Annotated in this window: 79 protein-coding genes and 1 pseudogene (1 of these 80 running past the window's edge); 53 read left to right on the plus strand and 27 right to left on the minus strand. The window is 70.8% G+C overall.

The window, feature by feature from the left end:
* A protein-coding gene (locus AB0B96_RS28965; protein ID WP_362903634.1) for a helix-turn-helix domain-containing protein crosses the window boundary here: on the minus strand, positions 1–295 show its beginning. Its footprint begins 683 nt before the window's first position; 295 of the gene's 978 nt are visible here — the first part of the coding sequence; the start codon lies at positions 293–295; the stop codon falls past the left edge of the window.
* Positions 296–466: 171 nt separating this feature from the next.
* Between AB0B96_RS28965 and AB0B96_RS28970 the strand changes: the two genes are divergently transcribed.
* Positions 467–1,237: a dienelactone hydrolase family protein gene (locus tag AB0B96_RS28970; RefSeq protein WP_362903636.1), complete on the plus strand. Its 771-nt coding sequence runs from the start codon at positions 467–469 to the stop codon at positions 1,235–1,237.
* A 61-nt stretch (positions 1,238–1,298) separates the two neighbouring features.
* Here AB0B96_RS28970 and AB0B96_RS28975 read toward each other — a convergent pair whose 3' ends face one another.
* From AB0B96_RS28975 to AB0B96_RS28985, 3 genes are all read right to left on the minus strand, one after another.
* Positions 1,299–2,252 (minus strand): zinc-binding dehydrogenase, encoded by a 954-nt coding sequence (locus tag AB0B96_RS28975; protein WP_362903638.1) that lies wholly within the window; start codon positions 2,250–2,252, stop codon positions 1,299–1,301.
* 144 nt (positions 2,253–2,396) lie between these two features.
* Positions 2,397–3,077, minus strand: a complete 681-nt coding sequence (locus tag AB0B96_RS28980) for a GAF domain-containing protein (RefSeq protein WP_362903640.1) — start codon at positions 3,075–3,077, stop codon at positions 2,397–2,399.
* Positions 3,078–3,564: 487 nt separating this feature from the next.
* A complete protein-coding gene (locus tag AB0B96_RS28985; RefSeq protein ID WP_362903642.1) occupies positions 3,565–4,146 on the minus strand; it encodes a dihydrofolate reductase family protein in 582 nt (193 codons plus the stop codon).
* 72 nt (positions 4,147–4,218) lie between these two features.
* Here AB0B96_RS28985 and AB0B96_RS28990 point away from each other — a divergent pair, with 72 nt between their 5' ends.
* The gene (locus tag AB0B96_RS28990) at positions 4,219–4,791 is read left to right on the plus strand and encodes a TetR family transcriptional regulator (RefSeq protein WP_362903644.1); all 573 of its coding nucleotides are present in this window, start codon (positions 4,219–4,221) and stop codon (positions 4,789–4,791) included.
* A 230-nt stretch (positions 4,792–5,021) separates the two neighbouring features.
* Here the strand turns inward: AB0B96_RS28990 and AB0B96_RS28995 are convergent, their stop codons facing one another.
* Positions 5,022–5,930 (minus strand): CU044_5270 family protein, encoded by a 909-nt coding sequence (locus AB0B96_RS28995; protein WP_362903646.1) that lies wholly within the window; start codon positions 5,928–5,930, stop codon positions 5,022–5,024.
* Between the two features lie 14 nt (positions 5,931–5,944).
* A complete protein-coding gene (locus AB0B96_RS29000) occupies positions 5,945–6,532 on the minus strand; it encodes an RNA polymerase sigma factor (protein ID WP_362903648.1) in 588 nt (195 codons plus the stop codon).
* 291 nt (positions 6,533–6,823) lie between these two features.
* Here AB0B96_RS29000 and AB0B96_RS29005 point away from each other — a divergent pair, with 291 nt between their 5' ends.
* The 3 genes from AB0B96_RS29005 to AB0B96_RS29015 all read left to right on the plus strand — a co-directional run bounded on the left by AB0B96_RS29005 (position 6,824) and on the right by AB0B96_RS29015 (position 10,664).
* Complete coding sequence (locus AB0B96_RS29005; RefSeq protein ID WP_362903651.1) at positions 6,824–8,155, plus strand: AAA family ATPase; 1,332 nt, start codon at positions 6,824–6,826, stop codon at positions 8,153–8,155.
* Positions 8,152–9,360: a tetratricopeptide repeat protein gene (locus tag AB0B96_RS29010; protein WP_362903653.1), complete on the plus strand. Its 1,209-nt coding sequence runs from the start codon at positions 8,152–8,154 to the stop codon at positions 9,358–9,360. The genes AB0B96_RS29005 and AB0B96_RS29010 overlap by 4 nt, the downstream gene beginning before the upstream one ends.
* 164 nt (positions 9,361–9,524) lie before the next feature.
* Positions 9,525–10,664 (plus strand): NAD(P)/FAD-dependent oxidoreductase, encoded by a 1,140-nt coding sequence (locus AB0B96_RS29015; protein ID WP_362903655.1) that lies wholly within the window; start codon positions 9,525–9,527, stop codon positions 10,662–10,664.
* Between the two features lie 177 nt (positions 10,665–10,841).
* On the opposite strand, the gene AB0B96_RS29020 is transcribed toward AB0B96_RS29015, so the two are convergent.
* On the minus strand, positions 10,842–11,708 hold the full coding sequence (locus tag AB0B96_RS29020) for a class I SAM-dependent methyltransferase (RefSeq protein WP_362903657.1): 867 nt from the start codon (positions 11,706–11,708) through the stop codon (positions 10,842–10,844).
* Between the two features lie 169 nt (positions 11,709–11,877).
* Here AB0B96_RS29020 and AB0B96_RS29025 point away from each other — a divergent pair, with 169 nt between their 5' ends.
* A complete protein-coding gene (locus AB0B96_RS29025; RefSeq protein ID WP_362903659.1) occupies positions 11,878–12,831 on the plus strand; it encodes a LysR family transcriptional regulator in 954 nt (317 codons plus the stop codon).
* A gap of 141 nt (positions 12,832–12,972) precedes the next feature.
* Here the strand turns inward: AB0B96_RS29025 and AB0B96_RS29030 are convergent, their stop codons facing one another.
* Positions 12,973–13,926, minus strand: a complete 954-nt coding sequence (locus tag AB0B96_RS29030; protein WP_362903661.1) for an NAD(P)-dependent alcohol dehydrogenase — start codon at positions 13,924–13,926, stop codon at positions 12,973–12,975.
* Between the two features lie 246 nt (positions 13,927–14,172).
* Between AB0B96_RS29030 and AB0B96_RS29035 the strand changes: the two genes are divergently transcribed.
* A complete protein-coding gene (locus tag AB0B96_RS29035; protein WP_362903663.1) occupies positions 14,173–14,547 on the plus strand; it encodes a VOC family protein in 375 nt (124 codons plus the stop codon).
* A gap of 48 nt (positions 14,548–14,595) precedes the next feature.
* Here AB0B96_RS29035 and AB0B96_RS29040 read toward each other — a convergent pair whose 3' ends face one another.
* Entirely contained in the window at positions 14,596–15,390 is a 795-nt protein-coding gene (locus AB0B96_RS29040) for a neutral zinc metallopeptidase (protein WP_362903665.1), read from the minus strand.
* 170 nt (positions 15,391–15,560) lie between these two features.
* On the opposite strand from AB0B96_RS29040, the gene AB0B96_RS29045 reads away from it, so the two are divergent.
* The 3 genes from AB0B96_RS29045 to AB0B96_RS29055 all read left to right on the plus strand — a co-directional run bounded on the left by AB0B96_RS29045 (position 15,561) and on the right by AB0B96_RS29055 (position 19,925).
* Positions 15,561–15,692 (plus strand): hypothetical protein, encoded by a 132-nt coding sequence (locus tag AB0B96_RS29045; RefSeq protein WP_362903667.1) that lies wholly within the window; start codon positions 15,561–15,563, stop codon positions 15,690–15,692.
* Positions 15,693–15,754: 62 nt separating this feature from the next.
* Positions 15,755–18,088, plus strand: a complete 2,334-nt coding sequence (locus AB0B96_RS29050; RefSeq protein WP_362903669.1) for a hypothetical protein — start codon at positions 15,755–15,757, stop codon at positions 18,086–18,088.
* A gap of 283 nt (positions 18,089–18,371) precedes the next feature.
* Positions 18,372–19,925 carry an amidohydrolase family protein gene (locus tag AB0B96_RS29055; RefSeq protein WP_362903671.1) on the plus strand — a complete coding sequence of 518 codons (1,554 nt, stop codon included), beginning with the start codon at positions 18,372–18,374 and terminating at the stop codon, positions 19,923–19,925.
* A 61-nt stretch (positions 19,926–19,986) separates the two neighbouring features.
* Here AB0B96_RS29055 and AB0B96_RS29060 read toward each other — a convergent pair whose 3' ends face one another.
* Complete coding sequence (locus tag AB0B96_RS29060) at positions 19,987–20,919, minus strand: TetR/AcrR family transcriptional regulator C-terminal domain-containing protein (RefSeq protein WP_362903673.1); 933 nt, start codon at positions 20,917–20,919, stop codon at positions 19,987–19,989.
* 207 nt (positions 20,920–21,126) lie between these two features.
* On the opposite strand from AB0B96_RS29060, the gene AB0B96_RS29065 reads away from it, so the two are divergent.
* Complete coding sequence (locus AB0B96_RS29065) at positions 21,127–21,957, plus strand: alpha/beta hydrolase (protein ID WP_362903675.1); 831 nt, start codon at positions 21,127–21,129, stop codon at positions 21,955–21,957.
* Between the two features lie 110 nt (positions 21,958–22,067).
* Here AB0B96_RS29065 and AB0B96_RS29070 read toward each other — a convergent pair whose 3' ends face one another.
* From AB0B96_RS29070 to AB0B96_RS29090, 5 genes are all read right to left on the minus strand, one after another.
* A complete protein-coding gene (locus AB0B96_RS29070) occupies positions 22,068–22,613 on the minus strand; it encodes a MarR family transcriptional regulator (RefSeq protein ID WP_362903677.1) in 546 nt (181 codons plus the stop codon).
* A gap of 506 nt (positions 22,614–23,119) precedes the next feature.
* Positions 23,120–23,449, minus strand: a complete 330-nt coding sequence (locus AB0B96_RS29075) for a hypothetical protein (protein WP_350945447.1) — start codon at positions 23,447–23,449, stop codon at positions 23,120–23,122.
* Positions 23,442–24,785, minus strand: coding sequence for an MFS transporter (locus AB0B96_RS29080; protein WP_350945446.1), 1,344 nt, complete (start codon positions 24,783–24,785; stop codon positions 23,442–23,444). Before AB0B96_RS29080 ends, AB0B96_RS29075 begins: the two co-directional genes overlap by 8 nt.
* Before the next feature lie 368 nt (positions 24,786–25,153).
* Complete coding sequence (locus tag AB0B96_RS29085; RefSeq protein WP_362903680.1) at positions 25,154–26,002, minus strand: SDR family oxidoreductase; 849 nt, start codon at positions 26,000–26,002, stop codon at positions 25,154–25,156.
* 282 nt (positions 26,003–26,284) lie between these two features.
* On the minus strand, positions 26,285–27,019 hold the full coding sequence (locus tag AB0B96_RS29090) for a FadR/GntR family transcriptional regulator (protein WP_350945444.1): 735 nt from the start codon (positions 27,017–27,019) through the stop codon (positions 26,285–26,287).
* 231 nt (positions 27,020–27,250) lie between these two features.
* Here AB0B96_RS29090 and AB0B96_RS29095 point away from each other — a divergent pair, with 231 nt between their 5' ends.
* The 16 genes from AB0B96_RS29095 (at position 27,251) to AB0B96_RS29170 (ending at position 42,921) form a co-directional block, all read left to right on the plus strand.
* A complete protein-coding gene (locus AB0B96_RS29095) occupies positions 27,251–28,012 on the plus strand; it encodes an SDR family oxidoreductase (RefSeq protein ID WP_362903682.1) in 762 nt (253 codons plus the stop codon).
* Positions 28,013–28,047: 35 nt separating this feature from the next.
* Positions 28,048–29,730 carry an AMP-binding protein gene (locus tag AB0B96_RS29100; protein ID WP_362903684.1) on the plus strand — a complete coding sequence of 561 codons (1,683 nt, stop codon included), beginning with the start codon at positions 28,048–28,050 and terminating at the stop codon, positions 29,728–29,730.
* Positions 29,727–30,356 (plus strand): MaoC family dehydratase N-terminal domain-containing protein, encoded by a 630-nt coding sequence (locus tag AB0B96_RS29105; protein WP_362903686.1) that lies wholly within the window; start codon positions 29,727–29,729, stop codon positions 30,354–30,356. The genes AB0B96_RS29100 and AB0B96_RS29105 overlap by 4 nt, the downstream gene beginning before the upstream one ends.
* Positions 30,349–30,774 (plus strand): MaoC family dehydratase, encoded by a 426-nt coding sequence (locus AB0B96_RS29110; RefSeq protein ID WP_362903688.1) that lies wholly within the window; start codon positions 30,349–30,351, stop codon positions 30,772–30,774. The genes AB0B96_RS29105 and AB0B96_RS29110 overlap by 8 nt, the downstream gene beginning before the upstream one ends.
* A gap of 70 nt (positions 30,775–30,844) precedes the next feature.
* Complete coding sequence (locus AB0B96_RS29115; RefSeq protein WP_362903690.1) at positions 30,845–32,086, plus strand: CoA transferase; 1,242 nt, start codon at positions 30,845–30,847, stop codon at positions 32,084–32,086.
* On the plus strand, positions 32,083–32,895 hold the full coding sequence (locus AB0B96_RS29120; protein WP_362903692.1) for an enoyl-CoA hydratase/isomerase family protein: 813 nt from the start codon (positions 32,083–32,085) through the stop codon (positions 32,893–32,895). The genes AB0B96_RS29115 and AB0B96_RS29120 overlap by 4 nt, the downstream gene beginning before the upstream one ends.
* Entirely contained in the window at positions 32,892–34,124 is a 1,233-nt protein-coding gene (locus AB0B96_RS29125) for an acyl-CoA dehydrogenase family protein (RefSeq protein WP_362903694.1), read from the plus strand. The genes AB0B96_RS29120 and AB0B96_RS29125 overlap by 4 nt, the downstream gene beginning before the upstream one ends.
* Entirely contained in the window at positions 34,121–34,873 is a 753-nt protein-coding gene (locus AB0B96_RS29130; RefSeq protein WP_362903696.1) for a glucose 1-dehydrogenase, read from the plus strand. The genes AB0B96_RS29125 and AB0B96_RS29130 overlap by 4 nt, the downstream gene beginning before the upstream one ends.
* Before the next feature lie 97 nt (positions 34,874–34,970).
* Positions 34,971–35,849, plus strand: coding sequence for a 3-hydroxyacyl-CoA dehydrogenase family protein (locus AB0B96_RS29135; RefSeq protein ID WP_350945435.1), 879 nt, complete (start codon positions 34,971–34,973; stop codon positions 35,847–35,849).
* A gap of 12 nt (positions 35,850–35,861) precedes the next feature.
* A complete protein-coding gene (locus AB0B96_RS29140; protein ID WP_362903698.1) occupies positions 35,862–36,731 on the plus strand; it encodes a 3-hydroxyacyl-CoA dehydrogenase family protein in 870 nt (289 codons plus the stop codon).
* The gene (locus AB0B96_RS29145; protein ID WP_350945433.1) at positions 36,728–37,513 is read left to right on the plus strand and encodes an enoyl-CoA hydratase-related protein; all 786 of its coding nucleotides are present in this window, start codon (positions 36,728–36,730) and stop codon (positions 37,511–37,513) included. Before AB0B96_RS29140 ends, AB0B96_RS29145 begins: the two co-directional genes overlap by 4 nt.
* 49 nt (positions 37,514–37,562) lie before the next feature.
* Positions 37,563–38,699: an acyl-CoA dehydrogenase family protein gene (locus AB0B96_RS29150; RefSeq protein WP_362903700.1), complete on the plus strand. Its 1,137-nt coding sequence runs from the start codon at positions 37,563–37,565 to the stop codon at positions 38,697–38,699.
* Positions 38,696–39,841, plus strand: coding sequence for a CaiB/BaiF CoA-transferase family protein (locus AB0B96_RS29155; protein WP_362903702.1), 1,146 nt, complete (start codon positions 38,696–38,698; stop codon positions 39,839–39,841). Before AB0B96_RS29150 ends, AB0B96_RS29155 begins: the two co-directional genes overlap by 4 nt.
* A 26-nt stretch (positions 39,842–39,867) precedes the next feature.
* Positions 39,868–40,851, plus strand: coding sequence for an NADPH:quinone oxidoreductase family protein (locus AB0B96_RS29160; protein WP_362903704.1), 984 nt, complete (start codon positions 39,868–39,870; stop codon positions 40,849–40,851).
* A 19-nt stretch (positions 40,852–40,870) separates the two neighbouring features.
* A complete protein-coding gene (locus tag AB0B96_RS29165; RefSeq protein ID WP_362903706.1) occupies positions 40,871–42,070 on the plus strand; it encodes a thiolase family protein in 1,200 nt (399 codons plus the stop codon).
* The gene (locus AB0B96_RS29170; RefSeq protein ID WP_362903776.1) at positions 42,070–42,921 is read left to right on the plus strand and encodes a 3-hydroxyacyl-CoA dehydrogenase family protein; all 852 of its coding nucleotides are present in this window, start codon (positions 42,070–42,072) and stop codon (positions 42,919–42,921) included. Before AB0B96_RS29165 ends, AB0B96_RS29170 begins: the two co-directional genes overlap by 1 nt.
* A 123-nt stretch (positions 42,922–43,044) precedes the next feature.
* Here AB0B96_RS29170 and AB0B96_RS29175 read toward each other — a convergent pair whose 3' ends face one another.
* Positions 43,045–43,707 (minus strand): SDR family NAD(P)-dependent oxidoreductase, encoded by a 663-nt coding sequence (locus AB0B96_RS29175; RefSeq protein ID WP_362903708.1) that lies wholly within the window; start codon positions 43,705–43,707, stop codon positions 43,045–43,047.
* A gap of 64 nt (positions 43,708–43,771) precedes the next feature.
* Between AB0B96_RS29175 and AB0B96_RS29180 the strand changes: the two genes are divergently transcribed.
* The 21 genes from AB0B96_RS29180 (at position 43,772) to AB0B96_RS29280 (ending at position 67,804) form a co-directional block, all read left to right on the plus strand.
* Positions 43,772–44,581, plus strand: coding sequence for an IclR family transcriptional regulator (locus AB0B96_RS29180; protein WP_350945426.1), 810 nt, complete (start codon positions 43,772–43,774; stop codon positions 44,579–44,581).
* Between the two features lie 516 nt (positions 44,582–45,097).
* Positions 45,098–45,937 (plus strand): ABC transporter permease, encoded by an 840-nt coding sequence (locus AB0B96_RS29185; RefSeq protein ID WP_350945425.1) that lies wholly within the window; start codon positions 45,098–45,100, stop codon positions 45,935–45,937.
* A 15-nt stretch (positions 45,938–45,952) separates the two neighbouring features.
* A complete protein-coding gene (locus tag AB0B96_RS29190) occupies positions 45,953–47,005 on the plus strand; it encodes an ABC transporter substrate-binding protein (protein WP_362903711.1) in 1,053 nt (350 codons plus the stop codon).
* A 13-nt stretch (positions 47,006–47,018) separates the two neighbouring features.
* On the plus strand, positions 47,019–48,488 hold the full coding sequence (locus tag AB0B96_RS29195; protein ID WP_362903713.1) for an FAD-dependent oxidoreductase: 1,470 nt from the start codon (positions 47,019–47,021) through the stop codon (positions 48,486–48,488).
* A complete protein-coding gene (locus AB0B96_RS29200; RefSeq protein ID WP_350945422.1) occupies positions 48,488–49,258 on the plus strand; it encodes a hypothetical protein in 771 nt (256 codons plus the stop codon). The genes AB0B96_RS29195 and AB0B96_RS29200 overlap by 1 nt, the downstream gene beginning before the upstream one ends.
* Positions 49,248–50,057 carry an ABC transporter ATP-binding protein gene (locus AB0B96_RS29205; RefSeq protein ID WP_350945421.1) on the plus strand — a complete coding sequence of 270 codons (810 nt, stop codon included), beginning with the start codon at positions 49,248–49,250 and terminating at the stop codon, positions 50,055–50,057. Before AB0B96_RS29200 ends, AB0B96_RS29205 begins: the two co-directional genes overlap by 11 nt.
* Complete coding sequence (locus AB0B96_RS29210) at positions 50,057–51,487, plus strand: MmgE/PrpD family protein (protein ID WP_362903716.1); 1,431 nt, start codon at positions 50,057–50,059, stop codon at positions 51,485–51,487. The genes AB0B96_RS29205 and AB0B96_RS29210 overlap by 1 nt, the downstream gene beginning before the upstream one ends.
* A complete protein-coding gene (locus AB0B96_RS29215; protein ID WP_362903718.1) occupies positions 51,481–52,056 on the plus strand; it encodes an ureidoglycolate lyase in 576 nt (191 codons plus the stop codon). The genes AB0B96_RS29210 and AB0B96_RS29215 overlap by 7 nt, the downstream gene beginning before the upstream one ends.
* Positions 52,053–54,416 (plus strand): xanthine dehydrogenase family protein molybdopterin-binding subunit, encoded by a 2,364-nt coding sequence (locus AB0B96_RS29220; protein WP_362903720.1) that lies wholly within the window; start codon positions 52,053–52,055, stop codon positions 54,414–54,416. Before AB0B96_RS29215 ends, AB0B96_RS29220 begins: the two co-directional genes overlap by 4 nt.
* Entirely contained in the window at positions 54,413–55,303 is an 891-nt protein-coding gene (locus AB0B96_RS29225) for an FAD binding domain-containing protein (protein WP_362903722.1), read from the plus strand. The genes AB0B96_RS29220 and AB0B96_RS29225 overlap by 4 nt, the downstream gene beginning before the upstream one ends.
* On the plus strand, positions 55,300–55,773 hold the full coding sequence (locus AB0B96_RS29230) for a (2Fe-2S)-binding protein (RefSeq protein WP_350945416.1): 474 nt from the start codon (positions 55,300–55,302) through the stop codon (positions 55,771–55,773). Before AB0B96_RS29225 ends, AB0B96_RS29230 begins: the two co-directional genes overlap by 4 nt.
* On the plus strand, positions 55,770–56,681 hold the full coding sequence (locus AB0B96_RS29235) for an OsmC family peroxiredoxin (protein ID WP_362903724.1): 912 nt from the start codon (positions 55,770–55,772) through the stop codon (positions 56,679–56,681). Before AB0B96_RS29230 ends, AB0B96_RS29235 begins: the two co-directional genes overlap by 4 nt.
* Entirely contained in the window at positions 56,674–58,587 is a 1,914-nt protein-coding gene (locus tag AB0B96_RS29240; protein ID WP_362903726.1) for an FAD-dependent oxidoreductase, read from the plus strand. Before AB0B96_RS29235 ends, AB0B96_RS29240 begins: the two co-directional genes overlap by 8 nt.
* Before the next feature lie 129 nt (positions 58,588–58,716).
* The gene (locus AB0B96_RS29245) at positions 58,717–59,064 is read left to right on the plus strand and encodes a hypothetical protein (protein ID WP_350945413.1); all 348 of its coding nucleotides are present in this window, start codon (positions 58,717–58,719) and stop codon (positions 59,062–59,064) included.
* 2 nt (positions 59,065–59,066) lie between these two features.
* Entirely contained in the window at positions 59,067–60,206 is a 1,140-nt protein-coding gene (locus tag AB0B96_RS29250) for an MFS transporter (protein ID WP_362903729.1), read from the plus strand.
* Positions 60,206–61,774 (plus strand): FAD-dependent oxidoreductase, encoded by a 1,569-nt coding sequence (locus tag AB0B96_RS29255; protein WP_362903731.1) that lies wholly within the window; start codon positions 60,206–60,208, stop codon positions 61,772–61,774. Before AB0B96_RS29250 ends, AB0B96_RS29255 begins: the two co-directional genes overlap by 1 nt.
* A 68-nt stretch (positions 61,775–61,842) precedes the next feature.
* Positions 61,843–63,036, plus strand: a complete 1,194-nt coding sequence (locus AB0B96_RS29260; protein ID WP_362903733.1) for a CoA transferase — start codon at positions 61,843–61,845, stop codon at positions 63,034–63,036.
* 218 nt (positions 63,037–63,254) lie between these two features.
* Positions 63,255–64,094, plus strand: a complete 840-nt coding sequence (locus tag AB0B96_RS29265) for a cyclase family protein (RefSeq protein WP_362903735.1) — start codon at positions 63,255–63,257, stop codon at positions 64,092–64,094.
* Positions 64,087–65,514 (plus strand): MmgE/PrpD family protein, encoded by a 1,428-nt coding sequence (locus AB0B96_RS29270; protein ID WP_362903737.1) that lies wholly within the window; start codon positions 64,087–64,089, stop codon positions 65,512–65,514. The genes AB0B96_RS29265 and AB0B96_RS29270 overlap by 8 nt, the downstream gene beginning before the upstream one ends.
* Entirely contained in the window at positions 65,511–66,977 is a 1,467-nt protein-coding gene (locus AB0B96_RS29275) for a dihydroorotase family protein (RefSeq protein WP_362903739.1), read from the plus strand. Before AB0B96_RS29270 ends, AB0B96_RS29275 begins: the two co-directional genes overlap by 4 nt.
* Positions 66,974–67,804, plus strand: a complete 831-nt coding sequence (locus AB0B96_RS29280) for an aldolase/citrate lyase family protein (RefSeq protein WP_362903741.1) — start codon at positions 66,974–66,976, stop codon at positions 67,802–67,804. The genes AB0B96_RS29275 and AB0B96_RS29280 overlap by 4 nt, the downstream gene beginning before the upstream one ends.
* A gap of 12 nt (positions 67,805–67,816) precedes the next feature.
* Here the strand turns inward: AB0B96_RS29280 and AB0B96_RS29285 are convergent, their stop codons facing one another.
* From AB0B96_RS29285 to AB0B96_RS29295, 3 genes are read right to left on the minus strand one after another with little or no spacing between them, the layout of a single operon-like run.
* The gene (locus AB0B96_RS29285) at positions 67,817–68,476 is read right to left on the minus strand and encodes a response regulator transcription factor (protein ID WP_362903743.1); all 660 of its coding nucleotides are present in this window, start codon (positions 68,474–68,476) and stop codon (positions 67,817–67,819) included.
* A complete protein-coding gene (locus AB0B96_RS29290; RefSeq protein WP_362903745.1) occupies positions 68,464–69,723 on the minus strand; it encodes a sensor domain-containing protein in 1,260 nt (419 codons plus the stop codon). Before AB0B96_RS29290 ends, AB0B96_RS29285 begins: the two co-directional genes overlap by 13 nt.
* Positions 69,724–69,861 carry a hypothetical protein gene (locus tag AB0B96_RS29295; RefSeq protein WP_362903747.1) on the minus strand — a complete coding sequence of 46 codons (138 nt, stop codon included), beginning with the start codon at positions 69,859–69,861 and terminating at the stop codon, positions 69,724–69,726.
* On the opposite strand from AB0B96_RS29295, the gene AB0B96_RS29300 reads away from it, so the two are divergent.
* Positions 69,860–70,129, plus strand: coding sequence for a hypothetical protein (locus AB0B96_RS29300; protein WP_362903749.1), 270 nt, complete (start codon positions 69,860–69,862; stop codon positions 70,127–70,129). The two genes, AB0B96_RS29295 and AB0B96_RS29300, sit on opposite strands and share 2 nt — an antisense overlap.
* Positions 70,130–70,225: 96 nt before the next feature.
* On the opposite strand, the gene AB0B96_RS29305 is transcribed toward AB0B96_RS29300, so the two are convergent.
* Positions 70,226–71,146, minus strand: a complete 921-nt coding sequence (locus AB0B96_RS29305) for an AraC family transcriptional regulator (protein WP_362903751.1) — start codon at positions 71,144–71,146, stop codon at positions 70,226–70,228.
* A 220-nt stretch (positions 71,147–71,366) separates the two neighbouring features.
* On the opposite strand from AB0B96_RS29305, the gene AB0B96_RS29310 reads away from it, so the two are divergent.
* Positions 71,367–72,182, plus strand: coding sequence for an NAD(P)H-binding protein (locus tag AB0B96_RS29310; RefSeq protein WP_362903753.1), 816 nt, complete (start codon positions 71,367–71,369; stop codon positions 72,180–72,182).
* Between the two features lie 231 nt (positions 72,183–72,413).
* Here AB0B96_RS29310 and AB0B96_RS29315 read toward each other — a convergent pair whose 3' ends face one another.
* The 3 genes from AB0B96_RS29315 to AB0B96_RS29325 form a co-directional block, all read right to left on the minus strand.
* Complete coding sequence (locus AB0B96_RS29315) at positions 72,414–73,925, minus strand: ricin-type beta-trefoil lectin domain protein (RefSeq protein ID WP_362903755.1); 1,512 nt, start codon at positions 73,923–73,925, stop codon at positions 72,414–72,416.
* Positions 73,926–74,104: 179 nt separating this feature from the next.
* Positions 74,105–74,947: a hypothetical protein gene (locus tag AB0B96_RS29320; RefSeq protein WP_362903757.1), complete on the minus strand. Its 843-nt coding sequence runs from the start codon at positions 74,945–74,947 to the stop codon at positions 74,105–74,107.
* A complete protein-coding gene (locus tag AB0B96_RS29325; RefSeq protein ID WP_362903759.1) occupies positions 74,947–75,924 on the minus strand; it encodes a MerR family transcriptional regulator in 978 nt (325 codons plus the stop codon). The genes AB0B96_RS29320 and AB0B96_RS29325 overlap by 1 nt, the downstream gene beginning before the upstream one ends.
* Before the next feature lie 100 nt (positions 75,925–76,024).
* On the opposite strand from AB0B96_RS29325, the gene AB0B96_RS29330 reads away from it, so the two are divergent.
* The 3 genes from AB0B96_RS29330 (at position 76,025) to AB0B96_RS29340 (ending at position 77,053) form a co-directional block, all read left to right on the plus strand.
* A complete protein-coding gene (locus tag AB0B96_RS29330) occupies positions 76,025–76,345 on the plus strand; it encodes a metalloregulator ArsR/SmtB family transcription factor (protein ID WP_350945397.1) in 321 nt (106 codons plus the stop codon).
* A 62-nt stretch (positions 76,346–76,407) separates the two neighbouring features.
* Positions 76,408–76,863: an SRPBCC family protein gene (locus AB0B96_RS29335; RefSeq protein WP_362903762.1), complete on the plus strand. Its 456-nt coding sequence runs from the start codon at positions 76,408–76,410 to the stop codon at positions 76,861–76,863.
* Between the two features lie 31 nt (positions 76,864–76,894).
* Positions 76,895–77,053: a hypothetical protein gene (locus tag AB0B96_RS29340; protein WP_362903764.1), complete on the plus strand. Its 159-nt coding sequence runs from the start codon at positions 76,895–76,897 to the stop codon at positions 77,051–77,053.
* A gap of 41 nt (positions 77,054–77,094) precedes the next feature.
* Here AB0B96_RS29340 and AB0B96_RS29345 read toward each other — a convergent pair whose 3' ends face one another.
* From AB0B96_RS29345 to AB0B96_RS29360, 4 genes and pseudogenes are all read right to left on the minus strand, one after another.
* Complete coding sequence (locus AB0B96_RS29345; RefSeq protein WP_362903766.1) at positions 77,095–77,739, minus strand: SRPBCC family protein; 645 nt, start codon at positions 77,737–77,739, stop codon at positions 77,095–77,097.
* 222 nt (positions 77,740–77,961) lie between these two features.
* Complete coding sequence (locus AB0B96_RS29350) at positions 77,962–79,335, minus strand: AI-2E family transporter (protein ID WP_362903768.1); 1,374 nt, start codon at positions 79,333–79,335, stop codon at positions 77,962–77,964.
* A gap of 161 nt (positions 79,336–79,496) precedes the next feature.
* Positions 79,497–80,711 (minus strand): hypothetical protein, encoded by a 1,215-nt coding sequence (locus tag AB0B96_RS29355; RefSeq protein ID WP_362903770.1) that lies wholly within the window; start codon positions 80,709–80,711, stop codon positions 79,497–79,499.
* Positions 80,712–80,821: 110 nt separating this feature from the next.
* Positions 80,822–81,429: pseudogene (locus tag AB0B96_RS29360) on the minus strand (phospholipid carrier-dependent glycosyltransferase); the annotation flags it as partial.

The raw sequence follows: 81,429 nt of genomic DNA on the forward strand, positions 1-81,429 counted from the left end.
AGCGGATCGCCGCGATCTCGGGAGCGAGGGGTGCGAGCTTCGCGTCCACGTCGAGGCCTGGCATGAGCTCGAACCCCGGCACGACAAGGACGTCCACCTCGCGCAGCGGTGAGACGTCCAACGCCGCGCCACCCGAGGCGGCGACACGACGACGAGGTGAGACGATCGACACCTCGTATCCGGAGCCGTCCGGTCCGGCGACGTGCGTGGCCATCGTCAAGAGATCGGGTACGCCGAACACCTCGGACGCGAAGCAGCCCGGATAGGCCAGGACACCAACCCGCAGCGCGCTCACGTTCGCCTCCTCACCATCGGCCTCTGGCGAGATTACCCGCATACATGGCGGCCTGGCCTCTCACCCTGTGCCGGGGCGTCGGTCCACGCTGTCCCCATGAGCACCGCCAGCGGAGGACTTGACGACATGATCACGGACTTCTCCCGACGACTCGTGGATGTGGAGGGGGTGGTGAAGACGGTGTACGCCGCGGGCTCCGGGCCGGCCGTCGTGTTGATGCCGGAGATGCCCGGCATCAGTCCTGACGTTCTTCGGCTGGCGCGGTGGGTGCGGGATGCGGGCTTCACCGTCTATGTCCCCTCGCTTTTCGGGATCGACGGTGCCTATCCCACGGCCGAGGGAGGTATGGAGGTCGTCCGCCGCGCATGTGTCAGTGCCGAGTTCCGCGCGTTCGCCGGGGGCGGTACCAGCCCGGTCACGGCATGGCTACGTGGGCTCGCGCGCCAAGCCCACGGCGAATGCGGCGGTCTGGGAGTCGGCGCGGTCGGACTGTGCTTCACCGGCAACTTCGCTCTCACGATGGCGCTTGAGCCGGCTGTCGTCGCGCCGGTGGTGAACCACCCGTCGCTGCCGCTGGACGACCCCGCCGGACTGGAGATCAGCGACGAGGACGCACGCGCGGTCCGAGACCGCATCGCGCGCGACGGACTGAAGATTCTCGCTTACCGCTTCGATGACGACCGCTGGTGCACCGGCCGGCGCTTCGCCGCCTACCGGGCGCTCCTCGGCGATGCCTTCGACGGCCGTGTCCTTCCGGGCGGTTCCGCGAACACCAGCCCGCCACCGTTCTTCGGCGACGTGATCGAGACCCCCCACAGCGTTGTCACCGCCCACCTCGTCGACGAGGAAGGACATCCCACGCTGAAGGCCAGGGACGAGATCATTGCCTTCCTGACCGACCGCTTGAGCCCGTCCGAACCTGCCGGGACGACATCCGACTGAGCGGCACAACGGTTCCGGCCGATCGCGGTGCGTGGTTCGGCGGGGAGGTCCTGGGGTGCTGTCAGATCAGGAGCAGGGTCTTCCCCAGGGCGGTGCGTGACTCGATCGCGGCGTGTGCGTCCGCGGCGCGTTCCAGGGGGAAGGTCTGCCCGATGACCGGCCGGATCCGGCCCGCCACCGCTTCCGACATCACCTGCCTCGTCCACTTCTCCATCCGGGGTCCGAAGCCGAAGAGCTGCTCGATCCCGATCACCTCGACCCCGCGCCGTCGCGCCCGCGCGGGGTCGATCGCCGTGACCTGGCCGCTGGAGGCGCCGTGGACGGAGAAGCGGCCGCCGTCCGCCGTCACCTCGAACGCGGCCCGGCCGATCTCCCCGCCGACCCCGTCGAACACCACATCGGGACCCGCGCCGCCGGTCGCCTCGCGTACCCGGTCCGTCCAGCCGGGATCGGAGTAGTCGATCGCGACCTCCGCGCCCAGATCGCGAGCCAGCTCCAGCTTCCGCGCGCCGCGCGCGACCGCGACGACCCCGGCGCCGGCCGTGCGGGCGAGTTGCACCAGCAGGCTGCCGACACCGCCACCCGCGGCCTCCACCAGCACCCACTCACCGGGGCGGATCCGGGCTCCCTCGACCAGGCCCAGCGCGGTGCCGCCGTCGGTGTACAGGGCGACGGCCTCGGACAGGCCCAGCTCTTCCGGCACCGGGATCAGGTCGCCCACCGCGGCCACCGCACGCTCGGCGAAGCCGCCGCTCTCCCCGGTGCCGGCGAGGACGCGCCGTCCCGACCAGGCCGGGTCCACGTCCTTTCCGAGCGAGGCCACCCGGCCGGCGACCGTACCGCCCGGCACGTACGGCAGCTCGGGCCTGGCGTGCCACCTGTCGACGCCGCGCCGGATCTGCGTCTCGACGAAGGTGATGCCCGCGACGGACACCTCGACCACCACCTGGCCGGGCCCGGCGACCGGCTCCGGCGCCTCGCCCGCGACCAGCACCTCGGGGTCTCCGAAACTCATGGCCCTCACCACTCGCATGTGGTCGCTCTCCCGTACTCCGCTGTCCGACACCGGCGCGGAGCAGTCTCCAACCTCAACTTCGATCGAGGTCAAGCGGCCGTGAGCGACGTCCTCCGGACACGCCGAGATGTCCGGGGGAGTCCTCTAGCAGGAGAGCGACGCTTGTACGGCGATGCCGGTCAGATCGGTGGAATCGGTGACCAGTTGCGCGACGACTGTGGCGGTGCGGCCGTCGGAGAGGGCCATCTCCACCACCGCCTCCCGGCCCTGCGCCACCAGGCTCACGGCGGCGTCCTCAAGGGCGAGCCGATCGCGTCGACAGAGGTCCGGGGGCATGGAGTCCGAAACGACCGTCGCGGCTCCGTCTTTCTTCGCCGAGTCGAGGAATCTTCTGAGCAGGGCCTGCTCGCGGCCGGCGCTCACATCGAGCAGGCTCTGCTCGACCTCATGGGCCGACCGCCGGACCAAGTCCGTCATCTGCGCGTTCGCCCGCTCGCTCAGAGAAGCGATGCACACGACCCCTTCCACGCGCCCGCTGAGGGGGTTGAGCACCGGGCTCCCCACGGCTGCGAATCTCTGGAACTCCTCCCAAAAGTGCTCGTTTCCCGAGACCTGGTAGGTTCGCCGTTCCAGCAGCGCGGAGCCGGTGGCGTTGGTGCCTATATCCGACTCGGCGTAGCTGAAGCCGGGAATGATGCCGAGGACGTCGACGGCTGTCCGTATCGATGTGTCGCCGAAGACGCGCTGGGTCAACACTCCGGACGCATCACTGAGGAACGCGCCTGACGGGGTGTCGGCGATGGCCGTCTGAAGCCGGTCGAGCACGGGCCGAGCCGCGCGTACCAGGATGCTGTCGAAATCCAGGTCGTCGAGCAGACGTGTTTCGAAGGCGCCAGGGGTCAGTCCGGCGGCGTGACAACGCCGCCACGAATTCAGGATCGGTTCGCGCACCGCCTTCTCCGCGGACTGTCTGCGCAAAGTCAACTCCATGATCTCGCCGTGCCGAGGAGTGCATCGTCGTCTTGGAGAATAATGTTGAGAACCTGTACTGACATCTGATGCTAAACACGACCTATGAGAACAAATACACCTATTGAGTAAATATTCATACTATATAAGTAAAGAATCGTCATTTACTGATCAGGTCCGCGAAGCGGTAATTCACCACGTGGCGGCTGGGAGTAGAGGGACGAAGCGTGCCCCGTGCGGGGCGGCGTCCTCCACATGGAGGGCGTCGTGATGGGCCCGGGCGATGCCGCGGGCGATGGTCGGACCGAGCCCGGTGCCGTCCTTGTCGCGGCTGCGTATTCTGTTAGGAGTTCTCGGCCCTGGTGAGCCAGGTGACCTGGGTGCCGTTGTCGAAGGACTCGCGCCGGGTGGGGGTGAACAGGGTGGGGCGGAACCGTCCGGAGAACATGGAGATGCCCGCGCCCGCCACCACGGGGTAGCCCTTGAGGATGATCTCGTCGATCTCCGGGAGCAGGGAGGCGGCGAGCCTGCCGCCGCCGCAGAGGTAGATGTCCATGCCGGTGTCCTCGGCCTTCAGCCGCCGGACGAGCTCGACCGGGTCGCCGGTCTCCACCCGCACCGTGGGGTCGTCGATCGTCAGGGTGCTGGAGACGACGTACTGGCGCAGGTGGGCGTACGGGCTGGTGGTGGGGACGTCCAGGGCCGGCTCGTAGGTGCCGCGGCCCATCACCACCGTGTCGAAGACCTTGTTGGGCGCGTCCTCAAGGCCGACAAGCCCGCGGACATGGGTGGGGAGCGTCTCGGGGTAGCGGTCGTTGATCCAGGCGGCCATCTGGTCCGACACGGGGTAGAAGTCGAACTCGGCGTCGGGGCCCGCGATGTAGCCGTCGAGCGAGACGGCGACGTAGTAGACGAGCTTTCGCATATTAATTAACTCCCAATGTAGTACTCTGCTTGTAGTGGTTGGAACGTAGTACTACAGATGGAGTGGTGTCAAGTGCGGAGGAATCCCGAGCGACGGCAGGCGTTGATCGACGCGGCCATCGAGGTGCTGGCCAAGGAGGGGGCGCGGGGGCTGACCTTCCGGGCCGTCGACGCGGAGGCGGCCGTGCCCCCGGGCACGGCCTCCAACTACTTCGCCAACCGCGACGACCTGTTCACCCAGGTCGGCGGGCGCATCTACGAGCGGTTGCTGCCCGACGAGGCCACGATGGCCCGCAGCCGGGAAGGTGTGCAGGACGCGACCCGCTACGCCGAGCTCATGCACGAACTGGTGGATCGGGTCTCCGCCTTCAACTCCGGCTACCTGGCCCTGCTCGAACTGCGGCTGGAGTCCACCCGGCGCCCTGAGCTGCGCGCGGTGCTGACCAAACGCATCCGCGAGGACATCGACGCCAACGTCGGCCACCACGCCGCCTCGGGCCTGCCCGGCGACTCGACCTCGGCGGTGCTCCTCTACCTCGCGCTGAACTGGCTCATCGTGGAACGGCTGACACTGCCCGACATCTTCACCGAGCAGGAGATCCACGAGCTGGTGGACGCCGCCGTGCAAAGATCGCTGAACGCCTGACCTGTGAGGCCTCCCGAGGGTTCCGGGAAACGAATCGCCCCTTACGGAGGAAGCGATCTTCGGACGCTCCTGATCCGACAGGTCATCCGCCCTCATGAACATCCGACAAGAGCATCGCCCGTGTGACACCTGACGGCAGCACCTCCTCTGGCCGGAGGTCGTCGCGACCGTCGGAGAGCACGAGCGTCGGCCGCCCGGGGGAGACGTACCCTCGGGCGACCGATCTTGGATCAGGGCGTCTCGCCCGGTTTGTCGACGATGCCGGAGTCCAGGACGGACATGGCCATGCTGTGATCGCCACGCACGCTCTTGACACCCAGGTAGCGGTAGGTCTGGGGATCGAGGATCGTGTACCCCTTGCCTGCTTCGCCGAGATCCAGGACGACCGCTAGCCCCGGGCGGCCTTCGGCGGTGGCGACGTTCTCCTCGATCTTGACGCTGGAGATCTTCGCCATCGCCCTGAACATCGTCGCGGTGGTGTCCGGCGGAATGATCGGTCCGAACTTCAGGTACCACTGGATCGCACCGTAGGCGCGGCGGTCCTGTTCGCTGCCCGGCGGGCATGCGGGCTCGCAGATCGACAGGGTCGTGAGTTCTCGGTTGAGTTCGCGGAAGTGCCGCAGCATCGCGTCCGGGTCGTCAGGCAGGGCCTCTATCTCGCTCAGGGTCTTCGCGGGGTTCGTCGGGCCCTTCTCCGCCTTGGTCACCTTCAGCTTGCCGTTGCTCCCCCGTAGAGCCGCCATGACGCCGTCCATCCGGCTCCAGTGCTCGTACACGGGGAGGGCGTCGACCGGCTGCGACTCCTTCATGTAGAACCACTGGTCCGGCCGGACCGTGGTCGCCTCCGTCTTCTCGGCCACCAACGCGGCGTTCTCCAGCGCCACGGCGGCGCTGATCGGCTGCGTGACGGGCGGCTTACCCGCTTCGGTGGTGCCCGCCAACTGGGCAGCCACCACCGCCAGGGCCGCCAGGCCGGAGACGCCGGCCAGCGCGCCCCACCAGCGCCGGCGAGCGACCCGCCTGGGCCGGGCATCGGGGGTATGGCGGATCTCGGCGAGGAGCCGGTTCCGTGCCGCGCTCAGGTCGGTCGGCAGCGGGACCTCGTCCCGTCGTCGGCTCAGCAAGGTCATCTCGTCCATGGCGGAACTCCTTGTCACAGTGTCGGATCGATGTCGCCGAGCTTGCGGCGTAGTTTCCGGCGAGCCCGGTTGACACGCGAGCGCACCGTCCCCAACGGCACGCCGAGCGATTGGGCGGCATGCTCGTAGCTGAGCTCGCCCCAGGTCACCAGAAGCAGTGCGTCCCGGTGTCCGGCTGGCAGGCCGGCGAGGGCCCGCAGGAGCCTGTCCCGCAGCCGGTAGGCCGCCACCCGTTCATCGACCTGGTCGGTGAACGGCTCGTCCGCCGGGTCAGCGCCCCTGTGGCTCAGCGCCTTGTACAGGGTGATCTCGCGACGGCGGTGTCGTCCGATGACGTTGGTCGCGATGCCGTACAGCCACGGCAGCGCGCTCTCGCGGGTGAGGTCGTAGGTGGCGCGCCGCTGAAACGCCGCGATGAAGGTCTCCGCCACGATGTCGTCGGCCACGTCCTCTCCCAGTCGCAGGAGGGCGTAACGCTTGACGACCGGCGCATGCCGTTCGAAGAGGATGGCGAAGTGCTCAGGGTCGTGCAGGGACTGAGAGATCACCGTGGCGTCGTCGATCACCGGTGTGGTTACCGCGTGCCCGCTCTGATGTCGCATGTACATGCCTTTCGGATCTCAGCTGACATCGGTAATTACCGCGGGCGCGGGCCTGGGTTCCCTGAATTTCTCCGCGACCACGCACCGCCGCCTCGGCGTCGACCGCGCGTCCCCGCTCGCTGCGGCTCTCCCGATCCTCAGGCGCCGGTCGACATTCGTTGACCGGAAGCGATGCGCCCGGTAGGGGGTTCGCGTCGAAGAGGCAGGGAGCGGATACGCGGCGCCGTCGTGCGTGAGCGCGTGGAATCATCGACGGGTGTTTCCAGCTTTGGGGTGAAAGGCGGGCCTCTTGTGACCGATCGGGGAACGTTGGACGCGCTTCGGCAGGCGGTGCGGGTGTCGCCGGACAATCTTCCGTTGCGGCGCCACCTGGCCGAACAGCTGCTGAGCGCGGGGTTGCTCATGGATGCCGAGGCCGAGTTCCGTGCCGCGCTCGCCCTGGTTCCCGGTGACGCCGAGTCGGCGACCGGGCTCGCCGAGGTGTTCCTCAGGCAGGGCAAGAGCGGCGCGGCCCTGGCGGCGGTCGAACGCGTCGCGGCCGGGCAGGGGCCGCCCCGGGCCGGGGTCGTCGTGGCCAGGGCGCTGGCCGCGGAGGGGGATGTGGCGGCCGCACGACTGCGCTACCGGGAGGCCGTGGCACGGGACGGCTCGCTCGCCGATCCCGTGTTCGAGGCCGAGCTCACGAACTCCCTGCCGAGGCCCATCCTCGACGAGGCGATGCCGAACGTGGCGTCGCCCCTGAACCCGGGCGCCGACAGGCTGCGTACGAGTTTCGCGGACGTGGCCGGGATGGAGCAGGTCAAGCAGTCCCTGCGGATGAAACTGCTGCTGCCGGTCCAGCAGCCGGAGATGTTCGCCGCCTACGGCAGGCGCGCCGGCGGCGGGGTGCTGCTGTACGGGCCGCCCGGCTGCGGTAAGACCCACCTGGCGCGGGCCGCCGCCGGAGAACTGGGCGCCGACTTCATCAGCGTCGGACTGTCGGACATCCTCGACATGTACGTCGGGTCCAGCGAACGCAACCTGCACGCGACGTTCGAAAGGGCCCGTCGCAACAGCCCGTGCGTGCTGTTCTTCGACGAGGTCGACGCGCTGGCGGCGCGCCGCTCGGACATGGGGCAGGCGCACAACCGGCAGATCGTCAACCAGTTCCTCGCGGAGATGGACGGTGTGGAGGGTGGTGCCAACGAGGGGGTTCTGATCCTCGCGGCGACGAACGCCCCCTGGTACGTGGACGCGGCGTTCCGCCGTCCCGGCCGGTTCGACCAGCTGGTGTTCGTGCCGCCGCCGGACGCGGCGGCGCGGGCGGCCGTTCTGTCACTGCTGTGCAGGAAGACGCCACTGGCCGAGGTGGACTTCCGGATGATCGCCGAGGCCACCGAGGGGTTCACCGGTGCCGACCTCAAGGGGGTGGTGGACCGGGCCGTGGAGGCCAAGCTCCAGGACGCGATACGCGTTGGCCGCCTCCTGCCGCTGTCAACCGCCGACCTGCTGGGCGCGGCCCGTTCGGTCCGCCCGACGGCGGTCGCCGAATGGATGGCCACGGCCCGAAACTACGTCACGTACTCCAACGAGAGCGGGGCCTGGGACGACCTGCTGCCCTGGATCGGCGGCAGGCGGCGATGACCTCCTCGGTCGACGCCCGGGTCCAGGCTCTGGCGGAGCGGGCGCGGATGCTGGTGATGCTGCGCCGCGGCCCCGACGCCGAGCGGGAGGCCCGTGCCGCGCTGGCCGAGGATCCGCAGAATCCGGCCGCGCACCTCATGCTCGCCCTCGCGCTTTTTCTCCAGAAAGACATGGACGAGGCGCTCGTGGAGGCGAACCGCGGGACCGGGCTGATCCCCGATCACTGGTTCGGGCACTGGGTGGCCGGGTTGATCCTGGGCAGAACCGGCCGGGAGCGCGAGGCGTTGGGTGCCTTCCAGAACGCGCTGGCGCGCGGCCCGGACGAGCCGTTGATCTACGAACTGCTGGCCCGCACCCACTTCAACCTTCGCGAGTTCCCGGCCGCCGCCGGAGCCGCGGGCCGTGGACTGCGGCTGGCACCGGAGGACGGCGGGCTCGCCCAGATCATGGGGCTCGCCCTGGCCGAGCTCGGCGACGCGGACGGCGCCCGCGAGCACGCCTCGCGGGCGATCCGGCTGGCCCCCGAGAACGCGGACGCGCACCGTGCGTACGGGCTGGTCATGATGACGACCGGCGACCACAGGGCCGCCGCCGACGCGTTCCGCGAGACACTCCGGCTCGCGCCCGAGTACGAGGAGGGCCGGAGCCTGCTCCTGGAGGCCCTCAAACAGCGCAATCCGCTGCGTCGTCTCGACGGCTGGCTCGCGTCTCTGCGTCTCCTCACCCGCCGGCGGATCCTGCTGTGGCTCGCGCTGTGCCTGTTCGTCCCCTGGTTCGTCTACATGGTGCTGCTCACGGTGGCGACCTGGGTGAACTGGGTGAGCCAGGCCGTGACCACGCTGGTTCTGCACCGGAACCTTCGCGACCGGCAGCTGTTCGACACCGCCGAGGTGTGGGCCGCCCGGATCTCCGCGGGCCTCTTCTGCTGCGGGATCGTGCTGCTGGTCTCGGCCGCCGTGGCGCGGTCGCCCGGCACCGTGATGGCGGGTGTCGCCGTGCTCGGACTGATCACGCCCGTCCAGGAGACGGCACGGCTCAGCGGGGTGCGCCGCCACGTTTTCGGAGGTGTCACCGGCGCGCTGGCCGCGACGCAGGCGGCCCTGATCCCGATGTCGTACGTCGGCCAGTCGTTGGTCCCGGTGCTGCTCGTCTTCTACACCTGCCTGGCGTCCACCTGGGCCGCCAACCTCCTGCATCCGCGCTGACCCGGCTGGACCGGGGCACTTCGGCGGGTGTGCGCGGTGCCGACCGGGGCGGGGGGCACGGCTCTCTCGGTAGGGGAGCCGAGTGTGGCGACGGTGTGGAGGTATAGGGCAGGTAGCGTGCAAACCGTCGTACGGGCGAGGCGTCGCCCTTACCGTCACGAGATATGCAGACAGTGGACGTACTGGTCGTGGGTGCGGGCCTGGCCGGTCTGAGCACCGCCCGCCTGCTCGCGCGCCGGGACCTGAACGTGATGGTGGTCGACCGTCGAGGATCGTTGTCGGCCGGCATCCGCACGACGGGGATCTTCGTGCGCCGTACCCTCGACGACTTCGACATCCCGGATCACCTGCTCGGGCCGGGGATCCGGGACGTGCTGCTGTATCCGCCGTCGCGACGGGCACCGATCAGGTTCATCAGTGACCGGGACGAGTATCGCGTGGCCGACATGGCGGCCGTCTACGAGCACGCGCGCGGCGCGGCGGAGTCGGCCGGGGCACGGGTCCTCCTGGGCGTACGGTACGTCCACGCGTCGAGGGGGTTCGTGCGGTTGGAGGGCGCGGAACCGGTGAGGGCGCGGTTCGTCGTCGGTGCGGACGGTGCCCGCTCCCGGGTGGCCCGTGACCTCGGCCTTGACGTCAACCGGCGCCTTCTCGTCGGCGCCGAGATCGTCCACCCGATCGCGTCGGGCACGACCACCCCGACGTTCCACTGCGTGCTGGACCCCCGGGTCGCTCCGGGGTATCTGGGGTGGGTGATCGACGACGGCCGGCACGCGCATGTCGGTGTCGCGGGCTATCCGGACGCGATGCGCGCCGGTATCCGCCACCTGCTGGACGCCTTCGTCGCGGACGCGCCCGGCCACGCGGCGCCGGTCGGGCCGATCGAGCGTCGAGGTGGTCCGATCCCGGTCGGCGGTGTACTGCGGCGGCTGGCATGTCCCGCCGGGCTGCTCGTCGGGGACGCGGCGGGTGCGGTGTCACCGCTCACGGCCGGTGGGCTGGACCCCTGCCTGCGCATGTCCGAGTTGGCCGCGGCGGTCACCGCCGGATACCTGCGTACCGGCGACCAACGCGTGCTGAGCCGGTACGACGGGGGCGCGTTGCGAAACCGGTTTCGGGGCCGGTTGTCGCTGCGCCGCGTCTTCGCCGGTATCCGGTCCCCCGCCGCAGCGGAGGCGGCGGTGACCGTGCTACGCGGTCGCGCCGGTCGCGCCCTGGCGGCGCGGATCCTGTTCGGCGACGGCTCGTTTCCCGACATCGACCAACGCCTCGCGGACCCGGTGGCCGACCACCCCCGCCGGTGACGGAGCGGACCCGGCCCCGCCCCGCCCCGTGACGAGAAGATCGGCCGGCGGCCGGGTCGGGCGTCAGGAGTGTCGAGGATCCAGCGGAGTCCGGTCAGCGCGCCGAAGGCGGGGAATTCCCGTGGCTGCTCTGCGGCTGACCGTGGCGAGTGGATCGACGAATGCGAGGTCGGCTGGTCACCGTTCGGCGGTGACCAGCCAGAGTTCTCCGCCCAGGTGGACGCCTTCGGGACCCGCGTGCGGTCGCAGCGCGTCCTCCAGAGCGGTTCTGGCGGCGTCGGGCGTCATGACCGCGTCGTCGGGGTCGTCGAGGATCGCACGGACCGGGCCGGTGCCGAGGAAGAAGTCGGCGGCGCTCGCGGCGTCCCGGCCGAAGAACAGCGGGACGTCGGCGGAGGTCGCGGTGACCGCCCGGAATCCGGCCGCGCCGAGTACGCTCTCGATCCTCTCCCGGTCGGCGAGCGAGAACATTCCGGGTTCGTACGCGTTCGGGGACGGCGTGGAAGGCCCGGCCGGAGGGGACGACGCGGGAGGCCCGGCCAGAGCGGAGATCGGAATGGTGTACCACTCGCATCGGGCCATGTGCCGCGGGCACACGAAGACGAGACGGCCGGTGGGTTTCAGGGCGCGGCCGATGTTGGCGAAGGCGGCCACCGGGTCGGCGAAGAACATGATTCCGAACCGGCTGACGGCCACGTCGAACTCACCGTCGCCCAGGGGGTGTACCTGGGCGTCCCCTTCCTCGAACCTGAGGTTGACGAGCTCGGCTCGGGCCTGGTCGGCCCGGGCCCGTTCCAGCATCGGCCGGGAGAGGTCGAGACCCACGGCGTACCCGCGGGACGCTTGACGGGCCGCCAGGATGGTCGTCTCGCCCGCCCCGCACCCGACGTCCAGGACCCGGTCCGTTTCCCCTATCGCCGCGGCCTCGAACAACAGCCGGTGCAGGGCGGTGTTGCGGCCCGTGATGCGGTCCGTGCTCGCGGCCCAGTGGGCTCCTTCGGGCCCGTTCCATGAATTCGCCTGCGCGGCGTTCGAGAGGGACATGAATCTCCTTTTCCGGTGGGTCGTTCGTTCGGGATGCTGTGGTCGACGGTCATCAGGCGCCCCCACGATTCCCAGGATCATCCAGGAGTGATATGCGCACCACTGCGGATCTCCTATGGGAGACATGCACGACCTGTATGGCAGGCCGATCGGAGAGGAGGATTCGCCCATGCTTGACCCCTGGACGTTGCAGGTGATGGTCGAGGTGGAGGAACGCGGTTCCTTCTCGGCGGCGGCCGAAGCCCTGTCGATGACGCAGCCGGCCGTGTCACGGCAGATCGGCGGTCTGGAGCGCAGGCTCGGTGTGCCGCTCTTCCGGCGCACCGCGCGCGGCGTCAAGGCGACGGCGGCCGGTGAGATAGTCGTCGATCAGGCGCGGGACGTGCTGGCGCGTCTACGGGCCCTGGAGATGCGGGTGGGCGCCTTCACCAGCGCCGAGACCGGGCATCTGCGCCTGTCGGCGTTCTCCAGCGCGAACACCTGGTTGATGCCGGAGGTCATCAGGCGTTTCAGCCGATCCCACCCCGGAGTGCGGCTGAGTCTGGTGCGGGAGGACGCCGCGGGGCCGATGGCCGCGATCAAAGAGGCTCGCGTCGACCTCGCCCTGGTCACCGCCTGGAGCCTGTACGCGGATCCGTCGGCGGCCAAGCACGACCCGTCGGCCGAACTCCTTGAGCCCGCCGACTTCACCGGGGTCGATCTGCTCCCGTTGCTGGACGAGGAGTTCCAGGTCGCCCTGCCCGCCGACCATCGGCTGGCAGGGCTTCGCCGGGTGTCGCTGTCCGACCTGTGCGACGAGGTGTGGATCGAAGGCGGTTACCCCGACTGCCTCGGCCCGATTCCCCAGCTCGCCGAAGCCCTGGGCAGATCCCCTCGGATCGGGTTCTTCTGCGAGGACTGGAACGGCAGGCAGGCCCTGGTCGCGGGCGGATCCGGCATCATGCTCGTGCCCACGCTGGTGCGGGGCGCCGTACACCCGGGGGTGGTGAGGAGGCCGACCGCGCCTTCGCTCCCTTCCCGCCGGTTGTACGCGGCCTCCCTGGCGCCGCCTTTCCGCCTCCCCGCCGTGACCGCACTGCTGGACGTGATCGCCCACGTGAGCCGTGAGCAGATCCCGGCCTGATCGACCGGGCTCTCTCGACGTCGCGGTCGGTCGCGGTACGCGGCGACCTCGCTCCGGGGGGTGCGGGCGAGCCGTCGACGGCGGCACGGTCCTCGACGGCCTCAGGTCTCGCTGTGGAGGATCGATCCGGGCGTCGCGGGGTCAGTCGATCGTGATGACGAGCTTTCCCGGCGCGTTGCCCGTCGCCAGGTCGCTCACCGCGGTGGAGGTCTCCGCCAGGGGGTACGTACGCCCGACGGCCGGTCGCACGGTCCCGGCCTCGATGAGGTCGCGCAGCGTGTCCAGGTCGGCGGTGCGGGTCAGCGCGATCAGCGCGTCCAGGCGTTGGCGCGTGAACGGTGTGATCAGCCGGACGGTCAGCATCCGGCCGAGCCCGCCGAACCACCGGCCGCCGCCCTCGCCGCCGACGACGACGAGCCGGCCGCGCTCGGTGAGCAGCCCGCGCAGCAGGGGCAGCGGCCGGATGCCCGCGATGTCGACGACCAGGTCGTACGTTCCGGTGAGCGGCTCGCGCGTGTAGTCGATGACGGCCCGGGCGCCCAGCGACCGGACGAGATCGGCCTTGGCCGTGCTGCACACGGCGGTGACGTGGGCGCCGACGGCGGTCGCGAGTTGCGTCGCGAAGCTGCCCACTCCGCCGCCCGCGCCGATTACCAGCACCTTCTCGCCGACGGTGACCTGGCCGAGGGCCCGTAACGCGGTCACCCCCGAGGTGGGTACGGCCGCCGCCTCGGTGAAGCTCAGGTTAGCGGGTTTGCGGGCGAGCTTGGCCGGGCGGGCGAGCGCGAACTGCGCGTACGCGCCGGTCGCCTCGCCGTACACCTCGTCGCCGGGGCGAAACGCGGTCACGTTCGCGCCGACGGACTCCACGACGCCGGCCACGTCCATGCCCGGCACCCGGTTGCGGGGCCGGCGCAGGCCGAAGCCGGGGCGGGCGACGAGCGGCAACCCGGTCATGATGTGCCACACGCCGTAGTCGACGCCGGCCGCGTGCACCCGGATCAGCACGTCGTCGGCGCCGGGCGTCGGGGTCGGGACCTCGCCGAGACTCAGCGTGTGCGGCGGGCCGTACTCGTCCTGGACGATCGCCCTCATAGGGGGTCTCCTTCGGTGGTGGGGAACCGGAAGACGTCATCGAGTCCGACCCGGATCGGCCGGGCGATGGGGATGTAAAACAAAGCTGACATCAGCCAATGTAAAACGCCGCAGACATCATGTCAAAGTTTATTTACATGCGCGGCCATCGACGCCGTGACGTGCGCTGTTCGGCGCGTGGGTTCGACACCCGCTCATGCCGATGAGAGCGAGCGGTCGTCGCCGGCACACTGGCATGCTGTCGGTATGATCGGACGCCTCGAAAAGACCGTGATCGACTGCCCCGATCCGCGCGCTCTCGCGGAGTTCTACTGCCGGGTGCTGGGGATGAGGATCAACGAGGACATCGGCGGCTGGGTGGTCATCGGCGCGGAACCGGGCCTTCGGCAGGTGGCCTTCCAGCGGGCCGTCCCGTGGATTCCACCACGCTGGCCCGACCCCGCGCATCCCCAGCAGATGCACCTCGACATCCGGGTGACCGACCCCGATCAGGCCGAGCGGGAATTGCTCGCCCTGGGCGCCACCCGTGTCCCGAGTGAACACGAGTCGGGCTTTCGAGCCTTTACCGATCCCGTCGGTCACCCGTTCTGCATCGTCTTCGGTCGCCACAGCTCAAGCTGAGCCGCTCACCGCTGGGGCGCGCGCCGCGAGGGCGCATTCTCCTCCGTGTCAGGCGACGCGGGACGCCGGTGCGGTCCAGGTGTTGCACGCGGCCGGGGAGGCGCCTGCGAAGCCCCGCTGCAGCCAGGCGGCCCGGTTCTTGCCCGTGCCGTGACTGCGTTCCTTGTTGACCTCCTCGTCGCCGCTGATCCGGTAGTGGTCCACGACCTCCTTCCAGTCCTCGTCCCGGTAGTTCTGCGATGACCAGACACCGGCCATGAACGCCGCTCCCAGGCAGTCGGCCTGCAGCTCCAGGCGGCGGCTCTGCGTCAGCGCCTGCGCCTTGGTGCGGGCCGGCAGGTGGGCGTGGGCGTTCAATATGCCGGTGAGGTTCTGTACGTGGTGGGCGTACTCGTGTGCCATCAGATGCAGCATCACCGGGTCGGCAGGTGCTTTGACGGCATAGTCGCTGATCATGATGACCAGCCGCTGTCGGCTGGTGCAGTAGCGGCCGGTGTGGTACCTGCCCCATGCCGATCCGCATGCGCGGCCGGGCTTGGTCATGAACTGAATCGTCGGTTTCTTGAACGGCATGCCTGTCTTCTTCAACTGCTTGGACCATGAGGCGTTCAAGCAGCCCAGTATCGCCGTCAGGTGTTTTTTCGCGGCGGCGACACTGCCGGAGTCTTCGGGGTGCCGCGCACAGGGCAGCGTCAGTTTGCCGCTGCGATACAGCGGATTATGGGTCAATGCCTTGGTGCCGGTGGGAACCGGTGCGCCGATACCGGCGTCGGCGTGGGCGGTGCCGGTAAGCAACAGGCCGACCAGAACCCCGGCCGACAGGGCGATATGGGGGGTACGCATGAAGCGGAACTGTACAGCGCGAAGATCACGCCGACGCATCTGGACTTCCGCTGCCTGGCCGAGGGGGGCGAGACGACATTCTCGACCTGACGGTCGCGTCGGCCGAAGAATACGGCCTGGCCGTACGGGGCTGGCCGCGACCCGCGCGACAGAGAATGCGCGGACAAGGCGTGCCCGTCATCGACAACCCTTTCCTGGACGGCTTCTCTCTTTCCACCGACGACAAAACGGCCCACTACTCCCGCCTGTTGCGCAATATCCGGAAGGCGATCGGAAAAGCATCGAAATTCGCGATGCCTTGATCAACTTCCTGGTGACTCGCTATGGTTGGGCGCTTTGACCGCTCCGTCCCCAAGAGATGGCCATGCGTCGCTACCGTTTCGGCAGAATCGCCGCCCTGATCGCGCTGGGTTACCTCGTCTCGGTCGCCGTACTGGGCGCCTTCGCGCTCACCACCGACCGCGGTGATCTCCTTTGGGGAGTCGTCACCCGAGAGTCCGACATGGGCTGGTTCTTCGGCCCCGACAGAGACACGTTCACCGTCTCGTGGGGGCTGGCGCTCGTCCTGATCCTCATCGGGGCGCTCCAGGCGTGGGCTCTGTGGCAGGTGCTGCGCGGGCGCGCCCGCGGCGAGCTGACACACCGGGGCAGGAAGGTCGGCCTGCTGCGACTCGCCCTGTACCTCGGCGTCGGCTGTGGCCTGCTCGGCATCGTCAGTACCCCGCTGGTCTTCGCACTGGAGATTTACTGGCTCTGGTCGGTGACGGGGATCGTCTCCGGTTTCGTGCAGTTGGCCGTCGTCTGGCTGTTCTTCCTGGTGCTCCGTGACATCGTCTCCCGCAGGCTTCGGCTGTTCTCACTCGTCGTCGGGAGCATCGCCTGCGTGAGCGGCATCGGCCAGGAGATCGCGGGCGTCTTCGATATGAGCTTCGTCGCGCAGATCCTCGCCCTTGCCAGAGGGTACGGATACGTCTGGCTGGCATGGTTCGTGTCGATTCTGATCGCCCAGGCCAGGGATCCTCGGTGGAGCGCGGCGACCGTCCGGATAGGCGTCATCGCGCAGATGGCGTTCATCCTCCAGCCCAACGGGGTCGTCTCCTTCGGCGACAACGGGTCCCTCGACATCCTCACGGTCTATACGCTCCTCGGCGCCGCCGGCGTCTTCGGGCTGGTGTGGAACGCCAGGACCGCTCATGAGTTGGCGAACCCTCTTCCGGGGTCGGTTCCCCGGCAGGCGCCTGCGCGGTCGGCGGCCAGGTGGTGGCCGCTGGCCGCCGCGGCGGTCGCGCTCCCGCTGATCCCCGCCGCCGTCAACCTCGCGTACGGCATGTACCACTGGATCGGCCCCAGGGGCGCGATCGAGGAGTTCGTCCGCAGGTACGGAGGCAACGGGCATGCTCTGACATGGCTCGCCCTGGACGTCTTCGTCGGTGTCGGCGGTCCCGCACTGCTGATCCTGGTCGCCGTCCTGCGCAGGACCCGCCCTCTCGTGCGATTCACGACGCGGGCGTTGACCGTCGCCGCGGCCGTGGGCCTCGTCAGCGCGCTCACGGCGACGCCGAGGTCAGGGGAGTCCGGCGACTTCTTCTACGAAGGCGCACAGATCTACCCGGAGGAGATGTTCACCCCGGGGAAGGACGGTGAGATCTTCTTCGGCATCTCACCGCTGTGGTACAGCGTGGCCTTGCTCGGCTCCGCCCTGCTCCTGGTGCTTCTGTACCCGGCCGCGCCCGCCCCGCGCGTACGCCGTCGCGTGCTGCCGGCCGTGCTCGCCACACTGGTCGTGCTCGGTTTCGTGCCCGCCGCGGACCAGGCCCGTGGCCTGGTCACCGCGGCCGAGGACTGCGGGCCACGCGAGACGTGGACGGGCGAGCCCGAGGAACCCGACCTCACCCGGGATCAGCGATTCGTGTGCTCCTTCCGGCAGGGAAATTTGGTGAAGTTCGCCGCCACCGCGCCCGACGCCGTGATCCTCGGCTACGCCCACTGGCTGTGCGGTATCTACACCCGCAACGATCCCCAGGAGGTCGCCCGCCTTCAGACGACGGAGGGGTTGGAGCGCGATGACCTGACCTACCCGCTCGCGGAGATCTGCCCCAGCGCGGGCACCGTGGCCAAGGCCGCGGCCGCCGAACAGAGGCGGGAGGAGCAGGAGTGGGAGGACGACGCGCAGCGCATGTGCGACGCGACTCCTCGCCACCGCCCGCTCATCGAACCGGCCAAGGTGGTTCGCATGAAGGAACCCCAGTGGACGGACTACGGGGTCGTGGAGACGTACGAGCCGACCGAGGACGGCGGGGACCCGCACGACGACGGCCTGCTGGAAGGGGCTCAGGGCACCGGCCTGGTGGCCTCGACCCCCGGTCACCTGATGATCTTCACGCACCCCGACTTCGACCTCTGCGTCACGCTGGAGACCTACACCCACCGCCCACCGGTGGAGACGAAGGGCTGGGACCACGTCGTCGAGGTCGGTTACGAAAGCCCCACCGGAGAGATCGTGCTCAGGGACGATATGAGCGGCACCGAGTTTCCCGACCTGTCGCTCAACGGCCGTGCGGGGCACTACCGGATCCGCGTGCACTACGACTGGTTCGATTGGAAGGGTGTGCACGAGAACGGCCAGCGTCTGCTGATCATGGCGTTCTCCGGCGAGGGGGACAAGCGGGTCACGTACCGGAAGCGTCCCATCCGGTGAGCACGCTTCCAGTCGCGCGGCATCCAAGGCTGTGGCGTTCTTGTCACCGTCGGCGTCCAGGGCCTTCGCCCGCCGGTCGGGTGGGGTACGGCGCGGTGGAGGTGGATGGTCGCCCGTCGGACGGGGAACCGGCCGGGGGTACACCGGGATTCCGGTCGCTACGGCAGGCCGCGGAGCGGGCACGGTAGGGCCCGCCTTACCTGTGATGACCTGTCTCCTTCATCGTGAACACGGCGCGACTCCAGAAAGCTGGTGAAAACCAACGGGGGCAAGGAGTCGCACGATGAAGAAGGATGTTTCCCGGCGAAGTGTGATCGCTGGGGCGGCTGCGACCGCGGTCGGGGCGCTGGTAGGGGGCGGCCGGACCGCGCAGGCGAGCACCAGGGCGGTCGGGGGTGCGGAGGGTAAGGTCACCGCCGTCGTGCGGGTGACGGTCATCGACGCGACGGGACGACCGGCGGCTCGTGACATGACGGTGCTGGTGCGGGGCGAGCGCATCGTCGCGGTGGGCCCGGTCCGGTCGGTGCCCGTTCCCGCGGGGGCGACCGTGGTGGACGGTACAGGCAAATTCCTCATCCCCGGGCTCGTGGACATGCACGTGCACTCCACGGAACTGGAGCGCACTTATCCGCCGCTCTACCTCGCCAACGGGGTCACCACCGTGCGGGAGATGAGCGCGAACCCGGCGATCAGTGCCTGGCGGCGTGAGGCGGAGGCCGGTACCCGTCTGGGTCCCCGGTACGTGATCGGCAGCCGCATGATCGACGGTGCGCCGTCGCTGTGGGAGGGGATCGGGCCGCCCTTCGTCAGCGTGGCCGGTCCGGAACAGGCCCGTGCCGCGGTACGGCGGGAGAAGGCGGCGGGCGCCGACTTCATCAAGACCTACACGCGGCTCAGCCGGGCGTCCTTTCTCGCCCTGGCCGACGAGGCGCGCAGACAGCGGATTCCCATCCTCGGCCATGTGCCGGATTTCGTCCGCTTCACCGAGGCGAGCGATGCCGGGCTGCGGACGATCGAACATCTGTCGGCGGTCTGGTACAACACCTCTGACCAGGAGCGAAAGCTACGTCGGGCGATCACCGCGGTGCCGATCGGCCCGGGAGAATATGCCGGCTGGTACAACCGAATGCACCCCGTGGAGTACGCCGCCGCGCGCAGCTACGATCGGCGCAAGGCCGCCCGCGTCTTCGACCGCCTGGCGCGCAACCAGACCCGGTTGACGCCGACGCTGACCAACCACCGGGTCGTCGACACACCGTCGAGTGTGCGCACCGATGACCCGCGTCACCGCTGTTTCCCCGCTCAGATACGGCAGTTGTGGGAGATGACCATGCGGGAGGTGTATCTGAAAGACCGTCCAGCGGAGCAGGCCGCGTCACGCAGGGAGCTTTTCGAACGCCGGCTGCGGCTGGTCGCCGAACTCGATCGCGCCGGGGTGCCGCTGCTGGCGGGCACCGATACCGGCACCTCGTATGTGATGCCCGGCTTCGGCTTGCACGACGAGCTGGAGCTGCTGTCCCAGGCAGGGCTCAGCGGCATGAGCATCCTGCGGGCGGCGACCCTGGAACCGGCGAGGCAGCTCGGGCTGCGTGACCACGGGACCGTCGAGCGCGGAAAGGTGGCGGACCTGGTGTTGCTGGACGCCGACCCGCTGCGCGACATCCGCAACACGACGCGCATCGGCGCGGTGTTCGTTCGAGGCCGGTTGATCGATCGCGCACAGCGGCAGCGCATGCTGGACGATGTGATCACGGCCGCTCGGGAGGCCGTCCCGGCCGCGGCACGGGTGGCCGGCTGCGCCTGTCATCCCAGCGCTTCACCCGCGCTGCATCACTGAACATCCCGGCGCTTCACCCGCGTTTCATCACCGAACGTTCTCCACCGTCCCGGACCGCGCGTCAGGTCGCCCGCCCGAGCTCGCGGCGGCGGGCGTCGATGCCGTCGAGCAGGCGTTGCAGCCCGTACTCGAAGACCGCGTCCAGGTTGAAGTCGAACGGTTCCCGCGCGGCGTAGCCGAGTCCGGGATTGCCGGTGGAGGCCCACCGGCGCGGGCCGTCCTGGAAGTTCATCCAGTCGTCCGCCGACATCCCGGTGTCCTCTTCCGCCTGCGCCTCCGCGAGACGGACGAGCGCCATGCCGCGTACGTGCCCGAACAGGTTGATGTGCGTGCACAGCATGTCGTGCGCGCCGAACCCCATCGCGCGCAGTGTGCTGAGCGACCACTCGGCGATCGGCAGCACGTTGGGCATGAGTTGCGGGCGGCTCAGCGAGAACACCTCGGCGGCCCACGGGTGACGGCCGAAGACGGTCCAGAACAGGTGCGCGGCCGCTTCGAGGCGTCGTCGCCAGGCCGTCATCGGGATCTCGGGCAACCTGACGCCGGCGAACACGCTGTCGGCCATTCGCAGCGTCAGGTCGTTCCTGTTCGGGACGTGGCGGTAGAGCGCCATCGTGGAGACGTCCAGGGCGACGGCCACCCGTCGCATCGTGACGAGCGGCAGCCCGTCGGTGTCGGCGATCCGTACGGCGGCCTCGACGATCTCGCGCTGGGTCAGCCCGGGGCGCCGTGTCCGCTCGCCGGTGGACGGGCCGGTCCTCCCGGTCGCAGGCTCGTCTCGCCGCCGGACGACGGTCCCGCGGCCCGGGACCGCCTCGACCAGGCCCGCCTCGCGCAGGGCACCGAGGACCTTGGTGGCGGTGGCCATCGCGACCCCGCGGTCCCGGACGATCTGCCGGGTGGACGGCACCGGCCGGCCTTCCGCCAGTCGCCCGCTCCGGATGTCGCCGGCGATCTCGTCGGCGATGCGCAGATAGAGCGGTCGGTCTGTCATGACTCTCCAGTGCACTAGTGCGGTCGTGAGCCGACGGACCCCCGCACTACCCCGCTGTTCTGCGATGACATGCGAAGTGCACTAGCTCGCAGCGGTGCGAGGTGGTGGGGCTCCTTCGTCGCTGCGTACATTGTAAGCACCGCTCGGGGGTGGGTCCGGGCGACGAGAGAAACGGAGAACACCATGTCTGGTCTGGACACTCGGTCGGTGACATCGGCGGACGGCACGCCCGTCGAATACCTCAGCGTGGGGTGCGGGCCCGATGTCATCGTGGTCCCCGGAGCGCTCGCGGTGGCGTCCGACCTCGCCGCCTTCGCCGGACTCCTGGCGGCCCGGCACATCGTGCACATCGTGCAGCGGCGTGGCCGTGGCGGCAGCGGCCCGCAGGGCGATCGGTACGGCATCGCGCGGGAGTGCGAGGACGTCGAGGCGGTACGCGCACGAACCGGTGCGCGGCTGATCTTCGGGCACAGCTTCGGCGGACTGGTGGCCCTGCGAGCCGCGTGTGAGACCTCGGCGTTCGACGCGGTCGCCGTCTACGAGCCCGGGGTGTCGGTCGACGGGTCGGTCCCGGTCGACTGGATCGAGCGAGCACGCGATGAGATCTCCAAAGGCGCGAACTTCGAGGCGTTCGTCACCTTCGCTCACGGGGCCAACCCCGATCAGACCGGACACCTTCCACGCCGGCTTTTCCGGATCATCCTGCGGTACGCGATCCCCCGCGCGGAGAAGCGGCAGAAACTCGCGCTCATGCCCCAGGCGATCAACGAGCACACCGAGGTGGGGCGGCTCGACGGCCGGTTGGCCGACTATCGTGAGATCTCCGCGACCGCTCTGATCATGCGAGGCAAGGGGCGTGACACCGCTCGGCAGAGCGTCGCCCTCGCCCGGTTGGCCGAGACGATTCCGCGCTCCGAGACCGCGACGTTCGGTACGCTCGACCACTTCGCGCCGGAGAAGAAGCCCGGCGAGATCGCGGATGCCGTCCTGCGGTTCTTCGCCGCGTACGTCCGGCCGGGTGTCCAGGCCGAGGGGTGACCCGTGGCTTCGGGGGAGCCGGGCCCGTCGCTCGCGTCGCCGTCTGCGGAGAGAACGTCGCCTGTGGAGAGAACGCACGCCTGCGACGGGAACGCCGCCTGGCCGGGGGGTTATGGCGCGGCGGTGGCCGAGGGAGGCGTGCGGCGCCTGCGTGAGGCGGCGGAGCGGGGCGGCTGGGTGCGCAGGTGGTCTCGGACGCGGTTCATGATGTCGCCGAGGTGGTGCAGGTCGTCGTTCGCCAGCGGGTCGAAGAGCCGGCGGACGATCTGGATGTGGCCGGGCAGGACGCGTTCGACGAGAGCCCGGCCGTCACCGGTGATGGTGACCAGGGTGGCGCGCTCGTCGTCGGGGCTGGGGCCGCGGGTGATGAGGCCGGCCTTCTCCAGCAGCCCGGCCTGGTAGGTCAGGCCACTGCGGCTGTAGACGACGCCGTCGGCGAGCTCGGTCATGGTCAGCGGGCCGTCGTGATGGGCGAGGCGGGCCAGCACCTGGAACTGAACGTAGCTGATGCCGCCTTCGGCGCGTAGCTGCTGCTCGACCTGGTGCTGAAGCAGGCTGACAGCCTCCGTGAGCACGAAGTAGGCGCCCAGCTGGGCGGGATCGAGCGGCTGGACGTCCTCGGTTCCCGTACCGGCTTCCGGCTGGCTGTCGTTCATGCCCTCACGCTACATGTCGCGAATTCGAAGCAGTGTGACGATCGTCACACTCATGAGGGTGTCGCTTTGAATTCGAAGCAAGTTACCGTTCTTCCTGTGTTTCGACCTCGGTTCACAGCCTGTCCTCGCGGGACGGCCGGGGGGTAGGACCATCGGCATCCCCTGACTCGCGCGAAGTGGCTGTCGGTGCCGCTGACGGAACCGTACCGGGCCAACCGGTCCCGCGGCGATCACCGGGCCGCTCCGGCGGATGACGAACCGCCGCTCGAAGACGTCGGGACACCGCGTCGCGGATCGATGCGGGTGACGGCAACACTGAAAAGCCCTGCGAGATCCCGTCCGATCAAGTGATCGGACGGGATCTCGCCGTTTCCGGATTCTCCGTGCGCCGGATCCGGCCGGGCGCGGGAAAGCGGAGGCCCGGGGCGGTCTTCGCCGCCCCGGGCCTCCGATTCGGTCCGCCTTCCTCGGCTGACGGGCAGCCGGAGGCGTTCATCCGGGGTGATTCACCGCTTCGCGCCCGCCGGTTCGAGGATCTCCCGCGTGCGCACGACCCCTTCCGGCCATCGGGCGTCGAAGTCGTCGAGCAGCGGCTGGAGCGTCGGGGACCCGACCATCCGTACCAGGTCGTCGAGGTCGTCGAACTCGTACTCGGCGAAGTGGACCCCGGGACTGGTCACGCTCCAGCAGCGTCGCCCCGACCTGGCCCCGAGCGTTCTGATCACCAGTGGGAGGTGGTCGGTCTCGTACCAGTGGTCGAAGTCGTCACGCAGGTCGTCACGAACCTCGGCGCGTACCAGGAACACTCCCGGCTTCGCGGTGCCGATCTCAGACATTGCTCAGGTCCTCCTCCTCGTGGGACAGCCCACGACGCGTGAACAGGATCGTGAGGAACGCGATGATCGAGATGCCCGCGGCGAACAACGAGATCGGGATCGTGCTGTCGTAGCTGTCCATCAGCGCGACGGCGAGCGCCGGCGTGATGCCTCCACCGATGACGGCCGCGATGGTGTAGCCGAACGAGATGCCGGTGTAGCGGACCTGCGTTCCGAACAGTTCGGCGAGCCAGGTGCTCATCGGGCCGTAGAGCAACCCGAGGAAGATCAGGCCGACCGAGAAGCCGATGCCCGCGAACAGGGGGTTGCCGGTGGCGATGAGGGGGAACAGCGCGAACACCCAGACGGCGAAGCCGATGACGCCGATGAGCATCGGAGGCTTGCGGCCGACCTTGTCCGAGATGTGGCCGGAAATCATGATCGCGCTGAAGTAGAAGACGGACGCGATCAGGACCATCACCAGGCCGGCCGTCGCACTGAAGCCCACCTCGTTACGGGCGTACGACAGGGCGAAGATGATGGACAGGTAGTAGCCGGCGTGGATGCCGAGCGAGGCGCCGATGGAGGAGAGGACGCTGCGCGGGTAACGCTTGAACATCTCCATGAGGGGGATCTTGACGACCTCCGTGGTCTTCGACTGCTCGACGACCTCCTTGAACGCCTGCGACTCCTCCAGGGACAGGCGGATGTACAGGCCGACGATGACCATGATGGCGCTCAGCAGGAACGGGATACGCCAGCCCCACGAGTTGAAGGCGTCCTCCGGCATGAACGCCGAGGTCAGGGCGATCAGTCCCGCGGCGAGGATGTATCCGATCGGTGAGGCGCTGCCCATCCAGGCTCCGAAGAAGCCGCGACGCTTGGCCGCCCCTTCGTGCTCGACCACCATCAGCACCGCACCGCCGTACTCGCCGCCCAGCGCCAGACCCTGGATCAGGCGGAGCGTGACAAGGAGGATCGGGGCCGCGATCCCGATCGAGGCGTAGGTGGGGAGCAGGCCGATGGCGAACGTGCCGATACCCATCATGAGCAGCGCGAGGACCAGCATCTTCTTGCGGCCGTACTTGTCGCCGAAGTGGCCGAACACGATGCCGCCGAAGGGCCGCGCGACGAACGCGACGCCGAACGTCGCCAGGGAGAGCAGCGTGCTGGTGAGCGGGTTGTCCGAGGGGAAGAAGAGCGGCCCGAGAACCAGCGCGGCCATGGCGCCGAAAAGATTGAAGTCGAACCACTCGATCACGGTGCCGACCATGGAGGCGGTGGTGACTTTGCGGATGGAGTTCTTGCTGGCTTGGGGGGCGCCCTTGTTGGTGGCGGCGACAGCGTCTTGTGTCATACCGGATTCCTAATGTTCGACATTCGACCTGATGGACGGACGATACCGGTGGGCCGTGATGAAGGCAACAGTCTTATTTGTCGTGCTCACCGGCTCGCTTCGGCTGTGGTGAGGGGGCCGGCCGGGTTTTCCGGCGGTGAATCGCGGTCTCCTGCCCCCTGTGTGAGGGGGTGGCCGCACTGTGCGGGGGTGTGCGGTGGCGCCTCGCCCTGCCCGGTCGTCGATCCGGGGGTGCTCTGGGTGTCCGGTCGGAGGCTCTGCGTGAAAGCCCCAGGTCATGGGACTTTATCGCACGGTTTCCGGTTGATGTTCGTTACGAGATGTGATGGATTCGTAACGTTCGATCATGAAGTGATGGTGCTGTCGCGTTATCGCCGAGTCTCCGTGGAGCGCAGGCGATCCGCGAAGAGCGCGGGCTGGGGGGCCGAATGGCCGCCGTACTGATCCGCGTGACGCTGCACATGCATCAGCGGGGCGGACAGGAACCCCCCGTCGACCACCAGTTCCTGGCCGTTGACGAACGCGGCGGCGTCGCTCGCCAGGTAGGCGACCACGCTCGCGATGTCGGACGCGCCGCCGATGCGGCGCACCGGGGTGAGCTGGGTGCGCAACGCGAGCAGATCGGGGTCGGCGTAGTGGGCCGCCGACATCTCCGTGCGCACGAACCCGGGGCTCACCGCGTTCGCCCGCACTCCCAGCGGGCCCCACTCCACGGCGGTGTGTCGCGTCAGTGCGACCAGGCCCGCCTTGGAGACGCCGTAGGTGGGGGAGGTGTTCGGCGAGTGCGCGCCCACCGAGGCGATGTTCACGACGGCGCCGCGGCCATTGTCGATCATGAGGCGGCCCAGCTCGCGAGTACAGAGCATCGCGGCCGTCAGATTCACCGCGATCGTCTCGTTCCACGCCGCCGTGGAGAGCGACGCCAACGGCCCGGGAGCGCCCAGGATGCCGGCGTTGTTCACCAGCACGTGACAGGTCCCGAACCTGTGGGCCGTCGCCTCCGCGAGACCGACGACGTCCTGCTCGTCGGTCAGATCCCCGGCGTGGGCCATGACGCGGTCGGGCAGGCCGAGCCGCAGGGCGACCTCTTCCAGGCGGTCGGCGTCCCGATCCGTGAGCACCACACTCGCGCCGGCTTCGAGGAACTCGCCCGCGATCGAGCGCCCCAGACCTCCCGCCGCACCGGTCACGACCACTACCTGCCCCTCGAAACCCATCGCGTACTCCCTGTATCGGCTATTTAAGGACTAGCCGATTATTGTCGGACAGTTCGGAATGCGGCAAGGGGGGAGAAATCGACGCGTTTTCGGCCGCGCGGGCTGGAGTCGGGGTGTGCCGAATCGCCGCACGGGACCAGGGATCGGAGGCGGCGGGTCGGAGATGCTCCGGGCGGGCCGGAGTCAGGGGTGCCCGGTCAAGGAGACGCCCCGTGCGGGCCCGGAGTCAGGGTCGCACGGGGGTGAGAGGCGCTCGTACGGGCCGGAGCCGGAGGCGCCGGGTCAGCCGTGCTCCGCCGCGGCCACGCGGTGAGCCTGCAGGTAGCGAAGGTGCGTCACCATGGCGTTCTGGGCCGCGTCCTCGTCGCCCGCCTCGATCGCCTTCACGATCTGCAGGTGCTGGAGCACGGTCTCGGCGCCGACCTGCTCGGAGAGGTCGAGGAACCGTACGGGCATCGTCTGCTCGTGCAGGGCCTGGACGAAGGAGCCCAGCACCCGGTTGCCGGACGCGCGGGCGACCGCGGAATGGAAGTCGACGTCGAGCTGGGGTACGGACGGGTCCGTCACGCGGACCGACTTCTGGCGCTCGATGATCCTGTGCATCTGGGCGAGGTCTTCCGCGCTGCGGTGGCCGGCGGCGAGCCGGACCGCGGGGACCTCAAGGTATTCGCGCACCGACTGCACCTCGTCGGCCCCGATGCTGCCGAGGCTGAGCAGGTTCTTCATGGACTCCGAGAGCATCTCGCTGAGTGCCTCGTGGTCCACGGCCCGGACGAAGCTGCCGCCTCCCGCCCCGGGGACCTTCTCGATGAAGTTCTGCGTCGACAGCGAGCGCAGCGCCTCGCGCACCGTCGTCCTGCTCACCTCGAACTGACGTGCGAGCTCGGTCTCGGAGGGGAGACGCTCGCCGCGCTTGAGCTCGCCGTCGAGGATCGCCCGACGGATGCGGTCCTCCACCTGCTGGCGCGGGCGCACGACCGCCTGCCCGAGAGCACGGGGCTCACCAAAGGTCTCCAATGTGGGCCTCTCGTTTCCGGGGGGTTGACAAGTGTCCTACATCAGTCAACCGCCGAAGCAGAAGTCTACTGGCTTCCCAGGGCGGCAGTATGTCGTAGCTCCTAACGGATACTACTTGCCTATGTGGTGAATGTTCGACATTATGCTTACTCGGCACCGCTTCGCGGACGTGGTCGACTCGTTCCTGAGAGAGGGCGGTAAAGACGCCCCCGCGCGATGAGGAGCAACAGCATGTCGGGTTTCCCGGATCTGGCCGGACGAAGAGCCGTCGTCACGGGCGCCAGCAGGGGGATAGGCCGGGCGATCGCGCGAGCGCTGGCCGCGGCCGGCGCGACGGTCGCGATCGGCGGCCGGGACTCCGCGGCACTGAGCGTGGTGGCCGACGAGATCGCCGCCGAGGGGGGCAACGCCCACCCACACGTCGTCGACGTCTCCGATCACGACTCCATTGAGCGCTTCGTCACGGAGGCGGTGGACGGCCTCGGCGGACTGGATCTCCTGGTCAACTGCGCGGGGGTGCTCGCCTCGGGTTCTCTCCTGGACGCCGGTGACGAGCCGTGGGACGCGGTGTGGAAAACGAACGTCCTCGGCACGGTGCGGGTGACACGCGCCGCGGGGGTCCTCCTCACCGCCCAGGGCTCCGGCAGGGTCGTGAACGTCGCCTCGAACTACGCTTTCAAAGGGGTGAGCGGGCACGCCGCCTACTGCGCGTCGAAGGCGGCCGTCGTCTCGTTCACCCGTAGCATGGCGGTCGAGTGGGCGCGCCACGGAGTCCAGGTCAACGCCATCGCCCCCGGGTTCATCGCGACAGACCTCAACGCGAGCATCCGCGCCGACCCCGAACAGAGCGCCCGTGTGACGAGGGCCGTGCCCGCGCGCCGGTTCGGGACGGTCGACGACGTCGTCGCCGCGATGGGACCACTGTGCGACCCCCACAGCACGTTTCTCACCGGAGCCGTGCTGACCGTCGATGGAGGAGAGACCGCGCGCTGAGCGGTCGAGCAACACCAACCAATGAGGAGCGCATCGTGAGTTCGCAGAACACACCCGCCGCGGGCGAGCACCCGGGCATCCGCCCGGACAGCAGGCTGACCCGGGATCTCGCGACCACCTACGAGACCGGCGGCCAGTGGACCTCACAGACGCTGACCTCCCTGCTCGCCGACGCGGCCGTCGCACACCCCGAGCTGACCGCGGCGGTCGACTCCGCCGGGCCGGGGGGAAGCCGCCGCGCGATGACCTACGCCGAGCTCGACGCGTACGTCACCGATCTCGCCGTGGGCCTGCGGGCCCGGGGAGTCACCGAGGGTGACTCCGTCGTGGTCATGCTGCCGAACTGCATCGAGTTCGCCGCGCTCATCTTCGCCATCAACCGCGCCGGCGCCGTCTACACCGGTATCCCGGTCGCCTACGGCACCAAGGAGGTCCGCCACATCCTCGCCTCGACCGGCGCGAAGGTGGTGGTGACGCAGGAACGGGTCGCGAGCGCCACCCCGCTGGAGGTCGTGCGAGCCTCGTACGGAGAGGCGGCGCCGCTGGTCGTCGTGCGCGGAGACTCGGGCAGGGGCGAGGGCGAGATCGCGCTCGGGGATCTGGCCGTCCCGGCCGCCGACGGCGCGCGACTCCCGGACGTGGACCCCCGCGGCCTGTGCCACATCGGTTTCACCTCCGGTACGACGGGCGCCCCCAAGGGGGTGATGAACACCAACCAGACTTTGATCGCGGTGCTTCGGAACTGGCTGGCCTACTTCGGTGCGGAGAACCTCGGCGCCCCGATGGTGAACGCCGTGGTCTCACCCGTCGGCCACCACAGCGGCTTCCTGTGGGGAGTCCTGATGACCGCCTACCTCAGGGGGACGGCCGTCTACCTGGAGAAGTGGAGCCCGGCGACGGCCGCGACCTTCCTGCGCGAGGAAGGGGCCACGGTGTTCTTCGGTGCCCCGACGTTCCTCCAGGACCTGCTCACCACCGACCTCGTCGGTGACCCGCGCTGCGCGCTGCGCGCCGTCATCACGACGGGATCGCCGGTCCCGCGTGCGCTTCCCGGTGCCGGGCGCAGTGCCTTCGGCTGCTGGGTGGGCTCCGCGTGGGGAATGACCGAGATCGGGATCGGGATCTCCTGTCGGCCGGGTATGTCCGACCCTGAGCTCGCGAGCGACGGCCGGGCGGTGCCCGGCGTCGAAGTCCGCATCGTCGGGACGGACGGCGAGCCCGTGGCCGCCGACACGCCGGGACGGATGCAGGTTCGCAGCGCGGGACTCTTCCTGGGTTACCAGGGCCTGCCCGACAGGACCCGCGAGGAGATCGACGCGGAGGGCTGGTTCGACACCGGCGACACCGCCCGCATCGACGAGAACCAGCTGGTCTACCTCGAAGGGCGCAGCAAGGACATCGTCATCCGCGGTGGGGAGAACATCCCGGTGGTCGCGGTGGAAAGCGTGCTCTACACCCACCCCGACGTCGTCGACGTGGCCGTCGTCGGTGTCCCCGACGAGCGTCTCGGCGAGCGGGCCTGCGCCGTGGTGCACTCCCGCACCGATGATCTGACCCTGGACGAGCTCAACCGGCACCTGCTCGACAGCGGCGTGTCCAGGCACTTCCTGCCGGAGCGCCTGGTGCTGGTGCCGAGTCTGCCCAAGACGCCCAGCGGGAAGATCCGCAAGGTCGAGCTCCGTCAGCGGCTGGCACTGGTGGAGACGGCGCCCCAATGACGGTGACCTGGGACCCCGCTCCGGTGCTCGCCCGACTCGCCGCGCTGCGTGAGCGCCAGGAGTCGTGGCGGACCCGCGAGATCATCGAGCCCGCCGACGCGCTCGGCCACGCCCGCCTCTGCGACGTTCCGGCCGGCCGATCGGTTTTCGGTGACCGCGAGAAGGAAGGGGTGACCGGCGGCACCCCGCCGGACGGCCCCGACGTCGGCGACCACGGCGGGGAGGACCGCGCCGGTGCCGGTGACCACGGCGGGGAGGATCCCGCCGATGTCGGTGACCATGGCAGGGGGGACCGCGCCGACGCCGGTGGCCACGGCGGGGAAGACCTCACCGGCACTCGGGAGGTGCCGCCCGGCCTGGCCGTCGCTCTCACGATGCGCGCCGTACTCGGCGTACTGCACGATCACCGCCTCGACCTGCCGTTCGACCACAACGTCCACGCGGCGCAGTCCCTGACGTGGCACGCGCCCATCGCGGTGGGCGCCTCGATCGAGACCCGAGCCTGGATCGGCCGTATCAAGGAAGGCGCGCGCGCCGTCTTCTTCGATGTGGAGACCGAGTCCTTCACCGAAGACGGCCGGATGTGCCTGCGCGGCACCAGCACCCAGGCTCTGCGTCATGGGTGAGCTTCCCGTGCCCGTGGTTGAGGTCCCCGTGCCCGCTCCTCTCGTGTGGGAGCCGGCCGCCGACGTGCCTCGCGACTACGCGCGGGTCTCTCGGGACCACAGTGCCGTGCACCTCGACGAGGCGGTGGCGAGCCGCGTCGGCCTGCCCGGTGTGATCCTGCACGGCATGTACGTCTACGGATACGTGGCCACCTACCTCGGGCGTCACGCGGACGGCCACGGAGGCCGTCTCGCCTCGTTCGAGTGCCGGTTCCAGGCGCCGATGCTGCCGGGAGTGCCCATCCGGGTGCGGTTCGAGCGTGGTGACACCCGGGAGTCCGTACGCGTCGAGGCCCGCCAGTCGGACCGTCCGGTCCTGTCCGGGGTCGCCGTCCTGACGCCGGCCCTGCCGTCGGCCGGATCTTCCGACGCCTCCTGAGCTCTATGAGGACAAACCAGACGGTGTTGACCAATCGATAAATGTCCAACATTATTAGTAGGTGATTTCATTGGACACCAGCAGTGGGCCTGTGGACGAGCCGTCGGGGCCTCTCGACGGCGTGCGCGTGGTCGACATGACCACCTCCTATGCCGGCCCCACCGCCGCGATGTACCTCGCCGACCTCGGCGCGACAGTGATCAAGGTTGAGCGCCCCGGCAGCGGGGACGACGCCCGGTCCTGGGGCCCGCCGTTCGTCGACGGGGTCTCGGCGTGGTTCGCCTCCGCCAATCGCAACAAGCGGTCGGTCGTCCTCAACCTCAGCGCACCCGAGGGGCGCGAGGTGCTCCTGCGGCTGCTCGACACCGCGGACGTCTTCCTGCAGAACATGAACCCCGCGAAGCTCAGCCGCATCGGGATCGACGGTGAGACCCTCCGGCGCCGCAACCCCCGGTTGGTGTACTGCGCCATGTCCGGGTTCGGCCTCACCGGCCCCGACAGCGACCTGCCCGGATACGATCTCGTCGCCCAGGCGCGGTCCGGGCTGATGTCGGTCACCGGGGAGAAGGGCGGGGCACCCCAGCGCGTCTCGACCGCGCTCTCCGACGTGGCGACGGGGATGGCCGCGGCGATCGCCGTCAACGCGGCACTGGTCCGTCAGTGCCGTACCGGACAGGGCGACGCCATCGACGTGTCCCTGCTCGACACCGACCTCGCCCTGATGGCGCCGCGGGTCGCCGCGTTCCTCGCCGGCGAGCCGGAACCGGCGCCCAGCGGCGGCACCGATTCGGTCCTCGCCATGTACCAGCCCTTCGAGGCCGCCGATCGGACCATCGTGATCGCGATCGGCAACGACTCCATGTGGCAGCGGTTCTGCGGCGCCATCGAGCTTCCCGAGCTGGGTGCCGATCCAGGGCTGTCGGACAACGCGAGCCGCCGTGCCGACCGCTCACGGATCACCGAACTGGTCGCGCGGCGACTCGCCACGCGGCCCGCGGCGGAGTGGCTCCGGCTGCTCGCCGACGTCGAGGTGCCGGCCGCGCTGGTGCAGACCCTCTCCGAGGTCACGAAGGACCCCCAGGTCGTGGCGCGCGGCGCGATCCTTCCCGTCCCGGGGGGCCACGACGACCTCGTCAGCGTTCGCAGCCCGTTCCGCCTCGCCTCGCAGGAGAAACCACGCAACGAGCGGTTCCCCGCGCTGGGGGCGGACACCCGGACGACCCTGCTGGATCTGGGATACACACAGGAGCAGATCGACGAACTCGCGGCGGCCCGCGTCGTCGGTCTGGAGGCAGCGGAGATCGCGTCATGACCCCGTCCGAGAGCGTCCTCGTCGAGCGGACCGGCCCGGTCACGATCGTGACCGTCAACCGGCCGGAGGCGTACAACGCGCTCAACGCCGAGGTCCTGTCCCGGCTGCGCGCCGCGGTCCTCGACGCCGACGCCGACCCCGCGGTCCGCGCCGTCGTCGTCACGGGAAGCGGTGAGAAGGCGTTCTGCGCCGGCGCCGACCTCAAGGAACTCGCCGGGATGGGCGCGGACCGCGCCCACGAGACGCTCCGCACCGGACAGCGGATCCTGCGGGACATCGAGCGGGCGACCGTACCCGTGATCGCGGCGGTCAACGGCGTCGCGCTCGGCGGCGGCTTCGAGCTCGTGCTCGCCTCGACGTTCCCGGTCCTGTCGACCGGGGCCTCCCTCGGGCTGCCCGAGTCCGGGCTCGGGCTGATGCCCGGGTACGGCGGCACGCAGCGGCTGCCCCGCGCGATCGGCGCCCCCGCGGCCGCGCATCTCATGCTCACCGGAGCGCGGCTGGACGCGCAACGCGCCTACCAGCTGGGACTCACCCCGATCCCTCCCGTCGCCCCCGCCGACCTCATGTCCACCGCGTCGGCACTCGCGGAGAAGATCGCCGCCCAGGGGCCGATCGCGGTCCGCTCCATCCTCACCGCCCTCGAATGCGGCCGGGACGCCGGGCTCGACGCCGGACTCCAGATGGAGACCGGCCTGGCGGCACTCGCCGTCGCCGGCGCCGAGTCCGACGAGGGGATCACCGCCTTCCTGGAGCGGCGGCCGCCCCGGTTCACCGACCCCGCGTCCAGCCCCGGGGAGTCCGCGTGAACACGGAACGACTGGCACGACTCGACCTCGACACCGACCCGAAGGCGTACCTGGCCCTTCACGAGCGGCTCGACGAACCCGTCGCCGACGCGGCACTGAGCGACAGGGAACTGGAGGTGCGCGCCCTCACCCGGGATGTCGTCTCCCGCGAGGTGGCGCCGCGAGCCCACGACCTCGACCGCACCCACGCCTTCGCGCACGACAGCGTCCAGGCGCTCGCCCGGGCGGGCCTGATGGGTCTGATCTTCCCGGAGAGCCTGGGCGGAACCGGAGACACCAACGTCGCCTACGCCGTCGCGATGGAGGAGATCACCGCGGGCTGCGCCGCCACGTCCCTGGTGTTCATGACGCAGACCCACGCGGCGTACCCCATCATGATCGCCGGAAGCGACGACCTGGCACGGCGCCACGTTCCCGGCCTGCTCGACGGATCGGTGTACGGGGCGCTCGGCATCACCGAGCCGAACGCCGGCAGCGACGTGTCCGGCCTGCGCACCACCGCCCGGCCCGTCTCCGGCGGCTACCTGCTCAACGGTTCCAAGACCTTCATCACCACCGGTGACAGGGCCGGTGTGATCGTCTGCTTCGCGACCACCGACAAGACCCTCGGCCGCGACGGCGTCAGCGCCTTCGTCGTCGACGGCGGCTGGGACGGCGTCCGCCCCGGCCGGCCGTTCGACAAGATGGGGATGCACGGCTCAAGCACCGCCGAACTCTTCTTCGACGACGTGCGCGTCCCGGCCGACCACCGCCTGGGCGCGGAAGGCGAAGGCTGGCGCGTGGTCATGAACTCGGTCGTGAAGTCACGGATCAGCGCGGCGGCGCAGGGCGTCGGGCTGGCCAGAGCCGCCTACGCGCGCACACTCGCCGTCCTGACCAGGACACACGGGACGCGCCTGCCGGACGAGCACGTCTTCGCACTCGCCGACCTGCGCGGACGCATCCTGCAGGGCAGGCTGCTCCTGCACGCGGTGGCCCGCCGGGCGGACGCCGCCGACGACATCTCGACCGGGCAGATCGGGATGATGAAGCAGGCGTGCACCGACCTGGGCTTCGCCGCGGCGGTCGAGGCCACCCGGATCCTGGGGCCCTACGGCGACCTCGCGGTCCTGGGCGTCGAACGCTGCCTGCGCGACGCCAAGGTGACCCAGATCTACGACGGCACGAACGAGATCCAGCGAATTCTGATCGGCCGCGAGATCACCCGTTCGATGAAGGGAGCGACATGAGCGACCTGCAGGGCAAGGTCGCGATCGTCACGGGAGCCGGTCGCGGGCTCGGCCGCTCGATGGCGGCGGCGCTCGTCGACGCCGGAGCCTCGGTGACGGTCGCGGCACGCACCGCCGCCGAGCTCGACACGTTCGTCGAGGAGGCCGGGAACGCCGGAGGCCGGGCGCTCGCCTGCCCGACCGACATCACCGACGAGGCGGCGGTGGAACGCATGGTCGCGGCGACCGTGGAGACCTTCGGGCGCGTCGACGTGCTCGTCAACAACTCCGGGATCGTCGCCTCCACGCCGTTGCTCGACCAGCCGGCCGCCGAGTGGGACCGCGTCGTCGCGACCAACCTGCGCGGCACCTTCCTCGCCACCCGGGCGGCCGGCCGGCACATGGTGGCCCAGGGAGCGGGCAAGGTCATCAACATCGCCTCCAACTTCGCGCTCCAGGGCGTCGCCGACCACGCCGCCTACTCGGCCTCCAAGGCGGCCGTGATCGGGTTCACCCGCTCGATGGCGATCGAGTGGGCGCGCTCGGGAGTGCAGGTCAACGCGATCGCGCCGGGATACTTCGCCACCCCGCTCAACGCCGGGATGCGCGAGGACGCCGACGTCCTGGCGAAGGTCGTACGAACCATCCCGGCACGTCGCATCGGCGAGCCCGACGAGCTCAGGCCGTGGCTGCTGCTGCTCGCCGGTAGCGCCTCGGACTTCATGACCGGAGAGGTCATCGTCGTCGACGGCGGCCAGAGCGTCCGATGACCGGCCCCAGCCCGGGCCCCGGTTCCAGCCCCGGCCTGGGCCACGGCCCCAGCCCGGGCCGCAGCCACAACCCCGGCCACAGCGAGGAGGAGACCCCGTGAGGAACGAGAGCAAGACCGTCGCCGTGCTCGGCGCCGGCACCATGGGCTCCGGCATAGCCATCGTGATGGCGCGAGCCGGGCACCGGACCATCCTCTTCGACGTCGACGAGAACAACCTCAAACGCGGCATCGAGACCGTGCACGGCTTCTTCGACAAGGGCGTCCGGCTCGGCAAGATGGACGAGGGAGCGGCGCGGAGGGCGAAGGACGCCCTCGTGGGCAGCACCGACCTCACCGACCTGGCGCCCTGCGACGTGGTGGTCGAGGCGGTCTTCGAAGACCTGCGGGTGAAGAAGGAGATGTTCGGCCGCCTCGACGAGATCGTGTCGGACTCGACGCTGTTCCACACCAACACCTCGACGCTCTCGGTCACCGGCATCGCGTCCGGGTCGCGCCGGCCGGAACGGGTCGTCGGCACCCACTACTGCAACCCCGCGCCGCTGATGAAACTCGTCGAGGTGGCCGACGGACGGCACACCGCCGGCTGGGCGCACAGGGCGACCGAGGAGTTCCTCGGCTCCCTCGGCAAGGTGAGCGTCGTCACCAAGGACAGCCCCGGGTTCATCGTGAACAGGTTCCTCATCCCGTGGGAGAACTCGTGCATCCGGGCGCTCGAGGCGGGCGTGGCCACCAAGGAGGACATCGACGCCGCGGTGCTCGGCGCCGTCGGCCACCCGATGGGGCCCTTCCGGCTGCTCGACATCGTCGGCCTCGACATCCACCAGCAGGTCGCGACGCGGCTGTACGAGCAACTGCGCGACCCGCGTTTCTTCCCGCCGCCGATGGTCGAACGGATGGTCGCGGCCGGCGACCTCGGTCGCAAGACCGGTCGCGGCTTCTACGAGTACGACGACACCCGGCTCTTCGGATCCTGAAGGAGGCAGACGATGAACCAGTTCCACAGAATCGGAGTGGTCGGCCTGGGAACCATGGGCGGCGGCATCGCCCAGGTGTTCGCCATGTCCGGCCGCGACGTCGTCGCCGTGGAGGCCGACCGGACACGGGCCGAGGCGGGCGTCGCCGCGATCGACGCCTTCCTCGACGGTGGCGTGGCCCGCGGCAAGGTGAGCGGCGAGGAGAAACGGGCCGCACTCGCCCGCATCACCACCGTCACGTCGCCGGGCGACCTGGCCGGCGTGGACCTCGTCGTCGAGTCGGTGACCGAGAACCTCGAGGTCAAGCGCGAGGTCCTCGCCGCCGCCGCTCTCGCCGTCGGTGACGAGACCCCGATCGTGACCAACACCTCGGCGCTGTCGGTGACCGAGCTCGCGGCCCTGCTGCCCAACCCCGCGCGGGTCGCCGGGCTGCACTTCTTCAACCCGGCGCCGGTGATGCGCACCGTCGAGGTGGTCCGCGCCCTGCAGACGGACCAGGGCCTCGTCGACCGGCTCGTCGCGCTCGTGAACAGCCTGGACGGCAAGCAGCCCGTCGTCGTGAAGGACCGCCCAGGCTTTCTGGTCAACGCGCTGCTCCTTCCTTACCTCAACGACGTCATCCAGGAGTACGACGAGGGGCTCGCCACCGCCGAGGACATCGACCTGGCGCTCAAGTTGGGGCTGGGCTACAGGTCGGGCCCACTGGAGATGCTCGACATGATCGGCCTCGACGTGCACCTGCACGCCACGGAGAACGCGTACGCCGCCACCTCCGACGACCGCTACGCGCCGCCCCCGCTGCTGCGGCAGATGGTCGCCGCCGGCCGGCTCGGCACCAAGAACGGCAAGGGTTTCCGCGCCGGAGAGAAGAGGACCCGATGAAACCGTCGCACTACGAGGACATCCTCATCGACCTCGAAGGCCCGGTCGTCACGATCACGATCAACCGGCCGGAGGCGGGGAACAAGTTCCGCCACCGGACCTGCCTGGAGCTGTTCGACGCGCTCCAGCGCTTCCGCCTCGACCCCGCCCTGCGCGCCGCGGTCCTCACCGGGGCGGGAGAGAAGTTCTTCTGCATCGGAGGCGAACACGACCCGGTCACCTCCCTGGACCAGTCGCAGGTCCTGCCGATCGTCGACGTCTACCAGGCGCTCGACACCATCCCCAAGCCCGTGGTCGCCGCCGTGAACGGGTTCGCCGTCGGCGGAGGCAACGTGCTCCACACGGTGTGCGACCTCACGATCGCCTCGGAGAACGCGGTCTTCCGGCAGGTCGGGCCCATGGTGGGCAGCTTCGACGCCGGTTACGGATCCTGGTATCTGGAGGACACCATCGGCCGCAAGCGGGCCAAGGAGATGTGGTACCTCAACCAGAAGTACTCCGCCGAGGAAGCGCTGGCGATGGGGCTGGTCAACGAGGTGGTGCCCGCCGACCGGCTGCGCGAGCGGGTCGCCGAGGTGACCCGCGCACTCACCTCCCGCGGTCCGATGGCGATCGCCGGTATGAAGGCCGCGTTCTCGGCTCGCCACAACGGCGTTTCCGGCCAGGCGCGGATGGCCCACGACCAGCAGCTCTCCTTCTACCTGCAGACCCGTGAGGCCCACGAGCTGAGCGACTCGTTCGGCGAGCGTCGCGCGCCCGACCCGGAAAGCTTCTGGTCGTGACGTCGTCTTCGCACCTCACGGCGGGGATCTCCATGCGGAAAGGACCACGATGAGCCGGTTCGGCCCCGCCCTCGACGAGGAGCAGCGCGACCTGGTGGCGATGCTGGACGCCTTCGTCGCCGATCACGACGTGGTGTTGTCCGACGACGCTGACGTCGTCGGCGGGCTCGCGACCGAGCTCGCCGAACTGGGCGTCTGGACCATCGGTACCGACGAGCGGTACGGCGGCGGCGGAGCCGGCCGCCTCACCACCGCCGTGGCGATGGAGCGGCTGGGACGTGCCTGGCCGGCCCTCGGCTGGGCGGCCACCCAGGCGCACGCGGCGGTCGACGTCCTCGGCGGCGACGACCGGTTCGCCGACGTGGTCGCCGCCGTGCACACGGCCGCCGTGGCGATCGCCGTCGTGGACGCGACGTCGCCGCAGGTGCGGCTGGACTGGTCGGCGGATGCGCTCAGCGGTTCCGTGGACCGGATCGATCCGGCCGCCGAGGCCCCCTACCTGCTGCTGCTCGGCGACGACGACACCGCGGTGCTGGTCGGACCGGAGGCGATGACCACCCGGCCGCTGGAGCGGACCGGGCTGGGCGGCGCCCTGACACGATCGGTGCGGCTCAAGGACACCGTTCCCGCGGGCGCGGTTCACCGGATGGGAAACGTCGACGTCGGCGCGGCGCGGACCCGACTGCGCCAGGGGGCCGCGGCGGTCGCCGCGGGAATCGCCGGGGCCGCCGCCGACGCCGCGGCCGCCTACGCTGCGGAGCGCCACCAGTTCGGCGGACCCCTCACCGAGCTGCCGACCGTGCGGCAGTCGCTGCTCGACCAGGCGATGCGGACCTCGGTGGCGCTGGCGGTGGCGTTCGCCGCGGACGAGCGCGACGGGGACGGCGAGGGCGACCGGGGAGACAGCGGCGTCGGGGGCGTCAGGGGCGTCGGGGACGGCGGGGGCGTCGAGGGTTCGGTGCGGGCGCTCGCCGCCGTACGCCACGCCTGCGACGCCGCGATCGAGGTGGCCGCCGCGGCCCTGCAGTCCCACGGCGGCTACGGCTACCTGGCCGAGTACCCCGTCGAACGCCACCTGCGCGACGCGGTCTCGCTGCGCGCGGCGACGGACACCCAGACCGCCACCGCTCTCACCGCCCGTACCCTCGTCGGTCTGGGCCCGCTCCGTGAGGCCGAGGCGTCATGACACCCCCCGTACCGACCTCGCGTCCTCGGCTCCCCCTGCACGGAGTGAAGGTCCTGGACCTCTCCACCCTGCTGCCGGGCCCTCTCGCGACCCTGATGCTGGCCGACGCGGGCGCCGACGTCGTCAAACTCGAACGGCCGGGCCGCGGGGACGAGATGCGCACCTATGAGCCGCGCTTCGGCGAGGCGAGTGCGAACTACGCGGTACTCAACCGGGGGAAACGGGCGTACGCCGCGGACTTCAAGGACCCCGTCCAGCGGGACCGCGTGCTCGAACTCGCCGCCGAGGCCGATGTCGTGGTCGAGCAGTTCCGGCCGGGTGTCGCCGACCGGCTCGGCCTGGGGTACGAGCACGTGCGCGCGGTGAACCCCGACGTTGTCTACTGCTCCATCAGCGGGTACGGCCCGACGGGCCCACGGGCCACCCGCGCGGGCCACGACCTGAACTATCTCGCCGAGTCCGCCCTGCTCGGGGCGGCCGTCGACGGCACCGGATCCCCCGGTTTGCCGGTGACCGTGCTCGCCGACATCGCCGGCGGCACCTACCCCGCGGTCGTCAACATCCTGCTCGCCCTGCGACAGCGGGACGTCACCGGTGACCCGGTCCACCTGCAGATCTCGATCACCCACAACCTGCAGGTCCTCGCGTACGGCTACTTCGCCACCCACCAGGCGGGCGGGGGCTGGCCTCGCCCCGGCGCCGAACTCCTCACCGGCGGCAGCCCGCGCTACCAGGTGTACGAGACCGCGGACGGCCGTCACGTCGCCTGCGCGGCGTTGGAGCAGAAGTTCTGGGACCGGCTGGTCGAGCTGGTGGGGCTCGACCCGAGCTTCCACGACGACCGCGGCCAGGAGCGGGCCGTGATCGGCGCGCTGGCCGGACGGTTCGCCTCCGAGACCGCCGACCACTGGCGGTCCGTACTCGACGGTGAGGACGTGTGCACCGTCGTCGTCGCGACGTGGGACGAGGCGGTCGAGGCGAACCTCGTCGACGTCGACGCGCCCCAGCGGGTGTCCGCACCCGGAACGCGGGACTCGTTCGCGACCCTCCCCAGCCCCATCTCGCCGACGCTACGTCAGGGACCCGGCACCGTGCCCTACCCCGCACTCGCCGATCTGGGCGAAGAGTCGCCCTGGTCCTGACGCCCGACCAACCGAAGGAGACATCCATGCGCGCTGCACTCGTCAAGGAGTTCGGCCCCCCGACCAGCCTCGTCGTCGAAGACGTACCCGACCCGGTGCCGGGTCCGGGCGAGGTCGTGATCGAGGTCGGTGCCGTCAGCGTCAACTTCCCCGACATTCTCGTCGTCGAGGGCAAATACCAGAACCTGCCGGAACGGCCCTTCAGCCCCGGCAAGGAGGCGGCGGGACGCGTCAAGGCGGTCGGTGCGGGCGTCGAACGACTCCGGGTCGGCCAGCGTGTCCTCGCGCTGGTCGAGTTCGGTGGCTACGCCGAGCAGCTGCGCGTCCCCGAGGAACTGGTCATGGAGTTGCCCGACGCGATGTCCTACGAGTCGGCGGCCGCCTCCGGCCTCGTCTACTCCACGGCCTACTTCGGGCTGCTGCGCCGAGGCCGGATGAAGCCGGGGGAGACCGTTCTGGTCACCGGCGCGGGCGGAGGCGTCGGTTCCGCCGGCGTCCAGCTCGCCAAGGCGTACGGCGCGCGGGTGATCGCGCTGGCCCAGGACGACGCGAAGGCGGAGCTGGCCCGCCGGCAGGGCGCGGACGTCGTGCTCACCTCCACCCCGGAGACGTTGCGCGACGACCTGCTGGCGGCCACCGACGGCAGGGGCGTCGACGTGGTCCTCGAGATGCTCGGCGGTGACTTCCTCACCCAGATCATCCGGGCGACCGCCTGGGAGGGCCGCATCGTGATCGTCGGATTCGCCTCGGGTGGTCAGAACCCCATCAAGCCCGGACACGTCCTGGTGAAGAGCATCAGCATCGTGGGACTCCAGAGCAGCGACTACCGCGACCGGATGCCGGAGCTGATGCGCTCGACCATGGCCGAGGTGTTCCGGTTGTTCGTCGACGGGAAGGTCGACGCGGCGGTCGACACGACGTTCCCGCTCCAGAAGGCCGGCGACGCCCTGCAGTACGTCAAGGAGGGCCGGGTCAAGGGCAAGGTCGTGTTGACGACGGGCCTGGGCTGAGCAGGAAAGGACTCCACGGGTGACCACCTCGTTTCTCTACGCCGCCGTCCGTACGCCGTTCGGCCGTTTTGGCGGCGCCCTCGCCGAGGTGCGTCCCGACGACCTGGCCGCGGCCGCGCTCACGGGGGTGCTCGACACGGTGCCGGCGCTGGATCCCGCGCTGATCGACGATGTGATCTACGGCAACGCCAACGGCGCCGGTGAGGACAACCGCAACGTCGCGCGCATGGCGGTGTTGCTCGCCGGGCTGCCCACCTCGGTGCCCGGCTCGACGGTGAACCGGCTCTGCGGCTCGTCGCTGGACGCGGCGATGACGGCGTCCCGGATGATCGAGGCGGGTGACGCCGAGGTCGTCGTGGCCGGCGGTGCCGAGTCGATGACGCGGGCGCCGTGGGTGCTCCCCAAGCCCAGGCGCGGCTATCCCGCGGGTGACCTCAGCGCGGTCTCCACGACGCTGGGGTGGCGGCTGGTCAACGCGCGTATGCCGAAGGAGTGGACGGTCTCCCTGGGCGAGTGCAACGAGCAGCTGGCCGACAGGTACGGCATCACCCGCGAGCGGCAGGACGAGTTCGCGGCGCGCTCGCACCGGCTCGCCCACGCCGCCTGGGAGGACGGGTTCTACGACGATCTGGTCGTTCCGGTGGAGAACACCGGGCTGCACAGGGACGAAGGCATCAGACCCGGCTCGTCCCCCGAGACGCTGGCCGGGCTGAAGCCCTCGTTCAGGCCCGACGGGTCCATCACGGCGGGCAACGCGTCCCCGCTCAGCGACGGGGCGGCCGCCCTGGTCGTCGGGTCGGAGGAGGCCGGATCGCTCATCGGCTCCGACCCGGTGGCCCGCTTCGCGGGCCGGGGAGTGCACGCGCTGGATCCGCAGGACTTCGGATTCGCACCGGTCGAGGCGGCCGGGGTCGCCCTGGCGAGGGCGGGGATCGGCTGGTCCGACGTCGGCGCGGTCGAGCTCAACGAGGCCTTCGCCGCGCAGTCACTCGCCTGCGTCGACGCCTGGAAGATCGACCCCGACATCGTCAACACCAAGGGCGGCGCGATCGCGATCGGGCACCCGCTCGGGGCCTCGGGCGCGCGCGTCCTCGGCACGCTCGCCCGGCGCCTCGCCTCGGAAGGGGAGCGCTGGGGCGTCGCGGCCATCTGCATCGGCGTGGGACAGGCCCTCGCCGTCGTACTGGAAAACGTCACCGACACAGGGAAGTGGTCATGATGCGGTCCACCAGCGCTCCGTCGACGGTGGGGGTGTACGGAGGCGGGCGGATGGGCGCGGGCATCGCGCACGCGTTCCTGCTGGCAGGCGCCGACGTACGGATCGTCGAGACCTCGGACGACACCGTGCGGGCCGCCCGTGAGCGGGTGGAGGGCAGCGTGGCGAACGCCGAGCGGAGGGGGAAGCTCCCCGCGCCCGCGGCCGAACTCCTCTCACGGCTGGTCGTCACCACCGACCGCACCCCGCTGGGGGCGTGTGCCCTGGTGATCGAGGCGGTCCCCGAGGATCCCGACCTCAAGCGGCGGGTGCTGCGCGACGTGGAGGAGGTCGCGGCGGACGCCGTGCTCGCCACCAACACCTCCAGCCTGTCGATCGACGACCTGGCCAGGGAGCTGGCCCGGCCGGAGCGCTTCGTCGGCCTGCACTTCTTCAACCCCGTACCGGCCAGTGAGCTGGTGGAGGTCGTCGTCGGCACCAAGACCTCACGGGACCTCGTCGCGGACGCGCAGACCTGGGTGACCGCCCTCGGCAAGACCGCGATCACGGTGAGCGACTCGCCGGGCTTCGCGAGCAGCCGGCTGGGGGTGGCCCTCGCCCTGGAGGCGATGCGGATGCTGGAGGAGGGGGTCGCGTCGGCGGAAGACATCGACACGGCGATGACGCTCGGCTACAAGCACCCCCTGGGCCCCCTGAAGACGACCGACGTCGTCGGACTCGACGTCCGGCTCGCCATCGCCGAACACCTCGCCCGCGAACTGGGAGCGCGCTTCGAACCTCCCCGCATCCTGCGCGAACTGGTCGCCGCGGGACACCTCGGGCGCAAGACGGGCAAGGGCTTCTACGACTGGTGAGCCCGTCCCCGTGGGGGTGGCTTGGCGAGCCGGTGGGCGAAGTAGTCCGTCCCCGTACAGGGCCGGCCGGGCAAGCCGGTGGGCGATGTAGGTGGCACCGGTGAGTCCCGTTCCCGTACGAGGTCAGCCCATCCACATGCCGCCGTTGACGTCGATCACCGCCCCGGTGACCGAGGCGGCGGATGAGGAGCACAGCCACTCGACCGTGCCGGCGATCTCCTCGGGGCTGGTCACCCGGCCGAGGGGGATCTGGCGTCGCAGGGCGTCCATCTCCTTCTCGGACAGGCGGGTCAGCATCGGGGTCGCCACCGGGCCGGGGGCCACCGCGTTCACCCGGATCCCCCTCGCCGCCTGGTCCTTGGCCAGGTGGCGGGTGAGGCCGATCAGCCCGGCCTTCGCGGTGGCGTAGGCGGGGCCTGACAGGCGGTTGCCGCCGTGGCGGCCGTTGACCGAGCTGAACAGGACGACCGAGCCGCCCTCGCCCATCAGGGGGAGCGCCGCCTGGGTGACGACGAGGGCGGAGGTCAGGTTGTCGTCGAGCACCCGGCGCCACTGGGCCAGGTCGAGGTCCTCGATGCCGCCCTCGCCGACGGAGCCGGCGGCGTGGACGACGTTGTCCAGGATCGGGGTGTCACCGAGTGCCTCACGTACCGAGGAGGGGTCGCTCGCGTCGTGGCCGAGGGCTCTGTCGATGACGATCAGGTCGTGGCCGAGGGCGCGCAGGCGGTCGGCGCAGGCGCGGCCGATGCCACCCGCACCCCCCACCACCAGGGAAGTCTTCGCCATCCGGACATTTGTATCAGGGATGGGTGAGGCCGGACGACCCGGGGGCGGGCTATGCTCTGAGCTTGTGCGGGCGGAGGAGAGTACGGCGAACGGGACCCCTGCCGACGACGGGCAGACCAGCAGCGGTGTCGAGAGGGCACTGCAGGTGATCTTCGCGGTCGCGGCGGCGAAGGAGCCCGACATCGGCGTCTCCGAGCTGGCCAGGTCGCTCGGGCTGAGCAAGGCGGTGGTCCACCGGGTGGTCCGCACCCTCGTGGCGGCCGACTTCTTCTCCTTCGACGAGCGCACCCGGCGTTACCGCCTGGGGCCCGGCGCGGTGAGCGTGGGCCTGGCGGCGATGGCGCAGATGGAGGTGCCGAGGATCGCCCAGCCCTACCTCGAACGGCTGGTCGCCCACACCAAGGAGACCGCGACCCTCTCGGTGCGGTACGGCACCCAGCGCATGTATCTCACCCAGGTGCTCTCACCGCAGGAGATCCGCATGTCGGTGCAGCTCGGGCGGCTCTACCCGCTCCACGCCGGCGGGTCGTCGAAGGCGATCCTGGCCGCGATGGAGGCCGAGGAGATCCGCGGTTACCTGTCCTCGCAGCCGCTTGAGGCGCTGACCGGGATCACGATCCAGGACCCGGCCCGGCTCGCCGACGAGCTGGAGACCATCCGGCAGCGCGGTTACGCCGTGAGCCTCGGCGAGCGCCAGCAGGGGGCGGCGTCGGTCGCGGCGGCGGTCCACGAGGCGACCGGCCGGGTTTACGGCTCGATCTCGGTCTGCGGGCCGGTGAGCCGGCTCAGCGTCGGCAACATCGAGGAGTACGGCCGCCTCGTCCACGAGGCCGCCACCGAGGTCTCCCGCCAGCTCGGTTACCGTTCCTCCTGACTTCGCCGCCTTCCTGGCTCCATCTCCCTACCTCGCGACCTTCACTTCGCGATCTTCCTGGCTCCGCTGCCCTCCCGGCCTCACCGCCCCTGGCTCCGTTGTCTTCCCCGCTTCGCTGCCCTCCTTGGTCTCGCCGCCCTTGGCTCCGTTGCCTTCCCGGCTTCGCCGCCCGGTTTCCTGAGCGGAACGCGGTTGATCCTCAGGACCGGCCGACTGCGGGGCCGGCTCACCGTTCGGGCCGGCCGCCCCTGAGGGCCGACTGACCGAAATCCCTGACAGGCGCCCGCCGTCGACGCGGCGGCGCCTCTTTTACCTGCTGTTATCACTCTGTGTAGCGATCGATTGTGCACCGGTCACCCTCAGATATGGTGATAAAAGCGTCAAATCGCCCCTGCGTGTTACAAACTCGAAAAACAGTGATGGATCCCTTGACCTGCTTTTGGTGGCGCGCCTAGCATCACGGTATCCGGTACGGCGTTCCGCCCAGCGATACACCGGGAGCCTGGAGGGCAGCACATGTCGACCTCAGTCCGCACTTCGGAGGAGATGCGGCCCCGCGCGCCTCGACGTAAGTGGACCGATTCCTCGTTGATGCTGTGGATCACCACCCCTCTGCTGCTTCTGGTCTTCATCGGGGCGTGGAAGGCCTACACCGTGCTGTTCGGCGTCGGAGAGCTGATGCTTCCCCCGCCCGAGACGGTCGGCGCGGCCCTGGTCGAACTGATGCAGGGCTCGCTCATCTACGAGGCGATCAAGGTCACCCTCTACGAGACGCTGGTCGGGTTCGCCCTCGCCGCCGTCGTCGGGGTGGCCCTGGGCATCATCCTCGGCAAGGCCCGCAGACTGGAACGGGTCCTGTCGCCGTTCCTCATCGCCACCCAGGTCGTACCGAAGGTGGCCATCGTCCCGCTGTTCCTTCTGTGGTTCGGTTTCGGACCCACATCCAAGATCTTCATGGCGGCGATCATCGCGTTCTTCGTGATGATGCAGAACACGATCCTCGGGATCCGGTCGATCGAACCCGGTCACCGCGATCTCATGCGCGTCATCCAGGCACCCTGGTGGAAGCGTGTGATCTCCCTGGACATCCCGTCCTCGCTGCCCTACGTGCTCACCGGCGTGGAGCTGGGCATCGTCTTCGCCATCACCGGCGCCGTCGTCGGCGAGTACCTCGGTGGCGACGAGGGCCTGGGTGCCCTCGCGACGATGATGCTGGCCGGTCTCCGCACCGACATGCTCTTCGCGGTCGTGATCGTGATGACGGTGCTCGGTTTCCTCCTCTACGCCGTCACCGCGGCCATCCGGAGGTTCGCGATCCCCTGGCACGAGTCGTCCGGCCGTCCCACGTCTCTCTAGAACAGGAACACCTACATGGACCGCCGCAACTTCCTCCGCGGGGCCGGGCTGCTCGTCGCCACCGCCACCGGAAGCCAGTTCCTCATCGGGTGCTCGTCGGACGGCTCCGGCGGGGACACCGCCGCCAGCACCGGTCCTTCGGGCGAGCAGCTGCGCAACCTCGTCTACATGACCCCGTTCCAGCACATCATCGCCCACTCCGACGTGTACGTCGCCCAGGCCCAGGGGTTCTTCGCCGAGGAGGGCCTGCTGATCACGTCGATCGGCGGCACCGGCACGGCGAGCTCCGTCTCCCAGGTGGCGGGCAAGCAGGCCATGTTCGGCAAGGCCGCCTCCGTCATCACCTGCCCGCTCATCGCCGACCAGGACACCCCGATCGTCACGGTCGGCCAGAAGGACCAGGTCAGCCAGTACAGCGTCGCGTCCCTGCCGGACAAGCCGCTGACCAGCCCCGAGCAGTGGCAGGGCAAGACCATCGGCGTCATCTCCAAGGGCGGCACCACCGAGCTGCTGCTCGACGCGATGTCGGTCGCCGAGGGGCTTGACCCCACGAAGGTGAAGAAGGTCGTCACCGGCGCCGACGTCGGCTCGCTGGAGTTCCTCAACCGGGGCGAGGTGGACGGCTTCATCACCTTCATCGGTTCCGAGACGGCCTTCAGGCAGCGCAACATCGAGCTGAACTACCTGAACACCGACCTGTTCGCGCCGCTCCCCGGCGACTCCTACTTCGTCACCAGGGAGACCGCGCAGGCCGAGGGCGAGGCGATCACCAGCTTCCTGCGGGCCTGCCGCAAGGCGTGGAAGTTCATGGCGGACACCGCCAACACCGACAAGGTGCTGGAGGCCGTGGGCGTGCTCAACGAGATCGAGGTCTCCGACAAGGCACTGGCCGCCGCGAAGGTCGCCGCCGAGGTCAAGGTCAGCACCGCCAAGAACGGTGACTTCCTGTCGATGGACACCGCCGTCTGGGAGAGCGGGATCGAGCTGATGCGCAAGTCCGGAATGATCAAGGACACCAAGCGGCCGGTCACCGACTTCATCGACACCACGTTCATCGACTCCGTGTGAAAGGCCGCTCCTGATGCAGCGCACCACGACCACCGACCTCGTGGTGGTCGGCGCCGGCACCGCCGGGTTGCCGGCCGCGATCGAGGCCGCGGCGCACGGTCTGCGGGTCACGGTCGTCGAGAAGGGCGACCGGCCCGGCGGCACCCTGTGGCGGTCCTGGGCACAGCTCTCGGCGGGCGGCACCGCCCTGCAGCGTGCCAAGGGCATCCGTGACAGCCCCGACCTGCACTTCGACGACGTGATGCGGATCAGCAGGAACACCGCCGATCCGGAGCTGGTCCGGCTCGCGGTGGACCACGCGCCCGCGACGATCGAATGGCTGATGGCCTCGGGTTTCGACATGGACCCCGACGCCCCGGCGGTGCTGCACTTCCACGAGCCCTACCTGCTGCCGCGCACCTACTGGGGGCGCAACGCGGGGCGGTCGGTGCTGGAGGTGCTGCTCCCGGCGTTCGAGAAGGCGTGCGCGGGATCGGTCACGTTGGCGCTCGGCACCGAACTGGTGGCGTTCCGGACCGCGGAACGTGCCGTGGAGACCGGAAAGCCCGGGGAGCCCAGGGTGGCCGGGGTGACGGTCCGGGACCCCGATGGAACGTTCCGGGAGATCGACGCGACGAACGTGATCCTCACCAGCGGCGGCTACGCGGGCAACCCCGAGTTGTTCCCCCGGCTCACGTCGGGGGCGCCGCTCGCGGGCCCCGCCTCGCCGGGCGCCGAGGGTTCCGGCATCCTCGCCGCCGTCGACGCCGGTGGCCGGGTGCGCGGTCAGGACCGCTTCCTTCCCACGTACGGCGGGGTGCTGCGGTCGGGCAGCACCTGGGAGACGGTGGGGCTGGACGACTATCCGGCCCTCACCCCGCAGGCGCGGGCCCCGTGGGAGATCCACGTGAACACCCGCGGCGAGCGGTTCGTCGCCGAGGACGCCCCGAGCGTCGACGACCGGGAGAACGCCCTGCTCGCCCAGCCCGAGCTGAAGTTCTGGGTGGTGTACGACGCCGCGATCCGCCGATCGGCGCCGGCGCTGTTCCCCACCTGGGACGAGACGGAGCTCGACCGGGCCTTTGACGGCCACCCGTCGTTCGTCACCGCGCTCGACCTGACGACGCTGGCGCGGGCCGCCGGGATGGATCCCGGCGTCCTGGCCGACACCGTGGCCGCCTACAACACGGCCGTCGCCTCGGGCGACGACCCCTTCGGCCGGGCCCACCTGCCCGTGCCGATCGCAGAACCGCCGTACTACGCCGTACTGAACCACGGCACCACGCTGAAGAGCCCGGCGGGGCTCGCCGTCGACAGCCGGCTGCGTGTCATCGGACCCGACGGCCCGTTCGCGAACCTGTGGGCCGCGGGCGAGGTCATCGGCGGCAGCACCTTGTCCGGCAAGTCGTTCGTGAGCGGGATGAGCGTCACTCCCGCACTCGGGTTCGGCCGGATGCTCGGACGCCGGGCGGCCGGCGCCACCACCGATCCAGGGAGCATGTGATGTGGAACAGGCCTGACGTCGACTTCGTCCAGACCCAGGACGTGCCGTGGCAGCCCGTCCAGGACGGGGCGTTCGGCGCGGCGCAGGGCGGGCTCAAGCGGTTGCTGAGCCGCGACGCCGGCACGGGCGCGGAGACCGCGGTCCACCGGCTGACCGGCCGTCACCAGGGTGTGCTGTCCGCCGGGGTGGATCTGTTCGTGGTCGCGGGGGAGGGGTTGCTCGACGGAGAGCCGCTCCGCACCGGCGACTACGTCTACGCCCGGGCGGGCAGCGCGATCGACCTGGTCGCGTCGGTACGCGGCCTCACCGTCTACGCCGGATTCTGGGGCGAGCCCGGCTTCGCCGCCGGCGTCGGCTCCGGTGAACCGCTCCTGCGGATCACCCCCGAGAGGGAACCGTGGATCCCGGCCGGCTGGAGCGGCGAGGTGGAGCTCGAGGTCGGGGCGATGTCGAAGACGCTGCGCTCAGACGGCGAGGTCTACATCTACCTCGCCGCGATGATGCCGGGCTGGAAGTCGCCCATGGCCGAGGCCCACCCGGTCTACGAGGAGTCGTTCAAGATCTACGGCGACGTGCTGATGGGCCCGCTCGGCGTGATCCGCGAGGGCGGCTACTTCTTCCGCTCCCCGGGCGTCTTCCACGGCCCGCTCTACTCACGCGGCGGGACGATGTCGTTCATCCGCTCCGACGCGGCGCCGACCACCGAGTACCGCGTCCCCGAACCCGGCAACACCTGGGACGAGCTGTCGGAGCGTGCGTATGTCCGATGAACGGATGATCGACGGCGGGGCGGCGATCTCGATCAAGGGCGTCGGCAAGGAGTACACCACCGACGCCGGACCGGTCCGCGCCCTCGTCCCGACCGACCTGGAGATCAAGCCGCGCGAGTTCGTCGTGCTGCTCGGCCCCTCCGGCTGCGGGAAGACGACGCTCCTGCGGATGCTCGGCGGGCTCATCGCGCCGACCGAGGGCACGATCGTCATCGGCGACAAACTCCTGTACTCGGAGGGCGACAACACTCCTTCGCGGGAGGCGCTCGGCTCGCTCGGCTTCGTCTTCCAGCAGGCGACGCTGATGCCGTGGCGGAAGATCTGGAAGAACATCGCCCTGCCGCTGGAGGGCAAGGGCGTCGGCCGTAAGGAGCGCCGCAGCAGGGCCGAGGAACTCGCCGACATGATGGGCCTGGCGGACTTCCTCGAACACTTCCCGCGCGCGCTCTCCGGTGGCATGCAGCAGCGGGTCGCCATCGCGCGGGCGCTGATCCACCGGCCGTCGATCCTGCTCATGGACGAGCCCTTCGGCGCCCTCGACGCGATGACGCGCGACCGGATGAACTCCATGCTCCAGCAGCTGTGGATGGACACGGGGAAGACGACCGTGCTGGTCACCCACTCGATCTCCGAGGCGGTCTTCCTCGCCGACCGGGTGGTGCTGCTCTCGCAGCGGCCCGGACGCATCCAGGACGTCGTCGAGATCGACTTCCCCCGCCCGAGGTCGCTCGACATCGTCAAGACACCGCAGTTCGGGGAGATCGTCCAGCACCTGCGCTCCCAGCTCGGTGAGATCTGATGGGCGGGCCGACGAGCGGGCCGACCGACGGGCCGACGAACGGGACGACGGACGAATCGACCGGCGGGGCGACGCGCGGGGCGACCCGCGCGCTGGCCCGCTTCGTCGCGGAGCTGACCTTCGACGACCTGCCGGAGCCGGTCGTCGCCAAGGCCCGCCACCTGCTGCTCGACTTCTTCGGGGCGGCACTGGCGGGCGGCCGGGTCCCGGAGGCGGCCACCATCACCGAACTGGTCCGCGCCAGGGGCGGCACCCCTGAGGCGACCGTGCTCGGTGCCGGTTTCTCCACCACCCTGGCGGACGCCGCCTACGCGAACGGATGCGCGGCCGACGTACTGGAACACCAGGACGGATACCGGTTCGGCGGATTCCATCCCTCCCACGCCCTTCCCGCGCTGCTCGCGGTGGCCGAGTCCCGCGACGCCGACCTGCGCGCGCTGCTGACGGCGGTGGTGGCAGCGTACGAGGTGGCGAACCGGATCGGCCGGGTCATGCACCCCGGCGCGACCGTCGCCGGATGGTTCCCGGTGGCCGCCGGGTACGGCGCCGCCGCCGGATGCGCGAAGCTGCTCGGCCTCGACGAGGACGGGATCGCGTCGGCCGTCGGCGCCGCCGGGTTCTTCGTGCCCGCCGTCATGATCGAGGAGATCTTCGCCGGGTTCACCGTGAAGCCCGCGTTCGCCGGGCAGATCGCCCGCGCGGGGGTCGAGGGCGCCCTGCACGCCCAGGCCGGGCTCACCGGCTGGGACGAGGTCGTCGAACACCCGAGAGGGCTGGTCGCCCTGTTCCGCGGCGACCCCACGGACTCCCGCCTCACCGACGGACTGGGCGAGGAGTGGACGGTCCTGGAGGTCCACCAGAAGCGTTTCGCCGGGTGCCGCCACACCCACGGCGCCGCCCAGGCGTGCGCCGAGCTCGCCGCCGAACACGACCTCGACGTGGCCGAGGTGACCGCCGTCGACGTCGAGACCTACGACGTCGCCAAGGTCCTGGTCGACCGTCCCGCGGGTGGCTCGGTGGTGCCGTGCACGTTGAGCCTGCCGTACGTGGCGGCCGTCGCCCTCGCCGACCGCGACGTCACCGCCGCCCAGTACGCCCCGGAGCGCACCTCGGATCCGCTCGTCAACCGGGTGGCCGCCTCGGTCCGCATCCGGGTCGCCCCCGACCTCGACGCGCGCTACCCGGAGTACACCGCGACCCGCGTCACCGTCACGACCGGGAAGGGGACGCACACCCGCCAGATCGACCTGCCGGTAGGAGACAGCCGCAACCCGCTGACCAGCCAGGAGCTGCTCGGCAAGTATCGGGGCTCTGCCGTCCCCGTCGCCGGGGAGGAGGCCGCCGACCGCGCCGCCGAGTTGCTCCTGACGGCGAAGGACACCCCCGTACGCGCCCTGGTCACGATCACGACAGGAGGACAGCCATGCTGAGCCCGGACAGTCCGCAGCACGTCATCACCCCGCAGCCGCTCACGGCCGCCGACTTCGCCCCCTACGGCGAGGTGATGTCGCTGGAGGCCACCCCCCGGTTGCCGATCGACTTCTACTCCGGCAAGAACGCCGTGCACGGGTCGATCCGGCTCGACTCCGACACCCCGCCGGAGTTCCTGGTGTTCCGCGTCGGCATGCGGGGCGACAACCTGCGCTACCTGGAGCGCCACGTCGAGATGACGCAGACGATGATCCCGCTCGGCGGCAAGCCCTACGTCGCCGTCGTCGCGCCGCCGGACGTGCCGCTGGAGCACGGTTTCCCGCCGCTCGACCAGGTGAAGGCGTTCGTGGTGCCGGGCGACGTGTCGATCAACCTCTACCGGGGCACCTGGCACGAGCCGCCGTTCCCCTCGGTCGACGGCCAGCTCTTTCTGATCACCAGCCACGAACGGCTCACCCAGGGCCTGCAGTGCCGCCTCGACGAGAACGGCGAGCTCGACAAGTTCGACGTCGAGAAGCGCAATCCGTTCCACCGCACCGGTCAGCGGGTCAGGGTCCGGCTGCCGTGACGGCGATCGGCACCTCGGTCCGCAAGGCGGACGGCGAGGTCCTGCTGACCGGGCGGGGCCGGTTCGTGGACGACTACGTCCTGCCCGGCATGATGCACGCCGCGATCGTCCGCAGTGACGTCGCGCACGCGCGCATCACCGGGATCGACATCTCCGAGGCCGAGCGTGCCCCGGGTGTCGAGCTGGTGCTGACCGGGGAGAGGGCGGCTCGGCACAGCGGGCCGATCCCGCACTTCATCGACCCGGCCGCCCGGGGCGGACGCCGCGCCGAGGTGCGCTGCCTGGCCGTGGACAAGGTGGTCCACGCCGGTCAGGCCGTCGCCGCCGTGGTCGCCCGCACCCGCCGCGAGGCCGAGGCGGCGGCCGGGCTGGTCAGGGTCGGCTACGAGCGGCTGCCCCACGTGCTCGACGCCGACGCCGCGCTGCGGCCCGACGCGCCCCGGTTGTACGACGACTGGCCCGACAACGTCATCCTGCACAACCACTACGGCACCGGCGACGTCGACGCCGCCCTCGAAACGGCCGACCTCGTCGTCACCGAGACGATCCGCATCGGCCGTAGCACCACCGCGCCCATGGAGCCGCGCGGCTACCTCGCCTCCTGGGACCGCTTCGACGAGTCGCTGACCGTGCACGGTTCCGTCCAGAACCCCCACCAGCTTCGCTGGATGCTGGCCCGCAGCCTCGGCCTCGACGAGACCAGGATCAGGGTCGTCACCGCGCGGGTCGGCGGCAGTTTCGGGCTGAAGATGCAGGGACACCCGGAGGAGACCCTGATCTGCCTGCTCAGCAGGCTCACCGGCGCGCCGGTGAAGTGGATCGAGGACCGCCGCGAGTGTTTCCTGTCGGGGGCCCGCGAACAGGTGCACCGTGTCACCGTCGGCGCGATGCGCGACGGGCGCATCGTCGCGGTCAGGGACCGGATCGTCGCGAACGCGGGCGCGGTGACGGCACAGCCGGGCTGGGCGATGCCCAACATGTCGGCGACCACGCTCGCCTCCGGTTACCTCGTACCGAACGTCGAGGCCGAACTGCACGTGGTGGCGACCAACAAGCCGCCGCTGAACGCCGCGAGGGGTTTCGGTAAGGACGGCGCCCACTTCGTGATGGAACGGGTCGTCGACCTGGTGGCCCGCGGGCTGGGGGCCGATCCGGCGCGGGTGCGGCGGGTCAACTTCGTACCGCCCGACCGGTTCCCCTTCCGCACCGCGACCGGCCTGAACATCGACAGCGGCGACTTCCCCGGCCTGCTCGACAAGGCGCTCAAGGCGCTGGACTACGACGCCCTGCGCGATCGCCAGCGCGAGCTGCGCTCCCTGGGCCGGCACCTCGGGATCGGGCTCGCCTTCGAGCTCACGCCGGAGTCGGCCGACGGTCCCGGCACCTTCGTCTCCGGGTTCGACGTGACGACGGTCCGGATGAACATGAGCGGCGGCGTCACCGTGCTGACCGGGGTGACCAGCCCCGGCGGCGGCAACGACACCGCGATCGCGCAGATCGTCTGCGACGAGCTCGGGGTGCCGCTGAGCTGGATCCAGGTCGTCCAGGGTGACACCGACCGGTGCCCGAGCGGGTTCGGCAACTTCAGCGGGCGCGGCATGGTCGTCGGCGGCGGGTCCGCCGCGCTCGCCGCCCGCGACGTACGGGCCAAGATCGCCACGGTCGGCGCCCGCATGCTGGGCGTCTCCTCCGACGAGGTCGAGGTGACCGGCGGCGTGGTGCGGGTCTCCGGCGAGCCCGACCGGTCGGTGCCGGTGCCCGACGTCGCCGCGGCCGTGCTCACCCGCGCGTTCGCCGTGGCCTCGGAGGTCGAGCCGGTTCTGGAGGCCACCCGCGCCTTCAAGCCGGGCAACATCAACCACGTCCCGGACGAACGCGGACGTATCCAGCCTTACCCCACCTACTCCAACTGTCTGCACGCCGCCGTCGTCGAGGTCGACGCCGACACCGGCCTCACCGAACTGGTCGACTTCGTGATGGCCCACGACTGCGGGGTCGTCATCAACCCCGCCCTCGTCGAGGGCCAGGCCCACGGCGCGATCGTGATGGGCCTCGGCGCGGCGCTCACCGAGGAACTCGTCTACGACGACGAGGGCCGCCTGCTCAGCGACCGCTTCAAGTCCTATCTGCTGCCTCGCGCCGGCGACCTGCCGAAGGTCCGCCTCGAACACCAGGTCACCCCGAGCCCCTTCACCATGTACGGCAACAAGGGCGCGGGCGAGGCCGGGGTCGGCGGCGCGCAGGCGGCGGTGGCGAACGCGATCGAGGACGCCCTCGCGCCCTTCGGCGTCACCGTGACACAGGTGCCGCTGCCGGCGCCGGTCGTGCTCGACCTTATCGAACGGGCCCGCTCGAAATGATCACCCAGAACTTCGCCTACCACGCGCCCACCGACCTCGAAGGGGTGGTGGCCGCGCTCGCCGGGCACGACGCCGTGATCGTGGGCGGCGGCACGATGGTCGTCCCCGACCTCACCCACGGCCGGACCTCGGCGGACGTCGTCGTCGACCTGTCACGGGCCGGACTGTCCGGGATCACCCGGGCCGGTGACACCGTGGTCGTGGGCGCGACGACCACGTACACCCGTCTTCTGCGCGACGGCGGCGAGCAGGTGCCACCGCTGCGGCGAATCGCGGGCGGGATCACCGGCGGCCCGCAGATCCGCAACCGGGGCACCGTCGGCGGGTCTGCCTGCTACGCCAACCCGTCCTCCGAGGTCCCGGCCGTGCTGGTCGCCCTCGGGGCGGAGCTGCGGCTGGTCTCGGCCGCCGGGGTCCGCGAGGTCGCGGCGGCCGACTTCTTCACCGGCGCCTTCACCACCGCGCGGCGGCCGGACGAGGTGCTGGCGGCGCTCGTGCTGCCCGACCCGGCCGGCCCCTTCGGCTACCACAAGCTCAAGCTCGCCGAGAGCAGCTGGCCCATCGCGACGGCGGCCTGCGTGCGCCTGCCCGGAGGAAGGCTGCGGCTCGCCCTCGGCGGGGTCGCGGCCACACCGCTGCCGGTGCACCTCGAATCAGACGACCCCGGGCACGTGCGCGCGGAGGTCGGGCGGGTGCTCACCGAACCGTGGAGCGACGTGCTCGCAGACGGCGACTACCGCCGCCGGGTCGCACCGGTGGCGGCCCTGCGGGCCGTCCGGGAACTGCGGGCCGTCGAGGAAATGCGGGCCACCGAGGAATCGCGGGCCGTCGAGGAGTCGCGGGGCATCCGGGAACCGCGCTCCGCCCAGGAAGGAGAACCGCGATGACCAGGGTCAACCTCACCGTGAACGGCCGGGCGCGGGAGATCGACGTCGAGACGTCGAAACTGCTCGTCCACGCCATCCGCGAGGACCTCGGACTGACCGGCACCCACGTCGGCTGCCTCACCGGGGACTGCGGCGCCTGCACCGTGCGCGTCGACGGCGCCACCGTCAAGTCGTGCTCGGTGCTCGCGGTCGGCGCGGAGGGCGCCGACCTCACCACGATCGAGGGCCTCGCGGGCGAGGACGGGCTGCACCCGGTGCAGCGGGCGTTCTGGGACGAGTTCGGCTTCCAGTGCGGCTACTGCCTGCCCGGCATGCTGCTCACCGCCTGTGAGCTGCTGGAGGACGACCCCGACCCCGACGACGACGCGATCGTCGAGGCGATCAACGGCAACCTGTGCCGCTGCACCGGCTACGCCGCCATCGTGCGCTCGATCCGCTGCGCCGCCGACCGGATGAAGGACACCCCATGAGCACCACTGACGCGGCCATCGCGATCGTCGAGGATTTCCTGGCCGCGGTCGGCCGGGGAGATCTGGAGTCGGCAGGGACCCACCTCGCCCCCGACGCCGTGATGATCTTCCCGGGCGACCGCCTTTACACCACCCTTCGCGACCTGGCGGACGCCTCCGCCACCCGCTACCGGCACGTCGACAAGCACCGCACCGAGTACGAGGCGTTCACCGAATCCTCGGGTGACGTCGTCGTCTGGTCGATGGGCACCCTGTACGGCGAGAACAACCAGGGCGTCGGGTACGACGGCGTGCGCTACGTGGACCGGTTCCGGTTGAGCGCGGGCCGGATCGTCGAACAGCGGGTCTGGAACGACCTGGAGATCAGCGGCGTGCTCCGGGCACGTACCACGGAGGAGATCGACCCGCGCTGGCGCACGGCCGCGCCGACGGCGACGACGCCGACCGCGCCGACGACGACCGCGACGGTACGCCGCGTCGCCACCGCCGCCTGGGACGGCGCGCTGCGCGGCGGAGCCGGCCGCCTCGCCCTCGCCTCGGGCGCCACCGATCCGCTGCCGATCTCCCTGGAGAGCAGGAAGAACAGCGTCGCGCCCGCGACCTCGCCCGAGGAACTGCTCGCCGCCGCGCACGCCGCCTGCTTCGCGATGGCCCTGCGCGGCGCCCTCGACGCCGTCGCCCCCGGCACCCCGGAACAGGCCGTCGAGGTCACCGGCACGTGCGTGCTGCGCATCGACGCGGCGGGCTGGACCATCGACGCCATCCGTCTCGACGTGACCACCAGGGGCGTGCCGCGCGACGCGCTGGAGACCGCGATCCCCGTCGCCGAACGCCGTTGCGCGATCTCCAACGTGGTGAAGGGCAACGCCGTCGTCACGGTCACCGTACGGGAGCAGCGGGATGACTGAACGTCACCCGCACGTGTTCGCACCCCTGAACCTGGGCGGCCTGACCCTGCGCAACCGCGTCTTCGTGTCGGCCCACACCACCAACTTCGGCGTGGACTTCCTGCCGACCGCCCGCCACGTCGCCTACCACAGGGAACGGGCGAGAGGTGGGGCCGGGCTGATCATCACCGAGCCGCTGCGCGTGCACGACACGAGCCTGGGCCGCGTGGGCGGGCTGAGCGCCTCCCGGGCCGCGCTGCCGGGCCTGGCCGACATCGTCACCGCCGTACGCGACGAGGGCGCCGCGATCTTCACCCAGATCACCCACACCGGGCGCCACAGCGACAACCTCTTCCGGCGGGCCGCGTCGTGGGGGCCGAGCGCCGTGCCCTGGCACACCACCGGCCAGGTCCCGCACGTGATGACCGCCGCCGACAGGAAAGAGGTGCGACGGGCCTATGTCACGGCGGCGCTGCTCGCGGTGGAGGCGGGGTTCCAGGGGATCGAGGTGCACTTCGGGCACGGGCACCTGCTGCACCAGTTCATCTCACCCGCCGCGAACACGCGGACCGACGACTACGGCGGCACCGAGGAGAACCGGCTGCGGTTCCCGCTGGAGGTGCTCGACGACGTGCTGGACGCGGTCGGGTCATCGGCGCTGGTGGGGGTGCGGATGAGCGCCGACGAACTGCTGCCGGGCGGGCAGGACCTCGCCGAGGGGCGGCGCATCGCGGAACTCCTGTGCCGGACCCGGCCGATCGCGTTCCTCAACGTGTCGGTCGCCTCCTACACGGTGCCGTCCATCGGTCACCACGTCGCCGACATGAGCGAGGGCCGGACGCCCTACCTGCCGGAGACGCTCGCGATCGCCGAGGTCGCGGGTGACGTTCCGGTCTTCGCGGCCTGCCGGTTCGTCGACGTCGACGACGCCGAACGGGTCCTCGCGGGCGGCGAGATCGCGGCCGTCGCGATGACCCGCGCCCACATCGCCGACCCCCACCTGCTCGCCAAGACGGCCGAGGGGCGCGAGGGCGAGGTACGGCCCTGCGTCTCGTGCAACTTCTGCATCGGCGAGATCGCCGGGCACCGCGCCATCACCTGCATGATGAACCCCACCGTGGGACGCGAGGCCGAGTGGCCGGTTCTCCCGGAACCCGCGAGCCCGGCCAGGACGGTGCTCGTCGTCGGCGGCGGCCCGGCGGGAATGGAGACCGCGAGGGTCGCCGCGGAACGCGGCCACCGGGTGCGCCTGTGGGAGCGGGGCGACGAGCTCGGCGGCCAGGTGCGGGTCGGGCGGCGGGGGATCGGACGACACGAACTCGACCTGCTGCGGACCTACGAGGAGCACGAGCTGGACAGGCTCGGGGTGACCGTCAGGACCGGGGCGGGGACGGTGACCGCCCAGGAGGTGGTCGCGGCGGCTCCCGACGTCGTGGTGATCGCCACCGGATCGACCCGCCGCCGCCCCCTCGCCGCCTTCGAACGTCGTTCGTGGGAAGGGCGGACCGTCGTCGTGGTCGATCGGGAGGGCACCTGGACCTGCGCGTCCGTCGCCGAGACCATCGCCGGGTCCGGCGGGACGGTGCACGTGGTCACCCCGGCGACGTCCCCGCTGTGGGGGGTGACCGAGTACAGCCGGATGACCGCGCTCGAACGGCTCAGGAACCGGGGCGTCGACATCTGGACCGGCGCCGTCGCCGAGTTCGGTGAGGGACGGGCCGTGGTGCGCTCCTCCTTCGTCTCGGCCGAGACCGTGATCGACGGGGTCACCGACGTGATCGAACTCGACCCTCCCGACGCCCTCGACACCCTCGCCGCCGACCTCGCGGGGAGCGGGCTGACCGTGCACGTCATCGGTGACGCGGTGGCGCCCCGATCCCTGCTCGACGCCATGTACGAGGGCCACGCCCTCGCCCGCGCCCTGTGAACCCATGAACCCGCGCCCCGTGAACCCATGTCCGACGAACCCGCGCCCCCGTGAGAACGACGGCCCGCGCCCTGTGAACCCCACCCCCCATGCCCCGTGAAAACGACAGAGGACAAAGGAGGCGCCGCCATGGCGCGCAAACTGGTACTGCTCACCTACGACATCCGGCCCGGATCGGACCTGACCGAGTACGCCGACTTCACCCGCTCGGTGGACTACCCCGCCTTCCGCCAGAACCCCGGCATCCAGGACTACGCGAACTACGTGGTGAGGAGGAACGTCCGGGGCGAGGAGAGCTTCCGGCACTTCGACCTCATGTTCGTCGACGACCTCGACGCCTTCCACGCCGACGGGAAGCTGCACTTCGGCGACCCGGTCATCCTCGACCACGCCGCTCGCTGGCGGGCCAAGTGGGGGCAGGACGAGGCCACCGGCTGGCGTGCGAACGTGAACATCAGCTACGCGGACGAAATCTAGGGGTGAGCGACTACCCGACGTCGCGTCGGGCGGTCGTCCTGGCCGTGCTGCTCGGCATGACCTATATGTATCCCGCCTACCTGGTGGGCACCCTGGGCGTGGCGATCCGGCACGACATCGGCCTCGACAGTGCGGGCCTCGGCCTCACCGTCAGCGTCTTCTACGTGGTCGGCGCGGTCGCCATGTCCCCGGGCGGCCGGATCGCCGACCGCGTGGGCCCGCGCAGGGCCCTGCGGTTGTCGGCGGTCATGACCGGCCTCTGCCTCGTCGGGGTGGCCGTGTTCGGCGGGTCATGGGCCGGTCTGCTCGCCGCGCTCGCCGTGGGTGGGATCGGCTCGGCGGTCGGCGCCTCGATCGGCACCGTACTGATCGTCGAAAACGTGCGGGCGTCTCGGCGGCCGATGGCGTTCGGCCTCGAACGGTCGTCGATCCCGGCCTCGACGCTGGTCGCCGGGCTGTCGCTGCCGCTGCTCGCCACCGTGATGCACTGGCGGCTGGTCTTCCTCGTGGGCGGTGTCGCGGTCGCCGCGCTGCTGCTGATGCGGGTGCCCGGCACTCCTGCTCCGGCCTCGGCGGGACGCCCCGCGCGGGTGAAGCTGACGCCGCTGATGCCCCTGTTGCTGGTCACCGGCGCGTTCCTGCTGGGGTCGGCCGCCGCGACCGCGCTGAGCAGTTTCTTCGTGGACTACAGCGTCACGCTCGGCCTGTCCCCGTCCTTCGCGGGCATCGCGCTCGCCGTGAGCAGCGCGGTCATCATCGCCGTGCGGCTGACCCTGGGCCGTACCAGGTACGGCCGTCTCACGGTCGCCGCGATGATGGCGCTCGGCGGGGTCGGGTTCCTGCTGTTCGTTCCCGGCGACCGGGGGTTGTTCCTGGTCGGCACGCTGGTGGCCTGCGGCGCCGGCTGGGGCTGGACCGGCCTGGTCGCCCTCACCGTCGCAGAGACCTACGCCACCATGCCGGGCGCCGCGTCCGGCGTCGTGCAGTCGGGCGGCGCGGCCGGGGGCATTCTCGGGCCGCTGCTCGTGGGAGCAGTGGCGCAATATCACTCGTACGCCGCCGGCTGGTTGCTGGCGGCGGCGTTCTGCGGGCTGGCCGCACTCCTCGTGCTGGTCAACCGGGCCGCATGGGAGGCGACCTGATGAACTTCACCACCCTCGATCATCCGCCGACGTCGTGTGACGTGCTGGTCGTCGGCAGCGGCGCGGCCGGGCTGACCGCCGCCTGTAGGGCCGCCGACGCCGGACACCACGTCGTCGTCGTGGAACGGGCCTCCGTGCTCGGTGGCACAACCGCCGTGTCGGGCGGCGTGATCTGGGCGCCGGGCAACCACCTCGCCGACGCCGACAGTGCTGCCGACGGTGCCGCCGACGCCCTGCGCCACCTCGTCGCGGTCACCCGGGATACCGTGCCGCGCGCTCGCCTGGAGTGGTTCCTGCGCGCGATCGGGGAGGCCGTACGCTACCTGTGCGACGAGACCCATGTGGACCTGTTCGCCCTGGAACGCCCCGACTACCGGGCCGATCTGCCCGGTGCCAGGCGCGGGGGCCGGGCCCTGGACAACCGGCCGTTCGACGTCACCGCGTACCCGGGACTGGAGCGTCTGCTCCGGCCGCCCACCTATCTGCCCTGGCTCACCATGGCCGAACGGGAGCAGGACACCGGCGCCGACCTCGCCGCGCTCGACCGTGAGCGCCGCGACCGGGGGGTGCGCACGCTGGGCGGGGCGCTCGCGGGTTCGCTCGCCGTCTCCGCCCGCGCCCGCGGTGTGGAGTTCCTGCTCGGTGCCCGCGCCGTCGGCCTGGAACGGTCGGGCCGGTCGTGGGACCTCACTCTCGAAGACGCCGGTCACGTCACCGCGCGCCGGGCGGTCGTGCTGGCCGGCGGCGGCTTCGAGTGGGACCCGGCGCTCCAGCGGGCGTTCCTGCCCGCCCGGCTCACCCCGATCGGGGCACCGGGCAACGAGGGGGACGGCCTGCTCATGGCGCTGCGCGCCGGGGCGGCGGTCACCGACCTGACCGCCTCGTGGGGGGTGCCCGTGTTCTGCGACCCCGAGGCCCGCTACGACGGACTGCCCACCGGGCGGCTCGCCACCGTGGAACTGACCAGGCCGGGCTCGATCATGGTCAACGGCTCCGGCCGCCGGTTCGCCGACGAGGCAGGGAGCTACCACGACCTGACGAAGGTGTTCCGCGAGACCGACCCCGCCACCGGCGCGCCCCGGCACGTCCCCGCCTGGTTCGTGTACGACGCCGTCCACCGCGCCCGGTATCCGGTCGCGGGCGGCCCTCCCGGAGGCACCCCCTCCTGGGCGGTCACCGGTTCGACGCCGCACGAACTCGCCGACGCCTGCGGTATCGACGCGTCGGCCCTGGCCGAGACGATCGCGGAGTTCAACGCCGACGCCCTCGCGGGCGCCGACCGGAGGTTCGGGCGCGGTCCCGCGTCCCTCGCGCCGCTGGCGGAAGGGCCGTTCACCGCGGTCCCGGTCGTTGCGGGCACCCTCGGCACCTGCGGCGGTGTGGTCACCGACGACCACGGACAGGTCCTCACCCCCGGCGGGACCCCGGTGGACGGCCTGTTCGCCGCCGGGAACGTCTCCGCGAGCGTCTTCGGTGACCACTACCCGGGTGGCGGCACCTCCCTGGCCGCGGCCGTGGCCCGCGCGTACGCCATCGGGGCGGCGCTCGGAGGAGGGGGACGGCGTTGACCGTACCAACCGCCCTGACATACTCTCTGAGCGGACCGGCGTTCGCTATAGCGGAACAAGGAGTGATGGTGGAAGACGGACCTCTGACAGGTCTGCGAGTAATCGACGTGTCGACCATCCTCGCCGGCCCGCTCTGCTGCCAGATCCTCGGAGACCAAGGTGCCGAGGTCGTGAAGGTCGAGCACCCGGTCGCCGGGGACGGCATGCGCGGCCACGGTCCTTCCAAGGACGGCGTCCCGCTCTGGTGGAAAGAGATCTCCCGTAACAAGCGCACGATCGGACTGAGCCTTTCCGTTCCGGAAGGCGCGCAGCTGTTCCTGGAATTGGCGAAGACGGCCGACGTCGTCGTGGAGAACTTCCGGCCCGGCACCCTCGAACGCTGGGGCGTCGGGCCCGAGACGCTCCACGAGATCAACCCCCGGCTGGTGATCGTCCGGATCACCGGCTTCGGGCAGGAGGGCCCCTACGCGGCCCGCCCCGGGTTCGGCACCCTCGCCGAGGCGATGAGCGGCTTCGCCCACCTCACCGGCGAGGCCGACGGCCCCCCGACCCTCCCGGCGTTCGGGCTCGCCGACAGCATCTGCGGCATCGCGGCCAGCTCGGCGACGATGATGGCGCTCTGGGCCCGGGAGCGGACCGGCCGGGGCGAGGTCGTCGACATCAACCTCCTCGAACCGATCATGACCGCGGTCGGGCCCCACGCCACCGTCTACGACCAGCTCGGCGTGATCGGCCGCCGCCAGGGCAACCGGTCGGGCAACAACTCCCCGCGCAACACCTACCGCTGCAAGGACGGCAGCTGGGTCGCCATCTCCACCAGCGCCCAGAGCATCGCCGAACGGGTGATGACGCTGGTCGGCCACCCCGAGGTGATCACCGAACCGTGGTTCGCCTCCGGGCGGCAGCGGGCGGCCCACGCCGACCTGCTCGACGCCCACGTCGGCGGCTGGATCGCCGAACGCACCCGCGAGGAGGTCATGGCCGAGTTCGAACGGGTCGGCGCCGCCGCCGCACCCGTGTACGACGCCCGCGACCTCGCCGAGGACCCCCACGTGACCGGCACCGGCATGCTCACCCGCGTTCCCGACGAGGACCTGGGCTCGGTGCTGATGCACAACGTGATGTGGCGGATGCCCGGCGCCCCCGGGCGGGTCCGCTTCACCGGCCGGCCCCTGGGCGCCGACACCGACGAGATCCTGCGGGAGCTCGGGGTCGACGCGGCCACGACCGCCGACCTGCGGGTACGCAAGGTGATCGCATGACAGGCGCCGGATCCACCGGTGTGAGGACCGGAAACCGCACCGCAGACGCCGGGACCACCGAGGTGAGGACCGGAGACCGCGCGACAGACACCAAAACCACCGGCGCGAGCGCCGGAAACCACACCGCAGACACCGGGACCACCCGTGTGAGGACCGGAAACCGTACGACAGACGCCGGGACCACCGGCGTGAGCACCGGAAACGGAAGGCCAGGCGACGTGAGCGGCACCGCTACCACCGACCCGCTGCTACAGGCGGTCCGCGACGGGGTCGGCATCTACGACCTGGGGCGTCCGCTGACCATCGGAATGCCGCAGTCACCGAACCACCCCCCCTTCTGGCACACGCTGCCCCGCCGCCACGGCGACATGGTCCGTGCCGACGGCGGCTCCGCCGCCAACGACATGATCAGCATGGGCACCCACGTCGGCACCCACATCGACGCCTTCGCCCACGTCTCCCACGACGGCCGCCTCATCGACGGCTCCGACGCCCTCGAGGCGAGCCGCGGCGGCCGGTTCGCCGAGCTCGGGGCGCACACGATCGCCCCGATGGTGCGGCGCGGCGTGCTGCTGGACGTGCCCGCCGCCCTCGGCGTCCCGGAGGGCTGCGAGGCCGGTTTCGAGATCACCCCCGACGACCTGGAGAAGACGGTCGCGAGACAGGGCACCCCCCTGGCCCCCGGAGACGTGGTGCTGGTGCGCAGCGGCTGGGGCCGCCTCTTCGGAGACCCCGACCGGAACGTCTACATCGGCCGCGACTCGGGCGTGCCGGGTGTCGGCGAGGCGGGCGCGACCTGGCTCGCCGACCAGGGCGTCCACGCGGCGGGCGCCGACACGATCGCCTTCGAATGCCTCAAACCCGGCAGCGGCCACAGCGTGCTGCCCGCCCACCGGGTGCTCCTGGTCGAGCGCGGCGTCTACATCATCGAGACGCTCGACCTGGAGGAACTCGCCGCCGCGGGGGTGCACGAGTTCACGTTCGTGCTCGCCCCGCTGCCCATCTTCGGCGCCACCGGCTCACCGGTCCGTCCGCTGGCGGTGGTGGGCCGTGGGTGAGCCGATCCTCGCGGTCGAACTCGCCAGGTTCGCCGCCGCCACCCTGGGCGACCGGCCACCCGCCGACGTGATCGCCAGCGTACGGCAGCGGGTGCTCGACGTGCTCGGGCTGTGCGTGGCCGCCTACCGGCTGCCGACCAGCGTGGCCGCCTCCGGCTACGCCGCCGACCAGGGCGGGCGGCCCGAGGCGTACGCCGTCGGGGTCGCCCAGGCGCTGCCCGCCGCGCAGGCCGCGTTCGCGAACGGCGTGCTGGCGCACTCGCTCGACTACGACGACACCCACCTGCCGTCGGTGCTGCACCCGAGCGCCGGGGTGATCCCGGCCGCGCTCGCCGCCGCGCAGGCCTCGGGGGCCTCGGGCGCCGACACGGTCGCGGCGATCGCGGCCGGACTGGAGATCACCGTCCGGCTCGGCATGGCCGGCTACGACACCACGCTCGGCAACTCGGTCTTCTTCGAACACGGCCAGCACGCCACCTCCATCTGCGGCACGATGGGCGGCGCCGCCGCGGCGGCCCTGCTCATGGGCCTGGGCGAGGACGGCGTACGCGACGCGCTGGGCGTCGCCGCCTCGTTCGCCTCGGGCATCATCGAGGCCAACCGCACCGGCGGCACCGTGAAACGGCTGCACTGCGGGTGGGCCGCCCACTCGGCCGTCACCGCCGCGTCGCTGGTCGGGCGGGGTTTCACCGGTCCGCCGACCGTGCTGGAGGGCCGGTTCGGCTTCTTCGAGGCGTTCATCCGCGACGACAAGACCGACCTGTCGCAGGTGCTCGACGGACTCGGTGACCGCTGGGCGGTGCCGGGCGTCTTCTTCAAGCCCTACCCGGCCAACCACTTCACCCACACCGCCATCGACGCCGGGCTCGCGCTGCGGGCGCGGGGCCTGCCGCTCGACCGGATCGAGCACATCGAGCTCCGGGTGCCCTACGCGGTGATCCGCACGATCGGCCAGCCGATCAGCGGCAAGCGCGCCCCCGAGACCGGTTACCAGGCCCAGTTCAGCGGCCCCTACGCGGTGGTCGCCGGGCTCGTCGGCGGCTCCGGCCTCGGCGTGGGACTGGACGACTTCACCGACGACCTCGCCAGGGACCCGTGGCGACGGGCCCTGATGGCGAAGGTCGACGTCGTCGCCGACGAGCGGTGCGACGAGATCTACCCCCACCAGTTCCCGGCCGTGGTCCGGGTGCGCACCGACGACGGCCAGGAGTGGACCGAGGAGGTGCTCGCCAACCGGGGCGGTCCGGCCAGGCCGCTCTCGGACGCCGAGCTGTCGCGCAAGTTCCGGGAGAACGTCTCGGGCCGCCTGCCGGACGAGGCCGCGGAGACCGTCCGCGACCAGGTGCTCGCACTCGACCGGCTGCCCGGCGTCGCCGACGTGCTGCGCCCGCTCACCCACCTCGAAGGAGTCTCCCTGTGACCTCGTTTGACCTGATCATCAAGAACGTCCGGGTCGTCCACCACGACCACGCCGAGCCGGCGGACGCCGACATCGCGGTGCTCGACGGGCGGATCGCCCGCGTCGCGCCCGGCATCGACCCGGCCGAGGGCCGCGAGGTGGTCGACGGCGGCGGACGGCTCGCCTTCCCCGGCGTCGTGGACGCCCACCAGCACTGGGGCATCTACAACCCGCTCTCGGTGGACACCGAGACCGAGAGCCGCGCCTGCGCGCAGGGCGGCGTGACCTCCGCCCTGACGTACATGCGCACCGGGCAGTACTACCTCAACAAGGGCGGCGAGTACGCCGAGGTCTTCCCCGAGGTGCTCGCCGCCTCCGACGGCAGAGCCTTCGTCGACTACGCGTTCCACCTGGCCCCGATGATGCGCCGCCACATCGAGGAGATCCCGTCGCTGGTCCGCGACCACGGCGTCACCTCGTTCAAGGTGTTCATGTTCTACGGCAGCCACGGCCTGCACGGCCGCTCGGCCGACCAGAACTCCTTCCTGATGATCCCGGAGGGCGAGCGCTACGACGTCGCCCACTTCGAGTTCGTCATGCGCGGCATCCAGGCCGCCCGCCAGAGGTTCCCCGACCTCGCCGAGGAGATCTCGCTCTCGCTGCACTGCGAGACGGCCGAGATCATGACGGCGTACACGAAGATGGTCGAGGAGGAGGGCACCCTCACCGGTCTCGCCGCCTACAGCGCCTCCCGCCCGCCGCACTCCGAGGGCCTCGCCGTCAGTATCGCCTCCTACCTCGCGCACGAGACCGGCCTGCCGACGATCAACCTGCTGCACCTGTCGTCGGCGAAGGCGATGGACGCCGCCCTACGCATGGCCGACGCGTTCCCGCACATCGACTTCCGCCGCGAGGTCACCATCGGCCACCTGCTGGCCGACATCACCACCGCGAGCGGAATCGGCGGCAAGGTCAACCCGCCGCTGCGTCCCCGCGAGGACGTCGAGGCCCTGTGGGGCCACGTGCTCGACGGCAAGGTCGACTGGGTCGTGAGCGACCACGCCTGCTGCCGCGACGAGCAGAAGTTCGGCGACCCCCGCGAGGACGTCTTCGTCGCCAAGTCGGGCTTCGGCGGCGCCGAGTACCTGCTGCCCGGCCTGGTCACCGAGGGCTCCAGGCGCGGTCTCGGCTACGGCGAGATCGCCCGCCTGCTGTCCTGGAACCCCGCCAGGCGGTTCGGCCTGCGTACCAAGGGCGCCGTCGCCGAGGGCCTGGACGCCGACTTCTGCCTGGTCGACCCCGACTCGACCTGGACGGTGCGCGCGGCCGACTCCGAGTCGACGCAGGAGTACACCCCGTTCGAAGGCTTCGAGCTCACCGCCCGGGTCACCGACACGTTCCTGCGCGGCCACCGGGTGCTCGCCGACGGCAAGGTCACCGGCAGCCCGCAGGGCCGCTACCTGGCCAGGCCGACCGGCGCATGACCCCGCGTAGTTACCTCTACGTCCCCGCGGACCAGGAGGGCAGGCTCGCCAAGGCCGCGGGCAGGGGGGCCGACGCGCTCATCCTCGACCTGGAGGACGCGGTCGCGCCCGGAGCGAAGGCCGCCGCCAGGAAGAACGCCGCCGCCGCGATCCCGCGACTGCCCGGCGAGGTCTGGGTACGCGTCAACGCCGACACCCCGAAGGCGGACATCGCGGCGGTGGCCGTACCGGGGCTGAAGGGGATCGTGGTCCCGAAGGCCGAACCGGCGCTGCTGGAGCTCGCCGACGCCCTGCTCACCGAGGCCGAGACGGCCCGCGACCTCGCGCCGGGCACGTTCGCCCTGCTCGCGCTGATCGAGTCGGCCTCCGGCGTCGTTCAGGCCGAACGCGTCGCGGCGTCGCCCCGGGTGGTACGGCTCGGCGTGGGGGAGGCCGACCTCGCCGGTGAGCTGGGGCTGCGCCCGGGTCCCGGGCGCGAGGAACTCTGGCCGATCCGGTCGCGGATCGTCGTCGCGTCGGCGGCGGCCGGGATCCTGCCGCCGGTCGGCCCGGTCGAGACCGCCGTCCGCGACACGGAGGCGCTGGTGGCGGGCACCCGGACCCTGCTGCGGCAGGGGTTCCGTGCCCGCACCGCGCTGTCGCCCCGCCAGCTCCCGCCGATCAACGAGGTCTTCACCCCGTCGCCCGAGGAGCTGGAGGAGGCCCGCGACCTGGTCCGCCGCCTGGCCGAGACGGGCGGCGTCGCGCTCGACGCCAGGGGCCGGTTCATCGACGCGGCGGTCGCCAGGAGCGCCCACGAGGTGATCGGACGCGCGGAAGGGGCCTGAACGGCCGGTGGGTCAGGCTCGGCGCTGGGCGTCCTCGAGATAGCGCAGGACGGCGGTGACGCGCCGGTCCGCCCGGTCCGCGGGCGCCAGGTCGAGCTTCGCGAAGATGCTGCGGATGTGCTTGTGGACGGCGCCGTCGGTGACGAAGAGCCTCTCGGCGATGGCCGTGTTGCCCAGTCCTTCGGCCATCAGGGCGAGGACGTCGCGTTCGCGGGGACTGAGGCGCTCCAGCCGGTCGTCGGACCGGGTGCGGGCGAAGAGCTGCGCGACGACCTCGGGGTCGATCGCCGTGCCTCCCTCCGCCACCCGGTGCAGCGCGTTCAGGAACTCGTCGACGCGTCCGACCCGCTCCTTGAGGAGGTATCCGAGGTGGGCGCTGCCCTGGGCGAGCAGCTCGGTGGCGAAGGCCTGTTCGACGTACGCGGACAGCACGAGCACGGCCAGGCCGGGTCTGCGGCGCCTCGCCTCGACGGCCGCGACGATCCCCTCGTCGGTGTGGGTCGGCGGCATCCGGACGTCGACGATGGCGACGTCCGGCTCGTGGGCGTCGACGGCGGCGAGGAACCCGTCGGGGTCGGCGGCGGTGGCCACGACGTCGAGCGACTCCGCGCGCAGCAGCAGCGCGAGTCCTTCGCGCAGGAGCGGGTCGTCCTCGGCGATCACGATCCGCATGGCAGGCTCACCTCAAGGACGGTGGGCCCGCCGGGAGGACTGGTCAGCATGAGCGTCCCATCATGTGCTTCGGTACGGCGGCGGATGCCGACGAGCCCGGACCCGCCGTGCTCGTCGGCTCCCCCGCGGCCGTCGTCGGTGATCTGAAGGTGTAGCCGGTCGTCGCGGCGGCGGACCCTGACGGTGGCGTGCCCGGCATGGCTGTGCTTGGCGATGTTGGTGAGCGCCTCGGCCACCACGAAGTAGGCGGTGGCCTCGACGGAGGCGGCGCAGCGGCTGGGAAGGTCGGCGTCGAGTCGGCAGGGCACCGGGCAGGTGGTGACCAGCCCGGTCAGCGCGTCGACGAGGCTCCGGTCGGTCAGCACCGGAGGCAGGATGCCGCGGGCGACCGCGCGAAGCTCGGCGAGCGCCTGCTCGGCGGCGTCCTGGGCACGGTCGAGGATGGCCTCGGCGCCGGACGGGTCGCGCGCCAGCGCACGACGGGCCGCGCCGAGCAGGACGGTGACGGCGACGATCCGGTTCTGGGTCCCGTCGTGCAGCGACCGTTCGATCCGCCGCAGTTCGGCGGCGTGCGCGTCCAGCGCCGCCGCGCGGGTCGCGGTGAGCTGTGCGACCCGCAGCACGAGGTCGGCGCCCGGCCCGGCCGACAGGAGCCGCCGGCCGGGCCACGCCTGCAGCCGAGCCATCCCCGGTATGAGGAGCACGGCGAGGACGATCCATCCCAGGCCGAGCAGGCTCACCCCGAGGGCACCGGGCAGGTCCCGCACGGTCCAGAGCCCCATGGCCGAGGTGGCCGCCTCCTCCGGAGGCAGCAGCCGCCACCACAGCGGGAAGGTGGTGTTGGTCACCGCGCTGAAGAAGATCGTGAGACCGGCCAGGCCGAGGAACAGCCCGAGGGTCGAGTGGACGACCACCCAGCCCAGCTCCCGGCGGGTGGCCGGATCGGCGAGGGCGGCACGCAGGCCGGACGGCACCGGCCCCGGGCCGATGATCTCCGGCCCCCAGCGGGAGAGCCTCGCGCGTTCCCGGTCGGCGACGGCCCGCAGCCCGCGCAGCGCGGTGGGTGCAAGGAACACGCCCACGCCGACGAGGCAGGCGAGCGCGGTGGCGGCGAGCAGCAGGAGGGCGACGAGGGCGAGGACCGTGGTGCCCAGCCCGCCGACGAGGTGTTCGAACGCGTCCAGGACGACGCGGGCACGGGCGAACACCGCCGACTTGCGGCCGGCCGGGGACTCGTGGATCGGCATTCACACCTCCTCGGCCAGACGATAGGGCACCGTTCCGGACGCCGTCAGGTCGCGGGCCGAGAAGTACAGCCTGCTGTACCTCGGCTGTCTCGTCGGCGGGATCGCCGGGAGCGGCGGCGGTTCGTAGCGTCGGAGCATGACGAACGGTTCGACCGAGGAGCACGCCGTGACCGACCCTTCCCACCGCGTTTCCGACACCTTCGAGACGCCGCCTTCGACGCGGCCCGCCGACGCCCGGGGTGGCGTGGTGAGGCCCGTGCTGTGGGCTCTGCTGATAATCGGCGTGGTCTGCAACATCGTGACCTCCGCCTCCGACCTCAACGTTTTCATCGGAATCGGGTTCGGGACGATCGTCCTGGCGTGTGCCGCCGCGCTGGTCACCCACCACTACCGGCACCGGCGCTGACGGGCGCCGGGGACGAGGAGGCGAACACCGCGCCGTTCGCCTCCGGCCCGGAAGGCAGGCCGTCTCCGGGACGCCGCCCCGGTCGCAGTCTCCGTCTCAGGGGGAACCGGGCAGCCCGGCGCTCGCCGCCTCTCCGGCCCGGACGGTGACGCCGTCGCGGTAGACGCTCGGGCTCACGCCCAGGACGCGCTTGAACGCCGAGCTGAAGCCGAACGCGTCGGAGTAGCCCACCCTGCGCGCCACCGTGGCGACCGTCGCGGCGGGTTCGGCCAGCATGTCGGCGGCGAGCGCCATCCGCCACTCCGTCAGGTACGTCATCGGCGGCTCGCCCACGAGTTCGGTGAACCGCCTGGCCAGGGTGGTGCGCGACACGCTCGCGGCGGTGGCGAGGGAGGCGAGCGTCCACGGCCTGGACGGGGCCTCATGGATGGCGCGCAGGGCCGGGCCGACCACGTCGTCGTTCAGCGCGGTGTACCAGCCGGGACTCACCGCCTCCGGCCGGTCGAACCAGTCGCGCAGCGTGCACACCAGCAGCCAGTCGAGCAGCCGGTCCAGCACGATCTGGTGTCCCGGGCGACCGGAGAGGAGTTGCGCCTCCAGGTAGGCGCCCATGCTGCTGCAGTCATGATCGTCCGGTACGACGAGCACGGGGGGCAGCACCCGGACCAGGCGGCGGGCCACCTCGCCGTTCACCCGGTACGACCCCGCCAGCAGGATGGTCTGCCCGTTCGGGTCTCCGACGACGGGCCTTTCAGGGGAGACCTCCCGGGCAGGGCGCGGCGCGCCGGTGTCCGCGACGACGAAGGGCTCCGGCCCGCGCACGATCGCCGCCTCGCCAAGTCGCACCTGCCGGGCGTCGTCTCCCCGGACGATCCACCCTTCGCCGCGCAGGGGGACGAGGAGTGTCAGAGAGGGACCGTCGGCGAACCTGAGCGCCCACGGCGGCGACAGCACCGACGCGCCGAAGACGGCCCCCTCGCCGCGAACCCCCCGCAACAGGTCGTCGTACGGGTCCATGGCGCCCACGATAACCGGACGATCGCACGGGTGCGGCGCACGCCCGGTGGCCACGACGGGACGATCGGATCAGGGCGGCCTGCGTCCGGGGTGCCGCGACGACGGGACGATCGAACGGGTGTGGTCTGCGTCCGGGGTGCCGCGAAGACGGGACGATCGGACAGGTGCGGCGTACGTCCGGCCATGTGCGGGCGGCTCCCCGCGCGGTTGGCTCTATGGCATGAGAGAGATCCTGATTCTGGGCGCGACCGGCAAGACCGGCCGCCGGGTGGTGCGGCGACTGCGCGCGGAGGGGGAGCGGGTGCGGTCCGCCTCCCGTTCCAGCGAGGTTCGCTTCGACTGGTCCGAGCCCGCCACCTGGGAGAACGCGCTGCACGGCGCCGAGGCGGTATATCTGGTGGCGCCCGACGACCCCACCCCGATCCGCGACTTCGTCGAGAGCGCCACGGACGTCAAGCGTTTCGTGGTGCTGTCCGGCCGGGGCATGGACCTGGTCGGCGAGGACTTCGGCCAGGGCATGGCCGCAGCGGAGCGGGCCGTCCGCGACTCGGGGGCGGAGTGGACGATCCTGCGGGCGAACAACTTCAACCAGAACTTCGACGAGGACCTGTGGCACGCGCCGCTGCGGGCGGGGAGGCTGGCGTTGCCGATCGGTGAGGTGCCCGAGCCGTTCATCGACGCCGACGACGTCGCCGCGGTCGCCGTGGCCGCGCTGACGGGGGACGGGCACGCGGGGCTGACGTACGACCTGTCGGGTCCGCGCGGGGTGACCTTCGGCGCGGCCGTCGAGATCATCGCACGGGCCGCGGGCCGGTCCATCGAGTACGTCGAGCTGACCCCGGAGGCATACCGGGCCGAACTGCTCGCGGAGGGATATCCGGAGGTCGCGGCCGACGCGCTGAACACCCTGTTCGCCCTGCACCGCGCCGGTCACACGGCCGAGCCCGTCGACGGGGTCGAGCGGGTGCTCGGCCGTCCTCCGGTCGCGTTCGAGGACTACGCGGCCCGGGTCGCCGCCACCGGCGCCTGGTCGTGACCTCCCGGCAGGATCGTGGTCTCGGGTGGCCGGTGCGGTGGGGACGCGCACCGGATGTCCCCACCGCGCACCGCCGGACACGCGGTGGGGACTTTCGTCGCGCGTCCGGCGGTGGGTGAAACGGCGCGTTGCCGGGGCGTTGCCGGGGCGGTGAGAACGCTTACCGCCCCGGCGGTGCCCCACTGAGAACCGGTGAGAACGCTTACCGCCCCGGCGGTGTCCCGCGGGTGGTCAGCCTCGCCGCCACTTCTGGTTGGCGCCGCCGTTGCACTCCCACTGCTGCAGCGGGGTGCCGCTGCCGCCGAAGCCGGTGACGTCCACGCACTTGTTGGCCTGCGGGTTGACCAGGTCACCCGCGCCGCTGAGGACGAACTGCTGCGCCGGGTTTCCGCTGCAGGTGGCGAGCTGGATGGCGGCGCCGTTGGCGGTGGAGCCCCAGGCCACGTCCATGCAGAGGCCGAAGGCGCGGACGGTGCCGTCGCCGGGGAACGTCCAGTTCTGCGCGGCGGTGCCGTTGCAGTCCCACAGCTGCAGGCGCTGCCCGTCGGCGGCGTTGCTGCCGGGCACGTCGATGCACTTGTCCTGCCAGCCGATGAGCCGTCCGCCGCCCCCGCCGGTGGTGGTCAGGGTGAGGCCGTACGCGCCGAGGATCTCGTTGACCGGCTGGTAGAAGGTGGTGCCGCCGGTCGAGCAGTTGCCGGAGCCGCCGGAGGTGACGCCCTGGGCCTGGTCGCCGGTGATCCAGGCGCCGCCCGAGTCGCCGCCCTCGGCGCAGGCGCTGGTCCGGGTGAGCCCGTGGACCAGGGATCCGGAGTAGTTCACGGTCACGTTCTTGGCCTGGATGGTGCCGCAGCGCCAGCCGGTGGTGCGCCCGGACCGGCAGATGGAGGAGCCCACCACGGCTTCCCGGGAGCCCGCCACGGCGACGTTGCCGCCGCCGTAGTTGTTGACCCACGGGCGGGGTGTCCAGTTTCCGTTGGTACGGACCCAGGCGTAGTCGTTGTCGGGGAACGACGAGCCGGCGAAGGTGCCCTGGCTCACGTTGTTGTAGCCGAGGGTGGGGCTGCCGGTGCGGCCGCAGTGCCCGGCGGTGACGAAGCCGCCGTTGTTGACCGCGAAGCCCACCGAGCAGAGCGTGTTGCCGTTGATGACGTACTGGTCGCCGCCGCGGATGTCGTACAGGGGTTTGGGCGCCTCGTCGACGGAGATCCGCACCGTGGCGGCGTCGACGGCGCCCGCCCTGACGAAACGTTCGGCGGCGGCGCGGTCGGCCGCCGACACCGCCACGGTGTTCGTGGCGACGTCCACGTACCAGCTGTGGATGTCCTTGCCCGCGGAGTCCGCGACTCGGTCGAGCGCGGCCTTCGTGGTGGCCAGTTGCCGCTCGCTGCGTGGCACGGACACCGGCAGCGCGCCCGCCGCGCGGACGAGGTCGGCGTCCTCGCGGTTCAGGACGCCGACGCTCAGCCGCCCTTCGCCGGGGGTGAACCACGCGCCGGCGAACCGGTCGGCGAGACGGGTGCGAAGCTGCCGCTCCACCACGGCCGCCCCGGCCTCGTGGGCCTGGCGGACGCGGGCCTGCGTGGGGGTGAGGCCGAGGTCTCGCCGCAGTGCCTGTTCGGCCGTGGCCGCCTTGGACGGGTCGGGAGCGGGGTCGGGTATCGCGGCGGCCTGCGCGGTCGGGGACGGGACGACGAGCGCGGCGGCGAGTACCGCCACGCTGGTCAGCACGGTGAATCTCACGACTGGTCCTTGAGGGGTGGGGGGAGGGGGACGAGGCGTGAGAGCGCTCTCTCGAAAGAAACTTTACATTTAAGGCAAGGTAAGTCAATACAAGATCTGACGTGATCTGACTGAACCTGGCAGGAAAACTCGGCGTCTCGGTACGGCCCGGCGCCGGATACGGACGGGGCGCGTGGGGATCAGGGAACGCTGTGGTGCGGAGAGGGTCGCAGGGCGTCCAGCAGCGCCTCGGGGGTGTCGGTGAAGAAGCGGATCGTGGTGGCCTCGGCGCGACCGCCGAGGGGACGGACCACGGTGACCGGCTCGGTCAGCTCGACGACCACGTTGGTCTGGGAGGACACCACCACGCTGAGCCGCCGGTCCGCCACGGTGATCATGCCGCTCTCGTTGTAGTTGCGCGACAGCCGCACCGAGGAGATCAGCTGACGGGGGACGCGGAGGTCGAAGTACATGCCGTATCGGACGCGCAGTTCCTCGGTGGTCACCACGTGGGGCCGGGTGACGCAGGCCGCGATGATCATCAGCACGTAGACGACCCCGTAGACGTCGGCCACCAGCACCGCGAGGCGCACCCCGTACGGCACGCCCAGCGCCCGCAGCAGCAGTTCGATCCCCACCGTCTCCACGACCAGTACCGACAGCAGCACCAACTGGACCGACGTCTGCTCCCGGGTGTACGGCGCGGCGGTGGCGCCGGGCGGCACGCCGTCGCGGCGGCGCGTGATCCACAGGAAGGCACTCACCATCCCCTTCAGTTCGAAACCCACGAGCCTGCGCACCGGCAGGGGAACCAGGAGGTGGAAGGTCGTCCGGAGCGCCGCCCGCCGGTCGGCGCCGCCCCGGCGTTCGGCCCTGAACAGCCGGTACGCGGTCACCGCCTCCAGGACGAGCATCGACGCGACGATCAGCTCCGCCACCACGATTACCGGCCCTGGCAGCGGCACCCCCGCCACGAGCAGGATCACGAACAGCATCTCCGTGGGGATGACGGTGAACAGCGCGGCGCGGGCGATCCCGAGCATCAGGTTCTCTCCTTGAGAGTCGTCATGACCAGCTGGAGCACCTCGACCTGAGCGGGAGACAGCTCGGCGCACATCGTCTCCAGCCACCGCCCGCCGTCCACGCGTTTCGCGGGACCTGAGCCGGAGCCGAGGCCGGGGGCAGGGGCGGGACCGGGGGCGGAGCCGGGACCGAGGGGGGAGCCGGGACCGCCGCCGGGTGAGGAGCCAAGGCCGGATCCGGAGGCGGGACGGGAGCCGGGAGCGGAGTCGGAGCCGGCACCGGGGCCGGGCCGGGGGTTCGGGCCGGGGGCGGGGCCGGAGCCGGGTGGATGCGAGCGCTCGGGGTCCGGGGCCAGCTCCGCGATCATCACCGCGGCCATCTCGCCGGGGATGTGCGCGACGAGATCGGCGGCGAGTGCGGCGACGCGGGGATCGCCGGGCTCCGCGTCCGCGAGCTCGTCCAGCCGCCGGTAGAGGTCGTGTGACCGTGCGAGCGCCTCGGGCTCGGTGAGAGGTCGCAACAGGTCGAGCACCCGTGCCCGGTCCGGCTCCTCGGCCACGGTGTCCATCAGCGCGAGCAGCTCACGGTCGATCTCGGCGGACCTCGACTCCGGGGCGGGGAGGTGGCGCAGCACCGAGACCATGCCGGGGGAGACCATCGTGTCGGGATGCGGGTCCGCCTCGGCGAGCAGGGCGGCGAGCCTTTCCCGCCTGGCACCGATCGCCTCCTGCTGTCTGGCCAGGTCCGCGTCCAGTTCCCGGAGCACCTCGCGCAGTTCCCTGCCCCGGTCGTCGGCGAGGATGTCGCGGATCTCGTCCAGCGACAGGCCGAGTTCGGCGAGCCGTCGCACCCGGGCGAGGATGACCGCGTCACGCAGCCCGTACTCCCGATAGCCGTTGTTCAGGCGCAGGGGCTCGGGGAGAAGACCCAGGTGGTGGTAGTGGCGCACGGTCCGGGTGGACACCCCGACCAGCGCGGCGAGCTCGCCGATCCGCATGCCCTCATTAGAAACGTTGACGCTACGACAAGGTCAAACCCACGCTCAATACTTAAGTATCTGCTTGACTATTTCCCTTTCGGGTCCAATACTTAAGCACATGCTTAACCAAGACGGTTCGCTGGATCGGGTGTTCCAGGCGCTCGCGGACGCGACACGGCGCGAGATGGTCGAGCGGCTGGTCCGCGGGCCCTCGTCGGTGAGTGAGCTGGCCCGGCCTCTGGAGATGTCGCTGCCGGCGGTGATGCAGCACCTGCAGGTGCTTGAGGCGTGCGGCCTGGTCCGGACCGAGAAGATCGGCAGGGTCCGCACCTGTCACATCGAGCCGGACGTGCTGCGAACGGCCGAGAGCTGGTTCGCCGGGCAGCGCACCACCTGGGAGCACCGGCTCGACCGGCTCGGCGACCTGCTGAACGAGTGAGCCGGGATGTCGAACCCCAGAACAACCGAAACGACCGGTACGACCGGAACAAGGAGAAGATCATGACCGATGGTTCTGTCACGCATGCCACGTTCACCCTGGAGCGGGTGTACGACGTTGCCCCCTCCCGGGTGTTCGCCGCCTGGGCCGACCCCGTGGCGAAGGCCCGGTGGTTCGCCGCCCCCGGCGGGAAGCACGACCTCGACTTCCGGGTCGGCGGCAAGGAGGTCAACCGAGGCGGACCGGAGCACGGTCCGGGAATGACGTTCGAGTCCTCGTACCAGGACATCGTCCCGGACGAGCGGATCGTCTACACCTCCACCCTCTCCGTCGGGGATGATCTGGCCACGGTCTCGTTCACCACGGTGGAGTTCGTCCCCGAAGGCGCGGGCACCCGGCTGGTCCTCACCGAGCACGACGCCTTCCTCGACGGCCACGAGAAGCCGGAATGGAGGGAACGCGGCACCGGCGAATGGCTCGACGCGCTGGAGGGGGAACTGCGGCGGCAGGGCTCGTGACCACGGGCACGGCCGGTGACACGGGCGGCCGGTGTTCGGCGCGGCCTCGGCGGTCGCGCGCGACGCCCTCACCGCCGGGCTCGACGTCACCGCCGCCGTCACCGGAGTGCCGGTGACGGGCATCGCCGTACTCACCGTCACCGCGCTGCGGCACATACCTGCCGCGGGCCGCGCCGCCGACGAGGAGTGAGGCCTGCGACGGCTCACCCTCGTCGGCGGCGGACGCCGTCTCTAGAGCTCGCCGCTCTCGATCGCCTGCTTCATCGCCGCCTGGGTCGCCTCGTGGGAGGCGACGCCGTTCTGGAGTACGAAGTCGATCAGCGTGCTGTCCGCGTCGAAGGTGAGGTACTCGGTGACCTTGGTCTTCCCTCCGGAGAGCTGCTTGAAGACGATCTTCTGGTGCGTGACGACATTGGGCATCGTCCAGCTGTCGGTCTCGTAGGAGAGGGTGGCGTAGTCGATGCGCTGCTGCGCGTGCGTGTTGATGACGACGGTCGAACCCTCGTACGGGATCTCCTCGACCGCGGTGAAGTCGATGTGGCGCTTGCCGCCCTGCCAGCGGTCCTTGTGGGTGACGACCCGCTTCAGGAACGAGTGCATGCCGAGGTGGTTGTTGATGTTCGAGTACGCGGGCAACACCCGAGCGACGGGGGCGTCGATCGTGATGGAGATGCTGTCCTGCGCCCGGCTCCGTCCCGATTCCGGGAGGGGCGGCGTGTTCTTGTAGAACTCGTAGGTGTCCCACGCGCTCTGCCACTCCGCGGCGAGCTGGGGGTCGCTCTCCGGAGTGCTCGCGTGGGCGGGGGCCGAGAGGGTGGTAAGGACGAGGGCCGTGGCGAGCAGCTGGGCCGCGAGGAGTCGAAGACGCTTCTTCACGTATACCCCAAAGGGGAGACAGTAGGTGCAAGTGATCTTTTATCGCATGTTGTTGTGATCTAGGTACTTTTGCGACGAAGAAGCGGAAAAAACTTTTTGTGATGTTGTGTGCGGATGAGGGGCAGGCGTACCTCGATGGTGAGGGCTCGTGACCTCCCGATCCGCGTGCGGGAGAGGCCGACGTGGCTCCTTCGCGCCGATCAGCTGCCGATCGGGTTCCGGTCAGGTGCGTTCCTGCCGGGGCAGGACCACCTCCCGCAGGATGAGCAGGACGGCCGCGGCTATCGGGATGCCGAGCAGCGCGCCCACCACGCCGAGCAGCGCGCCCCCCAGCAGGGCGCCGACGATCGTGGCGAGCGGCGGTACGTCGACCGAGCTCTTCATCACGGCCGGGGCGATCCAGTAGTTCTCGATCTGCTGGTAGATCGTGAAGAAGACGATGCAGACGATCCCGACGGTCGGAGAGACGAAGAATCCCACCAGGGAGGCGATCCCCGCGCCGATGAAGGCGCCGACCAGCGGGATGAGGTCGGTGATCGCGACGATCAGCGAGAGCGCGAGGGCGTACGGGACCTGCATGATGCTCAGGAAGATGAAGGTCGTCACACCGGCGATGAGCGAGATGATCAGGTTCCCGGCGACGTATCCGCCGATGCTGTCGATGATCTGGTCACCGAGCAGGGTCGTGCGGACCCTGCGGCTCCGGGGGACGAGGCGGTAGGCCAGCTTCTTGAGCGACTTCAACGAGCCCAGGAGATAGAGCGTCAGCACCAGCACCGTGAGCGAGTTGAAGACCGCCCCGATGAGGACCGACCCGATGCCGAGCACACCGCCGAACATCTGGGTGCCGAAGTCGCCGCTCGTCACGTACGTCTGAAGCTTCTCCAGCAGCTGGAAGCGCTGGTCCAGATCGCGGATGACCGGGTTGTTCTGCAGCTCCTGGACGTACTGCGGGAGCTGCTCGACGAACTGGGTGGACTGCGTGGTCAGCGGGGGTACCACGGCCAGGCCGAAGACGACGAAGACGAGGATGACGCCCAGGAAGACGAGGGTGATGGCCCACACCCGGGGGACGTTGCGCCGCTGGAGGACCTCGACCGCCGGGTTCAGGCCGATGGCGAGGAAGAGCGAGACGACGATGAGGACCAGCACCGAGCTCGCGGTCGCGATGGCCTGCACCAGCCACCAGGCGGTGAGCACCCCCAGGGCGGCGGTGAAGCCGAACACGAACGGGTTGTTGCTCATCGAGCGCCCGGGACGGCCGAACGGGAGGTTCGGGGTGATCCCCGATGACGGCGCGGCGTCGGGGGACGCGGCCGCGCCGGGGGGCACGGTGACCGCGCTCGCGGGACCGCCGGGAACAGGACCGCCGGGAACAGGACCGCCGGGAGCGGGACCGCCGGCCTCCGCGGGCGGGGCGGCGGGCAGGACCAGAGGGCCCGCGGAGGTCAGGATCGGCTCGGACGAGACGGATTCGCCGGCTCCGGCCGATGACGCCGGGACGCCTCCCGCGCCCGTCTCCGTCGACGGAACGCGGGGGGCGGGCGGGGATGTTTCCGGCGCTGTGGCGCGGTCAGCGGAGGTGGGCTCGGACACGCGCTGCCACTGCCCGTTTCCAGGAAGGTTAGTCGGTCCGCGACCGCCATATTTTCCCTGGTCGTCGTACGGTTTCGAGCACGAAGGGACACCTGGGGCCGCGGGGGCCACAGCGGCCTCTGAGGGGTGCTGAGGGGCACGGGGAGACGCTGAGGGCGTCGTCAGGTCATGTTGACGTACTGGCGGGGGCGCAGGGCGTGGCCGCGGAGGGCGGCGAGAGCGGCGGAGCGGCCGGCAGGGGTGAGACGGCCGTCGACGCGCAGGCCGAAGGCGTCCAGGCGCCTGCCCAGCTCGGCGAGCGAGGCGTCGACCTCCAGGGCCTGCCGCTCCGTGCAGTCGATCACGGCGGTGACGTGGTCACGGTCGGCGGGGGCGCCGTCGGCGAGCAGCATCAGCGCCACCTCCCTGGCCGAGGCACGGAAGCCGTTCTCCCCCGGCGCGGGGGCGAGCAGGGCGGCGGCCGCGGCCTCCCAGAGCAGGTCGGTGTCGCCGAGCAGGCGCTCGCCCGTCGAGGTGGTCACCAGGCGCCTTCCGGTCTGGCGTAGCGCGCCCATCTGGTCCTGGGCCACCTCGCGGACGGCCGCGAGTTCCGCGCCGCTCCAGGTGCTCTCCGCGAGCACGGAACGGGCGAGGTTGTGCCGCTGGGTCAGCGGGATGCCTTCCGGGCGGAGCCCCACGGTCAGCAGCCAGCGCAGCGCCCCCAGATGGGCCTCGTCCGGTGCGGGGATGGGCGCGTGTAAGCGCACCTCGAAGGGCTGGGCGAGCTCGCGCCAGGCGGTGCCCCGGCCGAGGACCCAGCGGTTGAGCCGCTCGCCCTGGACCCGGTGCAGCCAGTTGTCGCCGCCCAGCTCGGGGCGGGGCGTGGTGAGCCAGCGGCTGGTGAGCCTCCGCCGCTCGGCCGGACGGGGGACGAGCTCACCGGAGACGATCGCCAGCTCCAGTGCGGCCGAGCAGGCGCCGTGCGCGCCCAGCTCCTCCGGTCCCATGATCGAGCTCCACCGCAGCTCGGGCACGTCGGGCGGGAGCACACCCGTCGCGTCCAGGGCCGACTGGTACGCGGCCATCCCCGCGTCCTCACCCAGACGGGCGTAGGTGCGCAGGATCTGGGTGGTCGTGGACGACGAGCAGAGGGCGGCGTAGCGCTCAAGGCCACCCAGCCGCAGCAGCAGGCCCAGCGCGCGGGCGATCGCGGGGCGGTCGCCGGTGACCTTCGAGGGCAGGGTGTACCAGAGAAACTCGCACACGTTGAGCTCGCTGATCGTCTCCAGCGGCTCGCCGCCGGTCAGCCAGTCGATCGCGCTGCGGGCGTGCTCGGCGGCGGCGGGCTCGGAACGCTCCAGCTCCGACAGGAGGGCGGCCACGTCCGGTGCAGGCATGCTTCGCAGTCTGCCGTATGCGGGCCTGCTCTGACGATGAACGTGACGTAATGGATCCTGCACGGTGCCTACCCTAGGAAATGTCTTCTAAGTGGCTCATACGCGGACGCTCAGATCCAGCCCTTCTTGAAAAGCATCCGTGAACTCCACTCGGCGTACGGGATGATCTCGGCGGTGAGCACCGGGTAGAGCCACCAGAAGTTGACGAGCGCCAGCAGGGTGAAGGCGCCCACGACCGCGGCGCCGACGGTCCGGCGTCCCTGCGGGGCGCTCGCCGGGCCGAGGATCAGCCCGGCCACGAGCACGATCGCCAGGATCATGAAGGGGACCATGGGGATCGCGTAGAACAGGAACATGGTCCGGTTGTCGGCGATGGCGTAGTAGAACCAGGGGAGCCAGCCGGCGGCGTAGCCGACGAGCACGGCTCCGGCCCGCCAGTCGCGGGTGGCGACGTACCAGGCGATCATCGCGATGAGGGCCGCGAGCCCTCCGTACCAGATGACCGGCGTGCCCACCCCGAGCACCGCCTGCGAGCAGGTGTCGGTGCCACAGCCGCCCTGGGGACTCTCGTAGAAGAACGCCACGGGGCGTAGCAGCAGCGGCCAGCTCCAGGGGTCGGACTGGTAGTTGTGCGGGGTCGCCAGGCCGGTGTGGAAGCCGAGCACCTGGAAGTGGTAGCTCAGCCAGGAGCGCAGCGAGTCGAAGACGAAGAAGGCCG

Origin of the sequence: Streptosporangium sp. NPDC049046 (assembly GCF_040649155.1) — a bacterium.
GTDB lineage: Bacteria > Actinomycetota > Actinomycetes > Streptosporangiales > Streptosporangiaceae > Streptosporangium.

Bases quoted from the DNA above. Each gene is read 5' to 3' on its own strand.
- AB0B96_RS28975 (WP_362903638.1), bottom strand. From the start codon at position 2,252: ATGAGTTTCGGAGACCCCGAGGTGCTGGTCGCGGGCGAGGCGCCGGAG.
- AB0B96_RS28985 (WP_362903642.1), bottom strand. From the start codon at position 4,146: ATGCGAAAGCTCGTCTACTACGTCGCCGTCTCGCTCGACGGCTACATC.
- AB0B96_RS28995 (WP_362903646.1), bottom strand. From the start codon at position 5,930: ATGGACGAGATGACCTTGCTGAGCCGACGACGGGACGAGGTCCCGCTG.
- AB0B96_RS29000 (WP_362903648.1), bottom strand. From the start codon at position 6,532: ATGCGACATCAGAGCGGGCACGCGGTAACCACACCGGTGATCGACGAC.
- AB0B96_RS29010 (WP_362903653.1), top strand. From the start codon at position 8,152: ATGACCTCCTCGGTCGACGCCCGGGTCCAGGCTCTGGCGGAGCGGGCG.
- AB0B96_RS29015 (WP_362903655.1), top strand. From the start codon at position 9,525: ATGCAGACAGTGGACGTACTGGTCGTGGGTGCGGGCCTGGCCGGTCTG.
- AB0B96_RS29020 (WP_362903657.1), bottom strand. From the start codon at position 11,708: ATGTCCCTCTCGAACGCCGCGCAGGCGAATTCATGGAACGGGCCCGAA.
- AB0B96_RS29025 (WP_362903659.1), top strand. From the start codon at position 11,878: ATGCTTGACCCCTGGACGTTGCAGGTGATGGTCGAGGTGGAGGAACGC.
- AB0B96_RS29030 (WP_362903661.1), bottom strand. From the start codon at position 13,926: ATGAGGGCGATCGTCCAGGACGAGTACGGCCCGCCGCACACGCTGAGT.
- AB0B96_RS29035 (WP_362903663.1), top strand. From the start codon at position 14,173: ATGATCGGACGCCTCGAAAAGACCGTGATCGACTGCCCCGATCCGCGC.
- AB0B96_RS29040 (WP_362903665.1), bottom strand. From the start codon at position 15,390: ATGCGTACCCCCCATATCGCCCTGTCGGCCGGGGTTCTGGTCGGCCTG.
- AB0B96_RS29050 (WP_362903669.1), top strand. From the start codon at position 15,755: ATGCGTCGCTACCGTTTCGGCAGAATCGCCGCCCTGATCGCGCTGGGT.
- AB0B96_RS29055 (WP_362903671.1), top strand. From the start codon at position 18,372: ATGAAGAAGGATGTTTCCCGGCGAAGTGTGATCGCTGGGGCGGCTGCG.
- AB0B96_RS29060 (WP_362903673.1), bottom strand. From the start codon at position 20,919: ATGACAGACCGACCGCTCTATCTGCGCATCGCCGACGAGATCGCCGGC.
- AB0B96_RS29070 (WP_362903677.1), bottom strand. From the start codon at position 22,613: ATGAACGACAGCCAGCCGGAAGCCGGTACGGGAACCGAGGACGTCCAG.
- AB0B96_RS29075 (WP_350945447.1), bottom strand. From the start codon at position 23,449: ATGTCTGAGATCGGCACCGCGAAGCCGGGAGTGTTCCTGGTACGCGCC.
- AB0B96_RS29080 (WP_350945446.1), bottom strand. From the start codon at position 24,785: ATGACACAAGACGCTGTCGCCGCCACCAACAAGGGCGCCCCCCAAGCC.
- AB0B96_RS29085 (WP_362903680.1), bottom strand. From the start codon at position 26,002: ATGGGTTTCGAGGGGCAGGTAGTGGTCGTGACCGGTGCGGCGGGAGGT.
- AB0B96_RS29095 (WP_362903682.1), top strand. From the start codon at position 27,251: ATGTCGGGTTTCCCGGATCTGGCCGGACGAAGAGCCGTCGTCACGGGC.
- AB0B96_RS29105 (WP_362903686.1), top strand. From the start codon at position 29,727: ATGACGGTGACCTGGGACCCCGCTCCGGTGCTCGCCCGACTCGCCGCG.
- AB0B96_RS29110 (WP_362903688.1), top strand. From the start codon at position 30,349: ATGGGTGAGCTTCCCGTGCCCGTGGTTGAGGTCCCCGTGCCCGCTCCT.
- AB0B96_RS29120 (WP_362903692.1), top strand. From the start codon at position 32,083: ATGACCCCGTCCGAGAGCGTCCTCGTCGAGCGGACCGGCCCGGTCACG.
- AB0B96_RS29130 (WP_362903696.1), top strand. From the start codon at position 34,121: ATGAGCGACCTGCAGGGCAAGGTCGCGATCGTCACGGGAGCCGGTCGC.
- AB0B96_RS29140 (WP_362903698.1), top strand. From the start codon at position 35,862: ATGAACCAGTTCCACAGAATCGGAGTGGTCGGCCTGGGAACCATGGGC.
- AB0B96_RS29145 (WP_350945433.1), top strand. From the start codon at position 36,728: ATGAAACCGTCGCACTACGAGGACATCCTCATCGACCTCGAAGGCCCG.
- AB0B96_RS29150 (WP_362903700.1), top strand. From the start codon at position 37,563: ATGAGCCGGTTCGGCCCCGCCCTCGACGAGGAGCAGCGCGACCTGGTG.
- AB0B96_RS29155 (WP_362903702.1), top strand. From the start codon at position 38,696: ATGACACCCCCCGTACCGACCTCGCGTCCTCGGCTCCCCCTGCACGGA.
- AB0B96_RS29160 (WP_362903704.1), top strand. From the start codon at position 39,868: ATGCGCGCTGCACTCGTCAAGGAGTTCGGCCCCCCGACCAGCCTCGTC.
- AB0B96_RS29170 (WP_362903776.1), top strand. From the start codon at position 42,070: ATGCGGTCCACCAGCGCTCCGTCGACGGTGGGGGTGTACGGAGGCGGG.
- AB0B96_RS29175 (WP_362903708.1), bottom strand. From the start codon at position 43,707: ATGGCGAAGACTTCCCTGGTGGTGGGGGGTGCGGGTGGCATCGGCCGC.
- AB0B96_RS29185 (WP_350945425.1), top strand. From the start codon at position 45,098: ATGTCGACCTCAGTCCGCACTTCGGAGGAGATGCGGCCCCGCGCGCCT.
- AB0B96_RS29190 (WP_362903711.1), top strand. From the start codon at position 45,953: ATGGACCGCCGCAACTTCCTCCGCGGGGCCGGGCTGCTCGTCGCCACC.
- AB0B96_RS29195 (WP_362903713.1), top strand. From the start codon at position 47,019: ATGCAGCGCACCACGACCACCGACCTCGTGGTGGTCGGCGCCGGCACC.
- AB0B96_RS29200 (WP_350945422.1), top strand. From the start codon at position 48,488: ATGTGGAACAGGCCTGACGTCGACTTCGTCCAGACCCAGGACGTGCCG.
- AB0B96_RS29205 (WP_350945421.1), top strand. From the start codon at position 49,248: ATGTCCGATGAACGGATGATCGACGGCGGGGCGGCGATCTCGATCAAG.
- AB0B96_RS29210 (WP_362903716.1), top strand. From the start codon at position 50,057: ATGGGCGGGCCGACGAGCGGGCCGACCGACGGGCCGACGAACGGGACG.
- AB0B96_RS29215 (WP_362903718.1), top strand. From the start codon at position 51,481: ATGCTGAGCCCGGACAGTCCGCAGCACGTCATCACCCCGCAGCCGCTC.
- AB0B96_RS29225 (WP_362903722.1), top strand. From the start codon at position 54,413: ATGATCACCCAGAACTTCGCCTACCACGCGCCCACCGACCTCGAAGGG.
- AB0B96_RS29230 (WP_350945416.1), top strand. From the start codon at position 55,300: ATGACCAGGGTCAACCTCACCGTGAACGGCCGGGCGCGGGAGATCGAC.
- AB0B96_RS29235 (WP_362903724.1), top strand. From the start codon at position 55,770: ATGAGCACCACTGACGCGGCCATCGCGATCGTCGAGGATTTCCTGGCC.
- AB0B96_RS29240 (WP_362903726.1), top strand. From the start codon at position 56,674: ATGACTGAACGTCACCCGCACGTGTTCGCACCCCTGAACCTGGGCGGC.
- AB0B96_RS29245 (WP_350945413.1), top strand. From the start codon at position 58,717: ATGGCGCGCAAACTGGTACTGCTCACCTACGACATCCGGCCCGGATCG.
- AB0B96_RS29255 (WP_362903731.1), top strand. From the start codon at position 60,206: ATGAACTTCACCACCCTCGATCATCCGCCGACGTCGTGTGACGTGCTG.
- AB0B96_RS29280 (WP_362903741.1), top strand. From the start codon at position 66,974: ATGACCCCGCGTAGTTACCTCTACGTCCCCGCGGACCAGGAGGGCAGG.
- AB0B96_RS29285 (WP_362903743.1), bottom strand. From the start codon at position 68,476: ATGCGGATCGTGATCGCCGAGGACGACCCGCTCCTGCGCGAAGGACTC.
- AB0B96_RS29290 (WP_362903745.1), bottom strand. From the start codon at position 69,723: ATGCCGATCCACGAGTCCCCGGCCGGCCGCAAGTCGGCGGTGTTCGCC.
- AB0B96_RS29300 (WP_362903749.1), top strand. From the start codon at position 69,860: ATGACGAACGGTTCGACCGAGGAGCACGCCGTGACCGACCCTTCCCAC.
- AB0B96_RS29295 (WP_362903747.1), bottom strand. From the start codon at position 69,861: ATGCTCCGACGCTACGAACCGCCGCCGCTCCCGGCGATCCCGCCGACG.
- AB0B96_RS29305 (WP_362903751.1), bottom strand. From the start codon at position 71,146: ATGGACCCGTACGACGACCTGTTGCGGGGGGTTCGCGGCGAGGGGGCC.
- AB0B96_RS29310 (WP_362903753.1), top strand. From the start codon at position 71,367: ATGAGAGAGATCCTGATTCTGGGCGCGACCGGCAAGACCGGCCGCCGG.
- AB0B96_RS29320 (WP_362903757.1), bottom strand. From the start codon at position 74,947: ATGCTCGGGATCGCCCGCGCCGCGCTGTTCACCGTCATCCCCACGGAG.
- AB0B96_RS29325 (WP_362903759.1), bottom strand. From the start codon at position 75,924: ATGCGGATCGGCGAGCTCGCCGCGCTGGTCGGGGTGTCCACCCGGACC.
- AB0B96_RS29330 (WP_350945397.1), top strand. From the start codon at position 76,025: ATGCTTAACCAAGACGGTTCGCTGGATCGGGTGTTCCAGGCGCTCGCG.
- AB0B96_RS29335 (WP_362903762.1), top strand. From the start codon at position 76,408: ATGACCGATGGTTCTGTCACGCATGCCACGTTCACCCTGGAGCGGGTG.
- AB0B96_RS29355 (WP_362903770.1), bottom strand. From the start codon at position 80,711: ATGCCTGCACCGGACGTGGCCGCCCTCCTGTCGGAGCTGGAGCGTTCC.